Origin of the sequence: Mesorhizobium wenxiniae, assembly GCF_002284535.1 — a bacterium.
In the GTDB taxonomy this organism is placed as follows: Bacteria; Pseudomonadota; Alphaproteobacteria; order Rhizobiales; family Rhizobiaceae; genus Mesorhizobium; species Mesorhizobium wenxiniae.
In genome coordinates this window covers 57672-173014 of record NZ_NPKH01000016.1, presented here as the reverse complement: position 1 = coordinate 173014, position 115343 = coordinate 57672, and the positions used below count along the sequence as shown (strand labels likewise).

At 62.5% G+C, this 115343-nt stretch carries 105 protein-coding genes and 1 pseudogene (1 of these 106 only partly in view); 51 read left to right on the top strand and 55 right to left on the bottom strand.

The genetic code is table 11. From position 1 onward, the window contains the following. The first annotated feature begins 34 nt into the window (after positions 1-34). Positions 35-730: a ribonuclease HII gene (locus tag CIT31_RS08685; RefSeq protein ID WP_095518263.1), complete on the top strand. Its 696-nt coding sequence runs from the start codon at positions 35-37 to the stop codon at positions 728-730. Between the two features lie 264 nt (positions 731-994). Here CIT31_RS08685 and CIT31_RS08680 read toward each other — a convergent pair whose 3' ends face one another. From CIT31_RS08680 to CIT31_RS08620, 13 genes and pseudogenes are all read right to left on the bottom strand, one after another. Continuing rightward, complete coding sequence (locus CIT31_RS08680) at positions 995-1486, bottom strand: F0F1 ATP synthase subunit B (protein ID WP_095518262.1); 492 nt, start codon at positions 1484-1486, stop codon at positions 995-997. Between the two features lie 10 nt (positions 1487-1496). Continuing rightward, a complete protein-coding gene (locus CIT31_RS08675) occupies positions 1497-2096 on the bottom strand; it encodes a F0F1 ATP synthase subunit B (protein WP_095518261.1) in 600 nt (199 codons plus the stop codon). Between the two features lie 76 nt (positions 2097-2172). After that, positions 2173-2397, bottom strand: a complete 225-nt coding sequence (locus CIT31_RS08670) for a F0F1 ATP synthase subunit C (protein ID WP_023799397.1) — start codon at positions 2395-2397, stop codon at positions 2173-2175. Positions 2398-2475: 78 nt separating this feature from the next. Continuing rightward, positions 2476-3234: a F0F1 ATP synthase subunit A gene (locus CIT31_RS08665; protein ID WP_095518260.1), complete on the bottom strand. Its 759-nt coding sequence runs from the start codon at positions 3232-3234 to the stop codon at positions 2476-2478. Positions 3235-3305: 71 nt separating this feature from the next. Then, positions 3306-3704, bottom strand: coding sequence for an AtpZ/AtpI family protein (locus CIT31_RS08660; protein WP_095518259.1), 399 nt, complete (start codon positions 3702-3704; stop codon positions 3306-3308). A gap of 242 nt (positions 3705-3946) precedes the next feature. Further along, positions 3947-5131, bottom strand: coding sequence for a cell wall hydrolase (locus CIT31_RS08655; RefSeq protein ID WP_095518258.1), 1185 nt, complete (start codon positions 5129-5131; stop codon positions 3947-3949). Positions 5132-5411: 280 nt separating this feature from the next. Then, positions 5412-5647: pseudogene (locus CIT31_RS33375) on the bottom strand (ribosome biogenesis GTPase Der); the annotation flags it as partial. Positions 5648-5649: 2 nt separating this feature from the next. Beyond that, complete coding sequence (locus tag CIT31_RS08645; RefSeq protein WP_095518257.1) at positions 5650-6540, bottom strand: SDR family NAD(P)-dependent oxidoreductase; 891 nt, start codon at positions 6538-6540, stop codon at positions 5650-5652. After that, positions 6537-7316: a hypothetical protein gene (locus CIT31_RS08640; protein ID WP_095518256.1), complete on the bottom strand. Its 780-nt coding sequence runs from the start codon at positions 7314-7316 to the stop codon at positions 6537-6539. Before CIT31_RS08640 ends, CIT31_RS08645 begins: the two co-directional genes overlap by 4 nt. A 10-nt stretch (positions 7317-7326) precedes the next feature. Then, positions 7327-7914 (bottom strand): protein-S-isoprenylcysteine O-methyltransferase, encoded by a 588-nt coding sequence (locus CIT31_RS08635; RefSeq protein ID WP_095518411.1) that lies wholly within the window; start codon positions 7912-7914, stop codon positions 7327-7329. Between the two features lie 161 nt (positions 7915-8075). After that, on the bottom strand, positions 8076-8660 hold the full coding sequence (locus tag CIT31_RS08630) for a hypothetical protein (protein WP_095518255.1): 585 nt from the start codon (positions 8658-8660) through the stop codon (positions 8076-8078). Positions 8661-8802: 142 nt separating this feature from the next. Further along, entirely contained in the window at positions 8803-8940 is a 138-nt protein-coding gene (locus tag CIT31_RS35005; protein WP_091596207.1) for an ABC transporter, read from the bottom strand. Positions 8941-9139: 199 nt separating this feature from the next. Further along, positions 9140-9736, bottom strand: a complete 597-nt coding sequence (locus tag CIT31_RS08620; protein WP_095518254.1) for a L,D-transpeptidase — start codon at positions 9734-9736, stop codon at positions 9140-9142. A 189-nt stretch (positions 9737-9925) separates the two neighbouring features. Here CIT31_RS08620 and CIT31_RS08615 point away from each other — a divergent pair, with 189 nt between their 5' ends. Next, positions 9926-10681 (top strand): SDR family NAD(P)-dependent oxidoreductase, encoded by a 756-nt coding sequence (locus CIT31_RS08615; protein ID WP_095518253.1) that lies wholly within the window; start codon positions 9926-9928, stop codon positions 10679-10681. A 66-nt stretch (positions 10682-10747) separates the two neighbouring features. Here CIT31_RS08615 and der read toward each other — a convergent pair whose 3' ends face one another. Both der and CIT31_RS08605 read right to left on the bottom strand, forming a co-directional pair. Continuing rightward, on the bottom strand, positions 10748-12181 hold the full coding sequence (gene der / locus CIT31_RS08610; RefSeq protein WP_095518252.1) for a ribosome biogenesis GTPase Der: 1434 nt from the start codon (positions 12179-12181) through the stop codon (positions 10748-10750). A gap of 31 nt (positions 12182-12212) precedes the next feature. Further along, positions 12213-12878, bottom strand: coding sequence for a tetratricopeptide repeat protein (locus tag CIT31_RS08605; protein ID WP_095518251.1), 666 nt, complete (start codon positions 12876-12878; stop codon positions 12213-12215). A gap of 295 nt (positions 12879-13173) precedes the next feature. On the opposite strand from CIT31_RS08605, the gene CIT31_RS08600 reads away from it, so the two are divergent. After that, complete coding sequence (locus CIT31_RS08600; protein ID WP_095518250.1) at positions 13174-14169, top strand: polysaccharide deacetylase family protein; 996 nt, start codon at positions 13174-13176, stop codon at positions 14167-14169. A gap of 25 nt (positions 14170-14194) precedes the next feature. Here the strand turns inward: CIT31_RS08600 and sbmA are convergent, their stop codons facing one another. From sbmA to CIT31_RS08585, 3 genes are all read right to left on the bottom strand, one after another. Beyond that, on the bottom strand, positions 14195-15469 hold the full coding sequence (sbmA, locus tag CIT31_RS08595; RefSeq protein ID WP_095518249.1) for a peptide antibiotic transporter SbmA: 1275 nt from the start codon (positions 15467-15469) through the stop codon (positions 14195-14197). 122 nt (positions 15470-15591) lie between these two features. Next, positions 15592-16707: a YbfB/YjiJ family MFS transporter gene (locus tag CIT31_RS08590; RefSeq protein WP_165778392.1), complete on the bottom strand. Its 1116-nt coding sequence runs from the start codon at positions 16705-16707 to the stop codon at positions 15592-15594. Positions 16708-16857: 150 nt separating this feature from the next. Then, positions 16858-17082: a hypothetical protein gene (locus tag CIT31_RS08585; protein WP_095518247.1), complete on the bottom strand. Its 225-nt coding sequence runs from the start codon at positions 17080-17082 to the stop codon at positions 16858-16860. A gap of 97 nt (positions 17083-17179) precedes the next feature. On the opposite strand from CIT31_RS08585, the gene CIT31_RS08580 reads away from it, so the two are divergent. From CIT31_RS08580 to CIT31_RS08570, 3 genes are all read left to right on the top strand, one after another. After that, a complete protein-coding gene (locus CIT31_RS08580) occupies positions 17180-18094 on the top strand; it encodes a LysR substrate-binding domain-containing protein (protein ID WP_095518246.1) in 915 nt (304 codons plus the stop codon). Between the two features lie 83 nt (positions 18095-18177). After that, positions 18178-19434, top strand: coding sequence for an aminopeptidase (locus CIT31_RS08575; RefSeq protein WP_095518245.1), 1257 nt, complete (start codon positions 18178-18180; stop codon positions 19432-19434). 45 nt (positions 19435-19479) lie between these two features. Next, positions 19480-19836 carry a DUF488 domain-containing protein gene (locus tag CIT31_RS08570; RefSeq protein WP_095518244.1) on the top strand — a complete coding sequence of 119 codons (357 nt, stop codon included), beginning with the start codon at positions 19480-19482 and terminating at the stop codon, positions 19834-19836. A 49-nt stretch (positions 19837-19885) separates the two neighbouring features. On the opposite strand, the gene CIT31_RS08565 is transcribed toward CIT31_RS08570, so the two are convergent. The 5 genes from CIT31_RS08565 to CIT31_RS08545 all read right to left on the bottom strand — a co-directional run bounded on the left by CIT31_RS08565 (position 19886) and on the right by CIT31_RS08545 (position 25101). Next, positions 19886-20953 (bottom strand): ABC transporter ATP-binding protein, encoded by a 1068-nt coding sequence (locus CIT31_RS08565; protein WP_095518243.1) that lies wholly within the window; start codon positions 20951-20953, stop codon positions 19886-19888. 31 nt (positions 20954-20984) lie between these two features. Beyond that, positions 20985-21710 carry an SDR family oxidoreductase gene (locus CIT31_RS08560; RefSeq protein WP_065010114.1) on the bottom strand — a complete coding sequence of 242 codons (726 nt, stop codon included), beginning with the start codon at positions 21708-21710 and terminating at the stop codon, positions 20985-20987. 64 nt (positions 21711-21774) lie between these two features. Next, on the bottom strand, positions 21775-23280 hold the full coding sequence (locus CIT31_RS08555) for an ABC transporter substrate-binding protein (RefSeq protein ID WP_029355472.1): 1506 nt from the start codon (positions 23278-23280) through the stop codon (positions 21775-21777). A 59-nt stretch (positions 23281-23339) separates the two neighbouring features. After that, positions 23340-24212 carry a carbohydrate ABC transporter permease gene (locus tag CIT31_RS08550; RefSeq protein ID WP_029355470.1) on the bottom strand — a complete coding sequence of 291 codons (873 nt, stop codon included), beginning with the start codon at positions 24210-24212 and terminating at the stop codon, positions 23340-23342. Between the two features lies 1 nt (position 24213). Then, positions 24214-25101 (bottom strand): carbohydrate ABC transporter permease, encoded by an 888-nt coding sequence (locus CIT31_RS08545; protein ID WP_095518242.1) that lies wholly within the window; start codon positions 25099-25101, stop codon positions 24214-24216. 155 nt (positions 25102-25256) lie between these two features. Here CIT31_RS08545 and CIT31_RS08540 point away from each other — a divergent pair, with 155 nt between their 5' ends. Next, positions 25257-26177, top strand: coding sequence for a sugar-binding transcriptional regulator (locus CIT31_RS08540; protein WP_029355466.1), 921 nt, complete (start codon positions 25257-25259; stop codon positions 26175-26177). Positions 26178-26359: 182 nt separating this feature from the next. Here CIT31_RS08540 and CIT31_RS08535 read toward each other — a convergent pair whose 3' ends face one another. Continuing rightward, positions 26360-27169, bottom strand: coding sequence for an HAD-IIB family hydrolase (locus CIT31_RS08535; protein ID WP_095518240.1), 810 nt, complete (start codon positions 27167-27169; stop codon positions 26360-26362). A 4-nt stretch (positions 27170-27173) separates the two neighbouring features. Then, on the bottom strand, positions 27174-28502 hold the full coding sequence (locus CIT31_RS08530; protein ID WP_095518239.1) for a sn-glycerol-1-phosphate dehydrogenase: 1329 nt from the start codon (positions 28500-28502) through the stop codon (positions 27174-27176). 140 nt (positions 28503-28642) lie between these two features. Here CIT31_RS08530 and CIT31_RS08525 point away from each other — a divergent pair, with 140 nt between their 5' ends. Both CIT31_RS08525 and CIT31_RS08520 read left to right on the top strand, forming a co-directional pair. Continuing rightward, positions 28643-29626, top strand: coding sequence for a sugar-binding transcriptional regulator (locus tag CIT31_RS08525; protein WP_065010108.1), 984 nt, complete (start codon positions 28643-28645; stop codon positions 29624-29626). Between the two features lie 54 nt (positions 29627-29680). Further along, positions 29681-31177, top strand: a complete 1497-nt coding sequence (locus tag CIT31_RS08520; RefSeq protein WP_095518238.1) for a xylulokinase — start codon at positions 29681-29683, stop codon at positions 31175-31177. Between the two features lie 54 nt (positions 31178-31231). On the opposite strand, the gene CIT31_RS08515 is transcribed toward CIT31_RS08520, so the two are convergent. Next, positions 31232-31588: an ArsC family reductase gene (locus CIT31_RS08515; protein ID WP_029355455.1), complete on the bottom strand. Its 357-nt coding sequence runs from the start codon at positions 31586-31588 to the stop codon at positions 31232-31234. A 176-nt stretch (positions 31589-31764) separates the two neighbouring features. On the opposite strand from CIT31_RS08515, the gene CIT31_RS08510 reads away from it, so the two are divergent. Both CIT31_RS08510 and CIT31_RS08505 read left to right on the top strand, forming a co-directional pair. Next, entirely contained in the window at positions 31765-32130 is a 366-nt protein-coding gene (locus tag CIT31_RS08510) for an ArsR/SmtB family transcription factor (protein ID WP_095518237.1), read from the top strand. After that, complete coding sequence (locus tag CIT31_RS08505) at positions 32127-32612, top strand: SRPBCC family protein (RefSeq protein WP_095518236.1); 486 nt, start codon at positions 32127-32129, stop codon at positions 32610-32612. Before CIT31_RS08510 ends, CIT31_RS08505 begins: the two co-directional genes overlap by 4 nt. 112 nt (positions 32613-32724) lie before the next feature. On the opposite strand, the gene CIT31_RS08500 is transcribed toward CIT31_RS08505, so the two are convergent. From CIT31_RS08500 to CIT31_RS08470, 7 genes are read right to left on the bottom strand one after another with little or no spacing between them, the layout of a single operon-like run. Beyond that, on the bottom strand, positions 32725-33708 hold the full coding sequence (locus tag CIT31_RS08500; RefSeq protein ID WP_095518410.1) for a 2-dehydropantoate 2-reductase: 984 nt from the start codon (positions 33706-33708) through the stop codon (positions 32725-32727). 2 nt (positions 33709-33710) lie between these two features. Then, positions 33711-35261 (bottom strand): acyl--CoA ligase, encoded by a 1551-nt coding sequence (locus tag CIT31_RS08495; RefSeq protein WP_095518235.1) that lies wholly within the window; start codon positions 35259-35261, stop codon positions 33711-33713. Further along, positions 35254-35952, bottom strand: coding sequence for a fumarylacetoacetate hydrolase family protein (locus tag CIT31_RS08490; protein ID WP_095518234.1), 699 nt, complete (start codon positions 35950-35952; stop codon positions 35254-35256). The genes CIT31_RS08495 and CIT31_RS08490 overlap by 8 nt, the downstream gene beginning before the upstream one ends. A 2-nt stretch (positions 35953-35954) precedes the next feature. Then, entirely contained in the window at positions 35955-36710 is a 756-nt protein-coding gene (locus CIT31_RS08485; protein ID WP_095518233.1) for an ABC transporter permease, read from the bottom strand. 6 nt (positions 36711-36716) lie between these two features. Then, complete coding sequence (locus CIT31_RS08480) at positions 36717-37520, bottom strand: ABC transporter ATP-binding protein (protein WP_095518232.1); 804 nt, start codon at positions 37518-37520, stop codon at positions 36717-36719. A 1-nt stretch (position 37521) separates the two neighbouring features. Next, positions 37522-38349, bottom strand: a complete 828-nt coding sequence (locus CIT31_RS08475) for an ABC transporter permease (RefSeq protein WP_095518231.1) — start codon at positions 38347-38349, stop codon at positions 37522-37524. A 12-nt stretch (positions 38350-38361) separates the two neighbouring features. Further along, positions 38362-39357 (bottom strand): ABC transporter substrate-binding protein, encoded by a 996-nt coding sequence (locus CIT31_RS08470; protein ID WP_095518230.1) that lies wholly within the window; start codon positions 39355-39357, stop codon positions 38362-38364. 176 nt (positions 39358-39533) lie between these two features. Here CIT31_RS08470 and CIT31_RS08465 point away from each other — a divergent pair, with 176 nt between their 5' ends. After that, on the top strand, positions 39534-40226 hold the full coding sequence (locus tag CIT31_RS08465; protein WP_095518229.1) for a FadR/GntR family transcriptional regulator: 693 nt from the start codon (positions 39534-39536) through the stop codon (positions 40224-40226). Positions 40227-40292: 66 nt separating this feature from the next. Here the strand turns inward: CIT31_RS08465 and CIT31_RS08460 are convergent, their stop codons facing one another. The 7 genes from CIT31_RS08460 to CIT31_RS08430 form a co-directional block, all read right to left on the bottom strand. Then, entirely contained in the window at positions 40293-41720 is a 1428-nt protein-coding gene (locus CIT31_RS08460; RefSeq protein ID WP_095518228.1) for an aldehyde dehydrogenase family protein, read from the bottom strand. Positions 41721-41758: 38 nt separating this feature from the next. After that, positions 41759-42844, bottom strand: a complete 1086-nt coding sequence (locus tag CIT31_RS08455; RefSeq protein WP_095518227.1) for an ABC transporter ATP-binding protein — start codon at positions 42842-42844, stop codon at positions 41759-41761. Continuing rightward, positions 42834-43442 carry a cupin domain-containing protein gene (locus CIT31_RS08450; RefSeq protein ID WP_095518226.1) on the bottom strand — a complete coding sequence of 203 codons (609 nt, stop codon included), beginning with the start codon at positions 43440-43442 and terminating at the stop codon, positions 42834-42836. Before CIT31_RS08450 ends, CIT31_RS08455 begins: the two co-directional genes overlap by 11 nt. Positions 43443-43627: 185 nt before the next feature. Beyond that, complete coding sequence (locus CIT31_RS08445) at positions 43628-44698, bottom strand: ABC transporter substrate-binding protein (RefSeq protein WP_065010093.1); 1071 nt, start codon at positions 44696-44698, stop codon at positions 43628-43630. Next, on the bottom strand, positions 44683-45561 hold the full coding sequence (locus CIT31_RS08440; protein ID WP_095518225.1) for an ABC transporter permease: 879 nt from the start codon (positions 45559-45561) through the stop codon (positions 44683-44685). The genes CIT31_RS08445 and CIT31_RS08440 overlap by 16 nt, the downstream gene beginning before the upstream one ends. Next, entirely contained in the window at positions 45558-46445 is an 888-nt protein-coding gene (locus CIT31_RS08435) for an ABC transporter permease (RefSeq protein ID WP_095518224.1), read from the bottom strand. Before CIT31_RS08435 ends, CIT31_RS08440 begins: the two co-directional genes overlap by 4 nt. Before the next feature lie 83 nt (positions 46446-46528). Beyond that, positions 46529-47809 carry an NAD(P)/FAD-dependent oxidoreductase gene (locus CIT31_RS08430; RefSeq protein WP_095518223.1) on the bottom strand — a complete coding sequence of 427 codons (1281 nt, stop codon included), beginning with the start codon at positions 47807-47809 and terminating at the stop codon, positions 46529-46531. 277 nt (positions 47810-48086) lie between these two features. Here CIT31_RS08430 and CIT31_RS08425 point away from each other — a divergent pair, with 277 nt between their 5' ends. The 5 genes from CIT31_RS08425 to CIT31_RS08405 all read left to right on the top strand — a co-directional run bounded on the left by CIT31_RS08425 (position 48087) and on the right by CIT31_RS08405 (position 53438). Then, a complete protein-coding gene (locus CIT31_RS08425) occupies positions 48087-49244 on the top strand; it encodes a fumarylacetoacetate hydrolase family protein (RefSeq protein ID WP_095518409.1) in 1158 nt (385 codons plus the stop codon). 265 nt (positions 49245-49509) lie between these two features. Continuing rightward, positions 49510-50442 (top strand): substrate-binding domain-containing protein, encoded by a 933-nt coding sequence (locus tag CIT31_RS08420; RefSeq protein ID WP_065010089.1) that lies wholly within the window; start codon positions 49510-49512, stop codon positions 50440-50442. Between the two features lie 119 nt (positions 50443-50561). Next, positions 50562-51548 carry an ABC transporter permease gene (locus CIT31_RS08415; protein ID WP_095518222.1) on the top strand — a complete coding sequence of 329 codons (987 nt, stop codon included), beginning with the start codon at positions 50562-50564 and terminating at the stop codon, positions 51546-51548. A 3-nt stretch (positions 51549-51551) separates the two neighbouring features. Then, positions 51552-52346 (top strand): ATP-binding cassette domain-containing protein, encoded by a 795-nt coding sequence (locus CIT31_RS08410; protein ID WP_095518221.1) that lies wholly within the window; start codon positions 51552-51554, stop codon positions 52344-52346. Positions 52347-52415: 69 nt separating this feature from the next. Further along, the gene (locus CIT31_RS08405; protein ID WP_029355410.1) at positions 52416-53438 is read left to right on the top strand and encodes a LacI family DNA-binding transcriptional regulator; all 1023 of its coding nucleotides are present in this window, start codon (positions 52416-52418) and stop codon (positions 53436-53438) included. 620 nt (positions 53439-54058) lie between these two features. Here CIT31_RS08405 and CIT31_RS08400 read toward each other — a convergent pair. Continuing rightward, positions 54059-54649, bottom strand: a complete 591-nt coding sequence (locus CIT31_RS08400) for a TetR/AcrR family transcriptional regulator (RefSeq protein WP_065010087.1) — start codon at positions 54647-54649, stop codon at positions 54059-54061. Positions 54650-54905: 256 nt separating this feature from the next. On the opposite strand from CIT31_RS08400, the gene CIT31_RS08395 reads away from it, so the two are divergent. The 8 genes from CIT31_RS08395 to CIT31_RS08365 all read left to right on the top strand — a co-directional run bounded on the left by CIT31_RS08395 (position 54906) and on the right by CIT31_RS08365 (position 64840). Continuing rightward, complete coding sequence (locus CIT31_RS08395) at positions 54906-55163, top strand: hypothetical protein (RefSeq protein ID WP_065010086.1); 258 nt, start codon at positions 54906-54908, stop codon at positions 55161-55163. Next, on the top strand, positions 55157-58333 hold the full coding sequence (locus tag CIT31_RS08390) for an efflux RND transporter permease subunit (RefSeq protein WP_095518220.1): 3177 nt from the start codon (positions 55157-55159) through the stop codon (positions 58331-58333). Before CIT31_RS08395 ends, CIT31_RS08390 begins: the two co-directional genes overlap by 7 nt. A 16-nt stretch (positions 58334-58349) precedes the next feature. After that, a complete protein-coding gene (locus tag CIT31_RS08385; protein ID WP_095518219.1) occupies positions 58350-59519 on the top strand; it encodes an efflux RND transporter periplasmic adaptor subunit in 1170 nt (389 codons plus the stop codon). 238 nt (positions 59520-59757) lie between these two features. After that, positions 59758-60495: a GntR family transcriptional regulator gene (locus CIT31_RS08380; RefSeq protein ID WP_095518218.1), complete on the top strand. Its 738-nt coding sequence runs from the start codon at positions 59758-59760 to the stop codon at positions 60493-60495. A 56-nt stretch (positions 60496-60551) separates the two neighbouring features. Beyond that, complete coding sequence (locus tag CIT31_RS08375; protein WP_095518217.1) at positions 60552-61658, top strand: mandelate racemase/muconate lactonizing enzyme family protein; 1107 nt, start codon at positions 60552-60554, stop codon at positions 61656-61658. 91 nt (positions 61659-61749) lie between these two features. Continuing rightward, complete coding sequence (locus CIT31_RS34130) at positions 61750-61923, top strand: hypothetical protein (protein ID WP_165778379.1); 174 nt, start codon at positions 61750-61752, stop codon at positions 61921-61923. A gap of 71 nt (positions 61924-61994) precedes the next feature. Further along, on the top strand, positions 61995-63317 hold the full coding sequence (locus CIT31_RS08370) for an NAD(P)H-dependent oxidoreductase (RefSeq protein ID WP_095518216.1): 1323 nt from the start codon (positions 61995-61997) through the stop codon (positions 63315-63317). Between the two features lie 20 nt (positions 63318-63337). After that, on the top strand, positions 63338-64840 hold the full coding sequence (locus CIT31_RS08365) for a xylulokinase (protein ID WP_095518215.1): 1503 nt from the start codon (positions 63338-63340) through the stop codon (positions 64838-64840). Here the strand turns inward: CIT31_RS08365 and CIT31_RS08360 are convergent. Next, positions 64830-65792 (bottom strand): sugar-binding transcriptional regulator, encoded by a 963-nt coding sequence (locus CIT31_RS08360; protein ID WP_029355395.1) that lies wholly within the window; start codon positions 65790-65792, stop codon positions 64830-64832. The genes CIT31_RS08365 and CIT31_RS08360 overlap by 11 nt on opposite strands. A 433-nt stretch (positions 65793-66225) precedes the next feature. Between CIT31_RS08360 and CIT31_RS08355 the strand changes: the two genes are divergently transcribed. The 9 genes from CIT31_RS08355 to CIT31_RS08310 all read left to right on the top strand — a co-directional run bounded on the left by CIT31_RS08355 (position 66226) and on the right by CIT31_RS08310 (position 76905). Next, positions 66226-67236 carry an ABC transporter permease gene (locus CIT31_RS08355; RefSeq protein WP_095518214.1) on the top strand — a complete coding sequence of 337 codons (1011 nt, stop codon included), beginning with the start codon at positions 66226-66228 and terminating at the stop codon, positions 67234-67236. 115 nt (positions 67237-67351) lie between these two features. Beyond that, entirely contained in the window at positions 67352-68290 is a 939-nt protein-coding gene (locus tag CIT31_RS08350) for a sugar ABC transporter substrate-binding protein (protein ID WP_095518213.1), read from the top strand. 17 nt (positions 68291-68307) lie between these two features. Continuing rightward, a complete protein-coding gene (locus CIT31_RS08345; protein WP_095518212.1) occupies positions 68308-69816 on the top strand; it encodes a sugar ABC transporter ATP-binding protein in 1509 nt (502 codons plus the stop codon). A 139-nt stretch (positions 69817-69955) separates the two neighbouring features. Continuing rightward, positions 69956-70720, top strand: a complete 765-nt coding sequence (locus CIT31_RS08340; RefSeq protein ID WP_095518211.1) for an SDR family oxidoreductase — start codon at positions 69956-69958, stop codon at positions 70718-70720. Positions 70721-70728: 8 nt separating this feature from the next. Next, positions 70729-71514 carry an SDR family oxidoreductase gene (locus tag CIT31_RS08335; RefSeq protein ID WP_095518210.1) on the top strand — a complete coding sequence of 262 codons (786 nt, stop codon included), beginning with the start codon at positions 70729-70731 and terminating at the stop codon, positions 71512-71514. Between the two features lie 440 nt (positions 71515-71954). Beyond that, positions 71955-72929 carry an ABC transporter substrate-binding protein gene (locus CIT31_RS08325; RefSeq protein ID WP_095518208.1) on the top strand — a complete coding sequence of 325 codons (975 nt, stop codon included), beginning with the start codon at positions 71955-71957 and terminating at the stop codon, positions 72927-72929. A 75-nt stretch (positions 72930-73004) separates the two neighbouring features. Next, the gene (locus CIT31_RS08320; RefSeq protein ID WP_095518207.1) at positions 73005-74090 is read left to right on the top strand and encodes a quaternary amine ABC transporter ATP-binding protein; all 1086 of its coding nucleotides are present in this window, start codon (positions 73005-73007) and stop codon (positions 74088-74090) included. Further along, a complete protein-coding gene (locus CIT31_RS08315; RefSeq protein WP_095518206.1) occupies positions 74087-76069 on the top strand; it encodes an ABC transporter permease in 1983 nt (660 codons plus the stop codon). The genes CIT31_RS08320 and CIT31_RS08315 overlap by 4 nt, the downstream gene beginning before the upstream one ends. Before the next feature lie 233 nt (positions 76070-76302). Next, a complete protein-coding gene (locus CIT31_RS08310) occupies positions 76303-76905 on the top strand; it encodes a sulfotransferase family protein (RefSeq protein WP_095518408.1) in 603 nt (200 codons plus the stop codon). Positions 76906-77062: 157 nt separating this feature from the next. Here the strand turns inward: CIT31_RS08310 and CIT31_RS08305 are convergent, their stop codons facing one another. After that, on the bottom strand, positions 77063-77716 hold the full coding sequence (locus CIT31_RS08305) for a gamma-glutamylcyclotransferase (RefSeq protein ID WP_245316144.1): 654 nt from the start codon (positions 77714-77716) through the stop codon (positions 77063-77065). Positions 77717-78010: 294 nt separating this feature from the next. On the opposite strand from CIT31_RS08305, the gene CIT31_RS08300 reads away from it, so the two are divergent. Then, on the top strand, positions 78011-79036 hold the full coding sequence (locus tag CIT31_RS08300; RefSeq protein WP_095518204.1) for a serine hydrolase domain-containing protein: 1026 nt from the start codon (positions 78011-78013) through the stop codon (positions 79034-79036). Positions 79037-79341: 305 nt separating this feature from the next. On the opposite strand, the gene CIT31_RS08290 is transcribed toward CIT31_RS08300, so the two are convergent. Next, positions 79342-80700 carry an NAD(P)-binding domain-containing protein gene (locus tag CIT31_RS08290; protein ID WP_095518203.1) on the bottom strand — a complete coding sequence of 453 codons (1359 nt, stop codon included), beginning with the start codon at positions 80698-80700 and terminating at the stop codon, positions 79342-79344. A 256-nt stretch (positions 80701-80956) separates the two neighbouring features. Here CIT31_RS08290 and CIT31_RS08285 point away from each other — a divergent pair, with 256 nt between their 5' ends. Then, on the top strand, positions 80957-81664 hold the full coding sequence (locus CIT31_RS08285; protein ID WP_065008325.1) for a helix-turn-helix domain-containing protein: 708 nt from the start codon (positions 80957-80959) through the stop codon (positions 81662-81664). Positions 81665-81876: 212 nt separating this feature from the next. On the opposite strand, the gene CIT31_RS08280 is transcribed toward CIT31_RS08285, so the two are convergent. The 4 genes from CIT31_RS08280 to CIT31_RS08265 are packed head-to-tail and all read right to left on the bottom strand — an operon-like array spanning position 81877 to position 85633. Next, the gene (locus tag CIT31_RS08280; RefSeq protein ID WP_095518202.1) at positions 81877-82917 is read right to left on the bottom strand and encodes a heme-dependent oxidative N-demethylase family protein; all 1041 of its coding nucleotides are present in this window, start codon (positions 82915-82917) and stop codon (positions 81877-81879) included. A gap of 9 nt (positions 82918-82926) precedes the next feature. Further along, a complete protein-coding gene (locus tag CIT31_RS08275) occupies positions 82927-83892 on the bottom strand; it encodes a PDR/VanB family oxidoreductase (RefSeq protein WP_095518201.1) in 966 nt (321 codons plus the stop codon). Beyond that, positions 83889-84485, bottom strand: coding sequence for a dimethylamine monooxygenase subunit DmmA family protein (locus CIT31_RS08270; RefSeq protein WP_095518200.1), 597 nt, complete (start codon positions 84483-84485; stop codon positions 83889-83891). Before CIT31_RS08270 ends, CIT31_RS08275 begins: the two co-directional genes overlap by 4 nt. A gap of 14 nt (positions 84486-84499) precedes the next feature. Then, complete coding sequence (locus tag CIT31_RS08265; protein WP_095518199.1) at positions 84500-85633, bottom strand: aminomethyl transferase family protein; 1134 nt, start codon at positions 85631-85633, stop codon at positions 84500-84502. A 167-nt stretch (positions 85634-85800) separates the two neighbouring features. Between CIT31_RS08265 and CIT31_RS08260 the strand changes: the two genes are divergently transcribed. From CIT31_RS08260 to CIT31_RS08205, 12 genes are all read left to right on the top strand, one after another. Then, complete coding sequence (locus CIT31_RS08260; protein ID WP_095518198.1) at positions 85801-87198, top strand: ammonium transporter; 1398 nt, start codon at positions 85801-85803, stop codon at positions 87196-87198. Between the two features lie 22 nt (positions 87199-87220). Further along, on the top strand, positions 87221-87439 hold the full coding sequence (locus CIT31_RS08255) for a hypothetical protein (protein ID WP_029355351.1): 219 nt from the start codon (positions 87221-87223) through the stop codon (positions 87437-87439). A gap of 131 nt (positions 87440-87570) precedes the next feature. After that, the gene (locus tag CIT31_RS08250) at positions 87571-88467 is read left to right on the top strand and encodes a class II glutamine amidotransferase (protein WP_095518197.1); all 897 of its coding nucleotides are present in this window, start codon (positions 87571-87573) and stop codon (positions 88465-88467) included. A gap of 4 nt (positions 88468-88471) precedes the next feature. Continuing rightward, positions 88472-89218: a GltB/FmdC/FwdC-like GXGXG domain-containing protein gene (locus tag CIT31_RS08245; protein WP_165778378.1), complete on the top strand. Its 747-nt coding sequence runs from the start codon at positions 88472-88474 to the stop codon at positions 89216-89218. Positions 89219-89224: 6 nt separating this feature from the next. Further along, entirely contained in the window at positions 89225-90553 is a 1329-nt protein-coding gene (locus tag CIT31_RS08240) for an FMN-binding glutamate synthase family protein (RefSeq protein ID WP_095518196.1), read from the top strand. Positions 90554-90595: 42 nt separating this feature from the next. Next, positions 90596-91903 carry a type III glutamate--ammonia ligase gene (gene glnT, locus CIT31_RS08235; RefSeq protein ID WP_095518195.1) on the top strand — a complete coding sequence of 436 codons (1308 nt, stop codon included), beginning with the start codon at positions 90596-90598 and terminating at the stop codon, positions 91901-91903. Positions 91904-91995: 92 nt separating this feature from the next. After that, the gene (locus CIT31_RS08230; RefSeq protein ID WP_095518194.1) at positions 91996-93249 is read left to right on the top strand and encodes a sarcosine oxidase subunit beta family protein; all 1254 of its coding nucleotides are present in this window, start codon (positions 91996-91998) and stop codon (positions 93247-93249) included. A gap of 16 nt (positions 93250-93265) precedes the next feature. After that, entirely contained in the window at positions 93266-93541 is a 276-nt protein-coding gene (locus tag CIT31_RS08225) for a sarcosine oxidase subunit delta (RefSeq protein ID WP_095518193.1), read from the top strand. Next, entirely contained in the window at positions 93541-96525 is a 2985-nt protein-coding gene (locus CIT31_RS08220) for a sarcosine oxidase subunit alpha (RefSeq protein ID WP_095518192.1), read from the top strand. Before CIT31_RS08225 ends, CIT31_RS08220 begins: the two co-directional genes overlap by 1 nt. Further along, entirely contained in the window at positions 96518-97147 is a 630-nt protein-coding gene (locus CIT31_RS08215; protein WP_095518406.1) for a sarcosine oxidase subunit gamma, read from the top strand. The genes CIT31_RS08220 and CIT31_RS08215 overlap by 8 nt, the downstream gene beginning before the upstream one ends. Before the next feature lie 125 nt (positions 97148-97272). Then, on the top strand, positions 97273-99642 hold the full coding sequence (locus CIT31_RS08210; RefSeq protein ID WP_095518191.1) for a trimethylamine N-oxide demethylase: 2370 nt from the start codon (positions 97273-97275) through the stop codon (positions 99640-99642). 286 nt (positions 99643-99928) lie between these two features. Then, positions 99929-101638, top strand: coding sequence for a trimethylamine N-oxide permease (locus CIT31_RS08205; protein WP_095518190.1), 1710 nt, complete (start codon positions 99929-99931; stop codon positions 101636-101638). A 151-nt stretch (positions 101639-101789) separates the two neighbouring features. Here the strand turns inward: CIT31_RS08205 and CIT31_RS08200 are convergent, their stop codons facing one another. From CIT31_RS08200 to CIT31_RS08185, 4 genes are all read right to left on the bottom strand, one after another. After that, a complete protein-coding gene (locus CIT31_RS08200; protein ID WP_095518189.1) occupies positions 101790-103283 on the bottom strand; it encodes an aldehyde dehydrogenase family protein in 1494 nt (497 codons plus the stop codon). Between the two features lie 67 nt (positions 103284-103350). Next, complete coding sequence (locus CIT31_RS08195; RefSeq protein ID WP_095518188.1) at positions 103351-106497, bottom strand: efflux RND transporter permease subunit; 3147 nt, start codon at positions 106495-106497, stop codon at positions 103351-103353. Positions 106498-106741: 244 nt separating this feature from the next. Further along, positions 106742-107881, bottom strand: coding sequence for an efflux RND transporter periplasmic adaptor subunit (locus CIT31_RS08190; protein WP_425350579.1), 1140 nt, complete (start codon positions 107879-107881; stop codon positions 106742-106744). A gap of 80 nt (positions 107882-107961) precedes the next feature. After that, positions 107962-108579: a TetR/AcrR family transcriptional regulator gene (locus CIT31_RS08185; RefSeq protein WP_095518187.1), complete on the bottom strand. Its 618-nt coding sequence runs from the start codon at positions 108577-108579 to the stop codon at positions 107962-107964. 294 nt (positions 108580-108873) lie between these two features. Here CIT31_RS08185 and CIT31_RS08180 point away from each other — a divergent pair, with 294 nt between their 5' ends. Further along, entirely contained in the window at positions 108874-109227 is a 354-nt protein-coding gene (locus tag CIT31_RS08180; RefSeq protein WP_095518186.1) for a VOC family protein, read from the top strand. Between the two features lie 225 nt (positions 109228-109452). On the opposite strand, the gene CIT31_RS08175 is transcribed toward CIT31_RS08180, so the two are convergent. After that, positions 109453-109908: a DUF417 family protein gene (locus tag CIT31_RS08175; protein ID WP_095518185.1), complete on the bottom strand. Its 456-nt coding sequence runs from the start codon at positions 109906-109908 to the stop codon at positions 109453-109455. A gap of 160 nt (positions 109909-110068) precedes the next feature. Further along, complete coding sequence (locus CIT31_RS08170; RefSeq protein ID WP_095518184.1) at positions 110069-111706, bottom strand: acyl-CoA synthetase; 1638 nt, start codon at positions 111704-111706, stop codon at positions 110069-110071. Between the two features lie 188 nt (positions 111707-111894). On the opposite strand from CIT31_RS08170, the gene CIT31_RS08165 reads away from it, so the two are divergent. Together CIT31_RS08165 and CIT31_RS08160 are read left to right on the top strand one after the other, a co-directional pair. After that, the gene (locus CIT31_RS08165; RefSeq protein ID WP_095518183.1) at positions 111895-112860 is read left to right on the top strand and encodes a sugar-binding transcriptional regulator; all 966 of its coding nucleotides are present in this window, start codon (positions 111895-111897) and stop codon (positions 112858-112860) included. 87 nt (positions 112861-112947) lie between these two features. Beyond that, positions 112948-115002 carry a bifunctional aldolase/short-chain dehydrogenase gene (locus CIT31_RS08160; protein WP_095518182.1) on the top strand — a complete coding sequence of 685 codons (2055 nt, stop codon included), beginning with the start codon at positions 112948-112950 and terminating at the stop codon, positions 115000-115002. A gap of 65 nt (positions 115003-115067) precedes the next feature. On the opposite strand, the gene CIT31_RS08155 is transcribed toward CIT31_RS08160, so the two are convergent. Further along, on the bottom strand, positions 115068-115343 hold the final stretch of the coding sequence (locus CIT31_RS08155) for a substrate-binding domain-containing protein (RefSeq protein ID WP_065008346.1). 780 nt of this gene lie beyond the right edge of the window; the window shows 276 of its 1056 coding nt (coding positions 781-1056); its start codon lies beyond the right edge, outside the window — the gene reads right to left on this strand; the stop codon is at positions 115068-115070.

The following is a 115343-nucleotide window of genomic DNA, read 5'->3' as shown; positions in this document are numbered from 1 at the left end:
GGAGAATCGGAGCCGATGCGAACCTCGCCGCAACATGGCTCGCGCGCGTTCTGATTCTCCGCTTCTCTTCGAAATCGTCGAGAGACCCGATTTCTCCTTCGAGACGAAGGCGATGGCCGAAGGCCTGTGGCCGGTGGCGGGAATGGACGAGGCCGGCCGCGGCCCGCTCGCCGGGCCGGTCGTCGCGGCAGCGGTGGTACTCGATCCCGCCAACATTCCCGATGGTCTCGACGATTCCAAGCGCCTCAGCCATCTGCAGCGCGAGGCGCTGTTCCTGAAAATCCTCGGCTCCGCTCTTGGCGTGTCGATGGCCTCGGTCAGCGCAGAAGGCATCGATGGCAGCAATATTCTCAAGGCCAGCCTCGAGGCGATGCGCCGCGCTCTGGTCGGGCTCTCGGTGCACCCAAAGCTGGCCCTGGCCGACGGCCGAGACGTGCCGCCCGGATTGCCATGCGAAGGAAGAGCGCTGATCAAGGGCGATCAACGCTCGCAGTCGATCGCCGCCGCCTCGATCGTCGCCAAGGTGATGCGCGACCGCATGATGTGCGGCTGCGGCAGCCATCACGCGCATTACGGGTTCGAACTGCATATGGGCTACGCCACGGTCCGCCACCGCACCGCAATCGAGATGCATGGACCGGTGGCGCGGCTGCACCGCGCGTCCTTCGCACCGTTTCGGCTTGGCGGAACCGAAGTGCTCGATGAAGAGACCCTTTCCGGCCTGGACTAGCGAAAGCGGTGGCTAATCTCCTCCTTTGAGGGGAGATGGCCGGCAGGGTGTCGCCGCGCGTGAAGCGCCGACCTTCTCTTTCATCCGACGTGTTATCCGATATGACGTCGCCACGCTGAGGCGACCCCCTCTGTCGCCTTCGGCGACATCTCCCCTTCAAGGGGGAGATTGTGCGCTCGACCGTTTTCCCCAATCTCCACTGTCGCCCAACAAAAAAGCCGCCAGGTTTCCCGGGCGGCTTCGATGACTTCTGGATGAAGTCGTTTAATTCAGCTTGGACTTCACGTCCTGAAGCGAGGCCTTGAACAGGTCGGCGCCGACCTTTGCGTCAATCTTGCCGGCGAGCAGAGTGCGGGCGGCTTCGACGGCGATATCGACGGCGCTGGCGCGCACCTCGCTGATCGCCTCGCGCTCGGCCTGACCGATCTTCTGTTCGGCAAGCGCGGTGCGCCGGGCGACATAGTCCTCGGTCTTCTTGTGCGCCTCGGCAGCCAGCATGTCGGCCTCGCGCTTGGCGGCGGCGACGATGTCGGCGGCCTCCTGCTCGGCTTCCTTGCGCTTGCGCTGATATTGACCGAGCAATTGCTGGGCCTCCTCGCGCAGCCGGCGCGCTTCTTCAAGCTCGTTGCTGATCTTGTCGGCGCGGGCGTCGAGCGCCTTGGCGATCAGCCTCGGCACCTTGATGTAGACGGCAATGGCCAGGAAAATGACGAGGGCAACGGTGGCCCAAAGCGTCGCGAGTGATGTGGCGTCCATGATGCGCTCCTCACCGGGCCACGGATTTGACGGCTGCCGCGATCTCGGCCTTGCTGGCCTTGCCGCCGACAAGCGCCTCGACGATGGCCGAAGCAGTGTCCTCGGCGATCGTGCCGACTTCCTTCATGGCATTGGCCTTGATGGACGAAATGCGAGCCTCGGCTTCGCCAAGCTTCTGGTCAAGCGCTGCCTCGACCTTCTTGCGGGCGGCTTCGGCTTCCGCCTTGGCGGAATCGTTGGCCTGCTGGCCGATCGCATTGGCCTTGGTCTTGGCCTCCGCCAGCTCCTGCTCATAAGCGGCAACGGCGGCATCGGCCTCGCCCTTCAGCCTGGCGGCATGATCGAGATCTTGGGTGATGCGGTCGTTGCGGACATCGATGATGCCGCCGACACGCGGCATCACCACCTTCTTCAGAAAGAGGTAGAACAGCCCGAAGGTGATCGCCAGCCACAGAAGCTGCGACGGGAATGTCGCCGGATCGAATGGCGGGAACACGCCGTGGGCCTCGGCAGGCACGCCGGTCCCGGAATGCGTATCGCCTTCCGTGCCGGGATGGCCGCCTTCGACGGCCGGCGCGGACTCTTGCGCAAAGGCAGATGTCACGAACATGGACTATCCCCTGATATCAGGCCTGCCGCCGATTGCGGCCGGCCCGTCCAATTCCCAATCTTAGCCGAACAGGGGCTCAGCCGAACAGGGCCAGAAGCGCGATGAGAAGGGAGAAGATGCCCAGCGCTTCAGTCACGGCGAAGCCGAAGATCAGGCGGCCGAACTGGCCATCCGCGGCCGACGGGTTGCGCAGCGCGCCCGCCAGATAGCTGCCGAAGATGTTGCCGAGGCCAATACCGGCGCCACCCATGCCGAGGCATGCGATGCCGGCGCCGATGAACTTTGCTGCTTCTGCTTCCATTTGTTCAACTCCTTTGGATCTAAAATTCCGTTGCAATTCCATCCGGCAGCAATGCCGGAAACTCTTGGCCAGCCTGGGTCAGTGCCCGGGATGCAGGGCGTCATTCAGATACATGCAGGTCAGCACGGCAAAGACGTAGGCCTGCAGGAAGGCGACCAGCAATTCCAGCGCCGTCAGCGCCACGGCCATCGCCAGCGGCAGGACCGATCCGGCAATGCCAAGCGTGCCAAGCGCGCTCAAGCTCACCACGAAGCCCGAGAACACCTTCAGCGTGATGTGGCCGGCTAGCATATTGGCAAACAGACGAACCGAGAGGCTGACCGGGCGCGAGACGAAGGAAATCACCTCGATCAGCACCACCAGCGGCAGCAGATAAACCGGCACGCCATGAGGGACGAACAGTTTCAGGAAACCGAGGCCGTGCTTCGTGAAGCCGTAGACGACAACGGTTCCGATCACCAGCGCGGCCAGGCCGAAAGTGACGATGATGTGGCTGGTGACGGTAAAGAAATATGGAAAAAGACCGAGCAGATTGGCAACGAGCACGAACATGAACAGCGAAAACACCAAGGGGAAAAACTTCATGCCTTGCGTTCCGGCCGCGTCCCTCAGCATGTTGCCGACGAATTCGTAGGCCATTTCCGAGACCGACTGAAGACGGGTGGGGACGAGGCTGCGGCTCGAGGTGGTGAGATAGAGGAACGCCGATGCGACGGCGACGGTCGCGACCATGAAGAGCGCTGAATTGGTGAAGGACAGGTCATAGCCGCCGATCTCGATCGGAATCAGTTTGTTGATATGGAACTGGTGGATCGGATCGACCTTGTCAGCAGCCACTTTAAATCCCCATCAAAGCCGCACGCGGCTTTAGTGTCCTGTTCACTGCGCCGGCAAGCGGCGCCTCAAGTTCATTCTTTCGGATCGCGGGTTTTGTCGCCCTGTCCGAATTCCGCCATAAGTCCCGCGGAGCGCAGGACATTGAGAACGCCGGCGCCAAAACCCAGCAGCAAAAAAACGATCAGACCCCATGGCGAGGTCCCCGCCACACGGTCGATGATCCAGCCGAGACCAGCGCCAACCACTATCCCGGCGATGAACTCGCTGGATAGCTTGAGCGCCTGGCCATATCCGGCCGCACTGCCCGCTTTCGCGTCGTCTTTCCCCTCGAGCCGGCCCGGCCGCCTTGTCGCAAGCGATGCTTCAAGGTTACGCCGGCGGCGCTCAAGATCGTCGTCGCGGATATCGGCTTGACGCTGTTTGCCGCGGCCGGTTTCTCCGGTTCCGTCTGGCCCGTTGTTGTCGGCCATCGCAACCCCCTTGCCCGGTCAGATCGTCACCGTCCGTCCGCTCTTAAGTCGCCGGCAACATAGTTAGAGGGTCCGCGCCCGTCAAGCCACGGGCGGGACTTCAGCCTTAAGTATTTTCCCTATTTAAATCAATCGTTTGCCAGGGTGCGACATCGTGCCCGCTACCGTCGTTGGCGTGCCGCGACCGAATCCCTCCGGCGACGGGTCTTCGATCGGCCGCACCCGGGGCCTTGCCGGAGCGCTCAGCTCCAGCCGCCGCCATAGGTGCGGTAAAAGATATGCAGGCCGATCTTGGTCATTTTTTTCATCGTTCGCGCCCAACCCGGGTTGACGTAGTTGGCGTAGTAATGGGTCGACGATCCGACTTCCGGGATGAAGATCTTGCCGGCAGTGACCGCCATGGCGATATCCTGGGCGGTCTTGTAGTGGGAGGGGCTCTGGATGCGCTTCTTCCTGCCGTCGCAAGCGAAGGAAAACTGGCAACGGTTGAACCATTTGTCGTTCTGATAGACGACGCCGCAGATCGAGTTCGGATAGGCCGGATTGCGAACGCGATTGAGGATGACCTGGGCGACGGCGGCTTGGCCGCGCACGGATTCACCGCGCGCCTCGAAATAGATGCCGTTGGCGAGGCAAGTCTGTTCCGGCGTGGAGAAGACGCTCGCCGGCAGCGGAGTTTGCATCCACGAATGATCGCCCTTGGCCACCGGCGGAATGAAACGGCCATCGTTCGGCTTCTCGTCCTTAAGCAAGGCCTCGAAGGGCGAAGCCTGCGCATAGTCGGGCGCGGCCGCTGCGTAGGCGGTCGCCAGGACGTCGGGGCGGTCGTTGTTGACCAGTGCGGCCAGCATGGCCGGCACCCCAGGATCCGGCTTCTTGTCGACACGCCGATGAAACGCGGCGGCAATCTGGATTTCCTTGCCTTTGATCTCGGGCTTGGCGAAAGCCATCTTCAGGCCGCTGTCCATGCTCGGGCGAAGCAGCGAGGAGGTGCGCTCGAAAATCGAGCCGGCGTTAAAGTTCTTCGGCGGCGCGACCGGCGAGACGATGATGATGCGGCCCTTCTTGTCGGCGCGCATGATGCGGTCCTCGTCGGGCGTCGTGCTGGCCACGCTGCCCTTGCCGCGAAACGACACGGCGCCGACGCCGGGCAACCGCACGCCGGAACCGGAGAGCGAGCCGGTGGTGTCGGAATCGAGGAAAGGCATTTCGGCGGCATGGACCGAACCGGCGACGGATTTCTCGACATAGGCGTTCCAGCGGGCATTTGGCGCCTTGAGCCCCGAAATCAGGCTCGTCATGTCCTGGTAGGCAATGACATTGGGAAAGCCGACCCAGATGCCAAGTCCAATGACCAGAGGAGACAGAAAGGAACGTTTTTTCTCACCGGCGACAGCGACAAGCCGCTTCAGAACACGTCGATGCACGGAACTCTCCAGAAACGCAACTGACCCCACTGGAGAGGCACATTGATGCATTAACCTTGATGGGGCGTTAACAGGTTGGATCGTGTTTTCCCTGTCCATCCCCCTGTCGATCTGAAGTCAGGCGCTTTTGCGGCCATGTTCGGGCCGAAGAAAGATCGGCCAGGCGATCAGCGCGCAATAAGCCGCAGCCAGCCAGACGCGGTCACGACCAAATGACGACAAGCCCGAAAATGCGAGGCATGAAAGCTGAAGAACGTGGCTTGAGGACGAGACGCTGAGCGGCGTTTTTTCGCTTGCCGGCGAACGGATTTTCCGAGGTGCGCAAGGCGATGGGATCGACACACCTGGCATGTCGAAGACTTCGCGCAGGCTGTTCGAGAGATAGCGGACATAAGATTGCGGCATCGCGTGCGGCCGTGAGCAGGAGACGACGAAGCCTGGCGGGCGAGTCTGCGTGACATATTTGATCTTCAGCCGGCGCCCCGCCACTGCGGGCGGCGGATGATGCGCCAGGATGGTCAGGGGATAATTCCCCGAGGGCCGCGGCGTAGCTGGATCTGGCGGGCACCGCAGCATTTCTTGAACTTCATACCTGAACCGCAAGGACATGGATCATTGCCGCCGCGTTGCAGCCGGCCGACTAGGGGCAGCATCGCTGCGGAAGGCAGGAGCGCCGCCGCAAGGGCAGCCAACTTGGCCGAGATACCCGGTACGACGAGGCGACGGCCGGATTTGAACCCTCGCCACGCACGTTCGGCCACATACTCCGGATCCACCTTGGGCAAGATGTTGAAGAGGACCGTCTGATAGGCGCCTGACCTTGCGAGAAACTCGGTCGACACCGGACCTGGTGCCACGCATGTGACCGTCACGCCGGTTCGGCGCAACTCCTGATGAAGCGCCTCTGAGAAGAAGCGCACGAAACCTTTGCTAGCGAAGTACAGAGCCATATATGGCCCGGGAATGAACCCGGCGACGGAACTGAGATTGAGCACCCCACCCCGTCGGCGCGCCACCATTGCCGGCAGAAAATGGAGGGTCAGTTCTGTGAGGGAATGTATGTTGAGATCGATGATGCCGAGTTGACCATTAATAGGCAGCGCCGTCGCCGCGCCCCGCAGGCCATAGCCGGCGCTGTTGACCAGGACATCACAGACCAGGCCGTGTGCGGACAGAAAGTCCTCTAGACGCGTTGGCGCATCGCCTGCCACGAGATCCAACTCGAGCGTGAATGCCTCGCCACCCCCCTCCCGAACCTCAGCCGCCGCGGCGGCCAAACCCTCGGGCGAGCGGGCAACCAGCACAACCGCACCGCGCTCCCGTGCAGCGACGCTCGCAATTGCCCGGCCAATTCCACCCGAGCCGCCAATCACGACGACGGCTGGCCGGAATTCACGGTGCGAAATCATGTTGCGTTCCTCTGTCTTGCAGGAGCGGCAACATTTTGGCCGAGCAGCATCACTTCATTGGCGACAGTGCCATTCAGAATCTTTTCGAATCTCTCCAGTGCTCGTGCGACGTTCGCTCCATCCATGACCCGGTGATCGTAGTGGATGCGGACATTCACCGATCCGTCTTTTTCGATCGGGCCGTAGTTTAGAAGCGTGGTCAATGGTGTCAGCGGGTTGAGTGATTCCGCACCGAGACCAGAATAGACGGACAGTTGGAAGGTACCGAAGTAATTTGCCCTTTGCCGGCCGATGTTCAACCCTAGCCACATAAGCAACCACCTGACTGGCGCAGGCGCACCTGCCATCCGCAAGGCACGCCGGAACTCCGGGACCTCCAGGATCGGCCGTGATCGAGCCGCGTGGATGGATTCCTCAAGTTGCGTGATAGAGTAGCGCTCCGGGCACTTGATGCAGCTCAGCAGAACGGCCGGCTCGCCATTATATTCGCGCTCATGGGCAATCGAGGCTACGCTTGCCGGATACTCGTAAAGCTGCGGCCAGGGCAACTTGACATAGGCGCGTCGTAGCTCCGGCACCTCTTGGGCGAGAAGCGCGTATCCCTTCAGGAAGATCGCGGTCCATGAGGGCCTGGTCTGCTGCGCCATTCTAGCCCTTACGAGTGAGCCGAGGTTCATCTGACGCTGCACCGCGATCCGTGGCACGCCGATCGAAAACCTCATCACATCGCCAACAAGGCGCCGGGGCGCCGAAAGCTTGAGGGCTCGGCCTCGCATCAAAAGACCTCTAGTAAAGATAAGGGACTATTCGCTTGGTCTTTTCCATATAGGCACGGTATTGCGAGCCGAAATTCTCCAGCATCATACGCTCTTCCTTATCCACTCTCAGCAGGAAAAGCACTGCGAAACCGATCAAACCGGATATGCCCGCAACCCAGTTCGGCAGCAGAAAGGCCTGGCCGAGCCCCATAAGCAGGAACGAGGTGTACATCGGGTGACGGACCAAGGCATATGGCCCGGCGCTGACCAGTTCATGCCGTTCGCGAATCTCGAGCGTAATCGACCAGTTACGGCCAAGTTCCTTGTGGGATAGACGAAAAATCCACAGCGCGGAGCAGAAGATGATGGTTCCGAGCGCCACGGACCACGCGCTGGCCGGATGGTCAGCCGCTGCGGGGATGCCGGTGGCGACATAGAAGCCAGGCAAGATCGCGAGGCCAAGGAGAGCCGATGCAAGCCCCACAGTGTCGGAACTTGAGCGGCCGCCAGCTATAATTCGAACGCGCCTTGCCCGGCGCTCGAAGGGATACCGGATCACGTACCAAGCAACGATGCCGATCACCCATATGATCTCGCCAAGTGAGGCTACAGCAATGGTCACTTCAGGTCACCGGAGCCTTTTCTCGATCTGGGACCACGACAAGCTGTCGCAACGACGTCACCGTCCGAGTTGTCGACCGATAGACATTCAGAGCGCGTTCCTTTCGGACTTAACCGGGCGAATGAGGCGCGGAAGCGGGTTTTGCCAATCGCATTTCAACCCCCGTTCATCTCCCGAAGCTTGGTTATGAATTGTTGCGGCCGCAGCCAGGTACCGGGGGTCTTATACCCCATGGATCTGGCAATGTCCGCTACGAATGCGTTGCAGTTGTAGAGCGAGGCGTGCCAAAGCGGAGAGCTAGCCTGCAGTTTGCGTATGCTCGCGACGACTTTCCTATATTCGGCTTCGGTAAGTAAAACGCGCCAGCTTGCCGACCGGTAGGCATCTTCCAGGTCGCCGTCCGTCCACCCGGTCGAGGCTGGCACGGGCGCCACATGGCCGAGAACATAGACGTTGGGATCATCGGACTTCGGAGCGAGCCCCGCGACTTCGGGGTTGACCATCCGTCCCGCCTGGTTCAATCGTCCAAAAATCACGTAGGAATGGCCGTAGGTAAGGGCGTACCGGGAGCGGAACTCGATGAAATGCTGTTGGGCCGCGCGCGCCGGCATCGCCGCGGTTCTTAGTGCCCGATCATTGGACACAAAAGTCGGCTGGGGCTTGTTGTCCTGCGATTGACACGACGCGGCGACAAGCGCGAGCAGGGCCACAATTGTTGAACGGCCACTTACAAGCGTCATCTCATCCAGAACTCCGAGGACCGCAGACCTAGTGCCAGCCTATGCCGGCCAGCCGCAGGCAGGCTGCGAATCCGGCCTTGGCCCCTGCATATCGATGGGGAAGGGCCTGGCGGCCCTTCCCCAAATCTCCGAAAGCCGGTGCTTATTTAATCACGGGCTCTTCTACGGCAACGGGTTCCGGCGGAGGAGCCTTCCCCTTTCCTTTACCGATCCCGTTCGCGCAGCCGCTCAGGCTGGTAACGGCGAGGGTAGCAACCATTACAATCAACATCCTGTTCATCAAGCAATCCTTTCCCCAGGGGCGGAACAGCCAATAGAATCGCCACAAATAAAAAGATATGCAGCCCCACCAAGTTAGCTGCGATCTACACCAACGCCTAGTGCAGAAATGACACAGTCGGCGCCCGGCTGCAGGCGGCACCTTTGCGGTGACGTGCCGGCAGAGCGCACCATCCAACGGAGATCATGCCCGCCCACCATCAAACAACCACCACCGTCGTGCCCAAAGGAGTACGGTCGTAGAGGTCAATGATGTCGTCATTGAGCAAACGGATGCACCCGTTCGATACCGCTGTGCCTATCGTCCATGGCTCGTTTGTACCATGTATCCGGAAGTGGGTGTCGCGCCCGTTGCGATAGAGATAAAGGGCACGCGCACCAAGCGGGTTGTTTGGTCCGCCAGGGACCCCCCCTGCATACTTCACCAGGCGCGGCTTGCGCCTCATCATGTTGGCGGTGGGTGTCCACGACGGCCAGTCCGCCTTGCGGGCGACGGTCGCTGTACCCTTGAACGAAAGTCCCTGCTCGCCGACGCCGACGCCGTAGCGCGTCGCCCACCCGTCGCCCTCGACGGCATAGAGAAAACGTTGCGACGTATCGACGACGATCGTTCCAGCCGGCTCGTTTCCGTCGTACCGCACATGCTGCCGTCGGTAACGAGGACTGAGGCCACTTCTTGGTCCGAACGCGGATGAAATCGGCTCCGTCACCTGTCGTAATGTCGACGTACATCCGGAGACCATCAGAGCCAGACTACCCAGCACGAGCCCGCGGCGCGCAATGTGGTGTTCTTCCATTTTTACCTGCTAGGAAACCTGGTCAATCTACCCCACCCTTGTCTCTACCATTCCAGGGCCTGCGGGCCAAGTCTCGCTGTGCGGTGGCAAAATGAATTCACAGGATTGACAAGCGAATTGGAGCGAAACTTCTTGCGCTAACCGTCTGCCTCTGTTCGGTTATGTCACAATGGGCATAGGACAGGGACCATGAAGGCTGACTTCCATGGGAAAGTCGCGATTGTGACCGGCGCAGGCTCCGGAATAGGAGCGGCTGTTTCACGGCAACTCGCGCAAGAAGGAGCCGAGGTTGTTGTCGCCGATCTTGATGCCGAGGCCGCGCACTGCATGGCCGCCGAAATAAACGCGCAAGGAGGCAGGGCCTACGACTTTGCGGTCGATGTCACGGATGCGGCAGCCGTCGAAAAGCTGATCGAGTTCACTGTCCAGAAATGCGGCGGACTGGATATGGCCGTAAACAATGCAGGTATCGACGGCATTCGAAAAGCAACGGCAGACTATCCGCTCGACAACTGGCACAAGCTGATAAACGTCAATCTAAATGGCGTTTTCTACAGCATGAAGTACGAAATCGCCGCCATGTTGGATCGAGGCGGAGGCGCCATCGTGAACATGTCCTCCGTTCTCGGTTCCGTCGGCTTGCCGACTGCGTCCGCTTACACGGCAGCGAAACACGGGGTCGTTGGACTGACCAAGGTTGCGGCGATCGAATATGCGAGGATGGGCATCCGGATCAATGTCGTCGGCCCCGGCTGGATCGAAACGCCTCTTCTATCGGAGCAAGTGGAGGTATTAGCCACGCGGCGCATGGCAGCCCTTCAGCCGATGGGCAGACGCGGCAAACCGGAAGAGGTAGCGGCTCTTGTGTGCTTCCTGTTGTCCGATCAAGCCAGCTTTATCACCGGGAGCTACCATCTGGTGGACGGAGCCTACACCGCCCATTAGCGCGTCGCTTCTCGCGAGCGGCCAAAAGAGCGTGACCTGAATGCGGACGCCCAGAAGACGCGGCGCTCAGCGGCGTTTCTTCGCCTTGCCGGCGAACGGATTTTCCGAGGTGCGCAAGGCGATGCGGATCGGCACGCCGGGCATGTCGAAGGCTTCGCGCAGGCTGTTGGAGAGATAGCGAACATAGGATTGCGGCATCGCGTCCGGCCGCGAGCAGGACACGACGAAGCCCGGCGGGCGCGTCTTGGCCTGGGTGACATATTTGATCTTCAGCCGGCGACCGGCGACGGCAGGCGGCGGATGATGCGCCAGGATGCCTTCCAGCCAGCGGTTGAGCTTGCCGGTCGAGACGCGGCTGTTCCACACTCTGTGCGTCTTGATGACGGCATCCATCAGCTTGTCGAGGCCGCGCCCGGTCTCGGCCGAGACCGGCACCGCCTGCATGCCGCGCGCCTGCGGCAACAGCCGCTCGGTCTTCTCGCGCAGTTCCGCCAGGAGTTCCTGGGGATGGTCGATCATGTCCCATTTGTTGAAGGCGATCACCGGCGCGCGGCCCTCGCGGATGATCAGGTCGGCGATCTGGAGATCCTGCTTCTCGAAGGGAATGGTGGCGTCGAGCACGATGATGACGATCTCGGCAAAGCGAATGGCGCGCAAGCCGTCCTGCACCGACATGACTTCCAGCTTTTCGTGAATCCGGGCCTTGCGGCGCATGCCGGCGGTGTCGAACAGTTTCAGACGGCGGCCATGCCAGTCCCAGTCGACGGAGATGGAATCGCGGGTGATGCCAGCCTCCGGCCCGGTCAGGAGCCGCTCCTCGCCGATCAGCGCATTGATCAGCGTCGATTTGCCGGCGTTCGGACGGCCGACGACGGCGATGCGCATCGGTTTGGTATCGTCATAGCTCGGCTCGGCATCCGGATCGGTGATGTCCTCGCCGATCAGCACCTCGCTGGCTGCGGCCTCCTCGTCGGCATCCGCTTCTTCTTCGCCGAAGGCGCGCGCCTCGCCCAGTGCTGATATCACCGCATCGCGCAAATCGGGCAGGCCCTGGCCGTGTTCGGCCGAGACCGGGATCGGCTCGCCAAGGCCGAGTTCCCAGGCCTCCAGCATGCCGCCCTGGGCGCCGCGCGCCTCGGCCTTGTTGGCGACCACGACAACCGGCTTGCCGGACTTGCGCACGATTTCGGCGAAGGTCTTGTCGTCAGGCATCAGCCCGGACTTGGCATCGATGGTGAAAAAGATCAGGTCGGCTTCGCGGATGGCGATCTCGGTCTGGGCGCGCATGCGGCCCGGCAGCGTCGAAGCAGCAGCATCCTCGAAGCCGGCGGTGTCGATGACGTCGAAATGCAGATCGTAGAGCTTGGCGGCATGGACGCGACGGTCGCGGGTGACGCCCGGCGTGTCGTCGACAAGCGCCAGCTTCCTTCCCACCAGACGATTGAAAAGGGTTGATTTGCCGACGTTAGGCCGGCCGATGATGGCGACTTTGAACGTCATGCGGCCCTACATCTGCCAGCATGTCGATGCATTACGACACGCCGCCCGACCCACGGATCAGTTCCGACATCAACGTGGCCCGCTCGCGTGCGTTGCGCGGGGCGCTGTCATCCGAGGCGATCTGGTCGAACAGTTTCAGTGCGTCCGTCGCCTTGCCTTCCTTCCAGGCGGCAAGGCCGAGCGCCTCGCGCGCGGTATGGCGCAGCGGATTGGTGTCGGCGGTGAGCGTCTCGACGCGGCTCGATACATCGGCGAACGAACCGTGGTCGACGAGCAGCAGCGCTGCCCTGAGGCGCGCCATATCGCGAAGGCCTGATGGAATGTCCGTGTCGGCGGCGACCTCGTCGAAGTCCTTCACGGCGGCGGCGACGTCGCCCTTTTCCGCCTTGACGGTTGCCGCCCGCATGCGGGCGAGCAGCGGATAGGCGCCGTAGCCATCCTTCTCCAGCGCATCGAGGGCCGCCAGCGCTTCGTCGCTCTTGCCTTCATTGGCGAGCTTCAGCGCCTGCGAGAAGGCGTCGCCCGAGCGATTGGCGCGGGTCTCGTCCCAATAGCGATAGCCGACGAAGGCGGCGGTGCCGACCACGACCAGCACCGCGAGCGCAAGCAAGGCAGGGCCAAAACGGTCCCACAGCGCATGCGCCTGATCGCGACGCATCTCTTCGTTGACTTCGCGGATAAAACTGTCGTTCGACATCTCAAAACCATCCTGCCCGCCTCAGGGCGGTTTAGAGCGACGTGCGTCCATGGAAAGTACGCTCTAACACTTTGAATTTGCGCATCGTGCTTCCTGAAAATCAATTCTGCACTTCAGGCCGATGCGGTAGCCCGCGTTTTAGCGAAATTTTGCCGGCATGGAAGGGGTTCGACCGGAAAATCGGCTGATTGCCGGACGGCGATGTAAAGGATGACTGAAAAGGGCGACCGCACCCACGCCACATTTCGCCGGTAGCCGGTGCGCGAACCCCCCTCAAAATCCAGATCAGACACTGATGCCTCGTTTGTCCCGCGCTGTTGCGTTTTCGATCGCGTCGCTTGCTGCGGCGGGCGCTGCTGTCGCCGACCCGCCAGCGCCGGTAAAGCCGAAGCAGGCCGTCATCATCTCGTTCGACAGCGCCCGCGATATTTCGCAATGGAAGCGTAGCCGCGCGCTGGCCGCACGCACCGGGGCCCATTTCACCTATTTCGTGTCCTGCGTCTTCTTGCTCTCGCCGGAGACGCGCAAGGAATACACGGCGCCCGGCAAGACATCAGGCAAATCCAATATCGGCTTCGCCGCCTCGAAACAGGAAGTCGCTGACCGGCTCGAGCAGATAGACCTCGCCGTCTCGGAAGGTCATGACATCGGCAGCCACGCTTGCGGCCATTTCGACGGCAAGGACTGGAGCAAGGCCGACTGGCTGAGCGAGTTCGGTTCGTTCAAGCGCATTCTCGAAAACGCCTACTCGATCAACGGCATTGCGCCCGAACCGGCCGGTTGGCGTGAAATCGCGCGCAAGGCGATCGGCTTTCGCGCGCCCTATCTCTCGACAAACAACGCGCTCTACGAGGCGCTGCCAAGGGCGGGCTATTTGTTCGACGCGAGCGGTGTGTCGCGCGGCCCTGCCCGGCCACCGACCCGCGACGGCATCACACGCTTTTCGCTACCACAGATCCCGGAAGGTCCTGACACAAGGCGGGTAATCGCGATGGACTACAATCTCTATGTCAGGCATTCCGGCGGTTTCGAGCGGCCGAGCATGGCGGCCGAATTCGCCAACCGGACCTATGACGCTTTCCGCGCCGCCTTCGATACGCAATATGCGGGCAAACGCATTCCGCTGGAACTCGGCTTCCATTTCACGCTGATGAATGACGGCGCCTACTGGAATGCGCTGGAGCGGTTTGCCGGCGAGGTCTGCACCAAGGCTGATGTCGAGTGCATCAGCTATCGCAACTATGTTTCACGGCGACGTGACGGCGAAAAGCAGGCGTCGGTGGGCGGCTGACTAGAACGCTCGCCGCCCGCCACCCCTAGCTCACCGGCTGATCTTCAGGGCGCAAGCCGGCTCGCTCTCGCTCCAGGTAGGCCTGGTCGATTTCCGGTAGTGGCGCGCCTTCCAGCGTCGCTTCGAAGGCGCGCAGGCGCTTGTAGATGGATATCAGCTCGACGATGGTCGGCCAGGAATTCACGAGATATTGGAACGAACTGGCGACTTGGGAAAACGCGGTGACAATTTGCTGAAAAATCCCGAAGGTTATCTTACCAATAGCTAAGGTCGGAACAAGAATGAGGGTAGCAAAAACGTTGTCAACTTGGAGATATAGATAGCGAACCATGTCGAAGTAGACATAATGAGCGTATAACGTGAAGTAGTTCTTCCGAACATTCCTGAAAAGCTCAGCCAGCGTTGGTGGCTGAGCTCGTGCCGTATCGTCCTCACCAAGGACAAGCTCCTTGCGCAGAGCGGCTTCAACACGCTGATTACGAAATTCCAGCCCGGGTAGCTTGATGCCGACCACGGCTAGCAAGCTCGTGCCGAACAGCGACCAAGCGATCGCCGCGATGACCAGCGGATAAGGGATTGCTCCAACTATGGGGAGAGTTTGAACGTGAACGGAAAGGGATGCCAGCAAGGGTAGGAACGCGATTAGGGTCATAACCGAATCGATGAAGTTAACACCCAGCCCCTGCATCGTGCTGGAGAACCGCATCGTGTCGTCCTGAACGCGCTGCGACGCCCCTTCGATATGGCGCAGCCTCGGCCAATAAGCGGTAAAGTAATCGTTCATCGCCGTGCGCCAGCGGAAGACATAATGCCTGACGAAGAAAACATTCAGAACGGCAATGCTCATATAAACCAGAGCCAAAGACAGGAACTGCCACACTCCGTAGTAAAGCTCGGCCGGCGTAACGGATCCAGGCGTGGTAAGCGCCTTCTGCACCATGTCGTAAAACATGCCACGCCAATCATTTAGCGCCACGCTTATCTGCACAATGAAATTGGTGACGAAAATGACCAGGCCGGAGCCAAGGATCGACCAGTTTTGCCAAGGATGTGGGGAATACACCGCCCAGAAAAGATAAAATAAAGCGATACCCGCGAAAAAGTACCCGTAAAACCAGAGGAATGACGGCACCAGGAATCTCAATGGGCTTATGATAGGCGCCTGCGGATCGACCGGCGGCATGCCAAGCATCGTGCCAAGGTGTTCGCCGCCCAAGAACCACAGGATGACGAGCAGAAGGCTCCATGCGACGGCCGAAATGAAGAACAGCTTCGGCTGCGGGAAGAAGGATACGAACACGGTGGGGAAATCCTCGGTCGATGCGCAAATCAGCGGCGTTGCTGTTCAGCGGGCATAAGGTCACACATCGATCGGAATGAAAATGGCCGGTGCGCGGTGCCCGGCCCCGAGCAAGACCACAATCATGGCGATTTTGGCGCAGCCGACCAGGTGATCGCGCCTGAGACAAGCAGCACGGCGGCGGCCATGATCGATGCGAGGAAGAAGTCACCCGAGGCTTGCGCAAGCAGCCCGGCAACGATCGGACCGATAATCTGACCGAGGCCGAACGAGGCCGTCATCAACGCCAGGACCCGGCGTGGCGCTTGCGGGGCCAGCTGCCTTCCGGTCTGCAGGCCGAGCGCGGTGATGGCGATGAAGGTCCCGCCAAGCAGAAACCCGCCGAGCAGCGGCCCAATGTGTCCGCCGACGGCGACGCTCGCGGTGACGCCGACCACCTCGACGAGGCACCCGAAGGCATAAGCCTGGTAGAGCCCGATCTTTCCGGCGATCTTCTGCCAAAGCCAGACCGAGGGAATCCCGGCAAGGCCGGTGACCATCCAGACCATGGCTTCGAAGACGCGGCTTCCGCCGCCCTGCCGGACGATGGCGACCAGAAATGTCGCCGTCACGATATAGCCGAACCCGAACAGCCCATAGGCGACAATGATCTTCACCAGCGACCGATCCTTCGGCAGCGCCGGTTCGCGACCATCGGCGCCGTTGGCGGTCACAGTGCTGCCGAGCAGCAGTGCCACGAGGGCAAAGGCGGCGGCTGAGATCACGGCGGACCAGAACCAGCCCGCCGCCCAACCGGCTTGTGCGGTGACGAGGATTGCCATCAGCGCCGAGGACGCCGCTATGCCGAGACCGACGCCGCCGAAATGCAGCGCCTGCAGGTCGTTTCGGCCGGCCGCGGCCAGATGGCCGAAAACGATGCTGGACATGAACACCAAGACAAAAGCGCTAGCCAGACCGGCAAGAAACCGGATGACGAGAAAAGCCGCCATCGTTTCGGCCAGGCCCATCAGCCCGGTGAGGACTGCGGTGGCGGCAAGACCAGCCAGCATCAGCAGGCGCTCACGACCGTGCGCCCAGCCGCCAACGGCCGCAAGCGCACCAATGAGATAGCCGAGATAGTTGGCGGATGCGATCCAGCCGGCATCCGCCGGCGACAGGCCTAGTTCCTCCATCATGCCGGGCAGGATCGGCGTGTAGACGAAGCGTCCGATGCCCATGGCAACGGCCAGGGCAATCATGCCGGCGAAGGCGAGACGCAAAGGGGATGGCAAGGCGGCTTTCATTGCAGTGCACAATAGGTGCACGAGCCTGTCAAACAATCCGCTTGTGTTGGGCCAGGACGGCTCGCAACGGCTATTGGCAAGTGTCCGCCGCAGAGGGCCGGACCGCTAAATCTGTTTCATTAGCCGCAGGCGACCTGTGATGCCCGTCTCGTAGGCAGTGCGCCGGGCCGTCAGCCTGAACGGCACGTCAGCGAGTTCGCGCTCCGACATGGTGTCGAGCACAGGATGCGACAGCGGATCGGTCGCCCATCGGGTGGTCTCACTTTCATGCGACCGGCTTTGCCGCGCGCCGGCAACGGAAAAGCCCCTGAACAATGATAAAATCTTCATCGGATTTTCCTCGATAGGTCTGGCTATTTCCTTAAAATCTGCCCTTCCGCCGTATGTTTCAATTGAGATTTCAATCGTGTCGGTTTAGAAAAACTGTATGGCCATGCTGAACCGCGTCCACCTCAACGGCCTGCGCGCCGTGGAAACCGTCGCCCGTCTGGGATCGCTTTCGGCTGCGGCGAGCGAACTCAACGTGTCCGCCAGTGCCGTCAGCCAGCAGGTCAAGCGGACTGAAGAGCAACTCGGCCAGGCGCTGTTCGAACGAACGGCAAGCGGTCTCGTGCTGACCGAATTCGGCACCGTCTTCACCGCCCGGCTCGGGGCAGGTTTCCGCGAACTCGCCCAGGCGATAGCGCTCGCCGACGAGGCCTCCGAATGCACGCTGGTGGTTTCGGTCGCACCGGCTTTCGCCTCGAAATGGCTGCTGCCGAGGCTGTCCAGGCATTTCGCCCGCCATCCAAACGTGCTGCTGCGCATCGACGCCTCGGTGCGGATTGCCGATCTGGACCGCTCGGACATCGACATCGCCATCCGGCTTGGCGACGGGACATGGCCGGGCGGGCGGGCGGAACTGCTGCTGGCGCAGGAGGTCTTCCCGGTGTGCGTTCCGGTGATCGCCAACAAACTGAAATCGATCGAAGACCTCGCCTTGACGTGCGCGATCACCGACGAAAGGTCGATGATCACTTGGGAAAGCTGGTTTGAGGCCGCCGGGGTAAAGCCGGTCACCTTCCTCAAAGGCGCGCGCTTCACCGACCCGATGCTTTGCTTGGAATCGGCGATCGCCGGTCACGGCGTCATGCTCGGCTGGCAATTGCTGGCCGCCGACGCGCTTGCCGACGGCCGCCTTGTCGCGCCCTTCGGAGTCCGCGCCAAAAGCGGGCTGGGCTACTGGCTGGTGACCTCCGCCGCCAAGACCGAAAGCCGCAAGGTCAGGGATTTCAAGATCTGGATCCGCGAGGAAACAGCGGCAACGATGGCGCAATTCGGGTCGCACACCAGCGCGAACTGAACCTGCCCCGTGCAATCGCGGTGGAAAGCTCAGGGGCGGCGATCTATGTAGGAACCAGACCCCACATCGCAACAGGCAGGATCATGACCACACATTCGCGCGGCGTTTCCGCAACGATCGACCCGGTGAAGCTCGATAGGCTGGCCGAAGTCGCCATCAAGGTTGGACTGCAATTGCAGCCGGGGCAGGATCTGGTACTGACATCGTCGATCGCAGCGCTGCCTTTGACGCGACGGATCGTCGAGCATGCCTACAGAGCCGGCGCCGGCCTGGTGACGCCCATTTTCAATGACGACGAAATGACGCTGGCGCGCTTCCGCTACGGGGCCGATGCCGGCTTCGACCACGCCGCCGGCTGGCTTTATGAGGGGATGGCGAAGGCCTTCGCCAACAATGCGGCGCGGCTTGCCGTGCGCGGCGAGGACCCCTCGCTGCTGTCGGCACAGGATCCGGCCAAGGTAGCGCGTGCCAACAAGGCGAATTCCATCGCCTATCAGCCGGCGTTGGAAAAGATCACCGGCTTCGACATCAACTGGAACATCGTCGCCTATCCCGACCTGGCCTGGGCCAAGCAGGTGTTTCCAGGCGATGCGGACGACGTCGCCGTGGCAAAACTCGCCGACGCGATCTTTGCCGCCTCACGGGTTGATGTGGAGGACCCGATCGGCAACTGGGAGGCGCATAATGCGGCTCTTCGCAGCCGCACCGAATGGCTGAACGGCCATAATTTCCACGCGCTGCATTTTACCGGGCCGGGAACTGATCTCACCGTCGGGCTGGCGGACGGCCATGAATGGATGGGCGGCGCTTCGACCGCCAGGAACGGTATCACCTGCAACCCAAACATCCCGACCGAGGAGGTCTTCACCACGCCGCATGCCAGGCGCGTCGAGGGACATGTCTCCTCGACCAAGCCGTTGTCTTACCAAGGCACGCTGATCGACGAGATCTCGGTGCGCTTCGAGGAAGGCAGGATCGTCGAGGCAAAGGCTTCGAAGGGCGAGGACGTGCTGAAGAAGGTGCTCGACACCGACGAGGGTGCGCGCCGGCTCGGCGAGGTCGCGCTGGTGCCGGATTCCTCGCCGATCTCGGCGAGCGGCCTGCTGTTCTTCAACACGCTGTTCGACGAGAACGCCGCCTGCCACATCGCGCTCGGCCAGTGCTATTCGAAGTGCTTCGTCGACGGCGCCTCGCTCAGCCAGGAGGAGATCGGGACGCGTGGCGGCAACAAGAGCTTCATCCATATCGACTGGATGATCGGTTCGGACAGGATCGACATCGACGGCGTCGGCAAGGACGGCAGCCGCGTGCCGGTTATGCGTAAGGGCGAGTGGGCGTAAGGAGCCGCCAACAAACCGTCACGGCGATCAACCCCGGAGTTGGCAATGAAACTCGATATCAAGGTCAAGCGCATCTACGAGCCGCCCTCGCCTGGCGATGGCCGGCGGGTGCTCATAGACCGCGTATGGCCGCGCGGCGTCCGCAAAGAAGACGCTGCGCTGACGCTATGGCTGAAGACCGTCGCGCCAAGCGATGAATTGCGCAAATGGTTCGGCCACGAGCCGACGCGCTGGATGGAATTCCAGCAGCGATATCGCGGCGAGCTCGACAGGAACAGCGACGCGGTCGGCCAATTGCGCGCCCTCCTCGACAATGGCCGGGTGACGCTGCTCTACGGCGCCCAGGACGACATGCATAACAACGCAGTGGCCTTGGCTGACTATCTCCGCCTAAAGGGCTGAGCAGCGCGCACGCTGCCGGGTCACATCGACGCCTTTATCGCTGATCTCCTCAGGCGACACGCAGTTCCGTGGCCGCATCGAAGAGGTGCACCTTGCCCGGCAGTACCGAAAGATTGATCGCGGCGCCGGCGTTGCGGCGCTCGTCACGCGGCACCACGGCGACAGCGTCATATCCCGCCACGCGCAAATGGATCTGAACATCCGCGCCGGTCGTTTCGGACAGCACGACCTCGCCCTTGATCTCACCCGCATCCGAAATGCCGAGATCGTGCGGCCGGACGCCCATGATGACCTTTTGGCCTGGCTTCGCCTTGATCTCCGGTGAGAGGCCGATCGACACGCCTTCGGCGACGAAGTGAGGACTGCCGCCCGCGGTCTCGACAGCGCCAGCGATGAAATTCATCGACGGCGAGCCGATGAAATCAGCGACATATTTCGAGTTCGGGCGCTCATAGACCTCGTCGGGCGTGCCGATCTGCATGATCCTGCCGGCGTGCATCAGCACGATCTTGTCAGCCATCGTCATCGCCTCGATCTGGTCATGGGTGACGTAGATCGTGGTCGTGCCGAGACGATTGTGGAGTTGGCGGATTTCCACGCGCATATGCGTGCGCAGCTTCGCGTCGAGATTGGAGAGCGGTTCGTCGAAAAGGAAGACGGCGGCATTCCGCACCATGGCGCGGCCCATGGCGACGCGCTGGCGCTGGCCACCCGACAGTTCCTTGGGATAGCGCCCGAGGTAGGGCGTGAGATTCAGGATTTCCGCCGCCCATTCGACCTTCTTCCTGATCTCCGCCTTTGGCACTTTCGCCACTTCGAGACTGAAGCCGATATTGTCGAACACCTTCATTGTCGGATAAAGCGCGTAGTTCTGGAACACCATCGCGATATCGCGATCGCGCGGGTGAACGTCATTGACCCGCCTGTCGCCGATCAACAGATCGCCGTTGGTCACGCTCTCGAGCCCTGCTGTCATGCGCAGGAGCGTGGTCTTTCCGCAGCCCGACGGCCCAAGAAGCACGACGAATTCGCGGTCGGCAATGCCGAAGGAGACGTCCTTCATCACCTCGACATGCCCGAAATTCTTGGCGATGTTCCTATATTCTACGGTAGCCATTCGCTCTCTCCAGAAGCCCGGATTCGGGTCGTCAATATTTCTGCCTTGTCGGCGTGATAACGATTTCCTGCACGAGGGCGTTCTGTGGCATCTGGTAGGTGTGCAGCATAAGGTCAGCGACGTGCTCGGGCCCGATCCCGCCACCGATCTTGAGCTTGTTTGCCTTGTAGTTGGCGAGCGTCTGCGGATCGAGGACGCCGCTCAGAACTTCGGTTTCGATCACCCCGGGCGAAAGCACGACCACGCGGACGTCATAGTCGGAAAGATAGTCGCGCAGCGACTCCGACACGGCGTGAACGAAGAATTTCGTCCCGCAGTAAACCGTATGATCGGGATAGACCTTCCGGCCAGCGATCGAACTCATCATGAACAGCGTTCCATGACGGCGCGCCATCATGCCCGCCATCACGGCGTGGACCGAATTCAGCACGCCCTTCGTGTTGATGTCGATCATCTCGTCCCATTCCTCGGGCGGCTGGCGGCCTATATCGGCAAGACGCGCGATGCCGGCATTGGCAAAGAGCATGTCGACCGGTCCGTATTCGGCTTCCGCCTCCTTCACGGCGGCCGCAATTGCGGCGCGGTCCCGGACATCAACCTGCCGGGCCATACTGTCAGGCAGGTTCAGCGCCTCCATGCGCTCCAGACGGCGGGCCATCATGAGAACAGGATGGCCGGCGCGCGAAAACACCTTGGCGACCGCTTCGCCGATACCAGAACTGGCCCCTGTCACTGCTACGAGCTGTTTTCCAGCCATTGTTTTTCCTCATGGGAATTGGCGATACCCGGGGTGGCGGCCCAAGGCCGCCACCCTGGAACACTCAGCCCTTGGCGACGAGATCGTCGACCTGCGTTTTCAGGGCGTCAAGCGACTCCTTGGCCGAGCCCGACTGGCCGGCGAAGTATTTGCCCAGCGCAACCGGGATCATATCGCTTGAGAGTTCTGCCCACGCCGGCAGGTCGGGCTCGGATCCCATGTAGTTGGCGATGGTGTCGCGCACGACCGGCAAATGGCGGGTCGTGCCGGCGCCGACACGCGCATTGGCCAGCACGCGCGGATCATCATAGACGCTGGTGCGCGTTGGCCCCGTACCGCCGCCAAGAACGGTTATCAGCGCCTGGGTATCGGCTGAGGTCGCCCACTGCATGAAAATCCAGGCGGCGTCTGGGCTCTTCGAGTATTTCGACACCGCGAGCGAAGAACCGCCCTGGTGACCAACGCCTGGAATTTCGCCGAATCCGGTCTGTTCGACCGTGCGTAGCGTGGCGGCAGGTTTCGGTGGAACCATCGCTTCCATCAGACCGGAGACCTTGGAAGCTTTGGGATCGTCGAAGAACGGGAAGAATTCGCCCCAAGACAGCATCGAGGCGGCGACGCCCTGGCCGACCGACTGGCCCTCGCCATCCCATGTCCAGCCGTCGACGCCGGGCGGCATCGTCGCCTTGAGCTTGTCCCAGTAGGCCATGGCGGCCAAGCCAGCTTCGTCATTGCCGGTGAATTTGCCGTCGGGGCCGAAAATCGAACCGCCATGGCCCCAAAGCCACGCCGTCCAATCGCATTCGAGGCTGTAATGGCCCGATTTCATCTGGCCGCTGGTGCCGTACATGTTCGGGCCCTTGGCGTCGGTGATCGCCGCAGACGCCTTCAGCAAATCGTCCAGCGTGGCCGGAGGCGGCAGCTTGAGCTCGTCCCAGACGTCCTTGCGGTACTGCATGATGAAGATCGGGATGTCATAGGGCACGCCGACCATGCGGTCCTCGTACATGGCGATACCGTCGACGAGCGGCTTCAGGAAGTCGTCGATGTTGTAGTTCGGCATTGCCAGATCAGCGTTCTTGAGCTGCTCGCGCGGATCGAAGACGTCCTGGCTGAAGCTCGCCGCCCAGCTCTGGTCGATATAGTAGAGGTCGTAAGTGCCCAGGCTCGACGCCACGTCGAGCGTCAGCTTCTGCAGCACCTGCTCGAGCGGCAGAACTTCGATCTCGACCTTGATGCCGGTAGCCTCCTCGAAATACTGCTTGAGCTGCGTGGCGATGGCATTCGACGGCGGCGTCGATTCGGTGGCGAGACGAAGGGTCGTTCCGGCAAAGGGCTTGCCGACATCCGAGAGCCACTTGGTGATTTCGGCGCTGGGCTTCAGTTCCTGTTCCTGAGCCGATGCCTGGCTGATGCCGTAGAACGGACGTCGTCCCAGGCCCATGCCGAGCGCGCCGGCGCCGAGGCCGAGAATGCTTGCTGCGCGAAGAAACGAGCGCCGGTCCATCTGTCCGCGAACGAAGCGATCGGTGACAGAGGCAAGATGCGCCTTTCTGATGCTGTCTTTCATTGTCTACTCCTCCGGTTTAATTCGCGATTTTCACAAGGCTGCGAATTCGAGCCTCCCATCTATTGTTTCAACGATCCCATCGTGAGACCGCGCACGAGGTGCTTTTGAACCAATAGAATGAAGATGAAAGCGGGAATGATGGATGCGGCGCCAAGCGCGGCCATGTTGCCCCAAGCGGTGCCGATCGAGGTGACGAAGGTCGACGAGACGACAGGCACGGTCTTGACAGACGTGGTGGTCAGGGTCAGCGCAAACAGGAATTCGGTCCAGCTGAAGATGAAGCAGAGGACCGCCGTGGCGGCGATGCCGCCCTTGGCCATCGGCAGCACGATCCGCCGGAAGATCATGAAGCGGCTGGCGCCATCGACAATGGCGCTCTCGTCGATCTCCGACGGAATGTCGTCGAAGAAGCTCTTCATCAGTAGGACGGCGAGCGGCAGGTTCATCAGCGCGTGGATCAGCACCATGCCGGTATAGGTGTCGATGAGACCGAAATTCTTGTAGATGAAGAACATCGGAACCGCGACCGCGACGGGTGGCATCATGCGCGTCGACAACACCCATCCGACAAAACTGTGCCGGCCGCGGAAGTTCATTCGCGATAGGGCATAGGCGGCAAGCGTGGCGATGGCGACGGCGAGCACGGTCGACAGCGTCGCGATCACGATCGAATCCCAGACGCGAGGCGCCATGTAGAAGTTGCCGCCGCCCGGCGTCACGGTGATGCCGCCGCTGCCCAGCGAAATCCCGAACACCTTCTGGAAATTGTCGAAGGTCGGCGTGAAGGCGATCAGTTTCGGCGGCCGGTTGAAGATGTCATTGCCGTGTTTGAACGCCACCGACGTCCAGTAGTAGATCGGAAAGAAGAAGACTGCGACCACAACCCAGGCGGCGATGGTGCGAAGCATGCGCGTTGAGAAGGAGCCGTTCATTTTACCATCTCACCTTGGCGATACGGATGAAGAGATTGGCAATGACCAGGATGATCACCAGAGTGACGAGACTGAGCGTGGCTCCATAGCCCCATTTTACGAAGCTGAACGTCTGCTGCCATGCATAGAGGGACAGCGAGTAGGTCGACGCTCCCGGCCCGCCGGACGTCATGACGAAGACATAATCGAAGACGCGGAAGAGATCGATGCCGCGGACCAGCACGGCGATCGCGATCACCTTCGACATCATCGGCAGGGTGATGCGCCGGAAAATCTGGAACGACGACGCGCCGTCGATCATTGCGGCCTCGTAAGGCTCCGGCGGCAGCGCCCTGAGACCGGCAAGGAAGATGAGGACCATGAACGGCGTCCACTGCCAGATTTCCGCGACGAGAACGCCGGCTAGCGCGGTCGACGCCGTGGCGAGGATAGGGTTGTTCGGATTGAGCAGGCCGATCGACTGCAGGAGGTAGCTGATCACCCCGAACTGCGGGTCCTCCATCAGCAGATACATCATGCCGACGATGGCCGGCGGGATGACAAGCGTCATTGTCAGGACGCCGCGCAAGAATCCCAAACCGAAGCCGTCGCTGTCGAGGAGCAGCGCGATCGCCATGCCGAGCACCAGTTCAAAGACCAGTGCGATGGCGAAATAGGTGAAGGTGATGACGAGCGACTGCCAGAACCGCGTGTCGTTCCAGAGCTGCACCCAGTTTTCCGTTCCGACGAATTCGAGCGCCCGTCGGCGCGGGACGAACTCATGGAAGCTCAGCCAGATGTTGTAGATCAGGGGGTAGACCGTGAAGACAAGCAGGATCGCCACCAGCGGCAGCAGCCAGGGCAGCGGGTGATCCGAAACGACGAAACGTCTGGCTTTGGCAACCCGCACGCGTTCCTCCCGAACCGCTTCGTTTTGCGATGCACAAATGTTCATATCTTGTGCATTTGTTCAAATGCTATATTGTCGTCCTGTCTGTGGCAAGCACTTGTTGGCCGGCTACAGCGGCATTCGGATGGGTGCGCCACCAGCCTCGGAGGACCCTCATGACGTCGATCGGTCTCCTGGCACGGGTAGCCCATCAGTATTTCGTGTTGGGCGAAACGCAGCAGGCCATCGCCGAGCGGCTGCAGATCAACCGCACCAAGATCCACAGGTTGCTGGCCGAGGCGAAGGAGCGCGGCATCGTCTCGATCCGCATCAACGCCGGGACGTCCCAGGCGCTCGAAATGGAAGAACAGCTCAGGCGGAAGTACCGGCTCGACATATGCAGCGTCACACCGAACGATACCGGGTCGGAGCTCGGGCTCTCCGAAGTGATCGGCATCTATGCCGCGCAGACCGTCGAGACGCTGCTCAGGGACGACATGACGGTGGCCATGGCGTGGGGCCGAACCATGAGATGGCTCGCCTCCAACATCGAACCGGTGGCCCTCAGGAACGTTACCGTCGTACCGCTTCTCGGCTCTCTGTCGCGCCGGTCGTCGATCGACAAATACGACGCCGCCGCCGTCTTTGCCCAGCGCACCCAGGCCGAATCCTATTATCTCCCCGGACCGATCATCTGCGACAGCCGCGACAGCCGCGAGACGATCCTGCAGCAACCGAGCGCGCGCGAGGTTATCCAGAAGGCACTGAACGCCGACCTTGCGCTGATGAGCGTCGGCGGCACAACCAGCTCGACGCTTCGGAGCGTCGGTTATATGACCGACGAGGAATTCGACGATATCCTCAGAATGAAACCGATCGGGAACTTTCTCGGCTATTTCTTCGACCGGAACGCCGAACTCATCGACCATCCCGTCAATGAACGCATTGTCGGGGTTTACCCTCTCGACACAATGAACATTCCCAAACGCATCCTTGTTTCCGGCGGAAAGAATAAGGTCGGCATCATGGCCAAGCTCCTGGAAAAGGGATTCTTCACCGGCCTCATCACCGATCAGGAGACGGGGAGTTCGCTCTGACATCCACCGGCCGGGATTGCGGTAGCAACCGAAGGTGCTGTGCGATTTTGCCTGGTGCATCGCGCTCGCTTTCCTCTGAAAGCAGAATGGCATCGAATCTTTCCTAAGCCGTCCCTGGTTCGGTTCCATCGCCTGCAGCATCCTTTGCGTCGTTTGCGGGCGGCACATTTCGCGCCGGCCGATCAGACCACCCCCGACCTCCGGTTTGCCAGGATCATATCGGCAACCTCGACGAAGCCGCGTCCACCCCGCGACCTGGCGACGAAAGCGGGTTCGGCGTCGATTTGTCCCTGGAAGTCCATGACATTCGCGACCCCGAACGAGCTCGGAAAAAAACCGAACATCGGAGCGTCGTTCGGACTGTCTCCGACGAACGCGTAGGCCTGCCTTTCGGCATCGAGATCGGTTCCCAGCCTCTCGCTCGCAAAGCGGCGCGTCATCGACAGCTTGTCATATCGGCCAAACCAGCCATTCACATGGATCGACGAAATCTTGGCGACAGCGCCGGCTTCCTCGAAAATCTGCTTGATGTGCATGGCGTCGGAGATCGGCAGAGCTGGAACATCTTCGCAAAAGTCGATGGCCAGATCGGCTTCGCGATATTGCTGGTCGGCGGATACGGCCGAACCCGGCACTTCCTGGACAATACGCTTTTCCAGTTCCGTGAGTCTGCGCCTGTTTTCCCGGCGTTCCTCAGCGCTCGCGGCGAAAACCCGGATCATCTTTCGCGTTGCCTGATCATAAGCGAAGTAAAAAGCGCCATTTTCGCCGACCACGCCGGTCACCGGCCAGAACCGGGCAATCATGTCGCACCAGCCTGCCGGTCTCCCGGTAATGGGAGCAACGACAAGGCCCGCCTCGTGCAGACTTTCGAGCGCACGGTAGGCGTCGGCTGGAAGACGACCCTCGGTCGTCAAGGTGTCGTCGATATCGCAGAAGACGCCGCGAATGCGCGCCGCAGCTTCGGGTCCGAATTCGGCGAGGTCGCGCATCCCGTCAAGCTTCCCCACGCGCAAAATCCTCCAGCATTCCTGCATCCGCAGCAATGTCGAGGAACGAGAAGCGATTGCGCATCTCCCGGCAATGAACGACGGCTTCGCGGTAGAAATCGGGTGGCGTGCCCAACTCGGCGGCTGAGATCGGCCCGCCGGTGGATTTCAGCAGGCGCTGCATCTCGTCGACAGGCACCATGAATTGCTTGAGCTCCTGCCTGAGTGTCGGCCAAAGCTCCTGCAGCCGCTCGTTGAATGCGGCGGCGGCATTCCCGTCGAAGGCCTTCTTCTTCAGTTCGTCGAGACATTGTGCGGCGACAGCCGGGCTCATGCGGCGGACCATGTCGTCAGGATCGATCTTCGTCGCCTTCACAACCGGCGGCTTGTCGCTAGCAAGCATTGCTTGCTGCAATCGCGCCATGGTGAGCGAAGCGACGCCGACCTGGGTGCCGTGGAGCGTACCGGGGTGACGCTCGCCGGCGAAACAGTCTATGTAGTGCGATATCTGATGCTCGCCCATGGAACCGTGATTGGAGACGCCGGTGAAGGAAATTCCGAGGCCGCAGAGCGTCAGCACGCGATAGAGATAGCCATTGGCCTCGATGTCGTGTTCGGCAAGCTTTGCCGCACGCTCGTTGAGCGCCGCTTCATCCTTTTCCTGGATGAGAAACGGGACCTGATGGTAGGCAGTGCCAAGCAGACGGTGCGACATCCACCAGTCGATCTGGGCGACCGAGCGGCAAAGGCAGTCACCGAACCCGGCCGCTGACAGATAGGTCGGGGCGGCAGCGGAGACGCCAAGGTCGACGAAAAAGCCTGATGGCGCGTGGGAAGGGAGCGATACCTTCAGGCCGCTTTCAAGTGTGATGGACGCGGTCGTCGATGTGTAGCCGTTCATCGAACCGGCCGTCCCGAACACGCAATAGCGCCGTTCGTTTCTTCCGGTGACGAACTTGCAGAGATCGTTGATCGTGCCGGAACCGACCGCGACCACGGCATCCGCATCCGCGAGTTTGACGGCCAGGCTTTCGACGTTGGCCATGTCGGCATGCGGGTGGTCCAATATCAGGACATCGACAGGGCCGAGCGTCTTCAGTTCGCGCGCAACGCGTTCGCCAAGCGCATCATAGGTCGCGGCATCCGCGACGACGGTGAACCGCTCACCCAGACCGAGCTCCGAAACGAGATCGGCCGCCCGCCCGTCGAGGCTTTCTTCGATGACGATCCGATCATAAGGCACCACGGCCTTTTTCCCGGTCTCCGGGCTGGTCCAGTTCCCGTCCAAAATGTCGTCGATTAAAGTCGTCCAGGATCCGGCTGCCGGATTCGTCATGGCGTCCTCTTGTGGGGGCAACTCTCTAGTCCAGACACAGGCGCGCTGCGCCATCGAACAATAGTCACCTATCACTGTCTTTTGTCAAGCATCCGCCCTCAACGCTTGACTTCGTTCTGCAAACCTGCGGAAAAAGGGACATGAATGCCAACGCCGACATCGACGTGGTCCGAACATCTGGGCTCTCGGCACTGCCGCCCGAATTCGACAGCGCGGTGGCGTGGGCCGCCTGGCTCTACTATGTCGACCAGCTCAACCAGAGCGATGTGGCGAAGGTCATGAATGTCTCCAGGGCGAGCGTGGTAAACTATCTGCAGGAGGCACGCGAAAGCGGACTTGTCGCCGTGCAGGTCGATCACGACGCTTTTGCCCGCACGTTGACCTCGCGGCGCCTCATGGAAAAATACGGCCTTCGCGGCGCGGCGGTTATCCCCGACCTCGATCCAAACGATGCCGACCGCCGCATCGGCGAAGCGGCAGGACGGTTGCTCGCATCCATGGTCGATCCGGGTGACACGATCGGCGTCGCCTGGGGAAAAACGGTGCTCGCTGCCGCCCGCTCGATTCCACGATTACGGCATGACCGGAACCTCACCGTCGTCCAGCTCTCGGGAAGCTCGATCGGCACCAGCGATTTCTCGCCGGAATTCTGCACCTCGCTGATGGCCAATCGGCTCGGAGCCCGCTGCATCAACCTGCTTGCCCCGGCGATCGTCTCCACCGACGAACTGCACGACGAACTCATGCAGGAGCCGATGCTCGTCAACCAGTTCCGCATGATCCGTGCCGCCGGCAAGGTCATCTTCGGGATCGGCGATATAGGGCCGGAGAGCACCTATGCCCGAGCCGGGATATCGGATGCCGACGCACTTGCAGGTATGATCGAGCAGGGAGCGCTCGGGGTCATCATCGGGCGGTTCATCGACGCTCGAGGCGCCCCTTTCGCTACTCCGCTCGACGGACGCACCGTCGGCATCACGCTCGATGAACTGAAAGCGGTGCCCATCCGTATCTGCGCCGCCGGCGGCGCCCGCAAGATGGGGGCGATCAGGGCTGGGCTCGGCGGCGGATATGCGACACATTTTGTCACCGACATGGCCACCGCGAACATTCTCTTGGAATAACCGGCACTCGACTAACCAGCACTCGGTGGAACTCATCGTCTCGGGAGGACAATCATGGGCAGCAGCGACGGACCCCTTGTCGTCGGCCTCGACAGTTCCACGCAATCCTGCAAGGCGATTGCCTGGAGCCGGGACGGACGAGCCGTGGCGGAAGGCCGCGCGCCGCTCGATCTGATGAAGCCGAGGCCGGACTATGTCGAGCAGGAGGTCACCGACTGGTGGCGGGCCGCAACAGTGGCGCTGCGACAGCTTGTCGGCGCGGTCGATGCGAAACGCATCGCCGGTATCGCGATCTCCAACCAGCGGGAGACCGTTGCCCTCATCGACGGCGCCGGCGAGCCGATCGGACCCGCGAGCCTTTGGCTCGACGAACGCGCCGCCGGGCTGGTCGACCGTTTCGCGGCGGAAATCGGCCGTGAGCGGCTGCACGCGATCACCGGCAAGCCGATCGATGTGACGCCGGTGGTCTACCGCCTGAAGTGGCTGCGCGAGAACGAACCGAAACGGTTGGACCATGCGAAGAAAATCCTCGACGTGCACGGCTACCTGACGCTGAAACTGACGGGAACGCCGAGTGCGAGCTGGACGAGCGCCGATCCGTTCGGTCTCTTCGACATCTCGCGCAAGGCATGGTCGCAGCCGCTCCTCGATCATCTCGGCATCAAGCCGTCGCAACTTCCCAACGCGGTGCGGTCCGGCACGCGGGTCGGGACCGTCCATGCCGCGGCCGCCGCCGCAACAGGGCTAGCCGAAGGAACGCCGGTGATTGCCGCCGGCGGCGATGGGCAATGCGCCGGGCTCGGCGTCAATGCCATGCGCGACGGCGTCGTCTATCTCAATCTCGGAACTGCGATCATCGCGGGAATCTGGTCGCGGGAACCGGTGGTCGGCGCCTTCTGGCGCACCATGACCTCGCCGACAGGCGATGGCTATTTCCTTGAGGCGGTGCAGCGGGCGGGTGTCTATTTCGTCAACTGGTTCGTAGACATGTTTGCCGGCGGACGCTCCCATCCGGCGATCTTCGACCGCCTGGAAAGGGAAGCGGCGGCCGTCCCGATCGGCTCGGACGGACTTCTCGCCGGCACCACCCTGGTCGGTTGCATGGACCCGCATTGGGATCCGAGCGCACGCGCGAGCTTCATCGGCATGCACCCCTCGCACACGCTCGGTCATTTTTATCGTGCGGGGCTAGAGGCGATGACGCTGCAAACCGCCAGGGCTCTCGAAGAGATGCGCAGCCATGGTCTTTCGCCGGCGCAAATGGTGGCGATCGGCGGCGGCGCCAACAGCAAACTTTGGACAAAAATGATCGCGGACGCGACCGGGATCTCGATCCATAAGGGTCACAACGCTGAAGCCTCCTCCCTCGGCGCAGCCATTAGCGCAGCGGTCGGCATCGGATGGTTCGAGAGTTTTGCTGAGGCCGCGGACGCCATGACGAGCATCGCCGAGACCATCGAGCCGGACCCACGCAGACGCGAAGCATGGGACGCGCTGTCGGCCAGGCAGGCCAAGGTCTTCCCCGCGACCCAATTCGCCTGGCGGAATTGAGACCGGCGCGGCAAGCAGGCTCTCGAACTGGAGCGCGAAAAGCGTCCCGTCCCGCTACTTCAACCCGCCCACCGCCTGCTGGTAAACATCAGGCTTGAAGCCGACGAGGATGCGATCGCCAAGTTCGAGGACCGGCCGCTTGATCATCGTCGGGTTGGCCAACATCAGCGCCTTGGCCTTCTTCTCGTCGAGGCTCAGCTTGTCCTTGTCCGACAGTTCGCGAAACGTCGTGCTCGCCTTGTTAAGCAGGATTTCCCAGCCGACTTTGCGGGACCAGCCGTTCAGCCGGTCCGCGTCCAGTCCTTCGACCCTGTAGTCATGAAAGCGGTAGGCGACATCATGGCTTTCCAGCCAGACACGCGCCTTCTTGATCGTATCGCAATTGGTGATGCCGTACATGGTGATGGTCAAAATTTTGGCCCCTCGGACTGATCGTTCGTCGAATCTGGCGGCACCCTAAACGACCCTTCAGACTTTGTCAGAGACCCCGCAGGCATCCTCAGAACTTTTGGGCTTGCCTATACTAAGGAATTTTCCTAAGTGTTTTCCGAACCATCTTTGGCCATGCGCAGTGGCGCGAGGAAGACATGACCGTCGCAACAAGCCCACAGACCTCGAGTCCTAGCGTCCCGCCGATCGACGGCATTTTCCGAGCGCTGGCCGATCCGACGCGGCGGCGCGTGGTCGAGCGGCTGAACCGCAGCCCGGCATCGGTCAGTGAGCTCGCCCAGCCGTTCGAGATGGCTCTGCCCTCCTTCATCGAACATCTCAGGGTTCTGGAAGGCTGCGGGCTGGTGCGTTCCGAAAAGGCCGGCCGCGTCAGGACCTACCGGCTCGCGCCGGAGCCGCTGAAGGTCGCGGAAAATTGGCTGGCCGAGCAGCGCGCACTGTGGGAACGCCGCCTCGACCAGTTCGATGCCTACGTGATGACACTCAAGGAGAAAGACAAATGAGTTCGACCCCGCTTTTCAAACCCGACCCGAAACTCGATCTCGTCCTCGAACGCGTCATCGGAGCGCCGCGCGAGCTTTTGTGGACAGCCTGGACGACGCCCGAGCATGTTCGGCAGTGGTTCACACCGAAGCCGTGGATCGTCACCGATTGCGAGATCGACCTCAGGCCCGGCGGCCTGTTCCGGACCCGCATGCAGTCGCCTGATGGCAAGGAGGTCAACGACCGGCATTGCTGCTACCTCGACATCGTGCCTAACGAGCGGCTGGTGTGGACCGATGCGTTGCTGCCCGGCTATCGGCCGTCAGGGGACCCGTTCATCACAGCGGTCATATCATTGCACCCGGAAGGCAAGGCGACACGCTACGTCGCGACCGCCATCCACCGCGATGAAGCCACACGCAAGAACCATGAGGAGATGGGCTTTTTCGATGGCTGGGGCACCGTGGCCGACCAGCTTGCGGACTACGTTAAGAGGCTCTGAAGCGGCGTTGTTTCGCGCTCACATGGCGGCCACGGAATCGTCATAGCCGTTCAGCTGCCAGCGTCCGACGCCTGCAGATGGGTTTTATCGACGTGAACCCGCCTGCCCTAGCTTACGTCAGATAGCAGCCGCGCTCGATGGCGAGGCGGCGCACCAGCGCCAGCACGTTGTCGATGGCGGGCGTTGGCTGGCCAGTCAACCGGCCGAGTTCCTGAACCGCCGTCACCAGCGCATCGATCTCCATTGGTCGGCCGCGCTCCAGATCCTGCAGCATCGAGGTCTTGTGCTCGCCGACATCGCCGGCCCCCTTGATACGCCGGTCGACATTTATCGGGAAACGCACGCCGAGACTTTCGCCGATCGCCTGCGCCTCCAGCATCATAGTGCGGGCAAGCGTGCGGGTTGCCTCGTCGGCAGCGATTGCCGCAAGCGTGCTGCCGGTCAGCGCGGAAATGGGGTTGAAGGAGAGATTGCCCCAGAGCTTCACCCAGATCTCACTTCGGATGTCGTCGCGAACCGGCACCTGCAGCCCTGCCGCAACCATCTCCGCAGCAAGCCGCGTGACACGTTCGCTCTTCTCGCCCGAGGGCTCGCCGAGCGAAAAGCGTTTTCCCTCGATATGGCGGACCAGGCCGGGCGCATCCACCTCAGCCGCGGGATACACGACCGAGCCGATGACGCGATCCGGCCCAAGCCGATCCCAGATCACTCCACCGGGATCCACAGCTTGCAACCGCGTGCCTTCGAGCGAACCGCCGATCTTGTGGAAGTACCACCACGGCACGCCATTCTGCATGGTAACGACAGCCGTCCCCTCGCCCAGCAGCGGCGCGATCTGGTCGAGCGCCGGTGCGAGAGAATGGGCCTTGAGCGCCAGTACGACATAGTCCTGGACGCCTAGCTCCTGCGCTTGCGCGGCGGCCCTGACAGAGACGACGGATTCATGGCCGTCTTCGATCAGGCGAAGTCCGGCCGCCTTGATCGCATCGAGATGAGCGCCGCGCGCCATGATCGACAGATCGACCCGGCCGGTCATGGCAAGTTTGGCCGCGAGATAGCCTCCGATCGCGCCGGCGCCAAAAATGGTGATCCGCATCATCATCCAGGCCCGGGTTTGGCAAGCCCGGGTTTGACAAGACCCAGTTTGGTCGCGAGACCGATGCGCTGCAGCTTGCCCGTCGCGCCCTTCGGGATTTCGTCCAGGATCAGGACAATGCGCGGCACCTTGAAGTCGGCAAGCCGCATCGCGGCGAAGCTGCGGATATCGCCTTCGGTAGCGGCCATGCCCTCGCGCAGCACGATCGCAGCCGCGACCTCCTCCCCGAGCTTGTCGTGTGGCGTGGCGAAAGTGACGACCTGCGCCACCGCCGGATGGTCCATCAGCACGTCATCGACCTCGAGCGGCGAGATCTTCTCGCCGCCGCGGTTGATGATCTCCTTGAGCCGGCCGGTGACGCGCAGATAGCCGTCGCCGTCGAGCACACCCTGGTCGCCGGTATGAAACCAGCCATGCGCGAAGGCAGTGGCATTGGCGTCCGGATTCTTCTCGTAGCCCGCGGTGACATTAGGCCCGCGAATGACGATCTCGCCGGTCTCACCGGGCTTCAGCAATTGCCCGTCCAGCGCCATCACCGCCACTTCCGGTCCAGCGGCGGCGCCGACGCTGCCCGGCTTGCGCAGGCCTGGCGGCAACCGGTTCGAGGCCATCTGGTGGGCGGCCTCGGTCATGCCGTAGGATTCGATCACCGGACAGCCGAAGGTCACCTCAAGCTCGGCCATCACTTGCGGCGGCAGCGATGCCGAGGACGAGCGGATGAAGCGAAGAGGCGCCGCTGCCAGTGCATCGGCATTGCGTGCCGCCCGAGGCAGGATCGCCTGATGCATGGTCGGCACGGCCGTGTACCAGCTCGGCCGCGCCTCGCTTAGCCAATGGAAGAAGCGCAGCGCGTTGAAGCCCGGCGTGCAGAAGACGCTGCCGCCGGCGGCGAGCGAGGACAGCACCGCCGCGATCAGACCATGGATGTGGAACAGCGGCATGATGTTGAGGCAGCGATCGCCTGATGTCAGGCCGAGCGTCGCGCCGATATGGGCGGCCGAGGCGGCAAGATTGGCATGGCTGAGCGGCACCAGCTTTGGTCGTGACGTGGTGCCTGAAGTGTGCAGCAACAGCGCGATGTCGCCGTCCTCAGCCAGTTCGGGCGTAGCCGGCGGGCCGATCGGTTCGCCCTCGATCTTGAAGCTCCCGGCAGGCGCGTCGCGCAGTGCTGCGAGCCTGAGCACCGCTATGCCCAGGCGCTCGGCAACGGCAATCGCCGGGCCGCTTTCGTCTTCGGCAACCAGGATCGCCTTGGCGCCAATGTCGGTCAGGTAGAAGTCAAGCTCGTCGGCCCGGTAGGCCGGGTTGAGCGGCGCCGTGGACGCCGCCGCGGCCACCGCGACAAAGGCCGTCGCCATCTCCGGCCCGTTCGCCAGCACGATGGCCACCCGATCGCCGCGGCCCAGGCCCAGCGCGTGCAGTTGCGCTGCCGTTTCAGAGATCAGGCGGCGCAGTCCGCCATGGGTGAGCGTGATCCTGTCGGGTGCCGAAATCGCCGGCGCATCGTCCGCTCCGACAGCAAGCCGTTCAATGATCGACGCCGCTTCAGACAACGCGAACCTCTAGGTCGCCGACGCCATCGATATGACCGCGAAGAACATCACCGCGAACAACTGCCCCGACGCCCGCCGGCGTGCCGGAAAGAATGATGTCCCCCGGCATCAGCGTGAAGAGACCGGAGAGATAGCTGATCATTTCCGGAACTTTCCAAATCATCTGGTTGAGATCGCCGGTTTGTTTTCGCTCGCCATTGACGTCCAGCCAAATCGCTCCCTGGGTTGGATGACCGATCGAACTTGCCGGAACCAATGGCGTGCATGGCGCCGATGCCTCGAAGGCCTTGCCGACCTCCCATGGACGGCCCATGTCCTTCGCCTTACCTTGCAGGTCGCGCCTGGTCATGTCGAGACCTACGCCATAACCGAACACGCAGTCCAGAGCCTTTTCGGCCGCGATGTCCGTGCCGCCGCTCTTCAGCGCCACGACCATTTCGATCTCGTGATGGACATCGTTGGAGGCCGGAGGATACGGAAATTCTCCTGTCGTATCGAGGTTGTCGGGATTCTTCTGGAAGAAGAATGGCGGCTCCTTGTTGGGGTCGTGTCCCATCTCGACTGCGTGCGCGGCATAGTTCCGTCCGACGCAATAGACCCGGTGCACCGGAAACATCTTGTCAGTTCCCGCCACCGGGATGCTGGGGATTGCGTTCGGTTCGATGACGTAGCTTGAGGTCGTGCCGTGCATGTTCACTGTCTTGCTCCTGCGTAGTATTCGACTTTGGCTTCGGCCCTTTCGATCAGTTCGGCAATCAGCAGGGCGAAGGCAAAAAGGATGATGGTCAGGGCCCAGAATTCGGCCATGCGGAAATTTCGCGAGAAAGTCTCGAACAGCGCGCCGTAGCCGACGATGGCGACGAGCAACTGGCCGATGACGACGCCCTTGACGCCGCGGATGAGGCCGAGGCGGATGCCGGCAAGGATCTCCGGAAGCGCCGCCCACAGGATGATCTTGGTATAAAGGGCCGCACGCGAGGCGCCATAGGAACGCGCCATCTCGATCAGCGACGGCGAGATATGGCGGACCCCGGCGCGCGTGTCGAGTACAATGATCCAGATCGCAAACAGGAACACCGCCGCAACGATCGTCTGCTCGCCGAAGCCGAACAGGATCATCAGCACCGGGACGATCGCCGAGAGCGGGGCGCTTGAAAAGATATTGACCCACATGCCGAGCAGGTCGTCGGCGATCTTGACACGTCCCATCAGGATGCCCAGAGGCACGCCGATTACGATCGACAGGGCCATGCCCATGGCGAAGGCGCGAAGGGTCGTGACCGTCGCGCTCTGCCAGGACGGGGTCTGCACCAAACCGACCGCTGCAGCCAGCACGTCGCTAAACGGTGGCAGCAGAAAGACAAGGTCCAGCCGGCCGACGATTTCCCATACGACGCACCAGACGAGCAGGGACGCCATCATTGGTACTCGGTAGCCAAACAGGGTCATGACCGGTCACTCCACATACTGCTTCAGCCCCAGCCATATCTCCTCGACCGTATCGAGATAGTGCCTGTCGCGATGAATGCGCTCGGGGTCGCCGGAGCGATCGATTTCCGGTTCAATGATCTGCGACACCCGGCCGGGTCTCGGTGACAGCAAGACGATGCGGTCGGAGATGTAGACTGCCTCCTCGATCGAGTGCGTCACGAAGATGAAGGTCTTGTTCTGGTTGGTGCGCAGTCGGATCAGATCTTCCTGGAACTTCCGCCGGTTCTGCTCGTCGACCGCCGAAAACGGTTCATCGAGGAGCAGGACGTCGGCATCGACCGACAAGGCCCGCGCCAGGCCGACGCGTTGGCGCATGCCGCCCGACAACTCGTGCGGGTATTTGTCCTCGAAGCCGGCGAGACCCACCTCAGCTATATAGCGGCGGGCGATCTCCTCACGCTCGGCCTTGTTGGTGCCGCGCAATTCAAGTCCGAAGGCTACATTGCGCGTCACGGTCGCCCAAGGCATCAGCGCAAAGTCCTGGAACACGAAAGCGCGTTCGGGGCCTGGGGCGCTGACGCGCTTGCCGTTGATCGCGACAGTGCCGGCATCGGCCCGTATCAGCCCCGCTATGATCTTCAACAGGGTCGTCTTTCCGCAACCGCTGGGTCCGAGAAGGCTGGTCAGCTTGCCCCTGGGAAAGTCGAGGTCGATGCCGCGCAGCGCCTCGACATTGCCGTAGGTCTTGGAAATTCCTCTCACCTCCACGATTGAATCGATCGGTGCGGGAACCGGCGACGGTCCATTTCGCAATGCGGTCGCGCCCATCTTAAGCACCTCTACTCTCCGGCCTGAAAACACGGACTTCCACCCACTGCAGAAAGACGAGCGTCAGGGTGGAAAGCGCAATGATCGAGGCAATTGTTGCGTACATCTCGGCGTAGTCTGCGCGCGAGCGGTGGAAGGTTATGAGGTCGCCGATGCCGGTTGGGGTGATCAGCAGCTCGGCGAGCACCACGCCGACGAACCCGGCAGCGACGCCGAGGCGCAAACCGGCAAAAATCACTGGACTGGCGTCCGGAAGAATGATCTTGGCGACGGTCTGCCAACGTGTGCCCAGGAATGATCGGCACATGACTAGCAGCGACTCGTTGACGTTGCGCACGGCCTTGTAGGTATTGAGCACGATGACCGGCAGCGCCAGGATCATGACGGCGAGCGTTTTGGCGGTCATGCCTATTCCGTAGACGAAGGTGACCATTGGAATGAAGGCGGCGACAGGTGCTGCCTGAAGCACGATGAACACAGGGATCACCAGCCATTCGCCGGTGCGCCACAGGCCACAGATCGTGCCGAGGCCGACACCCAGGAACGCCGACAGGACAACGCCGAGCAACAGCGGCTGCAGTGTCGAAAGATAGGCAGTTGCCAAGCTGCCGTCGGCGAGCAATCCGAAAAATGCGACGATGGTGTCGGAAAAAGTCGGAAAGGCGAAGCTGACGGGAATACGCCCGGCCACTTCCCAAATTCCCGCGAACAGAGCGATCGAGACCAGCCTGAGCAGGATCGGCTGGTCCCAAGATGCGCCCGTTGCGCTTCGAGTCGATGGAGAAGCGAGGCCGGCAGCCTCGCCGTCAGTTCTGATGCTTACGGCCATCCGGCAGGCCGCCTATTTCTTGCCGAGCTTGGCGACGGCGCGGTCGATTGCGGAGACATCCCAGAAGTCCTCGACCTTGAGGCTCGCGGGATCGCCTTCGATCTGGCCGGCAAGGCTGAAGAAGGCGAAGTCGTCTTTGGCCGCATCCGCTCCGCCGCCATTCAGCGCAAGGCTGCCGGCTTCCGCGGTTTCCTTGTAGTATTCGGTGATTTCGCTATCAGCCTCCGCGCCGAGATCCGGCAGCAGTTTGTACTTGTTGCGGAGCTCGACCGCCACCGCCGGGTTCGCGGTGATCTCGCGCGCGGTCTTCATCAGTTCCTCTACCAGGATGTCGACGTCGGCGGCGTTGTTCTTCAGATAGTCTGCGGTCGCGAAAAGCGCTTCGTCCGAGGCGCCGAGATCCTCGACCGGCAGAACGATGAACTTGCCGGGGGCTTCGGCCTCAAGCGCGCGCCTGTTGGCGGCATCGACGATCGACGCCTTGATGGTCCCCTGCAGCAGCGCATTGCGGCGAACCTCGGAACCCGGGACATAGCTGATGTTGCCGAGCTTGATGCCGTGGTTTTTCGCCATCAGGAGCATGACCGCCTCTGTGCCGGAGCCGCGCGCCTGAACGGCGACTTCCTGCCCGTCCAAATCCTTCCATTCCTTGTAAAATTCGCTGTTGACGACAGGAAAGAAGCGCAGCGTCGATATCTGCGCAAAGATGCGGATGGGCACGCCAACCTTCTGGATCAAAGTATAGGGCGCGCCGATACCGACATCGGCCTGGCCGCCGACAATCGCCTGGGCAGCCAGATCCTCGTCATTGAGAACAATGAGCTCGACATTCACGCCGCGTTCCTTGGCGCGCTCTATCGCGGCGAGCGTCTGGATGGATTCTATACCGGGAAGGTCGCCGAATGCGATGCGCATGTCGCCCGCATTTGCGGCCGACAGGTGCGATGCAAATGCCAGAAACGCAGCGAAAGCGGTGGCAAGGACGGTACGTCCGGTCATGCTGGCCATTGTCATTCCTCCCGTTTTTGTAACCATTACCTTAATTGGTTAAGGCTGTGGAGCGGATTGGTCAAGGAGAAACTGCGCGATGACAGATGCGCGGGCCCAGAAAATCGGCAGTTGACGGTTTCCGGTAATCGTTTTAACACCGGCAAAGGGAAATCATATGCGAATTGGTTAAATTGATGGACGATCCCGGTAATGGCGGCCGCGCCGCCCTGGTTCAGCTTCAGGCCTATCTTGCCCAGATGGACCATGCCGGCGAGACACGGCTGCCTGCCGAGCGGGAATTGTCGGAGAGCCTCGGCGTATCGCGCGGCGATCTGCGCAAGGCGCTGGCGGTGCTCGAGAAGGACGGCCGCATCTGGCGTCACGTCGGCAGGGGCACCTTCGTCGGCAGTGGACCGGTCGAGGAGACGATCGGGATTTCGGAAATCGCCGGGCGCACGAATCCGGCCGACGTGATGCGCGCGCGCCTCATCATCGAGCCCGAGATTGCGCGCGAAGCGGCGCTGCACGCCACGCTTTCCGATATCGCCTCGATGCGACAATCGCTGGTGCAGACGCGGGAAGCCGTCACATGGCGGCAATACGAGAACATCGACAATCTGCTCCACCGGCAGATTGCGCAGGCGAGCCGCAACAATGTGCTGCTCGGCCTGTTCGATGTCCTGAACGCCGTGCGCCGAACCGTGGTGTGGGGACGTCTTCGTTCAGAAGGCGCCCGCCCTCCGGCAGACCATCACAGCTTCGCCGACCATGAACGGATCGTCGAAGCGATAGCCGAGCGCGACCTCGGCGGCGCGGCCGCGGCGATGCGGCTGCATCTCCAACAGGTCGAGCGGCGTTTGATCCCCGTCCGCGAAGCCGCCGAATAGCTTGGCTATGCCACGCGCCGCGCCGCGCGTCCTTCTTGGACACGCGGCGCTGTTCGCAGTCATGCGCTAGGCGCCGTAGCCGATGATGCCCTTGATCTCGAGGAAGTCATGGATCGCCCAGTCGGCATATTCGCGGCCATTACCCGACTGCTTGTAGCCGCCGAAGGGCGCGAATGTGTCCCACTCCGGATAGTTGATCGAGACCTGCCCGGCGCGCAGGCGGCCAGCGATCTTGCGTGCGTGGTCGATGTCCCCTGACTGCACATAGGCGGCGAGGCCATAGACGGTGTCGTTGGCGATCTTCACCGCGTCGTCATCGTCATCGTAGGACATGACCGAAAGCACCGGCCCGAAGATTTCTTCCCGCTCGATTGTCATGCCTGGTGTGACGTGGCCGAAGACGGTCGGCCTGACATAGTAGCCGCGATTGAGGTGCTCCGGCCGGCCCGGACCTCCGGTGACCAGTGTCGCACCCTCGGCGATGCCGGCCTCGATCAGCCGCTGGATCTTGTCGAACTGGATGTTGCTGACCACCGGCCCGAGCTTGGTTTCTTCCGAGCGCGGATCGCCGACCTTGTGCGCCTCGGCTGTCTTCTTGGCGATCGCAAGCGCCTCGTCGTGGCGGCCGGCCGGCACCAGCATGCGCGTCGGCGCATCGCAGGATTGGCCGCTATTGCCGAAACAGGCGTTGACGCCCTTGCGCACGGCCTTCTCGAGATCGGCATCGGGCAGCACGATGTTGGCCGACTTGCCGCCGAGCTCCTGCGCGACGCGCTTGACCGTCTCGGCCGCTGTTTTGGCGACGATGATGCCGGCCCGGGTCGAACCGGTGAACGAGACCATGTCGACGTCGGGATGGCCGGCCATGACCTGTCCGACATCCGGACCGGTGCCGTTGACCATGTTGTAGACGCCCTTCGGCGTGCCGGCCGCTCCCATCACTTCCGAAAAGATGACGCCGCTGATCGGCGCGATCTCGGAAGGCTTTAGCACGACCGTGCAGCCGGCGGCGATCGCCGGCGCCACCTTGCAGACGATCTGGTTGAGCGGCCAGTTCCACGGCGTGATCAGCGCGCAGACGCCGATCGGCTCCTTGACCACCATGGTGGTGCCGCGCTTCTCGCTGAATTCGTAATCCTCCAGCGCCTTGATGGTGGACTCCATATGCGCCCTGCCCGCCCAGGCCTGCGCCTCGCGCGCCCAGGTGATCGGCGCGCCCATCTCCTGGCTGACAGCCTGCGCGATGTCCTCGTAGCGCTCGTTGTAGACTTCCAGGATGCGCTTCAGCAGCTTCAGGCGCTCGGCCTTGCTGGTCTGCGAGAAGGCCGGAAAGGCCGCCTTCGCCGCTGCCACAGCGCGATCCACATCCGCCTTCCCACCGACGGAGATTTTCGTATAGGCCTCCTCGGTGGATGGATCGATCACGTCCAGCGTTGCCGGCACTACGGGCGCGACCCATTTTCCGTCGATGAAGAAGTTCAGGTGATTGCTCATGGGTTATGCTCCGGTTTTTTGGAAGGATGGGGATCAGATCAGCCAGGCAGCATAGGGCAGTTAGCGCCGCGGCGCAGGCTGATATGCGCCACATCGCCGACGCTGAATTGAAAACCTTCCGCCCGGCGTGGCGCATCGATCACCACTGGTATCCCCTGAGACAATTCGGCGTGCAGGCGCAGGGTGCGGCCGTGAAAGACGATGCTGCTCACCCGCACCGGCGCGGCGCCGGTCGCTGCTTCGGTCGTCGCTAAAAGATCCTCCGGACGCACACCGATGGTTCGCACCGCGCCTTCTCCGGGCGCTTCGCCGGTTTCCGACGTGGCTTCGAGCGGTAGGGCGCCGGCGCTGAAACGCAATCGATCGCCGTCACGGCCGACAAAGCGCGACTGCAGCAGATTCATCGTGCCGATAAAACTGGCGACGAATTTTGTGGCGGGCCTGTCGTAGAGCGTGGCCGGCGGTGCGATCTGCTCGATGCGGCCCTTGTTCATGACGACGATGCGGTCGGAGATCGACAGGGCCTCGGTCTGGTCGTGGGTGACCATGACGAAAGTGGTGCCGAGCCGCGACTGCAGCCGCTTCAATTCTACCTGCATCTGTTCGCGCAGATGCGCGTCGAGCGCCGACAGCGGCTCGTCGAGCAACAGCACACGCGGTTCGCAGACAATCGCACGGGCGAGCGCGACGCGCTGGCGCTGGCCGCCCGACAATTCGAACACGCGGGCACCGAGCTTCTCGGCAAGGCCGACTATGTCGAGCGCTTCGCCGACGCGCTTTGCCTGTTCAGCCCCAGAAAGCTTGCGCAGCGACAGGCCAAAGCCGACATTTTCGGCGACGTCCATGTGCGGAAACAGCGCATAGTCCTGAAACACGGTGTTGACCGGCCGGTCGAACGGCCGCAGCGAAGTGATGTCACGGCCTTCGAGCAACACCCGTCCGCTCGATGGGCTTTCGAAACCGGCGATCACCCGCAGGCTGGTGGTTTTGCCGCAGCCGGAGGGCCCGAGCAAGGTCAGGAACTCGCCGCGGGCAATGTCGAGATCGACGGCGTCGAGACCGACGATGCCGCCGGGGAAAATCTTCGAGACCGCATCCAGCCGGACGAGAGGTTCAGGCGCCATCGCGAACCTCGGACGGCTTGGTCGTGTTGACCCAGAGAATCTGGCAGCGCTCGGCGCCCGGATTGCGGAAGGCATGCAATAAGGTGCTCTTGAAGGCGAAGCTGTCGCCGGTCTTCAGCCCATAGGTGGTTGAATCGACCACGAGTTCGACTTCGCCCGACAGGACGAAACCGAATTCGTGGCCGGGATGGGCGTAGGCTTCGACGGTGCCACCACCGGCTTCCACCGTCACCAGCATGCCGGTGAGCGTGGCGGCCGGCGGCGACAGCAGCGCCTTGGCGATGCCTTCAGATTTCACCGGGATCTGCCGACGGCTGTTGGCCCGCACGCAATAGAGATCGTTGCCGGCACCGTTGCCGTCGGCGATCAGCGCCGACGGCTCGATATCGAGAGCGGCGGCAAGCGGCCAGATCACTTTGACGCGAAGCGAGGACAGGCCACGCTCGATCTGGCTGAGCGCCCCGATCGAAACGCCGGCCTTGGCGGCAAGCTCGGCCAGCGAAAGATTGCGTTCCAGCCTAAGCGCCCGCACGCGCCGGCCGACCCGCACGTCGGCGTCGTCTTTCGGCTTTTCAGCCGCTTCGTTCAGCATGTCCATGCATACTTCCTCGTTTGCCAGCGCTTTCCCTTCTCCCCGTTGTGGAAGAAGGTGGCCGAGCGAAGCTCGGTCGGATGAGGGGTGTTCCAGCTTGGCAAACCCCGCATTCCGTCGAGCACCCCTCAACCGTCTCGACGCTACGCGCCGATCCACCTTCTCCTACAAGGGGAGAAGGAAGAGCGAACTCAGCCGCCTGCCTTGACCTTCTCGAACATCTTGGCGAGTTCGTCATTCTGCTTCATCGGCCCGGTGAAGACGGTGGTCTTCAGCATCACTTCCGGATCGGACGGCAGCTGCAGCTTTTCCAGCTCCTCCTTCGGCACCGCGGCGAAGGCCGAGCTGTTGGAGCTGCCGTAACCATAGGCCTGGATCAGGTATTTTCCCGAATCCGTCTCCAGCCGGCTGTTGATGAAGTCATAGGCGAGGTCGACATTCTTGGCGTCCTTGAGCATGACGAAGCCGCACGCCCAGGTCAGCATGCCTTCCCTAGGCTTCATGAACTCGACAGGCACGCCCTGCTTCTTGAGCGAGGTGGCCGACGCGTTCCAGGTCATGGCGGCGACAAGCTGGCCGCTGGCCAGCGCCTGTTCGACCGAGGTCATGTCGGTGGTGTAGTTCGAGAGCAGCGGGCGCTGCTCGCGCAATTTTTCCGCGACCTTGTCCATCTGCTCTGGCGTCATGTCGAACGGATTGACGCCGGCGAGAAGCGCCGCCACCACCGGCGTGTCGTGGACGGCGTCGATCGTCGCCATGCGCCCGGCGTACTGCTTGTCCCACAAAAGGTTCCAGCTCGGTTCCGGGTTCTTCACCAGATCGGTGCGGTAGAGGATCGATGTGTTGCCCCAGTCCCACGGCACCATCCAGACCTTGCCGTCGCCGGCCTGCAGGTCGGGCAGGTTCTTGAAGACCGGAAAGATCGAATCCCAGTTCTTGATGCGCTTGGTGTCGATCGGCTGCAGCAGGCCTTCCTTGTTCCAGCGCGCCACCTTGTCGTAGCACGGATGCGCGACATCAGGGCGGAAGCCGGCCTTGACCTTGGTGAAGGCGTCATCGTCGTCGCCGAACATCGAGGCCTCGACGCCATCGGGGTGTGCGGCGAGGAAGCTCTTGTTGAACTCGGGCAGTTCGTAGCCCGACCAGGTGAAATATTGCAACTTGTCGGCCGCAAGCGCGACGGTCGACGAAAGCGCCAACGCGAAGGCTGCCAATCCGGCTTGGACTGTCTTGCGATTTATCGATTTCAGGTCGAATGCCATTGCAGTTCTCCTCTTTCGGTTTCTTCTGGTTTGGACAGGTCGGCGGGCACCGGCCGTTGGGCGGCGGCGAGCCCGCGATGACGCAGGATTTCGGCAATTGCCGCGATGACGAATGACACGGCCAGGATGGTCGTGCCCAGCGCCATGACGGTCGGCAGCGACTTGGGGAATCGCAGCTGGCTCCAGATGTAAAGCGGCAGCGTCGGCTCGGTGCCGGCGAGGAAGAAGGCGACGATGAACTCGTCGAAGGAGGTCAGGAAGGCCAGCATGAACGCTGACACAATGGCGGGCAGGCTGAGCGGCAGCATGACCCGTCTGAATGTCGTCCAATCGGAAGCGCCGAGATCGAGCGCGGCCTCGCGGATCGTCTTCGGGATGGCAGCGAAGCGGCTTTTCATGATCACCACCGTCGTCGGCAGCGCCACCAATATGTGGCCGAGCACGATGGCAGTGCGTGACGGCCCGAACCCAATGAGGTTGACCAGTATCAGCAGCGAGATGCCGACGATCACGCCGGGGATCAGGATCGGTAGCCGCGCGATGGCGCTGATAGTGGCGGCAAGCGGCGAGCGGCCGTAGAGGTCCATATACGACACTGTGATGCCGCAGAGCGTCGCGCCGGTGGCGGCAGTTGCACCGATGACGAGGCTGTTCCCAAGCGCGCCGGACAGCGCCGAATTGCCGAACAGCGTCGCGTACCACTCCAACGTGAAGCCTTGCAGCGGAAACGCCGCCTGGATCGAATTGTTGAAGGAAAACAGCGGGATCAGCAGTATCGGCAAGTACAGGAACACCAGATAGGCAAGGACATAGGCGCCCAGCCAACCGCCGCCCTGCTTTGCATCGATACGCGCCGTGTTCATGTCCGGCTGCCAAATCTGCGGTCGGCGGAACGCACCACCAGCACCACGGCAAGGATGACCAGCATGACGGCGACGGCGAGTGCGGCGCCGAACGGCCAGTCATTGGCCTTGCCGAACTGGGCCTGGATCAGCGAACCGATCATGGTGCTGGCAGGGCCGCCGACCAGCGCCGGAGTGACATAGTCGCCGACCGTCGGCACGAAGACGACGAGAGCAGCCGCCAGCACCCCTGGCATCGAATTCGGCAGCACGACGCGGCGGAAGCTGGTGAACGGCCTGGCGCCGAGGTCGGAAGCAGCTTCGAGCAGCGATTTCGGAATCGTGTCCAGCGCCACATAGATGGGCAGGATAGCGAACGGCGCATAGGCGTGAGCCAGCGTGACGACGACGGCGGCGGGCGTGTTGAGAAACGCCAGTATCGGTTCGGACCAGATGCCGCTTTCGACGAGCGCCGAGTTCAGCACGCCATTATAGGCCAGCACGATCTTCCAGGCGAAGACGCGCAGGAGATAGCTGGTCCAGAACGGCAGCGTCACCAGAAACAACAGCAGCCCGCGCCGCCGTCCGGCATAGAAGGCAAGGTAGTAGGCGACGGGATAGGCGGTGACGACCGTTGCCAGCGTTACCAGGCCGGCAATGGCCAGCGAGCGCAGCGTTACCGTCCAGTACAGAGGATCCGACGCCACCGTGATGAAATTCGCAAAGGTGAAACCGGCGCCCAGCAGCGAACCGTCATTGCCGCGAAAGGCGAGGAAAAGTACGAGACCAAGCGCAAACAGGATCAGGAAGAAGGTGACCAGCCCGCCCGGCAGCAGCATGGCCAACCGGAAACCCGTCGAGGACCGGGACTTCGGCAGTGGCTGCCTTGCAACGATGGTCGACATCGCATGCCCATCGGAATTTGAAATCCCCTAAAGGTTTTTCATAATCATGAAACTGTCAAGCTGATTCCTACGCCGGTAGGAAATCAGCGCTCGAATGCATCCAGCGTACGATACCAAGCGATCGTCGCGGCGACGCCGACCTGCCGAAAGACGTGGAACGGTATCGGCCGGATCGGCGAGACCGGGAACGGCAATTGCCTAGCGTCGCCGCTCGCCAGATAGCCGGCAATGCGCTCGCCAAGCGCAGTCATCAGGCCGACGCCACGGCCCTGGCAGCCGACCACGGCCATCAGGCCCTGCTCGGGCTCGTGAATATGCGGGAGGTGATCCGGCGTCATCGCCACCCGGCCAAACCAGCGCTTTTCGATGCCGACTCCGGACAGCGCGGGATAGAGCCGGAGCAGCGCGCGCTCGAGATGCGCCCAGTCACCTTCGCTGGTCGGCAGCGCCATCCGGCCGCGCCCGCCAAGCACCAGCCGCCCGTCGGCACTCTTGCGGTAATAAACGAGGATGCGGCGCGAATCCGATACCGCCTGCCCCTCCGGCAGAATCCCGGCCGCCAGATCGGCCGGCAGCGGCGCTGTCGCGATCTGGAAGGAGTGCAGCGGAACGATCGTCTCGGCGAGACCGGGGAGCAGATCGCCGGTGTAGGCGTTCGTCGCCAGAATGACCGCCTTCGCTCGCAATTCGGCGCCGCCCTCCGTCGAGATACGCCAAAGGCCGACGCTTTTGCCGAGGCGCGTCGCCTTCTGGTGCTCGGCGATCTTCACGCCCGCGGCCGAGGCGATTCGAGCCAGTTCCGACGTGTAGGCAAGCGGATCGATCACGCCGGCGCGGCGGTCGAGCCAGCCGCCGAGATAGCCCTGCGCACCGGTCAACGCGGCGATCTCGGTCTGGCTCAGAAGCCGGACATCGGCGCCGCGGTTCCGCCATTGCCAGTCCCTGTTCGCCGCGGCCTTCAGCGCCGTCTCGGTGTGCGCTGCCTGGATCCAGCCGTTGCGAACGAACGGCACCGCCAGTTTCTCGTCGCGGATCAATTCGAAGACGGCGTCCGCCGTCGAGGCGGCAAAATTGACGAGGATCTCGCCGCGTTCGGCGCCAAAATGCTCCAGCAGCCATTCCGGATCATATTTCAGGCCGGGGATCACCTGGCCGCCATTCAGGCCCGATGCGCCTTGGCCGATCTCGCCGGCTTCCAGCACCTGCACGGCAAAGCCGAACCGGGCTGCATGCAACGCAGTCGACAAGCCCATGATGCCACCGCCGATGATGACGACATCGACGGGTTTACCGCCGACAAGCGCTTGGGGTGCGGCGGCCGATTGCGGCTTCTGCCAGATCGGATCGGAAAACGGTGCGGGCAAGGATCACCTGGAGTGCAGTTCGTTGTGAAAATCCTAGTCACCATCTCATAATTTTGAAAGCTCGTTTCCGCTTCGCAATTGGGACACGCCAAGGGCAATCACCGTCAAGCAGCGCGGAGATCGCCCGGACAGATTGACAAAACTCGCCTTGAGGACGGGATAGACCTTTGGCCGGAATTTGTTGAAAGTGCCGCCGCCGCTGGCCAGACTCTTTGTGAACCATTGGTCCGGCAGCGACGACCGTCGCAGCAGAACCAGACAGCAGAGGACCGTAGCCATGACGAATACCACTCTCCTGCCCAACGAGGGCCTCTTCATCGGCCGCGCCCGGACAAGCGATAGGTCCCATCCGCTGGTGGTCACGGTGCGCGACGGCACGGTGTTCGACATCACGTTGAGCATGGCACCAACCGTGCGCGACGTCTGCGAGATGCCAGACCCGGCAGGGTACGTCCAGGCGGCCAGAGGCGAACCGATCGGATCACTTGATGCGATCGCCGCCAACAGTTTCCAGGCCGCGCGCGATTCGCAAAAACCGTACCTGCTTTCTCCGGTCGACCTGCAGGCGGTCAAGGCGTCGGGCGTCACCTTCGTCGTCAGCCTGCTCGAACGGGTCATCGAGGAGCAGGCGCGCGGCTCGGCGGAAAAAGCTGACGCCATTCGCGCCGACATTGCCGGGCTGATCGGTCACGATCTGTCGAAGCTCAAGCCCGGCTCGCCGGAGGCGATGGAGATCAAGGCAAAGCTCATCCAGCGAGGCGCCTGGTCGCAATATTTGGAAGTAGGCATCGGCCCTGATGCTGAAATCTTCACCAAATGCCAGCCGATGGCGTCGGTCGGCTTCGGCGCCGATGTCGGCCTGCATCCGGTTTCCACCTGGAACAATCCGGAGCCGGAGATCGCCATGATCGCCGCCAGCAGCGGCAAGATCGTCGGCGCCACGCTCGGCAACGACGTCAATCTGCGCGACATCGAAGGGCGCTCGGCGTTGTTGCTCGGCAAGGCCAAGGACAACAACGCCTCGGCAGCGCTCGGGCCGTTCATCCGGCTGTTCGACGACAGCTTTTCCATCGATGACGTGAAGCAAGCCGTCGTGCGCCTGAAGGTCGAGGGCGAGGACGGCTTCTCGCTGGAGGGCGCCAGTTCGATGGCCGAGATCAGCCGCTCACCGGAAGAGCTGATTCAAGCCGCCATGGGTCCGCATCACCAGTACCCGGACGGGCTGGCGCTCTATCTCGGCACCATGTTCGTGCCGTCGAAGGATCGCGGCGAAAAGGGCAAGGGTTTTACGCACAAGGTCGGCGACATCGTCACCATATCGTCGGAGAAATTCGGCGCGCTGGTCAACCGGGTGCGGCTGTCGCCCGATTGCCCGCACTGGACCTACGGCGCCAGCCATCTGATGCGCGACCTCGCCAGGGCCAACCTCATCTAGGTTCCCGCCCAGCCTGCGACGTTAGATTTCTCGGCGCTCGAATTGAGGGGCCTCGCTCGTAGAATATCAGCCAAACTGATGCAATCTGATGGGACCGCTGATGGCGCCTTGTCGCGCGCCGACTACCACTGGCAAATGGAGGCTTGCCATATGTCGAAAAAGCGGATGCTCTGATGCATCCAGGTCGGCGCTGGCAAAAATACGATCAGGGTTTGCCGTGATCGTCGTCGGAGGTGGAGGAAGTTTTCAAATGGGAGGAAATCAAATGCTGACAAGGCTACGACTATTTGTATTCGGCTTGATCGTGGCGCTGGCCATTCCGGCGGCGGCACAGGCCAAGACCTTCTACTGGATTTCTCATGGCGGCCCGGCCGATCCGGTCTGGACCTACTTCCTCGCCGGCGCCAAGCAATGGGCGACGGACACCGGCAACACCGTCAACACCTCGTTCCACAATGGCGACGTGTCGTCCCAGCAGGAGGCGGTCCGCGCGGCCATCGCTGCAAAGGCCGACGGCATCACCACCACCAGCCCCGACCCGGGCAGCCTTATCGAGCTCGCTAGGGAAGCACGGGCGGCAAACATCCCGATCATCAACTTCAACACGCCCGATCCGAAGGCGGACTTCAACGCCTATGTTGGCGGCGACAACGTCACCTTCGGCAGGAACTGGGCGCAGTATCTGGTCGACAAGGGCCTGGTGAAAAAGGGCGATTTTGTCTGGATGCCGGTTGAAATCCCGGGCGCCACCTATGGCGTTCAGGAAGAAGAAGGCATCAAGAGCGTGTTCGAGCCGCTCGGCATCACCTATGAAATCACCGAAGCCACGCTCGACCAGGCCGAAGCGATCAACCGTATGGTCGACTACCTCACCGCTAACAGGACCAAGGTCAAGGCGATCATCGGCCTCGGCGATCTGGTGACCGGCTCGATCAAGCGGGTGTTCGACCAGGCCGGCATCAAGCCGGGCGAAATCCCGGTCGTCGGCTGGGGCAACTCGCTCGACACCACCCAGGAGGTGCTGACCGGCTACGTCAATGCCGCACAATGGCAGGATCCGCAGGCGACCAGTTATGTGGCGCTTTCGATCGCCAATATGGCCGCCAGCGGCATTCCGCCCGGCTTCGACGTGATCACCGGCGCACTCTACGAAAAGGACACCGCGCAGGTCTACGACGACATCCTGTCCGGAAAATAAAACCGCGATCGGGATGGTCGCGGCACGCCTGCCGCGGTCGTCCCCATCATTCCGCCGAGCCTCGAACCGCCTTACGCGGTGCCGGGCTGGGCCAGTCCCAACCATGTCGCGGGTCCAACGTGGAAAACAGTTCCATCGTCCAACGCTCGATCGCCAGGCCGGAATTCGGGCCCTTCGTGCTGCTCGTCGTCGAGCTCGCCGTGTTCTGGGGGTTCAACCAGGACTTCCTGTCGCCGCAGAACATCAGCAACATATTGGCCTTCACGGTCGAGCTTGGCCTGATTGCGCTGGCGATGACGCTGTTGATGACTTCGGGCGAATTCGACCTCTCGGTCGGATCGCTGTTCGGCTTCTCGCCCGTCTTGATGTGGACGCTCTTCAACAGCGGCCTCACCTCGCTGGAAGCTGGCTTCGTCGTGGCCCTGCTGGTTGCCGCCTTCATCGGGCTGGTCAATGGCTGGTTCGTAACGCAACTCAAGATTCCGTCCTTCCTGGTGACGCTCGGCATGCTGCTGGTCGTGCGCGGCACCGCTCTGTTCGTCACCAGCGGATTTCCGCAACGGACCTGGAGCGCCGAAGGCAGCTGGCTTGCCGAGGCGCTGGTCGGCGATTTCTTCATCGGGCCGTTCCGCATCTACATGTCGCTGTTCTGGTTCATTGCAGCAGCGATCGCACTCGGCTACGTGCTGACGCAGAGCCGGACCGGCAACTGGATCCAGGCGGCCGGCGGCAACCCCAATGCGGCAAGGGCGCGCGGCGTCAATGTCAGCGGCGTCAAGATCGGCCTGTTCATCCTGTCGTCGATCATGGCCTCGCTTGCCGGCGTCATCAGCTCGCTGCGCACCTCGGCGGCCAACCCGAACAGCGGCACCGGCTACGAGCTCGAAGTCATCGCCATGGTGGTGATCGGCGGCACGGCGCTGACCGGCGGACGCGGCACCATTATCGGTACCGTGCTCGGCATCCTGATCCTGCGCGTGATGCGCAACGGCATCGTGCTAATCGGCGTGCCAGGGCTTGCCTACAACATCTTCATCGGCGCGATCATCCTCGGCATGATGGCGCTCCACTCATGGCTGGAACGCCGGCATCAGGCGGGGACTTGAACCATGGCCGAACCGCTTGTCCGCATGGAAAACATCCGCAAGTCCTACGGGCGTGTGCAGGCGCTGGTAGACGCCAATTTCCATGTCAATGAAAGCGAGATCGTCGGTCTGCTCGGCGACAATGGCGCCGGCAAGTCGACGCTGATCAAGGTGCTGTCGGGTGCGGTTCCGCTGACCAGCGGCGACATCTTCATCCGCGGCAAGAAGGTGGACTTCCGCAGCACCAGCGACGCCATCGCCCACGGTATCGAGACGATCTACCAGGACTCGGCACTGGTCACGCAATTGTCGATCGCGCGCAATCTGTTTCTCGGGCGCGAGCCGATCAAGCCGCCGCGTTTCCTCAACCGCATGGACCAGGAAGCAATGAACGTGGTCGCCCGCGACCTGCTCAAGCAGGTCGGCATCTCGAAGAACATCCCGCCGACCACGCCGATCGGCTCGCTCTCCGGCGGTGAGCGGCAGGCCGTGGCGATCGCGCGCGCCATGCATTTCGACAGCGACTTGATCATCCTCGACGAGCCGACCAACAATCTCGGCGTCGCCGAGACGCAAGGTGTGCTGAGCTTCGTGCGCAGCGCCCGCGATTCGGGGCATTCCTGCATCTTCATCGCCCATAACATCCACCATGTCTTCCAGGTGGTCGACCGCATCGTCGTGATGCGCCGCGGCAAGGTGGTTGCCGACGATATCGATCCGAAGAACACCAACGTCGCGGAAGTCGAACGGATCATCACCGGCATGTCTGACAAGGAGATCCACGACGCCATCGTGCAGGGGAAGCAACCGCAGGGCTGAGTGGCCAGCTGGAAGCCGGGTTGGCCGTATCTCTCGCACAGGATCGCATCGGCTCCTATGACTGCGACAATGAAAGCCACCGTTGCCGACATCGCCAGAAGCTGCGGGCTGTCGACCGCGACGGTCGACCGGGTGCTGAACAACCGGCCAGGCGCCAGCGCGGCCAACCGGCAGCGCGTGATGGAGGCGGCCAAGCAGCTTGGCTATTTGCCGGTCGTGGATCAGGTCACGCTGCCCTCGCGGCCGGCGCATCTCGAGTTCTTCCTGCCGATCGGCACCAATGCCTTCATGATGGATCTGGCAAATCATATTGAGGATTATGCGGCACGCCTGCCGCTTGTCGCCTCCTGCCGGATCCACAAGCTCGCAGGCATCTCGCCGAACGCGTTGCAGGCGGCGGTCGAAAACCTCTCGCTCAAGGCAAACGGCGCTGGCGTCATCGCGATCGATCATCCGAGAACGCGCAACATCCTGCGCGAGATCGTCGAGGCCGGCATCCGCCTCGTCACGCTGGTGTCGGACGTTCCGGGCGCACCGCGATCGGCCTATGTCGGCATCGACAACCGTGTGGCCGGGCGCACCGCAGCGCTTTTGATGGGACGTTTCGTGGGCGGGCGCACCGGCCATCTGGCAATGGTCGTCGGCTCACGCTCCTATCGCGGGCATGAGGAACGTGAAATGGGCTTTCGCTCCGTGCTCAGCGAGGAGTTCCCCAATTTGACCGTGACCAGCGCCGTCGAGATCAACGACGAGCCTGATATCAGCTACACCGCGACGATGAAGGCGCTGCACAACGAGCCGGAACTGCTCGGCATCTATTGCGTCGGCGCCGGGCGTTCGGGCGTGGCGAAAGCGCTGCTGGAAGCCAAGCCGCAAAGGAAGCCGGTGTTCATTTGCCACGACCTGACGAGGGCGACACGCGGCTATCTCGTCGACGATCTGCTCGATGTCGTCATCGACCAGAATGCACGACTGATCGCCGAGCAATCGGTCATTCGCCTGCTCGGCTCGATCGCTTCCTCGGCGCCCTATCTGACGCGAAAATTCATCGAGCCGCGCCTGATCTTCAAGGAAAACGTTCCGGTCCAGTGATGCCGCGCAAATGGCCACCGTCAATTGTTCGAATGGTTAAAATTCTGTTGATACCGCAGATCTGCACATCTGCTATGCATCTTTTGTTGTTGCCGAATCATTGGGCAACCGCTAGTTTCGCAGGTGTCGGCCATCTACTCCTCCCAGATGCGATGCCGACGCTGAGTGCGGTACACCTCCTCCCGTCCCGTATTCGAAATCAAGCCCGCTGCCACCTCCTCCCGGCAGCGGGCTTTTTTGTTCCGGCTCCGGATGTTGGGCAAAGGCTGAGGTCTCGAAGATCACCGGAAACGTTGATCGGCGTCGAATGACCATACGGGCGACGGTCACGGGCTTGTTCGGGAGCTGTCACCAGGGTTGATGCCGCCGGCATATTCGCCAGCAAGGGTGTTGCAGCCGCGATCAGCGGATCCGTCGGAATCCCGTCACACTTGTCACTCTCACCAATTCGCTATCGGTTCTATCCTGCCTCACCAACAAGCAACAGGTAGCGCCGGGAATGGTTCGGCGACAGACCGGCAAAGGAGAAGCGCGATGACGGCTCGTCCGACCGGACAAAAGAGCATTCGGCGGCGCGGCTCGCAATGAACACGCTATCGATCGTTTCGCCGCTTGCGAGACTATCTGGCCGCAGCGCCCCGGAAAGACGCGATCAGGCCTTCCGCCATGCGGACAAATTGCGCGCTGGGGCCTTCGGCTCCGACGCTTTGAAGGCTGACACGGGCGCCTTCAAGCAGCAGCGACAACGTATCGGCGAGAAGCTCTGCCTGGCCGATGCCGGCATCCCGGCACAGGCCGACCAAACGGTCGCGCTGGGCCTGCTTGAGTTCCTTGATCACCCGACGGGCCGGATGGTCGGTCTCGCTCAACTCGATGGCGGCGTTCGCCATGTCGCAACCGCGGCCGTCCACCATCAGGCAATCGGCCGCCATCCGAACCCAGGCGTGCAGTTGCGCAAGCTTGTCGCCCGGATGCTCGGCCTCGAACTTTTGCCACATCGCGTTGGCGCTGCATGCGGTCGCCCGCAGGCACTCGATGACCAGATCGTCCTTGGACTCAAAATGACGGTAGAGCGTCATCTTGTTGGTACCGGCGGCCTCAGTGATCGCGTCGACACCGACGCCCTTGATGCCATGCTTGTGGAACATATCCCGTGCCGTCTCCAGGATGCGATCCCGGGGGCGGATGCGTTCCGCAGTGCCGTCTTCCATCAAAACCTCCTTGGTTCCGGGGTTTCCGAAAAATCCCTCGGTACACCTCTTGACTAGGGTGTTACCGGTCTGTAACTTCTAGATGTTACTTACTGGTAACACCCCCATTGCCTCGTGTCAATCTCGCAGGCGCCTGTGAACAGCCTCCGCCGAATCGGCCCAGGCATCAACTGCGCCCCAGGCGACTTTGGCCGCGAACAGGAAGAACACCCGATCTGCGGCGTCCACCGGAGATCGCAAGCCAGGAGCCGCTACGATGTCGCAGCGCAAAGATTTGACGATCGACGAAGTTGTGAAGGATCCGATGATCCGGATGCTGATGAAGGCCGACCGTGTCGACCCGCGCTCTTTCGAGACAATGCTGCGTACCCTTGCGGATACGCAAGGCCGCAGCCGCAAGGCGCCGCCTCGTTTCCTGGAAGACCCGGGGCAAAGCCGCAGCCGACGGCTGTCCAGAGTGGCCAAGGCCTTCGGCCAGGCGAGAGCATCTGGCGAGGCGTACGTGTCATGGTAAACTTCTTCATCCACCGACCGATCTTCGCATCGTCGATCGCCATCATCATGGTGCTCGCCGGGGCGATCTGCTATTTCCTGCTGCCTGTCTCGCAATTTCCCGACATCACGCCGCCTCAGGTCGTGGTCAGCGCCAACTACCCGGGCGCCAGTGCGCAAGTCGTGGCCGACACCGTCACGACGCCGCTCGAACAGCAGATCAACGGCGTTCAAGGCATGACCTATATGTCGTCATCGAGTTCCAATGACGGCTCGTCGACGATCACCATCACCTTCGAGGTCGGCTACTCCCTGAGCACCGCCGCCGTCGACGTCCAGAACCGCGTGTCGCAGGCGGCGTCCTCGCTGCCGGCCATCGTCAACCAGGGCGGTGTGACGATCAAGAAGCAGAACCCGAATTTCGTCCTGATCGTCAACCTCACCTCGCCCGACGGCTCCGTCGATCCGGTCGCACTCAGCAACCTCGCCTACCTGCAAGTGGTCGACCCGCTGAAGCGCCTGCCCGGCGTCGGCGACGTGCAGATCTTCGGCGAGCGGCGCTATTCGATGCGCGTATGGCTCGATCCCGACAAGCTCGCCAATCTCGGCATCACCGCCGTCGATGTGCAGAACGCCATCGCCGAGCAGAATGTCCAGGTCGCGGCCGGCAAGATCGGGCAGTCGCCGGCGCCGGCCGGCACCGCTTTCGAAATGCAGGTCAACGCGGTCGGGCGACTGAGCGATCCCAAGGAATTCGGCGATATCATCGTGCGCGCCGACGCCGCGAACGGTTCACTGGTGCGGCTGCGCGACGTCGCGCGCATCGAGCTCGGCGCCCTGCAATATTCGTCGTCGGCGTTCTTTGGTGAGGACCCGACCGTGGTGCTCGCTGTCTACCAGATGCCGGGCTCGAACGCGCTCGATCTGCAGCAGCGCGTCAAGGACAAGATGCAGGAACTGTCGGCCCGCTTCCCCAAGGGCGTCAGCTACGCCATGCACTACGACACGACGCGCTTCGTCTCGGCGTCGATGCACGACGTGCTGGTCACGCTCGGCGAGGCACTGGTCCTGGTTGTCGCGGTGGTGTTCATCTTCCTGCAGAGCTGGCGCACCACGATCATCCCGACCATCGCGATTCCCGTGTCGCTGGTGGCCACGCTCGTCGTCATGTACATGTTCGGCTTCTCGCTGAACATGCTCAGCCTGCTCGGCATGGTGCTGGCGATCGGCCTCGTCGTCGACGATGCGATCGTCGTCGTCGAGAATGTCGAACGCCAGCTGGAGGCCGGCCTCAAACCGCTGGCTGCCACGCGCGCAGCGATGGCCGAGGTCACCGGCCCGATCATCGCCACGACTGCCGTGCTGATGGCTGTGTTCGTGCCTGTCGCCTTCATACCCGGCGTTTCCGGCCGGCTCTACAACCAGTTTGCCCTGACGGTCGCGATCTCCTTTGGCATCTCCGCCTTCGTCTCGCTGACGCTCACGCCGGCGCTCAGTGCGGCCTTCCTGCGCCACCGCCCGGCAACGCAGTTTGCGCCGTTCCGCTGGTTCAACACGGGCTTCGAACGGCTGTCGCATGCCTACGCCAATGGTGTGCGCATCCTCATCCGCCTGCGCTGGATCATGCTCGGGCTGTTCGCGGCCGGACTTGTCGCCACCTATTTCGTCTGGCAGCGCCTGCCCTCGACCTTTCTTCCGGTCGAGGACCAAGGCTATTTCTTCGTGGTCATCCAGTTGCCGGATGGCGCGTCGCTGGAGCGCACCGACGCGGTAGCCCGGAAGGTACGCGATGTCCTGCAGAACACGCCCGGCGTCGATATAGTCGGCTCGATCAGCGGCTTGAACTTCCTCACCAGTGCCGCCCAGTCGAACTCGGCGGTGGAATTCGCCATCCTCAAGCCATGGGATCAACGCGGCCCTGACCAGAGCGCCTCGAAGCTCGTCGCCGATGTGCGCTCGAAGCTCATGGAAATTCCTGAGGCCTTCGCGCTGAGCTTCGATCCGCCTTCGATCCCCGGCATCGGCACGACCGGCGGCTTCGAATTCCAGGTGCAGGATCTGACCGGTCGCGGCAGCATTGCGCTCAACGACGCGACGCAAGCCGTGCTGACCGAAGCGCGCAAGCAGCCCGAGCTCAATCCGCAGCAATTGTTCTCGTCGTTCTCGACCTCGACGCCGCAGTTCAACTACGACCTCGACCGCAACAAGGCGAAACTGCTCGGCCTCAGCCTGCCTGACGTGTTCAACACGCTGCAGATCTATCTGGGCTCGCTTTATGTGAACGACTTCAACCTGTTCGGCCGCACCTTCCGGGTGACGATCCAGGCCGACAAGGATGCGCGTGCGGGTGCTGCCGATATTTCGCGGCTCTATGTGCGCAATGCATCCGGCGGCATGGTGCCGTTGAGCACGCTCGGCAAGCTGGTGCCTATCGTCGGCCCGGAAACCGTCCCGCATTACAACAACAATGCGTCGGCCCTGATCAACGGCGGTGCCGCACCCGGCTTCTCCTCGGGCCAGGCGGTCGCCGCGATGGAACGGGCCGCTGCCACGGCACTGCCGAAGGATTTCGGCTACGAATGGACTGGCATCACCTATCAGGAGCTTAAGGCCGGATCGATCGCCTCGATTGTCTTCGGTCTCGCCATGGTCTTCGTCTTCCTGATCCTCGCCGCCCAATATGAGAGCTGGGCCATGCCCTTCATGGTTCTGCTCGCGGTGCCGCTTGCCCTGTTCGGTGCCTTTGTCGCCTTGTTGATGCGCGGCATGCAGATCGACGTCTATTCGCAGATCGGCTTCGTCATGCTGATCGGGCTGGCGGCGAAGAACGCCATTCTGATCGTGGAGTTTGCCCGGCGCCGGCGCGAGGAAGGTCTCAGCATCGTCGACGCCGCAATGGAAGCGGCGCGCCTGCGGCTGCGGCCCATCCTGATGACCGCCTTCGCGTTCATCCTCGGCGTGCTGCCGCTGATGTTCTCCACAGGTGCTGGTGCAGCGAGCCGCCAGTCGATCGGCACCACCGTCTTTGGCGGCATGGTCGCAGCGACGATCCTGTCGCTGGTGTTCGTGCCGGTCTTCTATGCGGTGATCGAGCAGCTGCGCGAGCGCGGCAGCAAGAGCGAACCCGTTGCCGAGCCGACTGAACCAACTGCCGAACCCGCTTTCGAGCGATTGGCCGAAGCGGCCGAATAGGACTGGAGAATTGATCATGCGTAAATGGAAAATTGCGTTGGGAGCGGCCGTCGCCGTTGGGGCGATCTCGGTGGCCAGCGTTCACTTGCTCGACATGGGCAATTTCGGCCTCAATGCCGGTACGGCAGGGGCGGCAACGCCCGAACCCGCGGCGCCCGATCCCGCAGCGTTTGTCATGCCGGTGCCGGTGGTGAGCGTCATCAAGAAGACGATCCCGATCTATCTTGACTATGCCGCCCGCACAGAGCCGATCCGCAGCATCACGCTGCAGGCGCGCGTACCGGGTTATCTGCAGGAGCAGGTCGCGCCCGACGGCAGCGATGTCAAGAAGGGCGACCTTCTTTACAAGATCGCTCCCGAGGATTTCCAGGCCGCCCTCGACCAGGCGAAGGCTCAGGTCCAGCGCGACGAAGCAACGCTCGACTATGCGCGTTCCAACCTTGGTCGCGGCACCGAGCTCGCCAAGAGCGGATACATCGCCAAGGATGCGTTCGACCAGCGCACCAGCAGCTTGCGCGAGGCCCAGGCCTCGCTCGCCGTGAACCAGGCGGCTGTGCGGACCGCCGAGCTCAATCTGAGCTATTCCGAAATCAAGGCGCCGTTCGCCGGGCGCGTCGGCCGCAACCAGGCCTCGGTCGGAACCCTGGTCAGCGTCGCAGGCACTGTGCTCAACACGCTGGTGCAACTCGACCCGATCTATGTCACCTTCAATCCGAGTGAAACGGATCTGGTGCAGATCGAGGAAGCCCGCGCGGCGGGGCCCGTCGATGTCGACGTCCTGCTTCCCGGCGATACGGAGCCGCGCCAGAGAGGTCAGCTCACCTTCATCGACAACACGGTCGATCGTTCGACCGGCACCATCACCGCACGGGCGACGATCGGCAATGCCAAGTTCACACTGCTGCCGGGCCAATATGTTCGCGTCAGGCTGCACATCAAGCAGCAGCCCGATGCACTGATGGTGCCGCAGACGGCGTTGGGATCGAGCCAGCTCGGCAAATATCTCTACGTCGTCGGCAAGGACAACACTGTCGACCAGCGCATCGTTTCGCTCGGGCCGACCAATGGCGATCTGGTGGCCATCTCGAGCGGCGTATCGGAAGGCGACCAGGTGATAACAGGCAATCTGCAGAAGATCGGCCCTGGAATGCCTGTCTCGCCGCTGCCAGAGAAACCGGCCACCTGATACCCCCCATCAGGCCCGGTCCAGCGGCGCCCCCGGCTTTGCCGAGGGCGCCGTTTTGCTGAGCAGTTCGACAAGGCCGGCGACATCGGCGCGATCGGCACTTGGCCGCGGGCATGAACGCGCAATAGGGATCGGAGAGCCGGACCGAAATCTGCCCGAACCGGGAAACCCATAGATACATCTTGTTAGATTGTCGACAGTCTGCTTCTCTGCTTCCGGCACCTTGTGGAGTTGAGGAATGGGGAAGCTGGATTTTGCTCCGATCGCGGACACGACAAGACGCGCCGAGATCGTGGCGTTGCTTCGGCGTGCAATCCTGACCGGCCAGCTGGAACCCGGGCAGAAACTCAACGAACTCAGGATTGCCGAGCAGATGCGGGTGAGCCGCGCACCGCTGCGCGAAGCGATGCGTGAGCTGGTCCAGGAAGGCATCCTGACCAGCATTCCTTACGCCGGAACCTTCGTCATTGATGTGACCGCCAAGGACATCGACGATGCCTATTCGCTCAACAAGGTTCTGGATGAGTTCGCCATCGAACTGACCTGGCCGCTTCGCGACCAGCGGTTCTTCGACGAGCTTGACCGGCGCCACGAGGCGGTGAAGCAGGCGACGCGCGACCGCGACACCACAAGGCAGATCGAAACGGCGCTGCAATTGCACGGCCTGATCCACGAATGGGCCGACAATTCGGTTCTGCTCGAGACCTGGCAGCGACTGACCAGCCGGCTGCAGATGTATTTCGCCCTGCATCAGCGGGCGCGCAAAGAGCCGGTGCCTGACGAAGACATCCACGAGACCTATGTGCGGTTGCTGAAAGGCGCCGACATGCGCGCCGCACAAAGCCACGCCCGCGAGCATATCGGCCTCGACTTCGAAGAACTGCTCGCCTATGCGCGCAGCCTCGAACAGCGCGACTCCAAAGGCGCCAAGGCCGATCGGGCTGGCCCGACGCGCAACCGGCCAGAAGCCAGCTGAGTCCACCGGCGCCAATTTCGGCTTCGTCAGGACATCACAGACAACGGACAGAGAAATTGCAGATCAAAACCATCAAGGCCTACCATGTCGTGCAGCCCTTCGTGGACGGGCCCTATCGTATGTCCAAGGGTCGTGTCGCCGATGCGTTCGACGCGGTGATCGTCGCCATCACCTCCGACAGCGGGCTGACCGGGTGGGGCGAGATGGCGCCGCTCGGCAATTTCTACTCGCCGGCATTCGCGGCCGGCACTCGCGCCGGCGTCATCGAAATCGCGCCGCATCTGCTCGGCCACGATCCCCTCGCCTTGGCCAGTATCGGCAGGCTGATGGACACGGTGTTCAAGGGCCATCCCTACATCAAGTCGGCGCTCGACATGGCATGCTCGGATCTCGCGGCACGCGCCGCCGACATACCGCTGGTAACGCTGCTCGGCGGACGCGAGAGCGAAACGGCGGAGCTCTACAAGGTCGTCACCCATGGTACGGTCGACGCGATGGCCGCACTTGCCAAGCGCATCGTCAAGGACGGGTTTCACCGGCTGCAGGTGAAGGTCGGCGGCAATGTCCATGACGACATCGAGCGCGTCACCGCGGTCGCCGCTTCGGTGCCGAAGGGCACCGTCATCTTCTGCGACGCCAATGCCGGCTGGACGCCCTATCAAGCGCGCCAGTTCACTGACGCGACGCGTGCCATCGACTACACGTTCGAGCAGCCCTGCACCACGATCGATGAATGCATGTCGGTGCGCCGCTCGCTCGACAAGCCGATGGTGCTGGACGAATCCGTCGCCTCGCTGGACGACATGCTCGACATCCACCGCAAGGGCGCGGCCGACGGGCTGACACTGAAGATCTCGCGGCTCGGCGGCGTGACCAAGACGCGCCAGATCCGCGACCTTGCCGTCGATCTCGGCTTCATGATCACGGTCGAGGACACCGGCGGCGCCGAGATCGACACATCAGCCATGGCGCATCTGTCGCTGTCGACGCCGGAGGAGCGCCGGCTGCACGCCATTGCATTCCACGAATGGGTGACAGTGCGCACCGCATCGAACATGCCGCCGGTCTCGGGAAGCCGCATCGGCATTCCGGACGGGCCGGGCCTCGGCATCGACGTCGTTCCCGACCTGCTTGGCGCGCCCTTCTACGAGGTCGGCAGCTAAGATACTGGCATGCGCCGATCGAGCATGCCGGGTGGCGCTACCTGTCGCGCGCTTCGTCGTTAGCGATAGACGCACCGGCAGCTGAGCCGCCATGAAGCAGCTTATCGCCGCACTTGCTCGCTTGCGAGAAGCGATGTCTCGGTCATCGCCGTCTGCATCCCTGGAGATCACCGCCTTCTGCTCCGTAGCTGACCGCGCAGCCAAGCAGCATGCCAAGGGCGCACAAATTTTGGAAAGATGGCTGCCGAATTGCGTGTTGAAATAATTTTCATTTGGAAATAGGAATGTTCAAAATGACTTCGACGCCGCGACGCGGCAAGAGCTGGAGGAAGCGACATGGCCCATCCGCAATTTGCAGCGGAACTTTTGCAGCGCGCTGAAAAGCAGGGGCCGATCACCATCGGGCTTGCCGGCGCCGGGCAGATGGGCACCGACATCGTCGTCCAGGTGGCGTTGATGCCGGGCATGCGGATCGGCGCCATTTCCGAGGTCAGGCCGCAGGCGGCGATCGATGCAGCACTGCTCGCCGGCCACGACCGCTCCGATATTGTGCAGGCGCCCAATGCGGCGGCGATCGACCGCGCCATCGAGGCCGGCAAGATCGCGGTGACCGAAGATTTGCATGCGCTGGCTTCCGCCGGCCGCATCGACGTCATCATCGACGCGACAGGCAATCCCAACATCGGCACGCTGTTCGCGCTCGAAGTGATGAAGAACGGCAAGCATATCGTCATGCTCAATGTCGAAGCTGACATCACCATCGGCCGCTTTCTCAAGGAGGAGGCGCGCAAGGCGAGCGTCGTCTATACGGGTGCGGCCGGCGACGAGCCGGCCTGCACGCTGGAGATCATCGGCTTTGCCAAGAGCCTCGGCTTCAACATCATCGCCGCCGGCAAGGGCAAGAACAATCCGCTGAAGATCGACGCAATGCCGGCCGACTACGAGAAGGAGGCGGCCGAGCGCAACATGAATGCGCGCATGCTGGTCGAATTCGTCGACGGCTCGAAGACGGCGATCGAGATGGTGGCGATCGCCAATGCCACCGGCCTGGTGCCCGACGTGCCGGGCATGCACGGCCCGACCGCGACGCTGGAGGAACTCGCCAGCGTGCTTTGCCCGCGCGAGGATGGCGGCGTGCTGCATCGCAAGGGGGTGGTCGACTATTCGATCGGCAAGGGCGTGGCGCCAGGCGTGTTCTGCATCATCGAGACCCGGCATCCGCGCGTGCTGGAGCGCATGATCGACCTCAAGGTCGGCAAGGGCCCCTATTTCACGATCTTCCGCCCCTATCATTTGACCAGCCTGGAAGTGCCGCTGTCGGCGGCGCGCGCCGTGGTCTACAAGCGCGCCGACATGGAGCCGCTCGACCATCCGGTCGCCGAGGCGGTGGCGGTTGCCAAGAGCGACCTCGGCATTGGCCAGTCGCTCGGCATGATCGGCGAGAACGACTATCGCGGCTTCGCCATGACCTGGGAAGACGCGCGCGCCCGCGGCGCCCTGCCGCTCGGCCTCGCCGAGCGGGCCAAGGTGGTCAAGCCGGTCAAGACAGGCGATTTCCTCACCTACGAAAATTGTGTACCCGACGATTCGATGGTGATAACCCAGATCCGCCGTCGTCTCGACCAGTCGGACGGACGGTTCGTTACGAACGCCGCCTGAATCCGCTGGATTTCCACCTGATGGACGATGTCGTAATCGGGATCGACGCCTCGACGACGGCCGTGAAGGCGATCGCTTTCACGCGCGATGGCGAGGAACTGTTCCAGGCGCGCGAAGCCTATCCGCTTTCAAATCCCAAGCCCGGCCATTTCGAGCAGGATGCCGAACATTGGTGGACCGCGCTGCTCGGTGCATTGAAGCAGGTCACTGAGGCGGTGGGCGCTTTGCGAGTGGCGGCGATCTCCATCGCCCACCAGCGCGAGACCTTCACCCTGATCGATCACGCCGGCAAGCCGCTTATTCCGGCGATCCTGTGGCTGGACGAGCGCGCGCGCCCGCAAGTTATCAGGCTTTCGGCTGAGCTCGGCCGCGAGACGATCCGCGACTGGAGCGGCAAGCCGCCAGACCCGACGCCCGCGCTCTATGCGATCGCCTGGCTGGCCGAACACCAGCCGCAAACGCTCGACGACGCAGCCGCACTCATCGACGTGCATGGCTTCTTCGTCCACCGGCTGACCGCACATCTGGTCACCAGCACGGCAAGTGCGGATCCGCTCGGGCTGCTCGACGTCAGGAATGGCACTTGGCACCCTGAGCTCGTTACCGCCGCAGGACTCCGGCCGGACCAGTTGCCGGAACTGGTCGCGCCGGGCGCAATCTGCGGCGGACTTGTCGAAAGTGCGGCACGGCTGACCGGCCTGAAGGCCGGCACGCCTGTTGTCGCCGGCGCCGGCGACGGCCAGGCGATGGGCCTCGGCATGGGCGTTCACGCCGAAGGCAAAAGCTATCTCTCGCTTGGCTCGGGCATCGTCAGCGGCTGTTATTCCGGTAAGATCACGACGTCGAACGCGTTTCGAACGCTGGTCTCGCCGACCGGTTCGGGCTTCATGTTGGAGACCGTGCTGCGCTCGGGCATGCAACTGGTCGACTGGATCGTTCGCACGACCGGCTCGCCGTCGGCCGCAGCGCTGGAGAAGGCGGCGGTCGACGTTTCCGCCGGCAGCGAGGGCCTGCTTGTCATGCCCTATTGGGCCGGTGTCATGAGCCCCTACTGGGATGGCGCGGCGAGAGGCGCCATTGTCGGTCTGTCGCTGGACCATGAGCCGAAGCACCTTTTTCGAGCGGTTCTGGAAGGCATCGCCTTCGAGCAGGCGATCGCCAGCGAAGCAATGGAAACTCAAGCCGGCGGCAAACCGGCGGCGGTGATAGCTGCCGGCGGCGGCACCAACTGCGCCCTGCTGATGCGGATCATGGCAAGCGTGCTCGAGCGGCCGCTCTCCGTCTCGCCGGTCAACGAAGCCGCAGCGCTCGGCGCCGCCATGCTGGCGGCCTCCGCGATCGGATGGTTTCCCTCTCCGGAGACCGCGGCTGAGGCGATGGCCGCGCCGCCAACCAGGCATGTCGAGCCGGTCGACGGGCTGATCTCCGGTTATCGCGCGCGCAAGGCGATCTACCGCGACCTTTATCGGGCGACGCGCGACATCCATGCCCGCCTCGACGCGCTAAGCGAGGCTAGCGATTGAGCAGCCCCTTGGCCGCATCCTCGTCGGTGATCAAAACCGATATCTTGGTGTTGGCGAGCGCCGCCCGCATGATGGCAATTTTTTCCTGCCCTCCCGAGACCAGGATGATGGCCGGGATGTCCGACAGGTCCTGCAGCGGATAGGCGCAGACCCGGCGGTTGACCTCATGGTCGACGAGCCGGCCCTCGGCGTCGATGAAATGGCATAAAATATCACCAACTGCGCCGGCCGCCTGCAATTCCTCGAGTTCGCTGGGCTTGATGAAGCCGTAATTGGCGATCGGGCTGTCATTGGAAAATGATCCGACGCTGAGCACGGCGATGTTTGCCCGGCGCGCGCGGAAGACAACGTCCTGAACGCTGCGCTGGCTCATGAAAGCTTCGCGCTGCTCCGGCCTGTCGGCATAGACCGGTACCGGCAGCAGAAAGCACTCCGCACCGATCTTTTCGGCGAATTCCCAGGCGCTCTCGGTCGGGTTGAGCGGCTGGGCATGGGTGAGGCCGCCCAGCATGGAAACCACCGTCGTCCTGGCGATCGGCCGCCGCGGCAATTCGTTGATGGCGAATTTCAGCGTCCTCCCCCAGCCAAGTGCGATGACATCGCCGGCATTCACATTGTCGGCCAGATAGGCGCCCGCGGCGTGGCCGATCATCAGCGGCGTGTTGGTTCGGTCGGCGGCCGACGGCACCACAACCGCCTGGCTCAGTCCGAAACGCTGCTTCAGAGCCTCTTCCAGCACCAAGCATTCGACCACGCTGTCGCGGATGCGGAACTGGACGACGCCCTCCTCACGCGCGGCGGACAGGATGCGATGCACCTTGATGCGACCGATCCCGAGGATCTCCGAAATCCTCTCTTGCGTCAGCCCCTCGACATAATAGTGCCAAGCGGCACGTGCCTTAAGCTCGGCATCCGGGAAGCGCGAGGCCTTGTCATTCTCCGTCATCGCCATCTTTTTGCCCTCCCGCGGTCGTCCGAATCCTTTAAATGCCATTCAAACGGCGTATCCCACCAAGCGCCACGAAATCGTTCTCGTGCCCAGGATTCAAGATTTATGACATCGAAAGGATGTCGTCTACAACGCGAGATGAAAGCCAAAATGGTGAACATTTACTTTGTCTTGGCCGTCTCGGCCTGCTCAAGCAGCCGAAACGAAGTCGCAGGATGAGAGCGGACCTGAAACGCGGCATTTCATGCCCTTTCGTAAGGCAAACCGGCTGGCGGCGCAAACCGGCGCGGAATGATGCGGCGGGCCTTGACAATTTTCCGACGAACAGTTTAGCTGAACAAAATTGCATATCAAAGATAAATTGTTCACAGGGAGGTGCCTGGTGAGCAAGAGTGAGCCGACGACGCATCGCCGGATCGCTGATGGAGGAGACAAAATGGCTCTGAGCAACGGTGCAAGCGAGTTAAAGGCCGGCCCAGGTGCGCAGGCCGCGGCGGGCGCGAAGCTTTCGGCCCTGTTCGCCGGGACCATGGGACCGCTGATCGGGCTGGTGCTGCTGTGCCTTGCGCTGTCGCTGACCACCGACACGTTCCTGACCGTCCGCAACATCCTCAACGTGCTCGACCAGGTCACCGTGCTCGGCATCATGGCGATCGGCATGACGCTGGTCATCCTGATCGGCGGCATCGACCTGTCCGTCGGCTCCGTGCTGGCGCTCGCCGCCATGGTGATGGGGTTCGTCGCCCATCCCGACCATCTCAATCTCGGCATGCCCGCCGGCATCGTCACAGCGCTTGTCGTTGCTGGACTTTGCGGGCTGGTTTCAGGCCTGCTCGTGACCGTCACCAAGCTGCCGCCCTTCATCGCCACCCTGGCCATGATGTCGGTGGCCCGCGGTCTCGCCAACATGATCACCGACGGCTCGCAGATCATCGGCTTCCCCGACTGGTTCACTAGCCTGTCGATCATCCGCCATTTTGGCTTCCTGTCGGTCACCGTCGGCTTGATGATCGTTCTGGCGATCATCTTCGCAATCTTCCTCAACTATCGCGCGACCGGTCGCAGCCTCTACGCGATCGGCGGCAGCGCCGAAGTCGCCAGGCTGTCCGGCATACCGGTCAAATCGCTGACCAACTGGGTCTATGCAATCTGCGGCGTGCTGGCCGGGCTTGCCGGCATCGTGCTTGCGGCACGGCTCGATTCCGTCCAGCCGAGCTCCGGCTTCGGCTACGAACTGGACACGATCGCGGCGGTGGTGATCGGCGGCGCCAGCCTGTCGGGCGGCGTCGGCTCGATCGGCGGCACCGCCATCGGGGTGCTCATCATCGGCGTGCTGCGCAACGGGCTGAACCTGCTCGGCGTGTCGCCCTTCATCCAGCAGGTGGTGATCGGCGTGGTGATCGCGCTGGCGGTGGCCACGGATACGTGGCGGCGCAGAACGCAATGAAGAATTCGCCAGGGTGTCCGGGCGAAAACGGATCGGTGATCCGAACTGGGAGTTGTTCGGCCAAGGGCGCCGTGATGCGCCGGCAGAACAGATTGAACATCAACGGAGGAAACACATGCTGACCAAACGTTCATTGCTGCTTGCTGCCGCGGCCGTCATTCCGCTGCTCGGACTGTCCGAGACGGCATCGGCTAAGGAGGCCAAGAAGCTTGGCCTTGCCGTCGCCAATCTGCAGGCCGATTTCTTCAACCAGATCAAGCAGTCCGTCGAAGCCTACGGCAAGGAAAAGGGCATCGAAATCATCACCGTCGACGCCAAGGGCGATTCGGCGACCCAGGTCAGCCAGGTGCAGGACCTGATCACGCAGAACATCGATGCGCTGATCTACATCCCGGCCGGCGCCACCGCCGCCACCGTGCCGACCAAGACGGCCAAGGCTGCCGGCATCCCGGTCATCAATGTCGACCGCAATGCCGAGGGCGCACCCGGCGACACCTTCATCGCCACCAACAGCGTGGCATCGGCCAAGGCGGTGTGCGACTACATCGCCAAGCAGGCCGGCGGCAAAGGCGAGCTGATCATCATCCATGGCCAGAAAGGCACGACGCCCGAGGTCGACCGGTCGAAGGGCTGCGGCGAAGCGCTGAGCGGCTATCCCGACATCAAGGTGGTCGGGGAACTGTGGAGCGAAGGCTGGCATCAGGACGAAGGCTTCAAGCTGACGCAGGACCTGCTGCAGTCGCATCCCGACGTGTCGATCGTCATCGGCCAGGCCGATGCGCTGGCGCTCGGTGCCGCGCAGGCGGTCAAGGTCGCCAATCCCGGCCACAAGGTCTGGGTTGCCGGCTTCGACGGCGACGTGGCGGCGCTCAAGGCACTGAAGGGCGGCGTCTTCGACGTAACCGCGACGCAGCAGACACAAGGCATGGGCCGGCTTGCCGTGGACGCGGCGATCAAGCTGGTAGCCGGCGAAACCGTTCCCGCAGAACAGCTGCAGGACGCGACGCTGACCACCAAGGACAATGTCGACCAGTTCATCGCCAAGCATCCCTGACAATCGGTAACGAAACGATGGCCTTGGATCCCAGCCATACGCAGACCCCGCATCTGGGGCTCTTCGTCAGCGGCCTCTGCAAGAGCTACGGACCGGTCCAGGTCCTGGCCGATGCGAGCTTCGAGGTACGGCCGGGAGAGGTCGTGGCGCTGCTTGGAGAAAATGGCGCGGGCAAGTCCACCGTTTCGAACATCATCGCCGGGTCGACCAAACCCGATGCCGGCAGCATCACATGGCGGGGGAAACCCTATTCCCCCGCCTCTCCCGCCGCGGCCATCGACTCCGGTGTCGGCATGATCCACCAGGAACTGAAGCTGCTGCCGGATCTTTCAGTCGCCGAGAACGTCTATGTCGGACGCCTGCCGATGCGCGGCGGCCGCATCGACCGCGCGGCTATGAATGCGCGGGCATCGGCCCAACTGAAGCGCCTCGGCCTCGATGTTTCGCCGGATCGCAAGGTGCGCACGCTGCGCATCGCCGCCCAGCAACAGGTCGAGATCGCCAAGGCACTGACGCTCAATGCCGAGCTTCTGATCTTCGACGAACCGACAGCAGCGCTTGGCAGCGAAGAAACGGAACTGTTGTTCCAGCAGATCCGCAAGCTCAAGGCGGAAGGCATGTCCTTCATCTATATCAGCCACCGGCTGGACGAGATCGCTGAGATCGCCGACCGCGTGGTGGTGATGCGCGACGGGCGCATCGTCGCCCGGCACGAGCGCGCCGACATTCCGGTGCGCACCGTGGTCGAGCAGATGGTCGGCCGCAGCGTCGAGCGGATGTTCCCGCCGCTCTCGGAGCCGGGCAGCGAGACGTTGCTCGAAGTCGAGAACCTGTCCTCGCCGGAACGCAGTTTTCAGAATGTCAGCTTCTCGGTGCGGACCGGCGAAATCCTTGGCATCGCCGGCCTGATCGGCGCCGGCCGCACCGAACTGGTGCGGGCGATCGCCGGCGCCGATCCGATTTCGTCGGGGTCGGTGCGCGTCGCCGGCAAACCGGTGCACCTCAATGGCCCGGCGGCGGCGATCAAGGCCGGCGTCGTGCTGGTGCCGGAAGACCGCAAGGCGCAAGGCGTGGTTCTCGACCAGACCATCGGCGAGAATCTGGCAATCGGCAATTTTGACCATGTCGCGCCGAATGGCTGGGTGTTTCCGAAGGCGGTGCAGAAATTCGCCGAAGCCGGCATAAGCCGGCTCGGCGTCAAGGGCCGGCCTAGCCAGGCGATCAGCAAGCTCTCCGGCGGCAACCAGCAGAAGGTGATTATCGCCAAATGGATTTCACGGCCGCCCAAGGTGTTCATCCTGGACGAGCCGACACGCGGCATCGATGTCGGCGCCCGCGCCGCGATCTACGATGTCATCGCCGACCTCGCCCGCTCCGGAATGGCGGTGGTGGTGGTGAGCTCCGACCTCGAGGAAGTGCTCGGCCTGTCGCATCGCGTGCTGGTGCTGAGCCGTGGCCGCCAGCGCGGCATTCTCGATCGCAGCGAAGCAAGCAACGTCGCCGTCATGGAACTCGCCACAAGCTAGGACGTAACCGGCGATCGGGGAATCGGAACAAAGCGCAGCAGGTGGTATTCTCCCAAGCACCGGACCGCGCGGGGCGCCAGCCGAGGCTGGCGCCCCTTCATTCCTAGGCAGCACCGGCGGCTCAACAGGAAACATTTCGATGAAACTATTCGATCTTCATGGGGACGTTGCCCTCGTCACCGGCGCCGGCAGCGGCATCGGGCAAGCAATCGCCATCGGCCTGGCCGAGGCCGGCGCCGACATCGCCTGTTTCGGCCATGCCTCGAAAGGCGGGCTGGACGAAACCGCGCATAGGATCTCGGCTCTTGGCCGCAAGGCACTGGTGCTGACCGGCACGGTGACTTCAGAGACCGATTTGGCAGTGGCGATCGAGCGCACGGAAACCGAACTCGGCGCGCTGACCATCGCCGTCAACAATGCCGGCGTCGCCGCGGCCGAGCCGGCCGAGACGCTGTCGCTGGAGAAATGGCAGAAGCTCTACGACGTCAATGTCAACGGCGTTTTCCTGTCCTGCCAGGCCGAAGCGCGCACAATGCTGACGCGGCGCAAGGGCTCGATCATCAACATCGCCTCGATGTCGGGCTCGATCGTCAATCGCGGCCTGACCCAGGCGCATTACAATTCGTCCAAGGCCGCCGTCATCCACATGTCGAAGAGCCTCGCCATGGAATGGGCCGATCGCGGCCTGCGCGTCAACATCATCAGCCCCGGCTACACGCTGACACCGATGAACAAGCGGCCGGAGGTCGCCGACCAGGTCAGGATCTTCGAGCGCGACACGCCGATGGGGCGCATGGCGGCGCCGGAAGAGATGGTCGGCCCGACCGTGTTCCTGGCCAGCCGCGCTTCGAGTTTCGTCACCGGCATCGACCTGATTGTCGATGGCGGCTTCGTCTGCTGGTAGGAGAAAAAATGCAGAAGCGATTTGAGGGTAAGACGGCTGTCATCACCGGCGCCAGCGGCGGCATCGGCGCGGCGATGGCCAGGCGCTTCGCGGCTGAGGGCGCGGCTGTCGTCGTCAGCGCCATCGACGCGCGCGTCGACGAGGTCGCCGCCGGACTGAAGGCGGAAGGCGCCAGGGTCGCATCGCTGCGCATGGACGTGACCAAGAAGGACGAGGTCGCCGCCCTCTACGATCTGGCCGAACAGCAGTTCGGCCGCGTCGACATCTCCGTACAGAATGCCGGCGTCATCACCATCGCCAGGATCGAGGCGATGACCGAGGCCGAATGGGACAAGGTAATGGCGGTCAACACCAAGGGCGTGTTCCTGTGCTGCCAGGAGGCGATCGCGCGCATCCGCAAACATGGCGACGGCGGCAGGCTGATCAACACCGCATCAGGCCAGGCGCGACAGGGCTTCATCTACACGCCGCACTATGCCGCCTCGAAATTCGGCGTCGTCGGCATCACCCAGAGCCTCGCCAAGGAAGTGGCTAAGGAGAAGATCACCGTCAACGCGATCTGTCCCGGCATCATCGACACCGACATGTGGGCCTATAACGACGCGGCATGGGGCAAGCTGATGGGCGATTACAAGCCCGGCGAGTTGATGGCGGAATGGGTGAAGAACATCCCGATGGGCCGCGCCGGCAGCGGCGAGGACGTTTCCGGCCTGGTCAGCTTTCTGGCCAGCAGCGACGCCGCCTACATCACCGGTCAGACCATCAATATCGATGGCGGGCTGATCATGTCGTGAGCAACGGGGCAGGTTCACGCGTCAATCTGCTGATATAATCGGCAGGCGGCGAAACTGCAGCCGAATTGCGCGATTCGCGCCGCGTTAGTCGTTGCGCGACATGAACGTTGGTATATATAATTTCATCCCATGAAAATGGCTTCGGCGACTGCCGGCAGCCGACATCATGGGAACTTGATGGCTCGCAAGCTTGAGGGCGCCGCAAGACCGGCGATCGATCCGCAGATCACTGCTTCGGCAGCACGGCAGCCATGACGCGGTCCCGTCCCGCACGACATCTTCATCGAATTGGGCATCATTGCGTCTGCGGCGACTTTAGCGCCGACAGCAATTTGGTGCCAATGGCCTTGCGCAATGACCAGCTTTTCCAACACAATCAAAAGAAGACGCAAGAAGGGAACGAACGATAACTTCCACCAGAGCTTGACAGGAGAACAAGCATGTCACTTCGGAGTATGATTTCCAGATTATCAATGGGAGCCTTAACACTTGCCGCGGCAAGTGTGCTGACGCCTTCGGTCCATGCGGCGGCGCCAGAATCCAACGACCCGATCAAGATCGCGCTGTTCGACTGGACCAGCGTCAACCTGAACGCAAAGATCCTCGGCGGCATTCTGGAAAAGCTCGGATATACGGTGGAGTACCCGACCGCCGACTATCTCTCCAGCCTGACCACCGGACTTACCAATGGCGATCTCACAGTCGCGCTGGAATTCTGGGACACGACTGCCGGCGAAGCCATGAAGGCCTCCGACGCGACCGGGCAGACCGAACGCCTCGGTGCGCTCGGGCCCAAGGCCAAGGAAGAATGGTGGTATCCCGAATACATGAAGGAGAAATGCCCGGGCCTCCCGAACTGGGAGGCGCTGAAGGACCCGAAATGCGCCGAAGCCTTCTCGACGGCGGAAACGGCGCCGAACGGCCGCTACCTCGGTGGTCCGGTGACATGGGAAGGTTTTGACGACGAGCGTGCCGCAGCGCTGAAGCTGCCCTTCACCGTCATCCATGCCGGCACCGATGCGGCGATGTTCGCCGAACTGGATTCGGCCTATCAGCGCAAGGCGCCGATCATGCTGTGGGTCTATTCGCCACATTGGGCGCCGGCCAAGTATAAGGGCGAATGGGTCGAATTTCCCGACTATACGCCGGAATGCTACAACGATCCGAAATGGGGCGTAAACCCTGAAGCGAAATATGACTGCGGCAAGCCGCATGGCGAAATCTGGAAATATTCCTGGGCCGGCATGAAGGACAAATGGCCGGTCGCCTACAAGGTCGCGAAAAACTACACGGTCGACACGGACGAGCTCAACAAGATGAGCGGCGAGATCGATCTCGAAGGCAAGACGCCGGAAGATGTCGCCGCTGGCTGGATTGCCGCCCACGAAGCCGACTGGAAAGCCTGGGCCGAGTGATCGCTCCAACTGGAAACTGCGAGACCCGGTCATTCATGGCCGGGTCTCTATTCCATATTCCAGAAGGACGACTGCATGGCCGATACGACTGAACAGGTGCTACAAGCAGCAGGCACGCCAAAGGATGCCCGCCCGATAAAACTTGCCTGCTACAATGTCTGGAAGCTGTTCGGGGCGAACGCGGCCAATTTTATCCGCCAGCGTGACGGCAAGGCCAGCATGGCGGAAGTCGCCGCGGCCGGGCTGGTCGGCGCGGTGCGCGCGGTCGACCTCGAAATCCGCCAGGGCGAGATCTTCATCATCATGGGCCTGTCCGGCTCCGGCAAATCGACGCTGGTGCGCTGCATGTCGCGGCTGGTAGAGCCGACGCATGGCAAGGTCGAATTCGAGGGCAAGAACCTTCTCAAGATTTCCGATGCCGCGCTGATCGAGCTGCGGCGTCACCGCATGGGCATGGTGTTTCAGAATTTTGCCCTGCTGCCGCATCTGAACGTGCTGGAGAACATCGCCTTTCCCCTGGGCATCCAGGGACAGGACCGGCCGACGCGCGAAGCACGTGCACGCGAGGTCATCGAGCTTGTCGGCTTGCGCGGTCGCGAGCATTTCTATCCGCGCGAGCTTTCCGGCGGCCAGCAGCAGCGTGTCGGCATCGCCCGCAGCCTCGCCACCAAGCCGGAAATCTGGTTTCTCGACGAGCCGTTCTCAGCGCTCGATCCGCTGATCCGCCGTGAGATGCAGGACGAGCTGATGCGGCTGCAGACCATGCTGCACAAGACCATCGTCTTCATCACCCATGATTTCGATGAGGCCATCCGGCTGGCCGACCGCATCGCCATAATGAAGGACGGCGAGGTCATCCAGATCGGCACGCCGGAAGAGCTGGTGGTCAATCCGGCGACCGACTATGTCGCCGAATTCACCCGCGACGTCGACCGCGCCAAGGTGATCTCGGCGCGAAGCCTGATGCGCGCCTGCGATGGCACCGAGCATGGCGGCGTGGTCGCGCCGGACGCCAAGATATCAAGTTTTTCGGCAAGCATTGTGTCGGCCGGCAAGCCGTTCGCGGTGGTCAACGGCACCGGCAAGCCGATCGGCGAGGTCACGCCGCAAGCCGTGATCGATCTTCTGGCCGGGATCGAGCGTCGCGGGACTAGCGCATGACGGTGACGGCAAGCACCAGCGAGGCGAGATCGCGGCCGGTTCAGATCTGGCTGGTGGTCTGGGCCTGCGCCTTTGCCGCCGTGCTTGCCGTGTTCCTGCTACAGGACAGGCTGCCCTGGGCAGTCAACTATCCGGCCGGCGCAATCGTTTCCGTCGCCGACTGGGTCAGCGCGCTGATGAACCTGATAAAGTCGAACTTCTCCTGGCTGACGCGGTCGATCACCGCGGCACTCGGCGTGCCGCTCGATTTCGCGCTCAATCTGCTTGCCAAGAGTTTCAAGATCGGCCGTGGCGCGGATATGGTCGTCCTGCCGCGCCTGTCATGGGTCGGCGTCTGCATTGCTGCATTCCTGGCCGGCCGCGCCGCCGGCGGCTGGAAGCTCGGCGCGCTGGTCGGCGGCTGTTTCCTCTACATCGCGCTGTTCGGCCAATGGACCAGCGCAATGCTTACGCTCGGGCTGATCGCCATCGCCGTGCCGTTCTGCATCGTCACCGGATTGTTCGTCGGCATCTGGGCGTGGCGCAAGCCATGGGCTGAGAGGCTGTTGATCTCTCCTGCCCTCGATCTGATGCAGACCATCCCAACCTTCGCCTATCTGATCCCGATGCTTCTTTTGTTCGGCAACAGTCCGGTTTCGGCGATGATCGCGACGGCCATTTTCGCGACGCCGCCAATGGTGCGCGCGACGATGCTGGGACTGTCGCGGGTGCCGTCCGAGATCAACGATTTCAGCGAGATGGCCGGCTGCACGGCGCGCCAGAAACTGTGGCGCGTGCTTTTGCCGTCGGGGCGTCCAGCGCTGATGGTCGGCGTCAACCAGGTCATCATGCTGGCGCTCAATATGGTGATTATCGCTTCGATGATCGGCGCCGGCGGCCTCGGCTACGACGTGCTTTTGGCGCTGCGCGCGCTGAAGATCGGCGAGGCAATGGAAGCCGGCCTTGCCATCGTCGCGCTGGCAATCGCGCTCGACCGGCTGAGCCAGGCGATCGCGCGCAGTCACGCGCAAGGCCATGTTTATCAGGAGGTGAGCCCGAGCTTCTGGCGCCGCTACCCCAATCTGACGCTGGCCATCGCCGTCCTTGCCGTCACGACGCTGCTTGGCCTGTTTGTGCCGGCCTTCGCGGCGGTGCCGAAAGCGATCACTTTCACCACCGCCCCGATGTGGAAGACAGCGGTGAGCTGGATCACGATCAACTTCTTCGACACGATCGAAGCGTTTCGCGTGGCGCTGATCCTCAATGTGCTGAACCCGGTGCGCGCCTTCTGCGAGGGCTTCCCGTGGCTGGGCGCGGTGTTCCTGCTTGGCCTTGCCGGTTACCAACTCGGCGGCCTGCGCCTCGCCGTCCTGGTCGCCGCGCTGACCATCTTCTGCGCGGTGACCGGCCTGTGGGAAAAGACCATGGCGACGGTCTACCTGTGCGGCATCTCGGCTTTCATCGCTTGCCTGATCGGCATCCCGATCGGGCTGATGGCTTCGCGCAGCGACCGCGTCGAGAAGGTCGTCACGCCGGTCATCGACACGCTGCAGGTGCTGCCGTCGTTCTGCTTCATCATTCCAGTGGTGATGCTGTTTCGCGTCGGCGACGTGACGGCGATGATCGCCACGGTCGCCTTCGCCGTGGTGCCTGCCATTCGCTACACCAATTACGGCCTCCGGCAGGTGCCGCCGGCACTGATCGAGGCGGCAAAGGTGTCGGGCTGCACCAAGCGCCAGACGTTCCTGCGCGTGCAGCTGCCGCTGGCGTTGCCCGAGATCATGCTTGGCGTCAACCAGACGATCCTGATGGCGCTGGCGATGATCATCATCTGCGCCATGGTCGGCACGCGCGATCTCGGCCAGGAAGTGTTCATTGCGCTGTCCAAGGCCGATTCCGGCCGCGGCATCGTCGCCGGATTGGCCATCGCCTTCATCGGCATCATCGCCGACCGGCTGTTCAACGCCTGGACGGCGAAGGCACGGGCAAGGCTGGAATAGCCGGAAAATAGAGGGTCGCGCGCCCCGCGAAACGGCTGCTTGCACAGAAGCTGTCCTTGCCAAGCTGATCGCAAAAATGTCTGCATCAGGGCCGAAAGCGGAAGGTCAGCTTTCAGGACAGATGCAACAGAAAGAGGACGTTCCGTACCCGACCCGGAGCTAACCTTCAAATATGTAGCGAAATAACGGGAACGGCGGTATTTTGACCGATTGAAGTCGCCTTGGGGATGCTCATGGCTCTAGATGTCATTGGCGCGGGCATGGGCCGCACTGGCACATATTCGCTGAAGCTCGCGTTAGAGCATCTTGGGTTCGGGCCTTGCCACCACATGGCAGACGTGAATGCCAATCCCGAACAGAAAGCGCTGTGGCGCGCCGCTGGCCAGGGACAACTCCCGAACTGGGATGTGGCATATGCCGGCTATCGTTCCGCGGTCGATTGGCCAACGGCGCATTTCTGGCGCGAAGTGAGCGATCACTACCCTGATGTAAAGGTTGTCCTCACAGTCCGTGACCCCGAAGCCTGGTATAACAGTGTGGCGCAAACGATAGGACTCGCCATGGACGCTGGCAGCAATGACCCACAGTCCTTCGGTGTGGCGGTAGTTGGCAATGGCGTCTTTGGCGGTCGCTTCAATGACCGTGATCACGCAATAGCCGTCTATGAAGCACATAACGCCGCGGTGAGAGCCACGCTACCCTCCGAACGTCTTCTTACCTATCAGGTCTCCGAAGGGTGGGAGTCGCTGTGTGCCTTTCTCGGGGTACAATTGCCTACCGAACCGTTTCCACGCACCAATTCGACTGCCGAATTTCGTGCTCGCATAGGGCGCTGAACGGCGGCCTGGCCTCAGAGCAATCCCGCGACCGCCATCGTAGTCAGATCTCGGTTCCCCCTGCGAGGGTCAGCGCATCCTCAACGTCCACGCGAGGGCATCAGACGATGAATTCAATCCACTAGTGGTCATGGTCTGAGGGTTGAGCCCCGTTGGCTCATTTCGCGGGAAGATCTTCGGCCGTCGACGCTTCGATGCGTTCGCCTACCAACTCCTGCAAACGCCACAATTGCCTGTCGTGAATCCCCATACCTTCAAGGTGACTTACAGTGCTGTGGAGATAGTCGGCCATGGAACCCCACGGACCGCACGCGAGCGCGAGCGCGTCGGCGATCTGTTCCAGCGACAGCCCGCGGACATAGCGTCCGCTGTTCCGGTTAATCACAAAGGTGATCGCGTGGAGCGGTCCGTTCTCGGTGCGAACATTCACCCAACGCGGCGAATGAGCGGACGGCTTGGCGCGCATCTCACGACGAAAGAGCCTGCCGAGATTTGCCTCAATAGCGTCCGGCGGCAGGCGATAGACCGCGCCCTTGCACTGCCCGCCACGGTCGAGCGACAACATGAGACCGGGTTGCCTGTCTGATCCTCGAAACCACCGGTCCCATCCGAGGCAGAAGGAGCGGCGCCACCCGGGCACGAAGCCAACCCGCTGCTCCACGAAATCACAGGCCGGGTTCCACATCAGCGATCCATAGGCAAAGAGCCAGACCTCGTCAGCTGACGGTGCGGCGGCAAGTATCGCCCGGACGGTGTCATCATGGTCGGCGTCGGACGGCGCGGTGAAGGGCTGTGGCAGAGAATCGTCCACACTGAGGACTCTGGCGACCAGCTCGGGCGTTAGCCGCATTCGACGTGGTTTCGGGGCCATGGCTCGCCACACTCGCAGCAGTCGACCAAGGCATCAAGTGTCAGATTCGGACCATTAGGCTGCGGCGAGAACGACTGGAACGGGTCAGAAACTCCGGTTCGGGAGCTGCTGATGCTCGAATAGCCGCTGCCTTGCCCCGGACGCCTGCCCTATCCGACTATCTTGTGCGAGGCAGACGTCTTTACTAGCCCGCGTCACCTTTGTATTGCCAGAAATGCGTCCCAGGCTGGTTTCATGCTGAAGCGCCCCACCGTGAGTTTAGCCTTTCTCCTCATCTTTTCCGTCGCTGCTCACGGTGCGGACGGCTTGGGGGAGCGGCTTGAAAAGCTCTTTGATGAGGCCGAGCGCCTGACGCCGCTGCGCACGGTTGCCATCGCGCATGAGGGCGCGTTGGTGGCGGAGCGTGGCTATCGCGGCCACTCTCCGGCACGTCCTGCCAACATAAAATCGGCCTCCAAGTCGATCATCTCCGCGCTCGTCGGCATCGCCATCGACAAGGGCGTGCTCCAAGGCACTGACCAGAAGATCGCTCCGCTTCTTCAGGCCGACCTGCCCGCCGACGTGGATCCGCGGCTCCAGCAGGTTACGATCGGTCATCTGCTTTCCATGCAGGCAGGGCTGGGTCGGACCTCCGGCCCAAACTACGGGCGCTGGGTGGCAAGCGATAACTGGGTGCGGGCAGCGCTCGCCATGCCCTTCGACGACGATCCGGGCGGTACCATGCTCTATTCCACCGGCTCGACCCATCTCCTTTCTGCGATCCTGACGCGGCGGACCGGCCGCTCAACCCTGGAACTGGCACGCGAATGGCTGGGGCCGCAGGAGGGCTTTTCCATCGCCGCCTGGGACCGCGACCCACAGGGCATCTATCTCGGCGGCAACCAGATGGCCATGAGCCCGCGCTCGCTGCTCGCCTTTGGCGAGCTCTACCGCAGCGGCGGGGTGAGCCGCGGCGGACGGCAGCTCGTGCCGGCCGATTGGATCAAGCTCTCATGGCAGCCACGCACCGCCTCCCGTTTCACCGGTGACGGTTATGGCTATGGTTGGTTCATCCGTCAGATCGCGGGCGAAGCGGTCTTCTACGGGTGGGGGTATGGCGGGCAGATGGTCTATGTTGTGCCCGGGCGCGCTTTGACCGTGGTCATGATATCAGATGAAAACGGCCCCGCCGGCCGCAGCGGCCACCGCGACGATCTCCATGCCCTGCTCGATCGGATCATTGAGGCGACGAGAGACGTGCGCGAGGCACGCAGCAACTAGTGCCTCTGCACAGCGGATTTGACGGGTTCGATGGGTTGCAACCTGGGCAGGCTGTCGGGTTCAATGAGCAGTTCAATGCTGCGCGCGAGGCCAGGTTGCCTACGGCGCTGCATGTCGTGTTCGGCCGGCGAGCGACCGTTAAGCATGGCGTAGGTCCAGATAAGGCGAGATACTGGCCCTGCTTTTCGGTGAAGTGGGGTTGGGCTGGCAGCTGTCCGTCAAGTAACTGATTCATTTTCCGATCTTCCGGAACCTCCATAACCCAAGGAGGCCATTTGATTGCAGCCGGTGCGGTGAGGAAGCTGCTACTCCGCCGCCACCCCTTTCACTTCCAGATAAGATTCCATCGAATCGTCCATCGCCTGCAGCCACGGCGTATGGTGCAGCGGCGCCATCGTGCCGGTCATCAGCGAGCGATAGGCATTGTCGCGGAAGCCCATGATGTTTTCCATCTTGTGGTGTTCCCACTCCATGAAGGTCTGATTGACAGCCTCGACGTCGAAGCCGGGATAGTCGGTCTGATCCATCAATTCCTTGGTGTAGTCGCCCTGGAACCAGATCATCTGCTCGGCGTCCTCCAGCGTTTCCTCACGCGCCCGCCATTTCCTGCCGTGTTCCGCCATCACTTCTGCCGAAGGCAGCTTGATGCGGCCCATGATGACGTCGCGGGCGAACCAGGCCTGCGCGTCGAACATGTTGAAGGTGTAGAACTGGTCCTGCATGCCGATATAGAACAGCCGCGGGTTCTTCTCCCAGACGACGCCTTCGTAGAGCCCATCCGGCCACATGCGGTTGGCGGTCTTGAGCTTCAAATCCTCCGTGAGGAACGGGAAGGAGTGGAGGTAGCCGGTGCACAGGATTATGGCGTCGACATCCCTGGTGCTGCCGTCCTTGAAATGCGCGGTCTTGCCGACGACCTTCTGCAGCAGCGGCACTTCCTTCCAGTTGTCCGGCCATTTGAAGCCCATCGGCTTCGAGCGGTAGCTGGAGGTGATCGATTTGGCGCCGTATTTGTAGCATTGCGAGCCGATATCCTCCGCCGAATAGGAGCGGCCGATGATCAGGATATCCTTGTCCTTGAATTCCATGGCGTCGCGGAAATCATGGCTGTGCAGGATGCGGCCGTTGAAGGTCGAAAAGCCCTCGAAATAGGGCACGTTGGGCACGGAAAAATGCCCCGACGCCACGACGACGTTGTCGAACTCTTCCGAATAGGTGACGTCGTTGGTGCGGTCATGCGCGGTGACGGTGAACTTTTTCGTCGTGTCGGAGAAGGTCACCATGCGCACCGGGCTGTTGAAGCGCACCCATTGGCGCACGCCGGATTTTTCGACGCGGCCCTTGATGTAGTCCCACAGCACGGCGCGCGGCGGGTAGGAGCCGATCGGACGGCCAAAGTGCTCCTCGAACGTATAGTCGGCGAATTCGAGGCATTCCTTCGGTCCGTTCGACCAGAGGTAACGGTACATCGAGCCGTGCACCGGGTCGCCATGCTCGTCGAGGCCAGTGCGCCAGGTGTAATTCCACAGGCCGCCCCAGTCGGACTGCTTTTCGAAGCAGACGATTTCCGGAATATCGGCGCCCTTGTCGGCAGCCGACTTGAAGGCTCGAAGCTGGGCCATGCCGGAAGGTCCGGCTCCAATGACGGCAACACGACTTTTCATTGCAAACCCTCCCGGCCTCATTTCCCTAACGAAACAAATTTCACTGACAGGACAGTAATTGCCCCTTTGATGCTGTCAACAGGCCTTGTGCTGAAACCACGTTTCCCCAGACCGGATTTTCGGCAAAACCGCCGACGGCCGAAATCCGGAGAGCACGCCGTTCAACATAAAGTGGGTTGCTGTCGCAGTTGCGCTCTGTATCCGCACCGAATATGTTCACCGTGAGTGAAATAAATCCGCAGAACCGGGTGGCGAGATGCCGAAGAAAGCTTCCAATTTCAGGAATGGGGCAGCCGCCAGGGCCAAGCCATCGCCGAAGGGGGTGGTAACGATCCGGACTCCACTGACCCAGGACCCGCACGCCGTTCGCGACACCCGCGAAAAGGTCCTGGAGGTCGCGATCGGTCGCGAGGTGCGGGCGTTTCGCAAAAAACTCGGCATCACCGTCGCCGATCTTGCGGCTGCCACAGACATTTCGCTTGGCATGCTGTCGAAGATCGAAAACGGCATCACTTCGCCGTCGCTGACCACTTTGCAGGCACTGTCGCGGGCGCTCGGTGTTCCGGTCACCGCTTTCTTCCGCCGTTTCGAGGAAGAGCGCAGCGCCGTCTTCGTCAAGGCCGGCGAAGGCCTCGACGTCGAGCGGCGCGGCACGCGTGCCGGCCACCAGTACAATCTGCTCGGCCATATCGGCTCCAACACCAGCGGCGTCGTCGTCGAACCCTATCTGATCACGCTGACCGAAGATTCCGATGTGTTTCCGACCTTCCAGCACGAAGGCATGGAGTTCCTCTACATGCTCGAAGGCGAGGTTGTTTACCGGCATGGCAGCAATCTCTATCCGATGAAGCCCGGCGACAGCCTGTTCTTCGATGCCGACGCGCCGCACGGCCCGGAACAGCTGACGCAACTGCCGATGCGCTATCTCTCGATCATCTGCTATCCGCAGAGTAGTGCGGGTTGAGCGGGTTCGTCTGCGAAGGACTGCGCCTCATTCCAGCGTGGGTTCCTCGCCCCCACGAAGTGGGGGAGAGGTGGCTCGGCGAAGCCGAGACGGAGAGGGGGACTGCGCCCTACGAAGCCCCCTCTCCGGCCGCTTCGCGGCCACCTCTCCCCCGCTAGCGGGGGCGAGGAACCCAGGGCTTGAGGGGCGGCACAAACAGAGCAGGCAGAAACTTAGTCCGGCCCAAACCCCGGGCTCGTCGGGCTGCCGTCGTCGAGCTTCGACAGCCATTCGACCAGTGTCCGACGATAGCGTGTCAGGCCTTTGTAATTGGCGAGCTCGTCGGGAAGGTCGCGGATGACGCGGTGCAGGCGCCGCGCCCATTTCGGCTGCGTCACCAGCTCATCCATCTTGATCAGGTAGCAGCGGATCGGGAAGACGATGCCGTTCGAGCGCGGCAGCCGCCAGAAGCTCTGCAATTCGACACGCAGATGGACCTTGTCGCCAACGTTTTCGGGCGTCACCGTCGCCCGGTCCGGGCCCCATTTGTGATAATTTTCCGGACTGGTATCGAGGCGCGGATTGATCGTCATCGTCCAGTTCAACCGCCGCGCCGGCTTGCCTTGCTGAATGTTGGTGAGGAACTTCAGCGCCCGGGTGAATATGCCCTTCTCATGCGCCAGCGGCACCGGCGCGTGCCACTCGAAGAAGTTCATGCCAATGTCGAAATCGAGCGACCAGTCGGCCTGGGTTGTGACCATGCCGGCGTCCATCCACAGGTTGCCGTCACGCTGGTCTAGGATGCAGAAATCGCCTTGTGATTGCCGCGTGATGTATTCCATCGGCCCGTAAGGCAGAGTCGACACGTCGCCGAAGGTGAAGCTGTCGTCGATGCCGAGCGGCCGGTTTATCCAGCGCCATTTGTCGCCGTCGCGCGACAGCGTGAAATGCTCGGGATAACCGACCGCCTGCTGTTCCATTAGAAGCTCTAGCAGGTCCCAGCCGGCCAGCGTCATGTGCGGCAGCGACTGGCAGCGCAGCGGGTCTTCCGCCAGCACCAGCGCGCGGTCCTGCATCTCGGCGACATAGTGCTCGTCGACGTCGATCAGGTTTTCGAGCACGCTGCCTTTCGGCCCCAGAACATGCGGCTCGATATTGACCGCATACATGTAGCTGTCTTCGTGGAACGGGAACGGAAACCGCCTGATGTGCTCCGGGCTGTTTTTGAACGTGAAGTCGTCGCGGAACGTTTCCTTGCGAAAGGTGATTCCCAAGCTCGCCTCCTATCTTTCCAGCACCAGCGACCTGCCCTCGAAGCGCGAGACGCAGGGCATGATCTTCTTGCCGCAACGGTGCTCTTCCTCGCTCAGCCAATGGTCGTTGTGGATGAATTTGCCGTCATGCGCGATGACGTTGGTTTCGCACTGGCCGCAGACGCCGCCGCGGCAGAGATAGGGCGGATCGACGCCGGCGGCCTCGATCGCCTCGAGCAGGCTCTGCTGCTCGCCGACGCGGATCGTCTTGCCGCTGACCGCCAGCGTCACGTCGAAGGGGGCGCCGGGCTGCGGGGCGGCAAAATGCTCGAAATGCACGGTTTCCGTGGGCCAGCCCAGCGCAGCGGCGCGGTCGCGCACCCAGCCGATCATGCCGGACGGGCCGCAGACGTAGAGATGTGTGCCGAGCGGCTGTGACGACAGCAGCCGGTCGAGCTCGATGCGCTCGTCGCGGTCGTCGTGATAGAGCCTGACGCGGCGGTCATAGCGATCTTTGAGCACATCGGCATAGGTGCCGAGCGAGGCGGTGCGGCAGGTGTAATGCAGCTCGAAATTGCCGCCTTCCGCTGCCAGCTGCGCGGTCTGCGCCATGAACGGCGTGATGCCGATGCCTCCCGCCAGCATCAGATGCTTCCTGGCGCGCAGATCGAGCGAAAAAAGATTGACCGGGTAGCTGATCACCATCTCCATGCCGGGCCTGACATGCCTGTGCATGAACAGCGAGCCGCCGCGGCCGACGTCGTCGCGGCGCACCGAGATCGTGTATTCGCGTGTGTCGAGCGGCGAGCCCATCAACGAATAGGGGTTGAGCCTCGTCCGCTCGCCATCGCGCATCTCCACCACAACATGGGCGCCGCCGGAAAATGTCGGCAAAAGCTGCCCGTCGCGCCGGCGGAAATGGAAGCGTGTGACCAATTCGTTGACCGGGACGACATCGCTCACCACGACGTCAAGCTTGGTGGTGCCGGTGCTCATCGAAAGATCTCCTCCGTCGGAGGAATTTCGCTGCGGTCTTCCGCATTGATGCAGACGCCCTGGAATGCCGCGAGGCGCCTGGAATAGTGATCGCGTACCAGAAGAAGCAGGCCACAATGCGAACACGTTGCAGGCTGCGTCGTCACGTTTTCGGTGATGCCCTTGCAATGGACGCATTGGATGCGGCGCGCCAGCGAGCCGCGGTGCTCGGTCTGGATGGAGGTGTGGTCGATGCCGGCTTCGAGCGCCGCCTGCATGGCCTGGCCAATCAGCCCCTCGGTGCCGGCGAGATAGAGATGCAGGCCCATATGGGCGTTGGCCAGCGTCTGCTTCAGCCGCGGGAGGGCGCTGGCGAAGGAAGGCCCCTGGTAGAACTGCGCCGGCTTCAGCGCTTCGAGCGCGGCGACATGCTTGCTGTCATTGCCGGGGATGAAGATGATATGGGCATCGGCAAAGAAACCATCGGGCGCCTTGGCGGCCAGGTCTGTTATGGCCAGCGCTCCTTCTGCATCCGCCACGAAAAGATGGTGCTTGCCGGGCTGCGGGGACAGGGTTCCGTAGACCGGCCGGCTGATGATGCTTTTCGCTGCCATTCTCTCAGTATGCCTCAGCCTTTCGCCGTGCGCTTGGTCTTCTTCGGATCATCGAAGGGAAGCGGCTCAGCCGTCGCGCTGATGGCGCCGCTCTGGTTGCGGATCTCGAACCTGGTGCCCTGGACGGCGCAGTCGACATCGAGCCGGGCAATGCCCATCGATTTCTTGACCAGCGGCGAATACATGGCGCAGGTTACCACACCGACCTTTTTGCCGTCGCGATAGACCGGCGCGCCCTCGTCCGCCGGCTCCTTGCCTTCGAGCAGCACGCCGAAGATCTTGAACCGCTCCTTGCCCTTGAGGCGGTAGTGCTCCTCGGCACCGCGAAAGCCTGTCTTGCCGGGGCTGACTGTGAAGTCGAGGCCGAGCTCCCACAGTGTGTCGCCGGGGCCTTCGTTCTCGAACGGATACTTCTGCGAATTGTCATAGGGATAGAACAAGAGATAGCTCTCGACGCGCAGCATGTCGAGCGTGGTGAACCGGCACGCGATGATGCCGGCGCTCTTGCCCTCGTCGAGGATGGTGTCCCAGATCGTGCCGGCATCCTGGCCACGGCAGAAGATCTCGTAGCCGCGTTCGCCGGTGTAGCCGGTGCGCGAGATCATCACCGGAAAACCGAACAGCCGGGTCTGCATGTGGTGGAAATAGTTGAGGTCGCGAATGCCCGGCACATGCTTTGCCAGATAATCGACGGCTATCGGCCCCTGCAGCGAAAGGTCGTGCAGATTGTCGTCGAAACGCAGCGATACATCGCGGCCCATGGCGGCGCGCTGCAACTCCTCATGGCCGGTGCCAGAACCGTGCACGACCATCCAGGCATTCGGGCCGGTGCGGTAGAGAATGCAGTCGTCGGTGAACTTGCCGGCCTCGTTCAGCATGCAGGCATAGGCCGACTTGCCAGGATAGATCTTCTCCACGTCGCGCGTCGTGGCGAGGTCGATCAGGTGCGAGGCATGCGGCCCGGTGATGTGGACCTTCTTCAGGCCCGACACGTCCATCAGCCCGGCCTTGGTGCGGATGGCGATATACTCCTCGTCGGCGTTCTTGTCGTAGGTCCAGGCGGTGCCCATCCCGCTCCAGTCTTCCAGCTTCGAACCGAGCGCACGATGGCGATCCGCCAAGGTCGAAAATCTCCAGGATGCGGTCATGGACTTGCTTCTCCTCACACGATTGCCGGTGTTTCGCCGCTCAAGGGCACTGAGGGCCCGGCGACGGTCTGCGCCATATTGACTCAAAACTCCAAAAGCGCGCAATACTAAGATGCAAAAAGTTTTACTCAGAGGCAAGGAACGCAACTGAACGGAGGGGACATGAAATGGAAGGGAATCTCAACGCTCTAACGACCATTTTCACGGAATTCTATTACTGGGTGACCATCGTCATGATGTTCCTGATCCATGTCGGGTTCTGCATGTACGAGGTCGGCGTGTCGCGCCGGCGAAATCATCTGAAAACGCTTATGAAGAACGCGATGGCCATCCCGCTCGTCACGATCACGTTCTATTTTTTCGGCTGGTGGATCTATTTCGGTTTCCCCAATGGGCCGGGCATCGCCGGCGGACTTGTCACCGCACCATTTGCCGAACCATGGAATCCGCTGATGGGCACCCACCTCTCCGGTGTCAATCCAGGCGAGACGGGGGTCACCCCTACCGATGCCGCGCTGTGGCATCGCCTCAATGGCGTGTTCTGGGGCGCCTTCCTGCTGTTCTCCATCACGACGGCGTCGATCATCTCGGGTTCGATCATAGAACGCGTGCGCTCGGGTGCGTTCTGGATTGTTGCGGTGCTGGTCGGTTCGGTCCTGTGGATCCTCGACGCGTCCTGGGGCTGGCATCCGCAAGGCTGGATGGTGAAGCTCTGGGGCTATCATGATGCCTATGCATCGGGCGTCGTGCACGCGATCGCGGGCGGAGCGGCGCTCGCCTTTCTCATCGTGTTGGGTCCGCGCATCGGCAAGTTCAGGCCCGACGGCACGGCGCGCGACATCCCACCTCACAATGTGTGGCTGGTCACGATCGGCCTGTTCCTGATCTTCACCGGCTTCTGGGGCTTCTACGCCGCGTGCAACATTCCGCTGATCAGCCCGGCCACGATTGCCGGCCAGATCACCGGCGAGACCTGGACGGCGACCAACATCTATCTCGCGCCGACCACGCTCTCGGCGATCACCTTCAACTTCCTGATGTCGCTGTCGGGCGGTATGCTGGCCGGCTACATCGTCTCTAAAGGCGACCCCTTCTGGACATTCTCGATGGGGCTTTGCGGCATTATCTCGGCCTCAGCCGGCAATGACCTCTATCACCCGATCCAGGCACTGCTGATCGGCGCGATCGTCCCGACCATCTGCTACAACCTGCACTATTTCGTCGAACGCCGCTTCAAGATCGACGATGCGGTCGGCGCCGTCGCCGTGCACGGTTATGGCGGATTCCTCGGGGTCGTGGTGGCGGGCTTCATGCTGTGGGGACAGCCGTCCTCGCCCTATGAGGGCTTCGCGCACATCAACCCGCTCGGCAATTTAGCTGGTGCGGTGCTGATGTTCGTGCTCGGTTTCGTCCCCACCTTCGTGGTCTGCAAGATCCTCAACAGCATGAACCTCCTGCGCGTACCGGCGAAGGTGGAACTCGAGGGCGTCGACTTCGCCCTCAATCATGCTTTCGAGGCGTCGGTCCGCGAAGTGGGAACCGCCGAAAAAGCCATGATCAAATAGTCAACGGGCAAGGAGAACCGCAATGTCTACCAATGGAATGGAAAGCTGGGCCGTGGACCTCAAGGACGTCGGCGCGATCTACCCGTTTCAGGGTTCCGAAGTCGTGATGGTGATCATCGGCCTCGTCTTCTGGATCGGATGGCACGTCCTCCAGACGCGCCACGAGAGTGCTGAAATCGAGGCCGATATGGCTGCGGATCGCACTGGAGATGAGACGAGAAAGGCGATCGACCGCCATTAAGTCGCCGATGGTCGTCTGGCGCGTCATTTGCGCCAGACGACTTGTCCAAGATGAAAAAAACTTTCATACGATTTGAATTCGACTCATGAAGCTGGTAGCAGCTAAATCATACCTCATCTCGGGAGCCTGACATGTGCGGAATCGTCGGACTGTTTTTGAAGGACAAGTCGCTCGAGCCCCGGCTCGGCTCGATGCTTTCGGAGATGCTGATCTCGCTCAGCGATCGCGGTCCCGACAGCGCCGGCATCGCCATCTATGGAGCGCCATCCGGCAACGAGGGCAAGATCACCATCCAGTCGGCCAAGCCGGAGCACGATTTCCGCAACCTTGACGCCGAACTCGCCAGGGCGATCGGAACGCCGGTGAACATCGCAGTGAAATCGACGCATGCGGTCGTCAGGACCACGCCCGACAAGATCGATGAAGTGCGCGAGGCCATCCAGGTGCTGCGCCCCGATATCCGCATCATGGGCGCCGGCGATGTCGTCGAAATCTACAAGGAGGTCGGCTTGCCCGAAGCGGTCGTCGATCGCTTCGACGTGCGCAGCATGACCGGTACGCACGGCATCGGCCACACCCGTATGGCAACGGAATCGGCGGTGACGACGATGGGCGCGCATCCGTTCTCGACCGGCGCCGACCAGTGTCTGGTGCACAACGGCTCGCTGTCCAATCACAACAATGTCCGTCGCGAGCTGATCCGCGAAGGCATGAAATTCGAGACCGAGAACGACACCGAAGTCGCGGCCGCCTATCTCTCCTCGCAGATGGCGCATGGCAAGAATCTCGGCGAGGCGCTGGAAGGCACGCTGAGCGACCTCGACGGCTTCTTCACCTTTGTCGTCGGCACCAAGAACGGCTTCGGCGTGGTGCGCGATCCGATCGCCTGCAAGCCTGCCGTCATGGCCGAGACCGACCAGTATGTCGCCTTCGGCTCGGAATATCGCGCGCTCGCCAAGCTGCCCGGCATCGACAATGCGAGGGTCTGGGAGCCCGAGCCCGCAACTGTCTATTTCTGGGAGCATTGAGCTCATGCCGGCAATCAACGTCTCCAAGGCGACCCGCGAGCAAGACCATGAGCAGAGTCGGGCGTCGACGGTCTTCGACCTGGCCGAAATGCCGCTGCGCGAGCTCAACCAGGCGCTACACAATCTGACCCCTGGTTCGAACGAGACCGCCTGGGAAGTGCTGAACCCGAAAGGCAGCCATTCGGTCGCCGTCGGCGTCGACCAGCCGATCACCATCGATGTCCGCGGCAGCGTCGGCTATTATTGCGGCGGCATGAACGACGGCAGCGCCATCACCGTGCATGGCTCGGCGGGACCCGGCGTCGGCGAAAACATGATGTCGGGTTCGATAACGGTCAAAGGCGATGCCAGCCAGTATGCCGGCGCCACCGGCAGGGGCGGGCTGCTGGTCATCGAAGGCAATGCGTCGTCGCGCTGCGGCATCTCGATGAAGGGCATCGACATCGTCGTCCACGGCAACATTGGCCACATGTCGGCCTTCATGGCGCAATCTGGCAATCTGGTGGTGCTGGGCGATGCCGGCGACGCGCTCGGCGATTCCATCTACGAGGCGCGGCTGTTCGTGCGCGGCAAGGTCGAAAGCCTCGGCGCCGACTGCATCGCCAAGGAGATGCGGCCAGAGCATCTGGAACTCCTGCAGGGCCTTCTCGACCGTGCCGGCGCGACCGGCGTCAAGGCGGCGGAGTTCAAGCGTTACGGCTCGGCGCGCACGCTCTACAATTTCAACATCGACAACGCCGACGCGTATTGAGGCTCAATGACCTATCGCAACCCGCCGACGACGCCGCGCAAATCCGCGACTTTCGACGACTACACGCTCTCCGAGATCCGCCGCGCGGCGGCGACCGGCATCTATGATATTCGCGGCGCCGGCGCCAAGCGCAAGCTTCCGCATTTCGACGACCTGCTGGTGCTCGGCGCCTCGATCTCGCGCTATCCGCTCGAAGGCTATCGCGAGCGCTGCGACACCAGCGTGGTGCTGGGTTCGCGCCATGCGAAAAAGCCGATCGAGCTGAAAATCCCGATTACCATCGCCGGCATGAGTTTCGGGTCGCTCTCCGGCCCGGCGAAGGAAGCACTCGGCCGCGGCGCGACGCTGTCGGGCACCTCGACGACCACCGGCGACGGCGGCATGACCGAGGAAGAGCGTGGCCATTCCAAGACGCTGGTCTACCAGTATCTGCCATCGCGCTACGGCATGAACCCGCGCGATTTGCGGCGGGCGGATGCTATCGAGATCGTCGTCGGCCAGGGCGCCAAGCCCGGCGGCGGCGGCATGCTGCTTGGCCAAAAGATCTCCGACCGTGTCGCCGAAATGCGCACGCTGCCGAAGGGTATCGACCAGCGCTCGGCCTCGCGCCATCCCGACTGGACCGGGCCTGACGATCTGGAAATCAAGATCCTGGAACTGCGCGAAATCACCGACTGGGAAAAGCCGATCTACGTCAAGGTCGGCGGCGCGCGGCCCTATTACGACACAGCCCTTGCGGTTAAGTCAGGCGCCGACGTCGTCGTGATCGACGGCATGCAGGGCGGCACCGCCGCCACCCAGGAAGTGTTCATCGAGAATGTCGGCCAGCCGACGCTTGCCTGCATCAGGCCGGCGGTGCAGGCCCTGCAGGATCTCGGCATGCACCGCAAGGTGCAGCTGATCGTCTCCGGCGGCATCCGCAATGGCGCCGACGTCGCCAAGGCGCTGGCGCTCGGCGTCGACGCGGTGTCGATCGGCACGGCCGCACTTGTCGCGCTCGGCGACAACGATCCGCGCTGGGAGGCGGACTATAACGAGCTCGGCACTACCGCCGGCGCGTATGACGACTGGCATGAGGGGCGCGACCCGGCCGGCATCACCACGCAAGACCCCGTACTAATGAAACGGGTCGATCCGATAGCGGCCGGCCGACGGCTGGCGAATTATCTTAAGGTGATGACGCTGGAGGCGCAGACGATCGCGCGTGCCTGCGGCAAGAACAGCCTGCACAATCTCGAGCCCGAGGATCTCGTCGCGCTGACGATCGAAGCCGCCGCCATGGCCGGCGTGCCGCTGGCCGGCACCAACTGGATACCGGGGAAGAACGGCTTCTAAGATATATCAAACCACCAAGAATGCCATAAGCGAGGAACTACAATGGGGAACGATCTCGCCGCCTTTGCCAAAGAGAACGGCGTCAAATATTTCATGATTTCCTACACCGACCTGTTCGGTGGGCAGCGCGCCAAGCTGGTGCCGGCGCAAGCCATCGCCGACATGCAGAAGGACGGTGCCGGCTTTGCCGGCTTTGCCACCTGGCTCGACCTGACGCCGGCGCATCCAGACATGCTGGCGGTGCCGGATCCGGATTCGGTCATCCAGCTGCCGTGGAAGCCGGAAGTCGCCTGGATTGCTGCCAATTGCATTATGGACGAAAAATCGGTCGAGCAAGCGCCGCGCAACACGCTGAGGCGGCTGATTGACGAGGCGGCCGGCGACGGTATGCATGTCAAGACCGGCGTCGAGGCCGAGTTCTTCCTGATCTCGCCGGACGGCAAGACGATTTCCGACGAATACGATACGGCGTCAAAGCCCTGCTACGACCAGCAGGCGGTGATGCGCCGCTACGATGTCATCGCCGAGATCTGCGACCACATGCTGGCACTCGGCTGGGGCCCCTACCAGAACGACCATGAGGACGCCAACGGCCAGTTCGAGATGAACTGGGCCTTCGACGACGCGCTGGCGACCGCCGACAAGCATTCCTTCTTCAAGTTCATGGTGAAATCCGTTGCCGAAAAGCACGGCCTGCGCGCGACCTTCATGCCAAAACCGTTCCCCGGCCTGACCGGCAATGGCTGCCATGCCCATATCTCGGTGTGGGACAAGGACGGCAAGACCAATGTCTTTGCCGACAACGCCATGGAGCTCGGCCTGTCGGCGAAGGGCAAGAATTTTCTCGGCGGCATCATGAAACATGCCTCCGCACTTGCTGCGATCACCAACCCGACGGTCAATTCCTACAAGCGCATCAATGCGCCGCGCACCATTTCGGGCGCCACCTGGGCGCCGAACTCGGTGACCTGGACCGGCAACAACCGCACCCACATGGTGCGCGTGCCCGGCCCCGGCCGTTTCGAGCTGCGCCTGCCCGACGGCGCGGCAAACCCTTATCTGCTGCAGGCCGTCATCATCGCCGCCGGCCTCGACGGCATCCGCTCGAAGGCCGATCCGGGCAAGCGCTACGACATCGACATGTACCAGTTCGGCCATACGGTGGAGGGCGCGCCGAAGCTGCCGCTCAACCTGCTCGATGCTTTGCGCGAGTTCGACAATGACAAATCGCTCAAGGCGGCGCTGGGTGAGGAATTCTCGTCGGCTTATCTAAAGCTCAAGCACCAGGAATGGAATTCCTATGCTTCCCACTTCACCCAGTGGGAGCGTGACCACACGCTGGATATCTAGAGCATCGGACCGAAAAGTGTGAAGCGGTTTTCGGATGATTCCGATGCGCCAAGAAAGGTCCTGCGTGGCGCGAGCGATCTCGGAATAGATTTATGAAATACTCGATCTTCTCCCTCGCCCGCGCCGCGTTTTCCGGCCACAAGACCTGGCAGCGCACCTGGCGCGACGCCAGCCCGAAGGATCACTACGACGTGGTGATCATCGGCGGCGGCGGCCACGGCCTGGCGACGGCGTGGTTCCTGGCCAGCGAGTACGGCATCAGGAATGTCGCCGTGCTGGAAAAAGGCTGGATCGGCTCCGGCAATGCCGGCCGCAACACCACCATCATCCGCTCCAATTACGGGCTGCCCGGCAACACCGGCTTCTACGAACTGTCGATGAAGCTATGGGAGCGCATGGAGCAGGATCTCAACTACAACACGATGGTCAGCCAGCGCGGCGTCATCAACCTCTACCACTCCGATGCGCAGCGCGACGCCTATGCGCGGCGCGGCAACACGATGCGCATCAACGGCATCGACGCCGAGCTGCTCGACCTGGCGGCGGTCAAGAAGATGATGCCGTTCCTGAACTTCGACAATGCACGCTTTCCCGTGCAAGGCGGGCTGCTGCAGCGGCGCGGCGGCACGGCGCGCCACGACGCGGTGGTCTGGGGCTACGCCCATGCGGCGAGCGCGCTCGGCGTCGACATCATCCAGAATTGCGAGGTGACAGGTTTTTCGCGCGACGCCAACGGCAAAGTGACCGGCGTCGAGACTTCGCGCGGCACAATCGGCGCCGGCAAGGTCGGCATGGCCGTCGCCGGCAGTTCGTCGCGTGTCGCGGCGATGGCGGGCCTGCGCCTGCCGATCGAAAGCCATGTGCTGCAGGCCTTCGTCTCCGAGGCGATCAAGCCGCTGCTCCCCAACGTCATGACCTTCGGCGCCGGCCATTTCTATGTCAGCCAGTCCGACAAGGGCGGGCTGGTCTTCGGCGGCGACATAGATGGCTACAATTCCTATGCCCAGCGCGGCAACATGCCGGTCATGGAAGACGTCTGCGAGGGCGGCATGGCGCTGATGCCGATGATCGGCCGCGTGCGCCTCTTGCGCCAGTGGGGCGGCATCATGGACATGTCGATGGACGGCTCGCCGATCATCGACAAGACGCCGGTGGACGGGCTCTATCTCAATGCCGGCTGGTGCTATGGCGGCTTCAAGGCGACGCCCGGCTCCGGCCTCGTCTTTGCCCATCTTCTGGCCCGCGACGAACTGCACACAGAAGCGGCGCGGTTCCGCCTCGACCGGTTCCGGCGGGGTGCTGTGATCGATGAAAAGGGCGTCGGCGCCCAAACGAACCTGCACTGAGGACGGTCCAAAAAGCATGCGTATTGTCTGTCCCTTCTGCGGCGAACGCGAACTCGGCGAGTTCAGCTATCTCGGCGACGCGAAGCCGGTGCGTCCGGCAGCAGGCGCCCCGGAGGACGACGTCTTCGACTATGTCTACCTGCGCGACAACATTGCCGGTGCGATGAGCGAACATTGGTACCATGCTGGCGGCTGCCGGGCCTGGCTGAAGATCACCCGCAACACGCTGACACATGAGATTTCCTCGGTCGAGCCGGCGGCGGGCGCAGGCGCTGCAGAGGTTGGCGCCTGATGGTTAGTCACGCGCAGACGCACCGGCTGGAGAGCGGCGGCCTCATCGACCGCTCGGCGCCGCTGAACTTTCGCTTCGACGGCAAAACCTTTGCCGGCTTCCAGGGCGACACGCTTGCCTCGGCGCTGATCGCCAATGGCGTCAAGCTGGTCGGCCGCTCGTTTAAATACCACCGGCCGCGCGGCATCCTGACATCAGGCTCGGAAGAACCCAACGCGCTGGTCGAGCTGCGCACGGGCGCGCGGCGCGAGCCGAACACCAAGGCGACCACGGCAGAACTTTATGACGGTCTGGAAGCGGCCAGCCAGAACTGCTGGCCGTCGCTGCGCCACGACCTGATGGCGGTGAACCAGCTGTTCTCGCCGATCTTCGTCGCCGGCTTCTACTACAAGACCTTCATGTGGCCGGCGAAGTTCTGGGAAGCGATCTACGAGCCGGCGATCCGCCGCGCCGCCGGCCTCGGCCGCGCGGCGGGTGTCGCCGATCCCGACCATTACGACAAGGCGTGGGCGCATTGCGACGTACTGATCGCCGGCTCCGGCCCGGCCGGGCTGGCGGCAGCACTTGCCGCCGGTCGCAGCGGTGCCCGCGTCATCCTGTGCGAGGAAGATTTTGCGCTTGGCGGGCGCCTGCTTGCCGACGGCGGCATGATCGACGGCATGCCGGCGGCCGAATGGACTTCCCGCACCCTGGCCGAACTCGCCACGCTGCCCGATGTTCGCATCATGAACCGCACGACGCTGTTCGGCGTCTATGATGGCGGGACTTACGGGGCAATCGAACGGGTCAACGATCATCTGCCTTCGCCGCCGGAGCACCAGGTGCGCCAGCGGCTGTGGCGGATCGTGGCCAAGCGCTGTGTCGTTGCCGCCGGCGCCATCGAACGGCCAATCGTCTTTGCCGGCAATGACACGCCCGGCGTGATGATGGCTTCGGCGATGCGGACCTATGTCGCGCGCTATGCGGCGACCCCTGCGAAGAGGATCGCCCTGTTCACCAACAATGAGGATGGCTGGCGCACAGTCGAGACCGCGCTTGGCGCCGGATTGCAGATCGCGGCCGTCGTCGATGCTCGCCTAGACGTGTCCGCCGCGCATCGCGCGCTTGCCGCCAAAGCCGGCTTTCCCGTGCTGAACGGTTCGGTCGCCGGTGTCGAAGGCGGCAAGGACGGTGTCAGGAAAATCTCGATATCGCTGACCGGCGGCGCACGCGCGGAAGTCGAAGCCGACGGACTTGCCGTTTCCGGCGGCTGGAACCCGGCGGTCGGGCTGACCTCATACCATCGCGGCCGGCCGAAATGGCAGGACGATATATCAGCCTTCGTGCCGGACGGCGCCCCTCCGGGCATGGTGGCCGCCGGTGCTGCCAACGGCGCCTTCGGCCTCGGCGCCTGCCTGAGCCAAGGGTTTGCCGCCGGTGCGGCAGCGGCACAGAGCCCCGGACACAATGGCAGTGCCGGCACGCCGCCAGTCGCCGACGACGAGACTTTTTCGCTGACTCGGCTCTGGCATGTCGCCGGCAAAGGGAAGGCCTTTGTCGACTACCAGCATGATGTCACCGCTTCGGACATCGAACTGGCGCAGCGCGAAGGCTTTGAATCGGTCGAGCATCTCAAGCGCTATACGACGCTCGGCATGGCCACCGACCAGGGCAAGACCTCGAACGTCGCCGGCCTCGCCATCCTGGCGGCGGTATCAGGCAAGTCCATTCCCGAGACCGGCACGACGATCTACCGTCCGCCCTATGTGCCGGTCGCCATCGGCGCCTTTGCCGGCCATCATCGCGATGAGGACTTCCATGCGACAAGGCTGACGCCATCGCATCACTGGGCAGCAGAACAGGGCGCGGTGTTCGTCGACACCGGCCTGTGGAAGCGCGCGCAATGGTATCCGCGCGCCGGCGAGAAGGACTGGCTGGAATCGGTCACCCGCGAGGTCAAGGCGGTGCGCTCTGGCGTCGGCTTCTGCGACGTCTCGACGCTTGGCAAGATCGACGTGCACGGACCGGATGCCGGCGCCTTCCTCGACCGCGTCTACATCAACACCTTCTCCAATCTTGCGGTGGGAAAAGCGCGCTACGGGCTGATGCTGCGGGAGGACGGCATGGTCTATGACGACGGCACCACGTCGCGGCTGGCCGAGGACCATTATTTTCTGACCACCACCACCGCCAAAGCCGGGCCGGTGATGCAGCATCTCGAATTCTGCCGGCAGGTGCTGTTTCCTCAACTCGACGTGCAGCTGACATCCGTCTCCGACCAGTGGGCGCAATTCTCGATCGCCGGGCCGAAGACCCGTGACCTGCTTCGCGAAATCGTTGATCCGGCCGAGGATTTGTTGAACGAGGCGTTCCCGTTCATGGGCGCGCGGGAAGTAGCGCTTCGCGGCGGCATCAAGGCACGGCTGTTCCGCATCTCGTTCTCCGGCGAGATGGCGTTCGAGATTTCCGTTCCCGCCCGCTACGGCGACGCGCTGGTGCGCAATCTGATGCTGGCCGGCAAACAATTCGGCGTGACGCCTTATGGCACCGAGGCGCTCGGCGTCATGCGCATTGAAAAGGGCCATGTCGCCGGACCGGAGCTGAATGGCACGACGACGGCCGCCGACCTCGGGCATGGCAAGATGATGTCGACCAAGAAGGATTTTATCGGCTGCGTCATGGCCGGGCGCGAGGCGCTGGCGGCAGCGGATCGGCAGGTCGTGGTTGGCATCAAGCCGACCGACAAGAAGCGCCGCCTGCGCTCCGGCGCACATGTCATTCCGAAGGGCGAGATACCGGGTTCCGCCAGCAGTCAGGGCTATGTCACGTCGGTCTGCTTCTCGCCGACGCTCGACCAGTGGATTGGGCTGGCGCTTGTCGAGCGCGGGCGCGAGCGGATCGGCGAGATCGTCCATGCGCATGACCCGCTCCGCGGCGAGGATTACGATGTCGAGCTGTGCAATCCCGTCTTTTACGATCCGGATGGAGGGCGCCAGCGTGGCTGAATTTTCGTGGCCTCCCCGCAGTCCGCTGGAGCACGCGCTTGTTGCGGGCGCTTATGGCGTGCGCGAGGTCGCGCCGGGCATTTTCCTCACTGAAGTTCGCAATTTCGAGTTGATCCAGGTGATGGCGCGGCGCGGCAAAGGGGCGGAACTGGCAAGCGCCACCACAGCCCGCTTCGGCATGGCGGCTCCGGATGTACCGAAGGCGGTCAGCGCTTCGGACGTGATGCTCATCTGGTCGGGACCGGATCAGTTCCTCGTCTTATCGAAGGGCGGTAAGTACACGATAAACACATTGAGCCAGGCGTTTTCGCAATCCGCCTCGCTGTCGGACCAGTCGCATGCGCGCGCCTGGATCAGCGTCTCGGGAGCCAAGGCGCGCACCATGCTGGCGAAATTGTCGTCGATCGATCTGCACCCGACGGCGTTTCCGATCGGCGCCGCTGCCGCGACGTCGATCGACCATACCAGCGTCAATCTCTGGCGCGGCGATGACGGGCCGGATGGGCAAGCGGTGTTCAATCTTCTGCTGTTTGCAACCTTCGCCGGAAGCTTGTGGCAGACAATGCTCGACGCCGGCGCCGAATACGGCGTCGACATCAGGCATTCCGAGGAATTCGCGTAAAGTTTCATCCGCGTGTGTGCGGCCGGCACGAAGCCTCACCTTGCCAAATCCGGGCTTGCCGCCTATTCTTGCCGCTAAAATAATTTCACGTACAGGCAAACTTGTTTCTCGAAACTGGGGTTGAGATGAGCCAGTCGCCCTACCCCGCCGTCGCCGCCGGACCGCCCCGGCCGAGCCTGATCCTGCGGCCCGGCCAGATGGCGCTGCCGGCTGGCATGGAGCGCTATTTTGTTCACGGCAATGGCGCGGTGCTTATCGACGTCGAGGCCGGCGACACGATCAGCGTGCGCAATGTCGAAGGCGGGCAGGCCTGCGAGCTGCTCGCATGGGACAAGAACGGCGCGACCGATGCCGGCATTTTCGGCGAGAAATCGAACAGCAATGCCGCCGGCATCAAGGCGCTGCTGGCCGATGGCGACGACAGCCTCGTTTCCTTGCGCCGGGGGCTGGAGCGACGCCAGGTGCAGCTGGATCAGGCAAAGACGGTTCGCGTTTTCGGTGGCGCCACCCCTGCCGGCACCGAACAGAGTTTTACTGTAGCCCGCAATGGCTCGATGCTCATCGCCGCCCCGGGTGGTCCTATGCTGGTCGACGGCCATGACACGGCGACGCCGCTCAGCATCATTGTGCGGCGCGCCACCATTCGCCCGGCGGCGAAGTCGCAGCTTGGCGACCCGCTGGCCGATCCAGTGCTCGATTTGCGCGTCCATTCGGCGACCGCCGAATCCTACTTCGTCAAAGCTGGCGACTATTTGCAGATCATCGATGTCGACGGGCGCCAATGCACGGACTTCCAGTGCTTTTCGGCGCGCAAGCTCGACAAGGGACGCGACCATCCGCTCGACGTGACGACGACCCGCACGCTGATGGGTTCGAGCTACCCGATGCCCGGCCTGCACTCGAAATATTACGACCAGGACATGGAGCCGCTGGTCGAGGTCGTGCAGGACACTTGCGGTCGGCACGATGCGTTCGCGCTCGCTTGCGCTGCCAAATATTACGACGACATCGGCTATCCCGGTCACCCCAACTGCTCGGAGAATTTCAACCGTGCGCTGTCGGACAAGGGTGTAAATCCTCGCGCCGGCTGGATGGCGATCAACTTCTTCTTCAACACGGCGATCGACGCGCATGGCGTCATGGTTTCCGACGAGCCGTGGTCGCGGCCGGGCGACTATGTGCTGCTGCGCGCCTTGACCGACATCGTCTGCGTCTCGTCCGCCTGCCCCGACGACACGACGCCGGCCAATGGCTGGAACCTGACCGACATCCATGTGAGGACCTATTCCGGCCAGCACAAATTCTCGCGAGCGATCGCCAGACGCATGACGCCCGATTCGGAACCGAAAATGACCCGCGAGACATCATTTCATTCGAGCTTTGCCAGGCACACCCGCAACTTCGTCGAGTACAGGGGGTATTGGCTGGCCAACGCCTTCGCCAAGGAGGGGCCGATCGCCGAATACTGGGCCTGCCGGCAGGACGCGGTGATCATGGACCTTTCGCCGCTGCGCAAATTCGAGGTCACCGGCCCGGATTCGGAAGCGCTGCTGCAATACACGCTGACCCGCGACGTAAAAAAACTCGGCATCGGCCAGGTGGTCTATTCCGCCATGTGCTACGAGCATGGCGGCATGATCGACGACGGCACGCTGCTCAGGCTCGGCAAGGATAATTTCCGCTGGGTCGGCGGAGACGATCTTTCCGGCGAATGGCTACGCGACACCGCGACGAAACTCGGCCTCAACGTGCTGGTGCGTTCGTCGACGGACCAGATGCACAATGTCGCCGTGCAAGGACCGAAGAGCCGCGACATCCTGAAGGAGATCATCTGGACTTCGCCGCTGCAGCCGTCGATCGAGGAGCTCGAATGGTTCCGTTTCGCCGTCGCCCGGATCGGCGGCGGCAACGGCATTCCGGTCGTCGTTTCGCGCACCGGCTACACCGGCGAACTCGGCTACGAGATCTGGTGCCATCCGCGCGACGCTGAAAAGGTGTTCGACGTCATCTGGGAGGCCGGCCAGCCGCATGGCTTGAAGCCGATGGGATTGCAGGCGCTAGACATGGTGCGCATCGAGGCCGGTCTGATCTTTGCCGGCTATGAATTTTCCGACCAGACGGATCCGTTCGAGGCCGGCATCGGCTTCACGGTGCCGCTGAAGACCAAGACCGACGATTTCATCGGGCGCGAGGCGCTGATCCGGCGCAAGGAAAACCCGCAGAGGAAGCTGGTCGGCCTCGACATCGACGCCAATGTCGCGGTTGGGCATGGCGATTGCGTCCATGTCGGCCGCGCCCAGATCGGCGAAATCACTTCGAGCATGCGTTCGCCGGTGCTGAACAAGACCATCGCGCTGGCCAGGCTCGACGTCACCCATGCCGCGATCGGCACCGAGGTCGAGATCGGGAAGCTCGACGGCCACAGCAAGCGGCTGCCGGCGCGCGTCGTGCCCTTCGCCCACTACGATCCGCAAAAGAGCAGACCGCGCTCCTGACGGCGGTTCAAGGATCGCGAATGGCGCAAGTCATCCCTGTGCAAAGTCGATTCCTCCTCTGAAGTCAGCTGGCGGCGCGTGCCGCCGGCGCGTGTTCCGCATCTGCGATGTGCACAGCTTCACAAAACGCTTGACGTGGAAGCGTGACGGATCAATCTTCACTGCCAAGAAAAAAATACTACTGAGCGGAAACCGCCTGAGCTCGTTTCAACGCGTGCGTCGGTGACGCATCGCGGGGTGTCGGCTGTCGCCGATGGGGAACATCAAAAATGGGGAATCCACGTATATGAGCACAATAGTCTCTGCCCTGGTGCCGCCTGCCGAAGGGCAGCTGCACCGCAATATCGATTGGCGCGGCGCCTTCTGGGTGGCGAGCGGCGTTCCCGCCCTTGTCCTGTTTTCGATCGGCGGCATTGCCGGCACGACCGGCAAGCTGGCCTTCCTGATCTGGACGGTGTCCATGATCATGGGCTTCCTGCAATCCTTCACCTATGCCGAGATCGCCGGCCTGTTTCCGAACAAGTCCGGCGGCGCCTCGATCTATGGCGCCACCGCCTGGCTGCGTTATTCCAAGTTCATTGCGCCGCTGTCGGTGTGGTGCAACTGGTTCGCCTGGTCGCCGGTGCTGTCGCTCGGCTGCTCGATCGCCGCCGCCTATATCCTCAACGCGCTGGCGCCGGTGCCGCTGTTTACCGACGCCTCGCCGGAAGTCGCCGCCTATATCGCGGCTAACGCCGGAACGAGTGCCGCCGATGCCATCACGGCGGTGACCGCGGCCGCCACACCGGCGATCCGCAACTGGACGCTCTACGGGCACACGCTGGGTCCGGTCTCCTTCACCTTCAACGCCACCTTCTTCATCGGCGCCGTGCTGATGCTGATCATCTTCTCCATCCAGCATCGCGGCATCCTGGGCACGGCAAACGTGCAGAAATATATCGGCATGTTCGTCATCATTCCGATGCTGATCGTCGGCGTCGTGCCGATCGTCACCGGCCAGATCGACTGGGCGAATTTTTCGCCGCTGGTGCCGCTGGCGGCCGCCTACGCGCCGGAGCCCGGGGCGTGGAACATTGCCGGCTGGACGCTCGTTCTCGGCGGCATGTTCATTGCCGCCTGGTCGACCTACGGTTTCGAGACTGCCGTCTGCTACACGTCCGAGTTCAAGAATCCCGGCGCCGACACCTTCAAGGCGATCTTCTATTCCGGCCTGCTATGCATGCTGCTGTTCATCCTGGTGCCGTTCACCTTCCAGGGCGTGCTCGGCTTGAATGGCATGCTGGCGACCCCGATCGTCGACGGCTCCGGCGTCGCCGACGCACTGGCCGGCATGGTCGGCGGCGGACAGCTGATCCATAGCCTTCTGGTGATGCTGATGATCCTGGCCCTGGTGCTGTGCATCATGACGGCGATGGCGGGGTCCTCGCGTACGCTCTATCAGGGCTCAGTCGACGGCTGGCTGCCGCGCTATCTCAGCCATGTCAACGAACACGGCGCCCCGACCCGCGCCATGTGGACCGACCTGGTCTTCAACCTGGCCGTGCTGGCCATCGCTTCGGCCGACGCGACCAGCTTCTTCTTCATCCTCGCCGTGTCGAATTGCGGCTACATCATCTTCAACTTCCTCAACCTCAATGCCGGCTGGATCCATCGCATCGACAACGGCCATATCGCGCGGCCGTGGAAGGCACCGAGCTGGCTGCTCGGCCTCGGCGCCATCCTTGCCTATGTCAACATGATCTTCATGGGCGCCGGTGCAAAGGTCTGGAACCCGATGGCACTGTGGGCAGGGCTGATCACGGCTGGCCTCATCATCCCGGTGTTCTGCTTCCGGCATTACATTCAGGACAAGGGCAAATTCCCCGACCACATGCTGGCTGATCTCGGTATGACCTCATCCGATCTCGCCGTCAGAAAGGCGGGCATCCTGCCCTACCTGACGCTGATCGCCGGCGTCGTGGTGATGCTGCTCGCCAACTGGCTGTTCGTCATCTGACCTCCGCCTCAAAGATTGAGCGCGCGATGCGCGCTCGATCCCCTTGCACTTTGTTCTTGCTTTGTTCGGAAGTTATGCTAGTGATTAGCTGTAGTGCCGATTGGCACCGATAAGCCGCCGCCGAGGCGGGTTTTATTATCCCGCGTGAGACTCAATCGATCTTGATGAACACGCCCTTGGTGTTGAGATACTCGTCGAGGTGCTCTGCACCGCCCTCGCGGCCGTAGCCGCTCATCTTGTAGCCGCCGAAAGGCATGGCCGGATCGATGGCGTGATAGGTGTTCACCCAGACCGAGCCGGCGCGGATTTTCCTGGAAAGCTGGTGGGCAGTGGCGAGATTTTGGGTGAACACCCCTGCGGCAAGACCGTAGGGCGTGTTGTTGGCTCGCTCGACCGCCTCGTCGAGCGTATCGAACGGCAATGCCGAGATGACCGGCCCGAAGATTTCCTCGCGCGCGATCCTCATGTCGTCCGAGACACCGGCAAAAACCGTCGGCGCGACGAAATTGCCGGCGGCCAGCGCACCCTCCATAAGGCGTTCACCGCCGGTGACGAGGGTCGCGCCCTCAGCCGTGCCGGCCTCGAGATACGAGGCGACCCGTTGCAGCTGCTTTTCGGAGACGAGCGGGCCGATCTGGGTCGCCGGGTCGATGCCGTCGCCGATCCTGAGGCCCTTGGCATAGACCGCCAGGCGCTCGACGAACTCGTCATGGATGGAGCGTTCGACGAACAGGCGCGAGCCGGCGATGCAGATCTGGCCGGAATTGGCGAACACCGACATCGCCGCGACCGGCACCGCCCTGTCGAGATCGGCGTCGGCGCAGACGATGACCGGCGACTTGCCGCCAAGCTCCAGCGAGACGCGTTTGAGGTTGCCGGCCGAGGCGCGGACGATCGATTGGCCCGTTGCCGTCGAGCCGGTGAAGACGATCTTGTCGACGCCCATATGCTCGGAAAGAGCGGCACCTGCCTCCGCACCGGTGCCGGTTACGATGTTGACGACGCCTGGCGGAACGCCGGCCTCGTTCATGATGTCGGCGATCAGAAGCGGCGTCAGCGGCGCCTCTTCCGAAGGTTTCAGCACCACGGTGCAGCCCGCGGCAAGCGCTGGCCCGATCTTCCAGATCGAAGCGGCCGTCGGTGCGTTCCAGGGGATAATGGCGCCGACGACGCCGACCGGCTCCTTGCGCGTGAAGGAGACGATTTCGCCCGGCAGCGAGTTCTCAATCGTCTCGCCATGCAGGGACGTCGCCATGCCGGCGTAGTAGCGCAGCATACCGATGACGCGGTTGCGGTTGGCGCGGGTACGCACGATCGGCATGCCCATGTCGGTCGTGTCCGAGCGACTGATCTCCTCCCAGTGCTTTTCGAAGAGGTCGGCGATCCTGAGGAGCAGCACCTGTCGCTCGTAAGGCTTATACCGGCTCCACAGCCCATCGAAGGCCCGGCGCGCCGCGGCCACCGCCAGCTCGATATCATCGCGGTCGCCGCGCGGCACCGTGGCAATGACCGCGCCGGTGGCTGGATTGCGGGTCTCCATGGTGCGGCCCGAGCGGGCGTCGACCCAGGCGCCATCGACGAACATCTGACGGTGGCGTCCGTCGATCGGCTGGCGCAGCGCCACCGGTGTCTGAGCTACGGTCATGACGTCCTCCTCCAGAGCTCTGCCGGTGGGCGGATTTAACCCCTGGACGTCACATCTGCCAACAGCTCTATTCGGCGGCCAGAGCCAGTCGCGGCCTGTCGTCGTTTTCTGCCAGCTCCGGCTCGGCCGCCTGCTCCGCATCCTCGGCCTTCTTGCGCTCCCTGCCGAAGAACAAGGCATAGCCTGCCGGAAGGACGAGTATAGTGAGCACCGTGGCAACGAGGATGCCGCCCATCATGGCATAGGCGAGCGGACCCCAGAAGACGCCGCGCGAGATCGGGATCAGCGCCAGGACCGCCGTCAGCGCGGTCAGCATGATCGGCCGGAAACGGCGGACCGCCGAGCCGATAATGGCCTCCGAGCGCTCCATGCCGGCCGCTATATCCTGGTCGATCTGGTCGACCAGGATGATCGAGTTGCGCATGATGATGCCGAGTAGGGCGATCACGCCGAGGATGGCGACGAAGCCGAAGGGCGCGCCACTGATCAAAAGTGCCGCCGCAGCGCCGATGATGCCGAGCGGGCCGGTCGCCAGCACCAGCATCGCCTTGCCGAAATGCTGCAATTGGATCATCAGCAGCACGACGATGACAGCCAGCATGATTGGAGCTTTCGCAGCAATGGAGGCCTGGCTTTCGGCCGAATCCTCGGCGCCGCCCTGGATCTCGATGTTGTAGCCGGGCGCCAGACCGTCGCGCAGGCTTTGCATCTCGCTATACATCTTCATGACGACATCGTTCGACTGCACGCCATCCGGCAACGTGGCACGCACGCTGATGGTCGGGAGGCGGTCGCGCCGCCACTCGACGCCTTGCTCCAGCACCGGTACGACCTTGGCGACCTGCGACAGCGGCACAAAGCCACCGAAATCCGTCGGGATAGAGACGGAGTCGACCGCCGACAGCAGGTGTCGGCTTGCTTCCGGTTCTCGGGCGACGATCGAAACGGTCTCCTCGCCGTCGCGGAAATCATCGAGCGGCGCCCCCGACATGGTCGCCTGCAGCATCTGGCGGATGCGCTGCGAGGTGACGCCGAGCGCACGGGCGCGATCCTGGTCGATCACCAGCTTCATCTCCGGCACCGGCTCCAGCCAGTCGTCGTGAACGGCGCCGAGCAGCGGATTTGCCTGGAACTTCGCCTTCACCTCGTCGGCGATGCGGCGCACCTCCTGGCGATCCGGGCCCATGACGCGCATCTGCACCGGCCAGCCCGTGGGCGGCCCGAGGAACAGGCGATCAACCTTGGCACGGACCGACGGGAAATCCTCGGCCAGAATGGTGCGCAGCTTGACGATCAGCCGTTCACGGGCCGGTTCGTCATTGGCCATCACCAGAAGCTGGGCGAAGTTCGGATTGCGAAGCTGCTGGTCGAGCGGCAAGAAGAAGCGCGGCGCGCCCTCACCGATATAGGTGGCGATGAAGCGCTTGTCCTTGTCGTCCATCATCCTGGTTTCGAGCGCCTTGGCCTGCGTCTCGACTTCCTTGATGCTGGTGCCTTCCGGCAGCCAGAGGTCGACGAGGATTTCCGGACGCGACGACTGCGGGAAGAAATTCTGCGGAATGAACTGGAACGCCCACAGGCTGGTGGCGAAGGTCACCAGCGTCATGACCAGCACGATGATGCGGTGGCGCACGGACCAGCCGACGGTGGCGCGAAGCCGGCGGTAGAAGCGCGTGTCGAAGACATCGTGGTGGTTGCCGGCGTGTTTTCGCTGCTTGAGGATCATGTGACCGAGCCACGGCGTGAAGTAGACCGCCACGAACCAGGACACGACCAGCGCGATGCCGACGACGTAGAAAAGCGTGCGTACGTATTCACCGGCCGTCGAGGCCGCGAAGCCGACCGGGATGAAGCCGGCGGTGGTGATCAGCGTGCCGCTCAGCATCGGGAAGGCCGTCGAGGTATAGGCGAAGCTCGCCGCCTCGATTTTGACCAGTCCTTCCTCGAGCTTGCGCTCCATCATTTCGACGACGATCATCGCGTCGTCGACGAGCAGACCGAGCGCGATGATCAGCGCGCCGAGTGAAATGCGCTGCAGATCGATGCCGATCTCGTACATGATGGCGAAGGTGGCGGCCAAAACGAGCGGAATGGTGATCGCGATCACCAGGCCCGAACGCCAGCCGATCGTCAAGAACGAGACGACAAGCACGATCAGCAGCGCCTCGCCAAGCGCTTTCATGAACTCGCTCACCGCTTCCCGCACGACTTCCGGCTGGTCGGCGATCTGATCGACCGAAACGCCGTAAGGCAACGCTTCTTCGAAGCGGTGATAGGTCGCCTCGACCTCCTTGCCGACATCGGTGACGTTGAAGCCCTTGGCCATGACGACGCCGACCTGGACACTGTCGTGGCCGTTGAAGCGGTATTTGCGCTGATTGGGGTCTTCGAGGCCTGTGGTCACGGTTGCGATGTCGCCGAGGCGCGTCACCTGGTTGCCGGCGCGCAGGCGAAGTTCGCGGATGTCGGCCGCCTCCGTCACGTTGCCTTCGACCGAGATGCGCACCGAACGCTGGCCGGTATCGACCGAGCCTGCCGGATCGACATTGTTCTGGCCCTTGATCGCGTTCTGCAGATCGGTGAGCGTCAGGCCACGCTCGGCAAGCACCTTGGACGAAACGTCGATATAGAGTTTTTCCGGCTGGTCGCCGATGATCACGGCCTTCTCGACGCCGGGCGTCGTCAGCAGCATGTCACGCGCCTGGATGGCTAGTTTCTTCAGCTCGGGATAGCTGTAGCCGTCGCCGCTGATCGAATGCAGGGTGATGAAAGTGTCGCCGAACTCATCGTTGAAGTAGGGCCCAAGCAGCCCTTGAGGCAGCTCATTGGCGATATCGCCGACCTTCTTGCGTACCTGGTAAAAGGCATCCGCGACCTGCGTGGGATTGGTGTCGCCTTCCACCTGCAAGGTGATGATGGCGCTGCCGGCGCGCGTGTAGGAACGGACGAAATCGAGATGGGGCGTTTCCTGCAGCTTGCGCTCGATCTTGTTGACGACCTGGTCCTCCATCTCCTGGATCGAGGCCCCCGGCCAGACAGCCTGGACCACCATGACGCGGAAGGTGAAGTCCGGGTCTTCCTTCTGGCCCATGCGCATTAGGCCGAGCGCGCCGGCAACGATGATCAGGCCGAACAGGAACCGCGCAATGCTCGGGTGCCCGATTGCCCAGCGCGAAAGATTGAAGGGCCGCTTCTCATTGGTGTCGGTGGTCATAGCGCCAGTCCATTTGTCTGATCGTCAGCGCACGCACATGGCATGCCCACGGAACTTCTAATGCTTCCGGGCGGCGAGGCTTTCCGAGCGGAGAGACACTCATCGCGGTGGGACGCGGGGATCGATGTGGGGAGTCACATCGACCTTACGTCTCGACACCCGGGCACCTGCCGCCCGGAAACCATGAACCGCTTGAGCTCGCGGCTTGCGCCGATGCGAGGAAAAGCCGTTTTATTCTTGGCCGTCAGCGGACGCGCTTGGCGGCGTCGCCATCGTCGTCCGCCGATGCGGACTGCTGCACCGCATCGCCGGTCAGCTTGACCTTCAGATTCTCGGTCATGAATTGCGTGCCCGCCGCAACGACGACGTCGCCGGGGTTCAATCCTTCGGCAACATGCACGCCGTCGGCGGTGAATTCGGCCACCTTGATCGGACGCGCATGGACGGTCTCGCCGTTGCGGTCCACGGTCCAGACGATCTGCTGGCCTTCCTTTTGCGCCAGCGCGCTCAACGGGATCGATACGCTCTGCGAGCTGTTGTTGGCCGCCGAAGCCTCGATGTTGGCGGTCATGCCGAGAAGCACGCGCGGATTGTTGGGCAGGCTGACGCGAACGGCAAAGGTACGCGACTGCTGATCGGCGCTGCCGGCGACTTCACGGACCTTGCCATCGAGCGTCAGCGCATCGTCGGACCAGAAGCTTGCCTTGACGTTCTTGCCCGGCTTGAACTGGGCGATATCCATTTCCGGAACGGCGATCAGCACTTCCTTTTCGCCATCGACGGCAACGGTCACAACCGGCGTGCCGGAGCCGACCACCTGACCGACATCGGCGGTGACCGATGTGACGATGCCGTCCCTGTCCGCCTTGAGGTCGGTGTAGAGGACCTGGTTCTTCGCCTGGTCAAGCGATGAGCGCGCGGAATTCCGGGTGGCGACCGCCTGATCGTAGCTGAGCGTGGCCTGTTCGAGCTGCGATTTCGACGCGAAGGTCTTGGCAAACAGCTGTTCGGCACGACGGCGGGCAAGGCCCGTTGTCTCGACCTGCCGCTCGGCGGCCTCGAGGCTGGCCTCGGCACTCTTGACCGAAAGGGCGTAGTCGGCGGGATCGATGCGGGCCAGAACGTCGCCCGGCTTCACGCGCTGACCGATGTCGACCAGGCGCTCGGTGATCTTGCCGTTAATACGGAACCCGAGATTCATCTCGGTGCGGGCGCGCACCGATCCGGAGTAGGAGAGCTCACGGGTATCGTTCGCCTTGGCGATCTCGACGACCTTGACCGGCCGGACGATGTCCTTGACTTCCACTTTTTCTTGCGAGCAACCGGCGAGCCCAAGCGCCGCGACGACGACCAGAGCCGGTCCAATAGCCGGCACCCTGTTCATGATGGATTTGGACAAAGGCACTTGCGTACTCCCGAACTGGAGATGGATTGTCGACATCGCCGCCCGATGGGCGGAAACGGTCATTTCTTCAAAGCCCTGATGGCAAACTCGATAAGCTCGTCCGGCATCGCCCGATTCTTCTTGGCAAGGCATTGGGCGACCATTTGCGGGTGACAGAGGGTGATGATAGCGGCGCCGAAACACCGCGAAGCGACTTCCGGATCCTGGTCGGCAAACTCGCCTGCTGCGATTCCCTCGCTGATCACCTCGGCCACCAAGCCGCGGATCCTGTCGATATGCCTCTCGATGACGTGCCAATCGCGTTCGATGGCAACGACCACCATTTCGTGCACCTTCTCCTGGTCGAGCATGGTGTCACGGGTCCACTGATAATGCGTTTGCACGTAGCGGCGAAGCCTTTCGCTGGCCGTTCCGGGACTATGGCAGGCGTCGTAGGTCAGTTGATAGCAAGTAGCGAGCATACGGCCGCAAACGGCCTGGTGGATCTCAACCTTGGAGGCGAAGAAACGGTAGATGTTGGCCGTCGACATGCCGAGTTCACGCGCTATGTCGGCGACATTGGTCTTGCCGTAGCCGTAGTGGCGGAACAGCCGCTCCGCGCAATCGAGGATGCGCGCGACATTCTCCTGTCGGACCACGTCGACCGCCTTGTCGAGGGTATCTAGGGTATTATTCATCGTGTTTCATTACTCAATTACGAGTGACGAATTTTGAATTTCGTCACTCGTAATTCGAAATCACCCGCCTGTCAACTGCGACATTATCCGTCTTGGGCGACTGGTGACATCTGTTGACACAACTTGGGCGTGAACAGCGTTAATGAAGCCTGCTGCGGGCCGTGCACGGGCCACCCGCCAGGCTCAGGTGATCGGGCGCCTTATTTTATTCAAGACGTGCTCCATTTTATTCAAGACGTGCTCCGCGGCGCGCAGCAATGCGTTATCATCCAAGCCGCGGAAAGGAGAGTTGGGATGACCGTGCTGCGCATCGTCTCGAATATCGCAACAGACAGCATTCCGGATGTTCGGAAGTTCTATACCGACCTGTTCGGGCTCGATGCTGTCATGGATCACGGGTGGCTCGTCACGCTGGCGTCCGGTGAAACAACCATCCCCCAGATCAGCATCGCCAGCGAGGGCGGCTCAGGCACCCCGGTGCCCGATCTGTCGATCGAGGTCGACAATGTCGACGCGGTTTATCTTCGCGCAAACGAGATCGGTTGCAGAGTGGTCTACGATTTGACCGACGAACCGTGGGGCGTAAGACGTTTCTTCATTGCCGACCCGACCGGCAAACTGCTCAACGTGCTCTCGCACCTTCGCTAAAGCGCGTCGCATTTAACCGGCCTCACGCGACGCGCTTTAGGTTGTTGTTTTGTGCATGGCGTTATCGCAAAACCGCTGCACAGCGGGGCTTTTTCGATCTAGTCGAATGTGTAGTCCGGTGGCCGCGGCGAACCTGTGCCCGTCCCACAAGTTCGCAGTAGCCCACCATTTGGCGCGGCTATGCGGATGACGTCATTCTGCCACTCGCCTTCGACTTGGATGCGCTTAGGTAGCCGATCTGTTCAGTCTGTTCAGGCTTTCGCCCAGTATAACAAGCGAGATGCCGAGCAGCGCAATGTCCTTGATCAGGAACTGACCGGCGGGACCGAGCGCGGGAAAGCCGAGCGCAGGCTCCCAGATCGGCAGGGCAACCATGATCGAACAGGTGACCAGGAAAATCAGCGCGGCCAATGCCCCACCGGCCACACCGGCGCGCGTCGACCAGGGAGAGGCAATCAGCAGAAGCGCGGTCGCGATCTCGACGACGCCAAGCACATAAGAGGCACCAGCTTCACCGAATACCGGATACATCCAGGCGAGCCAAGGCGTGCCGCCGATCAGCGGCCTCAACGCCTCGATCTCAACAGCCGTGAACTTCATCCCACCGATCATGAGAAGCGGCAGTATGACCCCGATCAGGGCGAGGATCCGCCCCGCTTTGCTGACCGCGGTGTTCTCCATCGGAATGCTCCTGCTGCTAGATCTTCTTCCGTCGGCTTGGTTTTGTATCGAGGACGATCGGAAGGCACTCGATCCGACACTGAGGGATCTTTTTTGCTCCGTTCATGTTGGGTTAGCTGGGCCAACAATGATCTGACACGGATTATGGGTGCTGACCTGCCTACCCCTTGGCCATCTCCCTCAGCCTGAACTTCTGGATCTTGCCGGTCGAGGTCTTCGGGATTTCGGCGAAGATCACCGCTTTCGGCACCTTGAAGCGGGCGAGCAGCTCGCGGCAGTGATCGATGATCTCGGCTTCGGTCGCCGTCCTGCCCGGCTTCAGCTCGACATAGGCGACCGGCACCTCGCCCCATTTGTCATCGGGCCTGGCGACGACGCCGCAGGAGGCGACGGCGGGATGCTTGTAAAGCGCCTCCTCGACCTCGATCGATGAGATGTTCTCGCCGCCGGAAATGATGATGTCCTTGGAGCGGTCCTTGAGCTGGATGTAGCCGTCGGGATGCCTGACGCCGAGGTCGCCCGAGTGGAACCAGCCGCCGGCGAAGGCCTCGTCGCTCGCCTTGCGGTTCTTCAGATAGCCCTTCATGACGATGCTGCCGCGGAACATGACCTCGCCGATCGTCTCGCCGTCAGCCGGTGTCTCCGCCATCGTCTCGGGGTCCATCACCGTCAGATCCTCGAGCGCGGCATAGCGCACGCCTTGCCTGGCCTTCCTCGCCGCCCTGAGACCCTTCTCCAGCCCATCCCATTCGCCATGCCATTCGTTGACGACAGCCGGGCCATAGGTCTCGGTCAGGCCATAGAGGTGGATGACCGCAAAGCCCGCATCGGCCATGCCCGACAGCACCGCTTCCGGCGGCGGTGCTGCGGCCGTGCTGAAGGTGACCGTCTGCGGAAATTGCCGCTTGTCCTCGTCCCTGGCATTGATCAGCACCGACATGACGACCGGCGCGCCGCACAGATGAGTGACGCCGTAATCGGCGATGGCGTCGTAAATCGGCTTCGGCCGAACCCAGCGCAGGCAGACATGGGTGCCGGCCTGCACGGCCAGCGTCCACGGAAAGCACCAGCCATTGCAGTGGAACATCGGCAGCGTCCACAGATACACCGCATGCTTGCCCATGCCGGCATGGATGGTGTTGGCGTAGGCCATCAGAGCCGCACCGCGATGGTGATAGACGACGCCCTTCGGATTGCCTGTGGTACCGGATGTGTAGTTGAGCGAGATTGCGTCCCATTCGTCGTCGGGCATCGACCAGGCGAAATCCTCGTCGCCGCCCGCGACGAAGTTCTCGTAGTCGAGGGTGCCGATCCGCTGGCCCTTGGGATATGGGGCGTCGGCGGCGTATTCGAGATCGTCGTAGTCGATGACCAGCGGTTCTACCTTAGCCAGCGCCAGCGCCTCGCTGACGACATTTGCGAATTCGCGATCGACGACAAGCACCTTGGTTTCGGCATGGTCGAGCTGGAAGGCGATGACCGCGGCGTCAAGGCGGGTGTTGAGCGAATGCAGTACCGCCTTGGTCATCGGCACGCCGAAATGCGCTTCCAACATCGGCGGCGTGTTGGACAACATCACGGTGACGGTGTCGCCCTTGCCGACGCCGCGCCTCTGCAGCGCCGAGGCAAGCTTCAGCGACCGCCGCCAGAAATCACGATAGGTCGTGCGCTGACTGCCATGGATGATCGCGACATGGTCGGGAAAGGTCTTTGCTGCCCGCTCCAGATAGCTGAGCGGCGTCAGCGGCTGGTGGTTGGCTGGATTCCTGTCGAGATCCTGTTCGTAGGGATTGGCCATCCCGTCCTCCCCAATATCGTTCTCGAACCTTCTAACCACGGGCCTCCGCCCCGTCACCATCAACGATGCCACGATAGAGCGCATTTGCCACAATGATGATCTAGATTCCGCGCGCGAAAGGGTACCGTTTACCCCCGCTCGATTTGACTTTTGTCGAGAGCCATGAATAATGTCAGCGAGGAGATGGCATGGCGATCCGACCGGCAGAACAGCTTATCCACAAGGCCGCCTGGCTCTACTATGCCCATGGCCTGCGTCAGGATCAGGTGGCCAGCCAGCTCAAGATTTCCCGAGCCTCGGTCGCCATGTATCTGCGCAAGGCGCGCGAGACCGGCATCGTCAACATCTCGACCTCAACCCAGCTTTTCACCGACGATGTCATGGCGCGCAAGCTCGAAGACGCATTGAAGCTCGATGCCGTCTGGATCGCGCCGGAAAACGGCCATGTCGCCGATCCGTCGACCGACATCGCGGTGCTGGCGGCCAGCGTCTTTCTCGAACTGATCAAGAAGGGCGACCGCATCGGGGTCGCGTGGGGAAGGACCATCTATACGATCGCCGACATCATGTCCTATGCCGATCTGCAGGATGTCACGGTGGTGCAGCTCTGCGGCAATCTGGGAGCCCCCTATTCCTACCGGCCCGACCAATGCACCATGGAAATCGCACGCCGGCTCAACGCCAAGGGGCTCAATTTCTACGCACCGCTGGTGCTGACGACAGAGGAACTGGCACGCGGCCTACGCGCCGAGCCGGTGATCCGCGAGCAGTTGTCGGGCATCAGTGCGTGCAACCTGGCGCTTTACTCGGTCGGCACCGTCGACGCCGACAGCCATGTTGTCAAATGCGGCGCGCTGACTGCGAGCGAAATGGAGGTGCTGCGCCGTGCCGGGGCCGCCGGCGTCATCGCCGGGCAGATCATCGACGCGCAAGGCAAAGCGCTCGACTGCAGCTACAACCGGCGGATCATTTCGGCGGAGCTGTCATCGCTGCGCAAGATTGAAAAAAGCCTGGTGGTGGTGCAGGAAGACAGCAAATTCGAGCCGCTGGTGGCGGCGATCGCAGGTGGGCTGTGCACGCATCTGGTGGTCGGCGCCCGGATGGCGCGACGGCTGCTCGACCATGCCGGACCGGCGGCGGAAAAGGTCGCCTAGATACGCAAAACGCCGCCGCGGGCGCATTGTCATCAAAGCGTCGCGGCGTTCCTGTTCACAAACAAAGAGAAATCGGACGAAGCGAACATGAAGAACCTGTGGAATGACGGCGACGCGGAGAAGCTGGTTGCCGACTATGCAACAAAGGGCGTTGCCCGCGACCTGGCGCTGCGAGTCTATACGACCAGGCTTCTGGGCGGCGAACCGCGGCTTGTCCTGCATGGCGGCGGCAACACATCCTGCAAGACAAAGGCCATCGACCTCGTCGGCGACGAATGGGACGTGCTCTGCGTCAAGGGCAGCGGCTGGGACATGGGCGTCATCGAGCCGCAGGGCCTGCCGGCGGTCAAGCTCGGCGCTCTGCTCAAGGCGCGGTCGCTCAAGAAACTCTCCGACGAGGATATGGTTGCCCTGCAGCGGGTGAACCTCATCGACCCGTCTTCGCCAAACCCCTCGGTCGAGACGCTGCTACACGCCTTCCTGCCGCATAAATTCGTCGACCATACGCACTCGACCGCCGTTCTGGCCATCGTCGACCAGGATGATAGCGAGGCACTGAGCAAGAAAGTCTTCGGCAACAAGATGGGGTTCGTGCCTTACATCATGCCGGGCTTCGACCTGGCGAAGGCGGCGGCCGATGTCTTTGACGCCGACCCGACGGTCGAGGGCCTGATCCTCGACAAGCATGGCATTTTCACGTTCGGCGACGATGCCAAACAGGCCTACGACCGGATGATCCACTATGTGAACGCCGCCGAGGAGTTCATCGCCAGCCACGGCAAGCCGCTTGCCGAAAAAGCCGCCTTGCCGGCCAGGCTGGCCAAGCCTGCGGACATTGCGCCGATGCTGCGCGGCTCACTGGCGGTAGCGCGCGGCGAAGGCCGCTTCGACCGCATGATCAGCGATTTCCGCACCTCGGACGCGATCGTCGATTTCATCAATTCGGCAAAGATTGCCGATTATGCCGGGCGCGGCGTATCGACGCCCGACCTGTCGATCCGCATCAAGACCGGGCCGATGGCGCTGCCGGCGCCCGACGCAGACAAGATCGGCGACTACAAATCCGTCATCCGCCAACATGTCGAGAAATTCGCCGGGGACTATCGCGCCTACTTCGAAACCAACGACGCGCTCGATGATGTGAAGCGCACGATGCTCGACCAGATGCCGCGGCTGACGCTGGTGCCGGGCCTCGGCATGTTCGGCCATGGCCGCACGCTTAAGGATGCGAAGATTGCCTCCGACGTCGGTGAAATGTGGATCGAGGCGGTGCGCGGGGCCGAAGCGGTCGGCGATTTCCGCCCGCTGTCCAAAGCCGACCTGTTCCCGCTCGAATACTGGTCGCTGGAACAGGCCAAGCTCGCCTCCAACAAGCCGAAGCCGCTGACCGGGCAGGTTGTGCTGGTCACCGGCGGCGCCGGCGCAATCGGCGCCGCCACGGCAAAGCTGTTCGCCGACAACGGCGCCCATGCCGTCGTCGTCGATCTCGATGCGTCAAGGGCGGCGGAAGCGGCGAAGAAAGCCGGCAACAGTTCGATCGGCATCGGCGCCGACATCACCGATCCGGCGCAGATGCGCGCGGCATTCGACAAGGCGGTGGCCGTCTACGGCGGCCTCGACATTCTCGTCTCGAATGCGGGGGCTGCCTGGGAAGGCCGGATCGGCGAACTCGACGACGCCACTTTGCGCAAGAGCTTCGAGCTAAATTTCTTCGCCCACCAGTCAGCGGCGCAGAACGCGGTGCGGATCATGCTCGAACAGGGCACCGGCGGCGTGCTCCTTTTCAACACCTCCAAGCAGGCGATCAATCCGGGTCCGAAGTTCGGCGCCTATGGCATCCCGAAGGCGGCGACGCTGTTCCTGTCCAGGCAGTATGCCCTCGACTATGGCGCCCATGGCATCCGCTCGAATGCCGTCAACGCCGATCGCATCCGTTCCGGATTGCTTACCGACGCCATGATCGCCAGCCGTTCGGGCGCGCGCGGCGTGTCGGAAAAGGAATATATGGCGGGCAATCTGCTTGGTCAGGAAGTGACGGCCGAAGACGTGGCCCAGGCTTTCCTGCATCAGGCGCTGGCCGAGCGGACCACCGCCAGTGTGACGACGGTCGACGGCGGCAACATCGCTGCGGCGCTGCGGTAGGAAGAACAGTCCAGACGCAAAAGAGCGGCCCGCAAGCCGCTCTTTCCTTTGCCTGCGATAAAAAGCTACTTGGCGTTCGGGTTCGGCATCCAGGCCGGCATCGCGACATCGGCATGGGCGAACTGCGGCAGCTTGGCCGAAAGGTCTTCCATGTTCTTGATGTCCTTGTCGATCAGATCCTTCTGGGTGATCAGCGTCGGCGGCACGATGACGTTGTGGCCGGGGTCTTCGCCGGCCAAAAGCTGCGCCAGGGCGCGCACCGAAACCTGGCCGACGACGGCCGGATTGGTGGCGGCGGTTGCCGCCCAGGCGCTGTCGGGCTCGCGCATCGCGGCGATGTC

What these genes read in the sequence shown, in the direction of transcription:
- CIT31_RS08345 (WP_095518212.1), top strand. Translation starts at nt 68,308, where the DNA reads ATGGCCTTGGATCCCAGCCATACGCAGACCCCGCATCTGGGGCTCTTC.
- CIT31_RS08270 (WP_095518200.1), bottom strand. Translation starts at nt 84,485, where the DNA reads ATGGCAGCGAAAAGCATCATCAGCCGGCCGGTCTACGGAACCCTGTCC.
- CIT31_RS08535 (WP_095518240.1), bottom strand. Translation starts at nt 27,169, where the DNA reads ATGCGCGACCTCGCCGAATTCGGACCCGAAGCTGCGGCGCGCATTCGC.
- CIT31_RS08250 (WP_095518197.1), top strand. Translation starts at nt 87,571, where the DNA reads ATGTGCGGAATCGTCGGACTGTTTTTGAAGGACAAGTCGCTCGAGCCC.
- CIT31_RS08605 (WP_095518251.1), bottom strand. Translation starts at nt 12,878, where the DNA reads ATGTCGAACGACAGTTTTATCCGCGAAGTCAACGAAGAGATGCGTCGC.
- CIT31_RS08555 (WP_029355472.1), bottom strand. Translation starts at nt 23,280, where the DNA reads ATGAAAGACAGCATCAGAAAGGCGCATCTTGCCTCTGTCACCGATCGC.
- CIT31_RS08540 (WP_029355466.1), top strand. Translation starts at nt 25,257, where the DNA reads ATGACGTCGATCGGTCTCCTGGCACGGGTAGCCCATCAGTATTTCGTG.
- CIT31_RS08355 (WP_095518214.1), top strand. Translation starts at nt 66,226, where the DNA reads ATGGCTCTGAGCAACGGTGCAAGCGAGTTAAAGGCCGGCCCAGGTGCG.
- CIT31_RS08385 (WP_095518219.1), top strand. Translation starts at nt 58,350, where the DNA reads ATGCGTAAATGGAAAATTGCGTTGGGAGCGGCCGTCGCCGTTGGGGCG.
- CIT31_RS08680 (WP_095518262.1), bottom strand. Translation starts at nt 1,486, where the DNA reads ATGGACGCCACATCACTCGCGACGCTTTGGGCCACCGTTGCCCTCGTC.
- CIT31_RS08560 (WP_065010114.1), bottom strand. Translation starts at nt 21,710, where the DNA reads ATGGCTGGAAAACAGCTCGTAGCAGTGACAGGGGCCAGTTCTGGTATC.
- CIT31_RS08455 (WP_095518227.1), bottom strand. Translation starts at nt 42,844, where the DNA reads ATGGCGCCTGAACCTCTCGTCCGGCTGGATGCGGTCTCGAAGATTTTC.
- CIT31_RS08370 (WP_095518216.1), top strand. Translation starts at nt 61,995, where the DNA reads ATGGCCCATCCGCAATTTGCAGCGGAACTTTTGCAGCGCGCTGAAAAG.
- CIT31_RS08260 (WP_095518198.1), top strand. Translation starts at nt 85,801, where the DNA reads ATGGAAGGGAATCTCAACGCTCTAACGACCATTTTCACGGAATTCTAT.
- CIT31_RS08620 (WP_095518254.1), bottom strand. Translation starts at nt 9,736, where the DNA reads ATGGAAGAACACCACATTGCGCGCCGCGGGCTCGTGCTGGGTAGTCTG.
- CIT31_RS08565 (WP_095518243.1), bottom strand. Translation starts at nt 20,953, where the DNA reads ATGGCTACCGTAGAATATAGGAACATCGCCAAGAATTTCGGGCATGTC.
- CIT31_RS08405 (WP_029355410.1), top strand. Translation starts at nt 52,416, where the DNA reads ATGAAAGCCACCGTTGCCGACATCGCCAGAAGCTGCGGGCTGTCGACC.
- CIT31_RS08520 (WP_095518238.1), top strand. Translation starts at nt 29,681, where the DNA reads ATGGGCAGCAGCGACGGACCCCTTGTCGTCGGCCTCGACAGTTCCACG.
- CIT31_RS08670 (WP_023799397.1), bottom strand. Translation starts at nt 2,397, where the DNA reads ATGGAAGCAGAAGCAGCAAAGTTCATCGGCGCCGGCATCGCATGCCTC.
- CIT31_RS08165 (WP_095518183.1), top strand. Translation starts at nt 111,895, where the DNA reads ATGGCGATCCGACCGGCAGAACAGCTTATCCACAAGGCCGCCTGGCTC.
- CIT31_RS08275 (WP_095518201.1), bottom strand. Translation starts at nt 83,892, where the DNA reads ATGAGCACCGGCACCACCAAGCTTGACGTCGTGGTGAGCGATGTCGTC.
- CIT31_RS08240 (WP_095518196.1), top strand. Translation starts at nt 89,225, where the DNA reads ATGACCTATCGCAACCCGCCGACGACGCCGCGCAAATCCGCGACTTTC.
- CIT31_RS08320 (WP_095518207.1), top strand. Translation starts at nt 73,005, where the DNA reads ATGGCCGATACGACTGAACAGGTGCTACAAGCAGCAGGCACGCCAAAG.
- CIT31_RS08210 (WP_095518191.1), top strand. Translation starts at nt 97,273, where the DNA reads ATGAGCCAGTCGCCCTACCCCGCCGTCGCCGCCGGACCGCCCCGGCCG.
- CIT31_RS08505 (WP_095518236.1), top strand. Translation starts at nt 32,127, where the DNA reads ATGAGTTCGACCCCGCTTTTCAAACCCGACCCGAAACTCGATCTCGTC.
- CIT31_RS08470 (WP_095518230.1), bottom strand. Translation starts at nt 39,357, where the DNA reads ATGGCCAGCATGACCGGACGTACCGTCCTTGCCACCGCTTTCGCTGCG.
- CIT31_RS08315 (WP_095518206.1), top strand. Translation starts at nt 74,087, where the DNA reads ATGACGGTGACGGCAAGCACCAGCGAGGCGAGATCGCGGCCGGTTCAG.
- CIT31_RS08460 (WP_095518228.1), bottom strand. Translation starts at nt 41,720, where the DNA reads ATGAGCAATCACCTGAACTTCTTCATCGACGGAAAATGGGTCGCGCCC.
- CIT31_RS35005 (WP_091596207.1), bottom strand. Translation starts at nt 8,940, where the DNA reads ATGAACAGGATGTTGATTGTAATGGTTGCTACCCTCGCCGTTACCAGC.
- CIT31_RS08200 (WP_095518189.1), bottom strand. Translation starts at nt 103,283, where the DNA reads ATGACCGTAGCTCAGACACCGGTGGCGCTGCGCCAGCCGATCGACGGA.
- CIT31_RS08420 (WP_065010089.1), top strand. Translation starts at nt 49,510, where the DNA reads ATGCTGACAAGGCTACGACTATTTGTATTCGGCTTGATCGTGGCGCTG.
- der (WP_095518252.1), bottom strand. Translation starts at nt 12,181, where the DNA reads ATGACGTTCAAAGTCGCCATCATCGGCCGGCCTAACGTCGGCAAATCA.
- CIT31_RS08445 (WP_065010093.1), bottom strand. Translation starts at nt 44,698, where the DNA reads ATGGCATTCGACCTGAAATCGATAAATCGCAAGACAGTCCAAGCCGGA.
- CIT31_RS08530 (WP_095518239.1), bottom strand. Translation starts at nt 28,502, where the DNA reads ATGACGAATCCGGCAGCCGGATCCTGGACGACTTTAATCGACGACATT.
- CIT31_RS08265 (WP_095518199.1), bottom strand. Translation starts at nt 85,633, where the DNA reads ATGACCGCATCCTGGAGATTTTCGACCTTGGCGGATCGCCATCGTGCG.
- CIT31_RS08440 (WP_095518225.1), bottom strand. Translation starts at nt 45,561, where the DNA reads ATGAACACGGCGCGTATCGATGCAAAGCAGGGCGGCGGTTGGCTGGGC.
- CIT31_RS08245 (WP_165778378.1), top strand. Translation starts at nt 88,472, where the DNA reads ATGCCGGCAATCAACGTCTCCAAGGCGACCCGCGAGCAAGACCATGAG.
- glnT (WP_095518195.1), top strand. Translation starts at nt 90,596, where the DNA reads ATGGGGAACGATCTCGCCGCCTTTGCCAAAGAGAACGGCGTCAAATAT.
- CIT31_RS08450 (WP_095518226.1), bottom strand. Translation starts at nt 43,442, where the DNA reads ATGGACATGCTGAACGAAGCGGCTGAAAAGCCGAAAGACGACGCCGAC.
- CIT31_RS08615 (WP_095518253.1), top strand. Translation starts at nt 9,926, where the DNA reads ATGAAGGCTGACTTCCATGGGAAAGTCGCGATTGTGACCGGCGCAGGC.
- CIT31_RS08410 (WP_095518221.1), top strand. Translation starts at nt 51,552, where the DNA reads ATGGCCGAACCGCTTGTCCGCATGGAAAACATCCGCAAGTCCTACGGG.
- CIT31_RS08300 (WP_095518204.1), top strand. Translation starts at nt 78,011, where the DNA reads ATGCTGAAGCGCCCCACCGTGAGTTTAGCCTTTCTCCTCATCTTTTCC.
- CIT31_RS08475 (WP_095518231.1), bottom strand. Translation starts at nt 38,349, where the DNA reads ATGGCCGTAAGCATCAGAACTGACGGCGAGGCTGCCGGCCTCGCTTCT.
- CIT31_RS08220 (WP_095518192.1), top strand. Translation starts at nt 93,541, where the DNA reads ATGGTTAGTCACGCGCAGACGCACCGGCTGGAGAGCGGCGGCCTCATC.
- CIT31_RS08600 (WP_095518250.1), top strand. Translation starts at nt 13,174, where the DNA reads ATGCCTCGTTTGTCCCGCGCTGTTGCGTTTTCGATCGCGTCGCTTGCT.
- CIT31_RS08500 (WP_095518410.1), bottom strand. Translation starts at nt 33,708, where the DNA reads ATGCGGATCACCATTTTTGGCGCCGGCGCGATCGGAGGCTATCTCGCG.
- CIT31_RS08170 (WP_095518184.1), bottom strand. Translation starts at nt 111,706, where the DNA reads ATGGCCAATCCCTACGAACAGGATCTCGACAGGAATCCAGCCAACCAC.
- CIT31_RS08230 (WP_095518194.1), top strand. Translation starts at nt 91,996, where the DNA reads ATGAAATACTCGATCTTCTCCCTCGCCCGCGCCGCGTTTTCCGGCCAC.
- CIT31_RS08400 (WP_065010087.1), bottom strand. Translation starts at nt 54,649, where the DNA reads ATGGAAGACGGCACTGCGGAACGCATCCGCCCCCGGGATCGCATCCTG.
- CIT31_RS08660 (WP_095518259.1), bottom strand. Translation starts at nt 3,704, where the DNA reads ATGGCCGACAACAACGGGCCAGACGGAACCGGAGAAACCGGCCGCGGC.
- CIT31_RS08205 (WP_095518190.1), top strand. Translation starts at nt 99,929, where the DNA reads ATGAGCACAATAGTCTCTGCCCTGGTGCCGCCTGCCGAAGGGCAGCTG.
- CIT31_RS08480 (WP_095518232.1), bottom strand. Translation starts at nt 37,520, where the DNA reads ATGGGCGCGACCGCATTGCGAAATGGACCGTCGCCGGTTCCCGCACCG.
- CIT31_RS08185 (WP_095518187.1), bottom strand. Translation starts at nt 108,579, where the DNA reads ATGAATAATACCCTAGATACCCTCGACAAGGCGGTCGACGTGGTCCGA.
- CIT31_RS08390 (WP_095518220.1), top strand. Translation starts at nt 55,157, where the DNA reads ATGGTAAACTTCTTCATCCACCGACCGATCTTCGCATCGTCGATCGCC.
- CIT31_RS08310 (WP_095518408.1), top strand. Translation starts at nt 76,303, where the DNA reads ATGGCTCTAGATGTCATTGGCGCGGGCATGGGCCGCACTGGCACATAT.
- CIT31_RS08325 (WP_095518208.1), top strand. Translation starts at nt 71,955, where the DNA reads ATGTCACTTCGGAGTATGATTTCCAGATTATCAATGGGAGCCTTAACA.
- CIT31_RS34130 (WP_165778379.1), top strand. Translation starts at nt 61,750, where the DNA reads ATGAAGCAGCTTATCGCCGCACTTGCTCGCTTGCGAGAAGCGATGTCT.
- CIT31_RS08585 (WP_095518247.1), bottom strand. Translation starts at nt 17,082, where the DNA reads ATGAAGATTTTATCATTGTTCAGGGGCTTTTCCGTTGCCGGCGCGCGG.
- CIT31_RS08285 (WP_065008325.1), top strand. Translation starts at nt 80,957, where the DNA reads ATGCCGAAGAAAGCTTCCAATTTCAGGAATGGGGCAGCCGCCAGGGCC.
- CIT31_RS08550 (WP_029355470.1), bottom strand. Translation starts at nt 24,212, where the DNA reads ATGAACGGCTCCTTCTCAACGCGCATGCTTCGCACCATCGCCGCCTGG.
- CIT31_RS08435 (WP_095518224.1), bottom strand. Translation starts at nt 46,445, where the DNA reads ATGTCGACCATCGTTGCAAGGCAGCCACTGCCGAAGTCCCGGTCCTCG.
- CIT31_RS08290 (WP_095518203.1), bottom strand. Translation starts at nt 80,700, where the DNA reads ATGAAAAGTCGTGTTGCCGTCATTGGAGCCGGACCTTCCGGCATGGCC.
- CIT31_RS08645 (WP_095518257.1), bottom strand. Translation starts at nt 6,540, where the DNA reads ATGATTTCGCACCGTGAATTCCGGCCAGCCGTCGTCGTGATTGGCGGC.
- CIT31_RS08685 (WP_095518263.1), top strand. Translation starts at nt 35, where the DNA reads ATGGCTCGCGCGCGTTCTGATTCTCCGCTTCTCTTCGAAATCGTCGAG.
- CIT31_RS08340 (WP_095518211.1), top strand. Translation starts at nt 69,956, where the DNA reads ATGAAACTATTCGATCTTCATGGGGACGTTGCCCTCGTCACCGGCGCC.
- CIT31_RS08525 (WP_065010108.1), top strand. Translation starts at nt 28,643, where the DNA reads ATGAATGCCAACGCCGACATCGACGTGGTCCGAACATCTGGGCTCTCG.
- CIT31_RS08175 (WP_095518185.1), bottom strand. Translation starts at nt 109,908, where the DNA reads ATGGAGAACACCGCGGTCAGCAAAGCGGGGCGGATCCTCGCCCTGATC.
- CIT31_RS08180 (WP_095518186.1), top strand. Translation starts at nt 108,874, where the DNA reads ATGACCGTGCTGCGCATCGTCTCGAATATCGCAACAGACAGCATTCCG.
- CIT31_RS08570 (WP_095518244.1), top strand. Translation starts at nt 19,480, where the DNA reads ATGAAACTCGATATCAAGGTCAAGCGCATCTACGAGCCGCCCTCGCCT.
- CIT31_RS08575 (WP_095518245.1), top strand. Translation starts at nt 18,178, where the DNA reads ATGACCACACATTCGCGCGGCGTTTCCGCAACGATCGACCCGGTGAAG.
- CIT31_RS08485 (WP_095518233.1), bottom strand. Translation starts at nt 36,710, where the DNA reads ATGACCCTGTTTGGCTACCGAGTACCAATGATGGCGTCCCTGCTCGTC.
- CIT31_RS08350 (WP_095518213.1), top strand. Translation starts at nt 67,352, where the DNA reads ATGCTGACCAAACGTTCATTGCTGCTTGCTGCCGCGGCCGTCATTCCG.
- CIT31_RS08255 (WP_029355351.1), top strand. Translation starts at nt 87,221, where the DNA reads ATGTCTACCAATGGAATGGAAAGCTGGGCCGTGGACCTCAAGGACGTC.
- CIT31_RS08490 (WP_095518234.1), bottom strand. Translation starts at nt 35,952, where the DNA reads ATGCACGGCACGACCTCAAGCTACGTCATCGAACCGAACGCAATCCCC.
- CIT31_RS08365 (WP_095518215.1), top strand. Translation starts at nt 63,338, where the DNA reads ATGGACGATGTCGTAATCGGGATCGACGCCTCGACGACGGCCGTGAAG.
- CIT31_RS08510 (WP_095518237.1), top strand. Translation starts at nt 31,765, where the DNA reads ATGACCGTCGCAACAAGCCCACAGACCTCGAGTCCTAGCGTCCCGCCG.
- CIT31_RS08590 (WP_165778392.1), bottom strand. Translation starts at nt 16,707, where the DNA reads ATGATTGCCCTGGCCGTTGCCATGGGCATCGGACGCTTCGTCTACACG.
- CIT31_RS08395 (WP_065010086.1), top strand. Translation starts at nt 54,906, where the DNA reads ATGTCGCAGCGCAAAGATTTGACGATCGACGAAGTTGTGAAGGATCCG.
- CIT31_RS08675 (WP_095518261.1), bottom strand. Translation starts at nt 2,096, where the DNA reads ATGTTCGTGACATCTGCCTTTGCGCAAGAGTCCGCGCCGGCCGTCGAA.
- CIT31_RS08360 (WP_029355395.1), bottom strand. Translation starts at nt 65,792, where the DNA reads ATGGCGATGACGGAGAATGACAAGGCCTCGCGCTTCCCGGATGCCGAG.
- CIT31_RS08195 (WP_095518188.1), bottom strand. Translation starts at nt 106,497, where the DNA reads ATGACCACCGACACCAATGAGAAGCGGCCCTTCAATCTTTCGCGCTGG.
- CIT31_RS08335 (WP_095518210.1), top strand. Translation starts at nt 70,729, where the DNA reads ATGCAGAAGCGATTTGAGGGTAAGACGGCTGTCATCACCGGCGCCAGC.
- CIT31_RS08225 (WP_095518193.1), top strand. Translation starts at nt 93,266, where the DNA reads ATGCGTATTGTCTGTCCCTTCTGCGGCGAACGCGAACTCGGCGAGTTC.
- CIT31_RS08465 (WP_095518229.1), top strand. Translation starts at nt 39,534, where the DNA reads ATGGACGATCCCGGTAATGGCGGCCGCGCCGCCCTGGTTCAGCTTCAG.
- CIT31_RS08580 (WP_095518246.1), top strand. Translation starts at nt 17,180, where the DNA reads ATGGCCATGCTGAACCGCGTCCACCTCAACGGCCTGCGCGCCGTGGAA.
- CIT31_RS08160 (WP_095518182.1), top strand. Translation starts at nt 112,948, where the DNA reads ATGAAGAACCTGTGGAATGACGGCGACGCGGAGAAGCTGGTTGCCGAC.
- CIT31_RS08630 (WP_095518255.1), bottom strand. Translation starts at nt 8,660, where the DNA reads ATGACGCTTGTAAGTGGCCGTTCAACAATTGTGGCCCTGCTCGCGCTT.
- CIT31_RS08640 (WP_095518256.1), bottom strand. Translation starts at nt 7,316, where the DNA reads ATGCGAGGCCGAGCCCTCAAGCTTTCGGCGCCCCGGCGCCTTGTTGGC.
- CIT31_RS08190 (WP_425350579.1), bottom strand. Translation starts at nt 107,881, where the DNA reads ATGAACAGGGTGCCGGCTATTGGACCGGCTCTGGTCGTCGTCGCGGCG.
- CIT31_RS08425 (WP_095518409.1), top strand. Translation starts at nt 48,087, where the DNA reads ATGACGAATACCACTCTCCTGCCCAACGAGGGCCTCTTCATCGGCCGC.
- CIT31_RS08380 (WP_095518218.1), top strand. Translation starts at nt 59,758, where the DNA reads ATGGGGAAGCTGGATTTTGCTCCGATCGCGGACACGACAAGACGCGCC.